This is a genomic window from Anoxynatronum buryatiense (assembly GCF_900182905.1).
GTDB lineage: Bacteria > Bacillota > Clostridia > Peptostreptococcales > Tindalliaceae > Anoxynatronum > Anoxynatronum buryatiense.
The window spans coordinates 288,356-398,261 of record NZ_FXUF01000003.1; the positions used below are offsets into that span (position 1 = coordinate 288,356).

A 109,906-nucleotide genomic window follows, 5' to 3' on the forward strand; every position below is an offset into this window, starting at 1 on the left:
GTCGCAATATTGAACGCAGGCCGCTGGCAAAAGTGAGGCCCGCCTTAACATTTACCTGCGACTGATTGATTCCGTTGATTCGATACTCCACCGGGTCTTCCACGGTGATGATGTTCTTATCTATCTTATTGAGTTCCTGAAGCACGGTATAAAGAGTGGTGGTTTTCCCGGAACCAGTGGGTCCGGTGACCAGAATAATGCCGTGGGGGTGCTGAATGATGCGGTCAAAAGTTTTCATGTTATTATCGTTGAAGCCAAGCTGGTCTTTACTGAGCAGAATGGCACTTCGGTCAAGGAGTCGTATGACAATTTTTTCACCATAAACGGTGGGCATCACCGCCAGACGCATGTCAATTTCTCGCCCGTCAATTTCCATTTCCACCCGGCCATCTTGGGGAACCCGTTTTTCTGCAATATCCATTTTACCCATGATTTTTATTCGGGTAACCACAGCAGAGTGGCTGGCTTTTTGAGGTTTCATAATCTCCTGAAGATCACCGTCGATTCGGAACCGCACCCGCAGGCTTCGTTCCAACGGTTCAATATGAATATCGCTGGCTTTCATTTTGATGGCCTGACGAATGACTGAGTTCAGTAGTTTAACAACTGGTGCTTTTTCAACATTTGCCAGTGTCTCTTCATTTAGATCATCAAAAAAATCACTGGTATAGGTTTCATCAAATTCTTCAAGTGCTTTTTCAGCACTCTCTTTTTCATAATAGAGGCCAATAGCATTGAGGATGTCTTCTTTACTGGCAATCACCGGATCCACCTGCATGCCCGTGGCAATTTTCACATCATCAACAGCAAAAATATTCAGTGGGTCGGCCATGGCCACCATCAGGCGGTTATCGGTTTGGGTAATGGGAATCAGGTTGTGTCTTCTGGCCATTTTTTCTGAAATCAAGCGGGGCATCTCTGGATCGATATAGGTTTTTTCCAGATCCATATGGGGGATTCCCAGTTGAAACTCTAGCACCTCTATAATTTGCTTTTCAGAGATATACCCTTCTTCCACCAGTACTTCGCCGATTTTTTTGTTGGATTCCTTTTGAATGGTAAGTGCATCTTTCAGTTGATCCGGTGTGATGATGCCGGTTTCCACCAGCAAGTCGCCAAGCCGTCTGTTCTTTAATGTCTTCATGTCAATTCCTCCGGTCATAAAAAAATAAAACCGACGAATATGTCTATTCAGCCGGTTACGCCACTGGATCACCACGGCATAGGCGTCCATCTGTAGCCGCGGGTCGTTTCCTTCTGTATGAATTTGCTTCATGTTGTAAACCGGGCTAATTTTCCTATTTTTTATAACATACCCGTTATGATCCTATTATACCATTTTTTTATCATTCGTAAAGTGAATATTTTGATATATTTATGACATAACGTGACGTCACGCATTTGGTGAACGGAATGCTTTTCATTTCAACCAGAATTGCGGAACTTTTTCATGCGGTGAAGCACCCGGGCTTCCAATGGCCGAACCAGTGTGGTCCACCAGAACTCTTTACTTTTTATGGGAGTCACCAGGATGGTGTAGACACCCAAACGATTCCCCCCCAGCACATCGGTGAAAATCTGGTCTCCGATCATGGCCACTTGCTGTCGCTGGAACCCCATGAGACGAATGGCTTTTTTCAAAGTTCCCAAAGTGGGTTTTTTTGCTTTTGAAAAACCATGAACCATGAAAAATGCCTGCATTTCATCGACACGAAGTGAATGGTTATTGGAAACCAGCACCACTTGAAAGCCCAGTGCTCTGGCATCGGCAACCCACTGGCGTACCTCTGTTGCAGGTTCGGATTTGTCCCAGGCAACCAGTGTATTATCAATATCAATCATCAGGCCTCTTATGCCGATGGTTTGTAGCTGTTGAAGGGGTATTTCATGCAAGTTATCCACCCATAAATTTGGTTGCAGTAGTTTCATTATATCTAAAATCTCCTTTGTCGGCGCATGACTTAATCTTCAAGAATGGCCTTGATTTTCGTGACGATGATATCAATGGCCACCTGGTTTTTACCACCCTCAGGGATAATAATGTCTGCATATTTTTTATTGGGCTCCACAAACTGGAGATGTGCCGGTCGAACGGTGGTCATGTACTGGTTGATGACTGAATCAAGAGAACGCCCCCGTTCTTTGATATCTCTCATGATACGGCGAATGATCCGCACATCGGCATCGGTGTCGACAAAAATTTTGATGTCCATCAGTTCCCGCAAATCAGGGTCATCAAAAAGCAGAATGCCTTCTAAGATGATAATGTTTCGGGACTCAATCGTGAGAGTTTCTTTCTTACGTGTATGGCGTTCGAAATCATACTGGGGCATTTCAATGGATTCACCATTTTGAAGGGCTTTCAGGTGACGCGTGAGGAGATCTGTTTCAAAAGAAAAAGGATGGTCGTAATTGACTTTGATGCGTTCTTCCAGAGGCAGATGGTCTTGGTTCTTGTAATAGGCATCTTGAGGAATGATGGCAATACTCTGTTCTGGCAGGTGTTTCAGAATTTGACGGGAAACGGTGCTTTTGCCGGAACCGGTGCCGCCGGTAATCCCGATGAGAATGGGCTTGCTCATTTCGCTGCCTCCTTTACCCTTCGTTCTTTTCGAATCAGTGCTTCGGGGACCACTTCAAACGGGACCTGAAAAGTGACAATTTGCTGGGGGTGAGGAGCCTGTTCAATTGACTCACCTGCTTCATTTTTCAGTTTTGTGATGGTGAAGCGTTGCAATACCCGGTGTGGTGCAATGATTTCCACTTCGTCGCCTTCAAAAAATCGGTTTCGTTGTTCGGCGGTGGCTGTCATGGTGTGCGGATCGAAGTCGATTATTTTGGCAATGAAATCATAGCTGCGGCTCTGGTCGGTATCCTCATATATGTGGTCTTCAGGCCCCGGAGCATCAAAGTAAAATCCTGTGGTAAAGGGGCGATGGCTTGCTTTCGACAGTTCCTGCATCCACGTTGGATCTGGTACCCAGTTGTCAGGATCGGTCAGGTAAGCATCCAATGCCATGCGGTATGCCCTTACCACTGTGGCAACGTAATGGACGGTTTTCATGCGTCCTTCGATTTTCAGACTGGTGATGCCTGCCTTGATAAGTTGGGGCAAGTGCTGGATCAGACAGAGATCTTTGGAATGAAAAATATATGTGCCCGTCGCATCTTCGTATACAGGCATGTATTCTCCAGGACGTTTCTCTTCCACCAGGTGGTATTTCCAGCGGCAGGGATGCGCACATTCTCCCCGGTTGGCGTCTCGCTGAATCATGTAGTTACTCAACAGGCAGCGGCCTGAATAGGAAATACACATGGCACCGTGAATAAAGGCTTCCAATTCAAGGGTGGCTGGTACCTCTTTTCGAATCTGGGCTATTTCCTGGAGACTCAATTCACGTGCAAGCACCACCCGCTGGGCACCCAGCCGGTGCCAAAATTTCAGCGACTGGCTGTTGGTGGTGTTTGCCTGTGTGCTGATATGAATTGGTATTTGGGGTGCCAGTTCCTGCACCATATCAAAGGTACCGGGGTCAGAAACGATAAATGCATCCAGCGGTATATGGCTGATGGTATTCAGGTACTCCGGCAGTTCTTTCAGATCGTCTTCATGAGGAATGATATTCAGGGTCAGGTAAACCTTAGCTCCATGACCATGGGCAAAGGCAACCCCTTCTTCCAGCTGACTGACGCTGAAATTTTTGGCAGCTGCCCGCAGTCCGAAAACCTGGCCTCCCAGATACACGGCGTCTGCTCCATAAATGACAGCGGTTTTTAATCGTTCCAGATCACCGGCAGGTGCCAGCAGTTCAATTGATGGTGGTGGTTTCAGAAGATGAGTCATGGGATCCCCCGTTATTATAGATTTGATGATGTTTCGTTCAGTTTCAGACTGATGGCAAGGCCGTCGCCTATGGGTAATAAGCTGGTTTGGAGTTGTGGGTGACTGGTAATGGTTTTCAGGTAGTTGCGCATACGCGTCACGATGGTCTTTTTTCGCCGCTTCACCATGGCATCGCTGGCCACCATGCCTCTAAACAGCACATTGTCGGAAATCAACAGGCCGCCCGGTTTCAATAATTTAAGACAGTGCTCCAGCATCTGATGATAGTGTCCCTTGGCACCGTCAAGAAAAATCATATCCACTGGTTCGGTGAGGCAAGGAAGGATTTCTGTCGCGTCACCGGGCATTACTTTAATCTGTTGGGAACAGCCAGCCTCTTCAATATAACATCTTGCAGTATCAATCAGGTGCGGATCTCTTTCGATGGTAATCAGCCTGCAGTTTGGACCGGCGGCATAGCAAAACAGAATAGCTGAGTAGCCAATGGCTGTGCCTACTTCGAGAAGGTATTGGCTGCGGGTCGTTTTAATGAGTGTTTCCATCAGTGAAGCCACTTCCGGTGTAATGATGGGGATCTTCTGGTTTTGTGCCTCCTGCTCTAGCCTGTTGAGTATGCCTGAGCGTTGAGGTAGTAATGTCTTTAAATAATCTTCCACATAGGGTTGTGTAATAGGGTTCATCAAATAACTCCTTTTGTACTTTCTGGTTACCCGAAAGTCATTAGAAAGGGTACCAGTACCGGCACAATGGCTGTCAGAACAACACCGGTAATAAAAGCAATGATGGCCACATTGCCATCTGTCGAACGGGAAATAATGGGCAGGGTTACATCCATACTGGTGGCGCCGGCAGGGGCTATGCTTTCCAGTTTTCCGATATAACGAGCGACAAAGGGGATGGATACCAGTGCCATCACTTCTCTGGAAATATTTGTTATGAAGGCGAGCGTTCCCAGCTGGGCACTATGTTTTGAAAGCTCTATAGCCGAAAAGGAATACCAGCCAAAACCAGCTCCCACAGCACCCGCCTGATACCAGGGTATATGGAGGAGCAACCCGCCTGCCATGGTTCCCAGCACACTGCCGAGAGCTACCATAAAGGGTACCAGGAGAATGCGAAAACCCATTTCCCGGATCTTTTTCAATAAGTCTCCTTGACGTCCCACATCAATGCCTACAAAAAACAGTAGCAGGCACAGACCAAAAGTAATGAGACTGCCCATGTGGGGAATAATGGTGGGGGGGATCACCAGGATACCGGCACCAATGCCCAGAGCAACTGCAATGAAAATAGCGATGGTCATCTTGAGTCTCCTTTTCGATGAAGAATGTGAGCAGAAACCATCTTAACGCCTATGACACTGAAGATAATCGAAAAACCAGCCAATACCACTGCCTGTAGCCCGATGGTAGCGAAAGATGCGATCACTGTTTCGTCAAGGCCAATATTCACACCCATGATGAATAATAAGAGTAACAAAGCGCCACTCTGAAAAAAATCCAGCCGGTTCAGGATGGATGGTTTTAACATGCGGCGGTAACCGATGAAGCCGCCGGCCACAATAATGACCAGGTACAATAAAATATCCAAACAGCACGCCTCCATTTCGAAAGTCTCAGGTAATTATATCGCAGGCGCAAGTTTCCAGCAATAGGGAATGCGGTATGTTACCATACATTCACGTGAACGCTGATATTTGAGAACATATGTATAAGGAGGCAATCTCGTTTCCCTGTGGGAATCGTGATGCCTCCTGTGGTTGGTTGTTTTGTGGTTGGTTGTTTAATGTATGGTATTAAACTTCCATAATGATGGGGAGAATCATGGGACGGCGCTGGGTTTTGTGATACAGGAAATCTTTCAGACCGTCACGAATGCCGTTCTTGAGCTGGGCCCATTCTTTGACGCCCCGCTGTTCCATTTGGTCAAGTGATTTTTGAACGACTATGCGGGCTTCTTCCATCAAATCTTCTGATTCGCGCACATAGACAAATCCTCTGGAAATGATATCGGGTCCGGCGACGACTTTGGCTTCGCTGCGATCCATGGTGACGACAACCACCATCAAACCATCTTCGGCCAAATGCTTGCGGTCACGAAGGACGATACTGCCTACATCACCCACACCCAGGCCATCCACCAAAATCGGACCTGCCTGAACCTTGCCGGTGATTTTTCCTTCTATCTGGTCAAGCTCCAACACCTGTCCATTTTGCATGGTAAACACATTTTCTTCAGGCATGCCCAGGCTCATGGCCAGATTGGCATGCTGCTTCAAATGTCTGTACTCTCCATGAACGGGTATAAAGTACTTGGGGCGTACCAGGTTGTGCATCAACTTTAATTCTTCCTGGCAGGCGTGCCCGGAGGTATGCACCTCAGCCAGAGAATCATAAATTACATTTGCTCCCTTTTCAAAGAGTTGGTTGATAACTCGGCTGACGGTTTTTTCATTGCCAGGAATGGGTGAGGCGGAGAAGATCACCAGATCTCCTGCCTGTATATCCAGTTTTCTGTGTTCGCCGGAAGACATGCGGCTCAGCGCAGCCATGGGTTCTCCCTGGCTTCCGGTAGTTAAAAGCACCAGCTGATCATCCCGGTATTCATCCATGTCTCGAAGATCGATGACAAGACCTTCGGGCACGTTCATGACACCCAGCTCACTGGCAACAGCAAAAACATTGAGCATGCTGCGACCGTTAATGACCACTTTACGGTTAAATTTTTGTGCTGTGTTAATAATAATCTGCAGCCGGTGAATATTGGATGAGAACGTGGCTACGATAATACGGCTTTTGCAGTTCATAAAAGCATTCTCAAGGGATTTGCGTACATTTTGCTCTGAGATAGTGGCGCCGGGGCGTTCAACATTGGTACTATCAGCCAACATTAACAATACGCCCTTTTCCCCAAGATCTGCAAACTTATGAAGATCCATCACCTGTCCATCTACAGGCGTGTAATCAATTTTAAAATCTCCTGTATGAAGAATGGTGCCGATATCGGTATGCACTGCAATGGCAAAGGCGTCAGGAATACTGTGTGTGGTTCGTATCGGTTCAATTTTAAAGACGCCCAGCTGGAATGTTTCATCACCCTTGATGCGTTGCATACGCACATTGTTCAGTCGGTGTTCTTTGAACTTAACTTCCAGGAGTCCCAAGGCCAGACGGGGGCCATAAATGGGAACGTTAATCTGTTTTAGCAGGTAAGGAATGGCACCAATATGGTCTTCGTGACCGTGGGTAATGACCACGCCTCTTATTTTCTCTTGGTTTTTCACCAGATATGTCATGTCGGGAATGACAATATCGATGCCCAGCATTTCATCATCAGGAAAACTGAGACCGCAGTCGATGATGAGAATTTCATTTTTGTATTCCACCAGGGTCAGGTTTTTTCCGATTTCTTTTAGACCGCCAAGAGGAATAATTTTTATTTTTTCTCCGCCTGGTTCTGGCACCGGCACCGGTTGAGCTTTCGCCGGGCGTTTCTTTTTCTTTGCTGGTGACACTTTTGATGTTGTTGCTGTTGAAATGTCTGCTGCTACTGTGGATGCATTTTTTTCAACAGGCTGTTCTTTCGGTTTGTCTGATTGGGTGGGTCGTTTAAACCACTTCTTTTTTTTCTTTGGTTTCGTTGTTGTATCTGTCATATTAATTCCTTTCTGTTTTCGCGCACACAAATACAGGCAGTCCCATATCTTTAAGATGGACTACCTGCATTTGGAGCATAATCCGAAAAATTTGACTTTATGGTCTGTGATTGTAAACTGATACTTGTTGGTAATCTCTTCTTCCAGCGGATCCAAAAGGTCTTCCCCGACTTCAATGATGGCTCCGCAGTTCTGGCAAATCAGGTGATGATGCTGGTGATCTTCTTTGTGATTGTTAAACTCGTACCGACTGCATCCATCATCCAGATTGATCTTCAGGATCAAACCCATTTCATCAAGGATCTGCAACGTTCGATATACCGTCGCCAGTCCAATGTCCGGGCATTGGGTTTTCACCAGGTCATAGATCTCTTCTGTATTGAGATGCTGCCCCTGATTTTCCATGATAATATTTAAAACTGCCCTGCGCTGCGGGGTCAGTTTATATCCTTTTTCTTTTAGTAATGTTTTTAATTGATCCAGAGGATTTTCCATATTTTCACCTGCTTCCATCAGGTTCTGTGCCTGATGATTCTCATATAATAATCATTTCAAATCTTATTATAACGGTTTGACCCATAGTTGTCAAATGAAAGTGGGGAAAACACTGCAGGCGGAACTCAGCTAATGAATCCGCCTGCAGTGTTTGGATGTGCAGACAATATGTTAGCTTTCTTCTGTTTCCATTTCATCCAACATGGTTTCGTATGCAGCGGCAACCTGTTCAAACTCATCGTCATCTTCAACTGCTACCAGCATCACCTGTTCTTCATCATTGGGATCCTGTTCCATGCGGAAAATGTAGGCATCTTCATCTTCGTCAGCGTCGACGGGCAAAAGAATGGCATATTCCTGGTCTTCCATTTCCATGGTCATAATGATCTCGAAATCTTGTTCTTCTCCATTTTCATCCACCAGGGTAACAATGTGTTCATCGTGATTGTGATCATGTTCGTGGTCATGGGTCATATTTCTTACCTCCTTTGGGATTTGGTTGTCAATTCACTTTTCATCTATTTAAAAAATCCAGATACCCCTGCAGTATACAGACTGCTGCTGCAGTATCAATGATTTTTTTTCTTTTGCTTCGTCTCAAATCTGCTTCTATAAGGGAGCGTTCGGCCATTTTTGTTGTCAGACGCTCGTCCCATTCTGTGATCTCGCAGCTTATTTCTGGGTGAAGCTGTTCTATAAAATGACGCACTTTTTCTGCTTGCGGCCCAATGGTGCCATTCATATTTTTGGGCAGGCCCACCACCAGACGCGTAACTTCGTACTGCTGGATGATGGTTTTTAAGGCGTCGATATCGACTTCGAGGGTATCCCTGCGGATGGTGTGCAAGCCCTGTGCCGTCCAACCCATAGGATCGCTGATTGCCATTCCGATGGTTTTGTCACCAACGTCAAGGGCTAGAATGCGTTTAAAAGGTTCCATAGTGTTCTCCTTTTGTGTGGTTGAATAACGGCTTATAAGACCTTAATGCAGAATTCTGGGCAATCCACCACACAATAACTGCATAGAATGCACCGACTGTGATCCACAACTGCCTGCCCATTAATAATGGAGAGCGCTTTCTGACGGCATCGTTTGATGCAGTTTCCGCATCCCCGGCACTCGTCTCCCAAGTGAAGTTTTCTTTTCCTGGACATCGCTGCCTCGCGGGCAGACCTGGTGAGTGGCAAATTATTTGCCATCAGGCAGTTGGCGTTGATTTCTGCCTGTGACTGCATACCCACTGCCACAGCATCCAGTAATGGGTGTTCGAGAGAGAATCGCAGGGCCTCTTCGTAGTTGCCCAGCAAATGGCCACCGCCCAGAGGTTTCATCCCCACAATTGCTTTTCCCGCAGCCTGTGCTGTCTGAAGAGCCTGGGTCATTTCGTCAATACCCCCGTCTTGAATTCCCAGGCCAGATGGGTTGAAAATGGGAAAAATCACCTGTAACTGAGGATAATGAAGGCTTGCAGTCACAGTCGCGATGCGGTGTGTGGAAAACCCCACAGCACGAATAATGCCCCTGTCTTTCAAGCGCATGTATTCCTGTAGTGCATCTCCGTGCCCCTGCAGGGTGTGAAGGCTCTCCTGCTCATGCATCAACATGATATCCAGGTAATGGGTTCCCATTTCTTCCAGAGCTTCTTCCACTGCTTCTCTGGCGGTTTCTGTTGACCAGGCGTATGACTTGGTCATGATAACCACATTCTCACGGCGCACCTGCTTTAGCAAGTACCGGAGATGGGGGTAAGTACCATATAGCTGTGCCGTATCAAAAAAAGTGATACCTTGTTGGTAAGCGTGACACAACAGGCGGCCGCCAGCCTCAGGTGTCATGTTTCGCTGAAGGGGGCCCAGTGTCAGGGTTCCGTAACAAAGCCTGGAAACCCTGATTTGCGTCTTGCCTAACGCATGCTGGGAAACCGGCGAAATCATTTCTGGTTCATATGGTGCTTTATATAGCTGTTAAGCAGCTCTTCCAGTATTTCATCCCGTTCAATTTTACGAATCTGGCTGCGTGCACCGCCATGACTGGTGATGTAGGACGGATCTCCTGAAAGAATATACCCAATAAACTGATTGGCAGGATTATAGCCCTTTTCTTCCAATGCCTGGTAAACCTGTGTGATGATTTCCCGGGCCTGGTCTTTTTTGTCCTGTTCAAGACTGAAACGCATGGTATTATTCATTTGATCACTCATCACTGATTCCTCCTTTGATAAAACTGCTTTTACGCTAAAGCCTGCTGAATCATTTCCATGGCACGGGAAAGGGCTTCAGGGATTTTATCGGGTTTTTTACCACCGGCCTGGGCCATGTCAGGCCTGCCGCCGCCGCCGCCACCTGTGATAGCAGCGACTTCTTTTACCAGTTTTCCGGCATGGAGGCCCTTTTCAACCAGATCTTTCGAAAGGGTGGCCATGATGTGAACTTTATCTTCCTCATGTGAAGCAAGTAATATTGCTGCCGAACCTGCTTTTTCTTTGATGCGGTCTCCCAGTTCCCGAAGTGCGTCCATTGACTGACCTTCAAGAGAAGTGATCACCACAGCCGTTTGTCCAATGGTGACTGCATTCTGAAGCAAATCACCCTGCTGGTCTTTCATTTGTTCCTGTTTCATTTTTTGAATCAGTTGATCCTTCTCCCGGCTCTCCTGAATCATTTCATCCAGTCGAGGGAGCAGCCGCTCATGGCGGGTTTTCAGCATAGAAGCCATGGTTTGTAGTGTTTCCTGATGCTGTTTGAAGAGGCGGTATGCACCGGTGCCTGTAACGGCTTCAATACGCCTCACGCCTGAAGCAATGCCGCTTTCGCCAAGAATCAGCAACATGCCGATTTCGCCACTGTTGTTGACATGGGTGCCGCCACAAAGTTCAAGGCTGAAATCACCGGTTTTCACAACACGCACCGTCTCGCCGTATTTGGCATCAAACAAGGCTTCAGCTCCCAGTGAACGGGCCTTTTCAATAGAGGTTTCCATGATTTGAACCGGGAGTGATCGCTGAATTTGTTGGTTGACAATGGTTTCAACCGTTTCAAGCTCTTCTGCGGTCATGGGTTCAAAATGGTTAAAGTCAAATCGGAGGCGTTCTGGAGTAACCAGAGATCCGGCTTGTTGCACATGTTCTCCCAGTATATGTTTAAGAGCTTTATGCAACAGATGGGTTGCAGTGTGATTCCGGGCTGTATCGGCTCGACGCTCGGAAGTAACAATGGCCTGCAGCGTATCTCCCACGGCTATCTGCCCCTGGTCGGCCTCAACAACATGGTAGATCACTTCCCCGCTTCCCTTTCGGGTATCAACCACACGTCCTATGAAAGCGGCACCTTTTAAAACACCCTGATCTCCCACCTGCCCGCCACCCTCTCCGTAAAACGGAGTTTGGTCCAAGAGAACGAACATCGTCGTTCCTTTTTCGGCAAGACCTCTTTCAACAGATGCTCCTTCTTGAATGAGAGCGGTAACAGTGGCAGATACAGCGAGACTGCCATAACCGACAAAACTGGTTTGAGGCACTGCTGTCAGTACGGTTAACGGATCTTCTTTCCAGCCTACAGCGCCGGCTTCACTGCGGGCATTTCGGGCACGTGTTTTTTGTTGTTCCATTTCTGCTTTAAAGGCTGGTTCATCAACGGTCATACCTGTTTCTTCAAGAATCTCTTTGGTTAGATCAAGGGGGAACCCAAATGTATCGTAGAGACGAAAAGCCTGAGAGCCGCTAAGAACTTGCTGGCCTTCCGATTTCATCATTTCAATGTAATCACCGAGCATTTCGCTGCCCTGATGAATGGTTTCCAGAAAACGGTCCTCTTCCACCAGTATCACTTTACGAATCGTCTCTTGTTTTTCCATCAGCTCCGGGTATCCGGAATGGAATTTTTCGACAACTTTATCCATCAGCTGATACAGGAAGGCCTGGTTAAGTCCCAGAAGCTTTCCATGCCGGGCAGCCCGGCGCAACAGCCGACGCAACACATAGCCCCTGCCCTCGTTGCTGGGCAGTATGCCATCGCTGATCATAAAGGTGATGGAACGTATATGGTCTGTAATGATGCGAATGGATATATCATGTTGATGATTTTCCCCATAAGTGACACCTGAACGTTCACAGACATTGTCGAGAATTACCCGCATGCCGTCTATTTCAAAAATGGAATCAACTTCCTGCAACATACAGGCTACGCGTTCCAGGCCCATTCCGGTATCGATATTGGGATTAGGCAATGGTGTATAGTTACCGGCTTCATCTTTGTTGAACTGGGTGAAAACAAGATTCCAGTATTCCACATAGCGGTCACACTCGCAGCCGGGCTTACAGGCAGCATCACCGCAGCCATATTTTTCTCCCCGGTCAAAGTAAAGCTCAGAGCAGGGACCACAGGGGCCCAGTCCAATCTCCCAGAAGTTATCTTCTTTGCCAAGACGCACAATGCGTTCTTCGGGCAGGCCCACTTCCTGGCGCCACAGATGAAAGGCTTCATCATCATCTTCATAAATCGATGCCCAGATACGTTCCGGTGGAAGTTTCAGATGCTCCAGTGAAAACTCCCAGCTCCATCGTATGGCTTCTTTTTTGAAATAATCACCGAAAGAAAAATTTCCCAGCATTTCAAAAAAAGTGGCGTGCCGGGCGGTTTTGCCAACGTTCTCTATATCGCCTGTTCGTATACATTTTTGACTGGTGGCCATTCTATTTTTGGGGGGAACCTGTGTGCCTGCAAAAAAAGGCTTTAATGGCGCCATACCGGAGTTAATCAGAAGCAGGCTATTGTCATCTTTAGGTATCAGGGAAAAACTGGGGCGCACCAAATGATCTTTTGACTCAAAAAATTCAAGAAAGGCTTGACGAATTTCATTGATCCCTTTTTTCTCCATGTTGATCCTCCTTTTGTGGCACCATTATATCACGGGGCAGGGGTTTCCTGCATCTGATTCATGTAAAAAAGTGGTAGTGATGCTTCTGCGACAGATTCAGGCATCCTTTATCGGATACGTGACTGAATGATACCGCCACCGATCACCGTATCACCATCATACAATACCACCGACTGACCTGGTGATATGGCTTTTTGAGGCTCATTAAATATAACTTCTAATTTTCCACTGTTTGTTATGTTGGCAACACCCGGAACCGGACTGGCATTGTATCTGATTTTGATGGTCACAGGATGGTTGATCGGCAGGGTGTCCCAGGGAATAAAATTCAGATCTTCGGCCAGCAACCCTCGAGCCATTAGATTTTCCAGATTGCCTATATGAACTTCCTTTTCAGCCGGAAGAATATCTGTCACATACACCGGTTTTCCCATGGCCAGACCCAATCCTTTTCGTTGTCCCACCGTGTAGTGAATAATTCCCTTGTGGGTTCCGACGGTATGTCCATTTTGATCTTTGAAGAGTCCTGTTTCAGTTATCTGACCGTCGTAAGCTTCGATGAATTTTCCGTACTGATTGTCGGGCACAAAACAAATTTCCTGACTTTCAGGCTTGCTGGCCACAGGGAGGTTAAGCTCTTGGGCTATGCGCCGAACTTCTTCTTTGTGGTAGTTTCCAAGAGGCATCAGCGTTCGCTGCAGTTGTTCCTGAGTCATTTGATATAAGGCATAGGTTTGATCTTTTTTGTCAGTTACCGATTTTTTCAAAAGATAGCGCCCTGTATGGGAGTCTTGTTCGATGATGGCGTAATGGCCGGTGGCCACGTAATCACAGCCTAATTGTAAGGCGCGTCGCAACAGTTCTTCGAACTTGACATATCGGTTGCAGGCAATGCAGGGATTGGGAGTTCGCCCTGCTCTGTATTCCTTTACAAAATAGTCAATCACCGTTTCACGGAAATAATCTTTGAAATTCATCACGTAAAATGGAATGTCCAGGTGATTGGCCACTCGTCGGGCATCTTCAACGGCACTGAGGGAACAACAGCTGCTTTCAGGTGTGTTTTCTTCCACTTTTTCATCTTGCCAAATTTGCATGGTGACGCCGATGACATCATACCCCTGCTCTTTTAGCACATAGGCCGCCACTGAACTGTCTACCCCGCCGCTCATTCCCAGCAACACTTTTTTTTGATTTGTTATCTTCATACATAATTCCCCAATTCGTTATGGATCAATCAATAATGACACGCATGGACAAAGCGGAGAAGTGTCTTCTCCGCTTTAGTTTATTCTTCTTCACCGTGATCGTGATGATCTTCGTCGCCGGTGGGCGGTTGGTATCCTTTTAGACCTTCAAACTCCCGCTGGTGTCGCTGTGCGAAATCAAACATGGCACTTTTGATGGCTTCTTCTGCCAGAACAGAGCAATGCATCTTTACCGGCGGGAGACCATCAAGAGCATCTGCAACAGCCCGGTTGGATAATGCAAGTGCTTCGTCAATGGTTTTTCCTTTGATGAGTTCGGTGGCCATACTGGAAGATGCGATGGCACTGCCACATCCAAAGGTTTTAAACTTCACATCCACAATAACATCATTTTCAATCTTGAAATACATTTTCATGATGTCGCCACATTTGGGATTACCTACCTGACCAATGGCATCAGCATCAGCAATTTCGCCTACGTTGCGGGGGTTGGTAAAATGTTCCATGACTTTTTCGCTGTACATGATTAACGGTTGCCCTCCTTAACCTGTTCATATAGGGGTGACATGTCACGCAGTCGCTGCACAATGGGTGGCAGTTGCTCCACGACATAATCAATTTCTTCTTGTGTTGTCATATCTCCCAACGTTAACCGAAGTGACCCGTGGGCGATTTCATGACTAAGACCAATGGCCAGCAACACATGGGAAGGATCCAGTGACCCGGAGGTGCAGGCAGACCCGCTGGATGCGCCTATTCCCACCATATCCAGACTTAAAAGCATGGATTCTCCTTCAATAAATTCAAAGCTGAGATTCACATTATTGCACAATCGTCTTTCTGGATGACCATTGAGTCGGGTATAGGGAATGGTTTCCATCAAACGATTCTTCAAATTATCCCGGAGTGCTGTCAGGCGTTGGTCGTGGGCTTCCACATCGGTATAGGCAAGTTCAGCCGCTTTTCCAAAACCCACAATACCCGCAATATTTTCGGTGCCGGCCCGCTTCTTTTTTTCCTGGCCGCCGCCGTGTATCAGGTTGTGTATGCGTACACCCTTACGAAGATAGAGAGCACCCACACCTTTGGGACCATATAACTTGTGGGCGGAGATTGAAATCATGTCAACAGGAAGTTGCTTGGTATCCATCACCAGATGCCCGTAAGTCTGTACTGCATCTGTATGAAACAGCACACGATGTTCCCTGGCAATGCGGCCGATTTCTTCGATGGGCTGAATGGTTCCAATTTCATTGTTGGCATACATAACACTGATGAGAATAGTATCACTTTTAATGGCATTTTTCAAGTCTTCCAGTGAAATCAAGCCGCTTTCATCCACTGGCAGATAGGTAACCTGAAAGCCTTCTTTTTCAAGATATTCGCAAGCATGCAACACCGCATGGTGCTCAATGGCTGTGGTGATGATATGGCGCCCTTTTGACTGAAGTGCATAAGCAGTGCCTTTAATGGCCCAGTTATCTGCCTCTGATCCACCGCCGGTAAAAAAAATCTCGTCAGGACTGGCATTCAGGGTTTTGGCAATCTGATCACGGGCAACATCAACCGCCTTGCGGCTTTCACGCCCAAAACGATGAAGACTTGAAGGGTTACCATACTGTTGTGTCAGAAAAGGCATCATGGCTTCCAACACTTCGGGTTTTACTGGTGTGGTGGCACTATAATCCAGGTATACGTTCATGAGATCACTCCTTTGGATGATTAGATGTGGGTGCATGGAGATGAAGCTGTTCTTCAATCATGTGTTGCAGCGTCATGGCATCAATGACATCATGAATACTCACACGAATTTTTTCCCATACGCTCCGGGTGACACATTCATCTGCCAGTCGGCACCGGGGAGCTTCAGGGTCGGCGACACACTCTGCAGGTGCCAGAGGACCTTCCAGTGCCAGCAATACCTGCGCCACTGTCACCTGATCAGGCGGACGAAGCATCAAATAACCGCCCTGGGCGCCACGGACACTTTTAACCAGGCCGGCTTTTCTAAGTATAGCAATAAGTTGTTCCAAATAATTTTCTGGAATGCACTGCCTTTCGGCAATGATTTTAAGCGGGATGGGACCCTTTCCATAATGAAGCCCCAGCTCGAACATGGCCTTTAATCCATAGCGGCCGCGTGTGGAGAGAATCATGATATGCCTCCGTTCTATCCATTACAATATCTACAGTATAGAATACCCGACTAAATTTGTCAACATTCCTTTGATTGTTTAGTTCAATGGTTTTGGCATGCTCCTTGCTTACTTAATTAACAAATGATTTTAACAGAGCGTAACTGATTGATTGATTCTTGTGAACTTCGCCACCGAAAAACTGCGGCTTAAAATTCGAATGACAAAGGAGCGTCTATCATGCTGAAGCGCATTCAGGAAAACACTGAAAAGTACACCCTTGAACTAACTCGTATCCCCAGCGCTGTGGAAACTGACGGCGAGACAGAAATTGCACGACATATTTTTGAATTATTGAAAAACGAACCATATTTTCAGGAACATCCGGAACAGTTGTTTCTGCAAAAACTGCAGCAACACAGCACCGATCAGCGTCGCAATGTCATTGCTTACGTGAAAGGCGGTAACGGCGAACACCGTAAAACCGTTATTTTGCTGGGACATATTGACACGGTGGGTATTGAAGATTACAGAGATTTGAAGCATATTGCCAATAATCCTCCGGCTCTTGAAGAAGCATTGAAACAGATGACACTGAGCGATGAAGTCAAGCGCGACCTGGAAAGTGGTGAGTGGGTTTTTGGACGCGGTATTTTTGACATGAAATGTGGTGTGGCGGCAAATTTGGCCACTACACTGGAAGCTGCGCGTAACCCGGACCTTTTCAATGGCAATGTGATCTTTTTAGGGGTACCTGATGAAGAAGGGAACTCAGCAGGTATGCTCAGCGCTTTAAAATTACTGAATGCCATTCGAAAAAAAGATGATCTCGAGTATGTGGCAGTGCTTGACACAGATTATATGACTTCTCGTTATGAAGGTGATGAGAACCGATATATCTATGTGGGAACCATCGGCAAGTTGCTTCCCTCCTTTTACATCGTTGGAAAAGAAACCCATGTAGGCCAAAGTTTTGGCGGTTTGGATCCCAACGAACTCTCTTCAGAACTGGTTCGCGAAATAAATTTGTGCAAGGATCTTTGCGATGTTGCCGATGGCGAAGTGACAGTTCCTCCCATCACATTAAAGCAAAAAGACCTTAAGCAGGACTATTCGGTTCAAATTGCCAAATCTGCACACTTATATTTTAATTATCCAACTCATGCCAGTGAACCCGATGAGGTTATGGATAAGCTTGTTATAAAAGCAGAAAAAGCCTTCAATCAAGTTATTCACCGTCTGAATGATAACTATCGGGAATATTGCAGAATGAGCGAGATTCCTTTCCAAAACCTGCCCTGGAAAACCAAGGTGTATACATTTGATGCTCTGTATCGCAAGCTCGAAGCCGAACTGGGAGACAAAATGAAGCAACGTCTTGCTGCATTGAAACGTCGTCTTGATCCAGAAACAATGGACGACAGGGCATACAGCCTGGCGGTTGTCGAGGAAATATGCAAAATGAACCCTGATTCAGACCCGATGATCATCGTCTATTTTGCGCCGCCTTATTACCCGCATATGTACATCAATGGCAAAGATGATCGGGAACGTCGCCTGCTGGAAGCTTTAAATAACAGTGCGGCGAAAGTTCAGCCAAAAATAAGCGAACCACTTAAACTGCGAAAGTTTTACCCCTATATTTCTGATTTAAGTTTTTGCAGTGTAACCGAAAATCAGGATACGATTAACAAACTGATTACCAATATGCCGGCTTGGCCTGAAAAGTATGAGCTGCCCATTGACGAAATGCGCGCCTTTGATGTACCGGTGGCCAACATTGGTCCTTTTGGAAAAGATGCTCACCAGTTTACGGAAAGACTACACAAACCTTTCTCCTTTGAAGTTATGCCTGAATTGCTTTTCGAAACAATTCATGATCTATTTCGCTAAATATTTTCAAACAAGTGCCCGGCAAACTCTTTCTAATTTTTCAATAGAGTTTGCCAATTTATTTGCATAATTCGCCCATTCATTTGCACTTGATATAAATCGTCTATATTCTTAATAAAATAATTACATTTTATGCTTTTAAAATGACGATGATGCGATTATCGTCATTTTTATTTTCATCCACTCTTGAATTTATGATTATCCAATTGTAAAAATTGCTTGATAATTGAATTTGTCTGCCAAAATCGATGACCATTGAAATTTACCGCATCCATCGATCATATTTTTGAACAAAAATTCAGTTGACATTCTTTTTATAATAATTCGATCTAATTCTTTCGTTTGGTAACAAGATTCTGAATTATGAACACTATTTTGGAACGAAACTTGCAAATAAATACCAATGAGATTATACTTATCGATGTTTGCTTATTAAAGAGGAGGTGTTGCCATTCATGACTGTTTTTGTCTGATGCCTGATGCCAAAGTGCTCAGGATTTTGCAGCAGAACATAATGAAAGAAAGGGGATATGTTAAATGGAAGGATTACTTAATGTTGTTGGGTGGTTAACCGGTTTGGTATGGGGACCACCAATGTTGATTTTACTTGTGGGGGGCGGCCTTTGGCTCTCAATTGAACTGGGATTTTTTCAGTTCCGTTATTTTCCATATATCGTTAAACAAACCTTTGGAAAGATTTTTACCAAGCCAGAAGGCGAAGGTACTGTAACACCATTTCAATCAGTAACTGCTGCTTTGGCTTCAACGGTGGGTGCATCCAATATTATTGGTGTCCCCGCTGCCATTATGTTTGGTGGCCCAGGTGCCATTTTTTGGATGTGGGTCATAGCCTTCGTCGGTATGGGCTCCAAATTTGCCGAAACTGTACTGGGAGTCAAATACCGCGAAAAAAATGCGGAAGGTGAATTTGTCGGCGGACCCATGTACTACATGAAAAAAGGACTTAACTCCAAGTTTCTGGCTGCTTTCTTCGCCCTTGGCCTGATGCTGGAACTGATCCCCAGTGTGATGGTACAAGCCAACTCTGTTGCTGCATCTGCTTCCACTGCTTTTAATCTCTCGCCGCTGGTATCAGGGGTTATTATGATGGTGTTGGTCGGCATGGTAGTTGTTGGCGGTATTAAACGTATTGGCCGGGTAACGGAAAAACTGGTACCCTTTATGTCAATATTGTATTTACTGGGCGCTGTTATCATCATTTTCTCTAATATCACAAAGGTTCCTGCTGCTTTTGGCCTTATTTTTTCACACGCTTTTCAACCGGCAGCAGCCGTTGGCGGTTTTGGCGGTGCTGCTTTTGCTGCCGTTGTCCGCTGGGGGGTAGCTCGTGGAGCTTATTCCAATGAAGCGGGCATGGGAACTGCACCCATGGCTCATTCGGCAGCCATTACAGATCATCCAGTTCGTCAGGGTTTCTGGGGCGTTTTTGAAGTCATTATTGATACACTGGTCATTTGCACCATTACAGCATTGGTGATTCTCACCAGCGGTCTCTGGCTGGAAGAAGGTGCGGCAGCAGATCCCTCAGCATTACCTGCAATGGCTTTCGGGGAAATGTTTGGCCCCATGGGCGGTGCCGTGGTTACTTTTTCATTGCTGGCATTTGTCGTATCAACTATTATCGTGGTCATTTTTTATGGTGAAAAGCAGGCAGAATACCTGTTTGGAACTGCTTTCTCCAAAAAATGGATTTATGTTTATCTGATATCGATCATTGTAGGTGCCGTGGGTGCCGCTGAGGTATTGTGGCATTTTCTGGATATCATGCTGGCGGCCATTATCATCCCCAACATGATAGCTATTATTCTCCTGCGTAAGGAAGTGGTAGCGTTAACAAAGGAATTCTTCACCAGTGAGAAGTATTATTTGAAAGATATTCGGTAGTACTACCATCTTCATTCACAGCATTGACAAAGCCAGGTACCATTTTCATTTGGTACCTGGCTTGTATTTACTGATAGGTAATAACATTTACAATAGTATTACTTATTCTGCTGTCAACTGTGACTGTCAGTTAAATAACCCAACGCAGGGGATTGTGCAGCGTTATGGCTCCCATTAAAGTGATTCTGGTTGAAGCAGCTCTTGGATTGCATAAGACAGTAATGCCGGATATACTCTGAATGAGTAATCCGTGTGTAATCTTTCTGTATTTTTATGAGCATCTTTGCCATAAGGACCGATGTTCATCACCGGTAAATTCAACTTCTTGATGGTTTCGACGGGGAGTTCGTAGGAGAATCCCCAGTTGGGCATATTGGGTTGAATATTTGAAATCACATCTTCAGCATTTTGAAGGCACACAAAACTCAAATCACATAAGCCGGTGAAAAACTTATCCACCAGCACCGTTTCGCCAAAGACTTCTTTTGCGTAATCAGCCACTTGATTGACCACCTGAGCAGCTTTGGCCTGACGTGGAGTGGTGGTGCTGGGCTTAATATGGGGATAGTAAGGAGGCACATACAACAGGATTATTTTTGGATGCTGATCGGCACAAAAGCTGTGTACCTCTTGAACCATTTCAAGACTGAGAATGCGTTGGTCCATTTCTGGCTGTTGCTTCCATTTTTTTCTGCAGGAGTCCATATGAGCCTCAAAGGTTTGCCCACCGTTTTCCACTGCCATCTGCCAGAGTTCGCTGTAAGAAAGGACGGTAGGGCTCCAATCGTAGTAACTGCCCGTTGAGCCTGTCATTTGAAAGTAGCGCCGGGTTTGATCTTTCTGACGTTGCAGTGCATCTTGCATGGCTTCCATGGCCAGTTGCCGAACCTGATCAAAAAAATGTTTGGGAGATTGATCTGCCGTCAGAAAATTATAATAGGCGTAGGCGGATTCAGGAGTTTTCACATTGTAATGTTCCTTGGTGTCTGTCTGTTTCAGTGAAGTGGGAGGTGAAACCACTACATCTTCAAAGATATCTGCCAAATCCATGTTAAGTTCAATACGCCGAGTCAGTTCTGATATGATCAGGTTGGCATTGAGACCGGTAAGAGAGTCGCCTCCATGGGTTTCTTTGCCAACAGCATAAGCCATTAGAACAAATTTACCAAGAGTTCCCTGATACACATATTTTCCCGGGTCACCAGGATATCGGGGAAATTGAGGTTCACCATCAATGCAGACCATATAGTCAAGGTCATGGGTTTCTGCCAGAGTTACCAGATTGTTGGTAGCTGAAATCATTCCAAGAGAATTATTTTCTTCATCAGGTACACCGACAAATAATAAATTTCCTTCTAAAGTATCAAGGTTATCGGCGGCAGCCTCAATCATTGCCATGGCAACAGCAACACCGCAACGCATGTCCATCACACCCCGACCAAAAATCCACTCGCCGGATTCATAGTCACGCCGAGCATCCGGAGAAAGAGATTCCGGGTTAATTCGTTTCATCAGTTCTTGAGGGTGGAACGCAACGTCTTGATTTTTACCATAGTCTGATGCATCTACCACATCTGTATGCCCGATCATAACAATAGTGCGGTTGGAAGCAGACTTTCCTTTTACCAGGGCCGTCACGACCTTGCGATGGAAAGCATCACCTTCAATGGGGAATGCTCTCAAATACTGGGTGTGCTTTTGAAAATAGGGCACTGATTCGAAGTGTGCCATAATTGTTTCACTGGTTGTGTTCTCCTGCGTCGTTCCAGAAATGCCAGGGGTTGCCACCAAATTGTAAAAAAGTGCTTCAAGTCGTTCTCGATTTATTTCCAGCATGTTGTCTCCTCCTGTTCGCTTTTTATTGGTAACGATTGATTGTATTCTTTCGCATCATGCTTTATTTCTATGCAAGCTGTGTGCCAGTTGCTTTTTCTTTTGAATGCGTTTCGCTTTATACCAAAGGCTGTTAAAATCTATGCTATAATATAGGACAAGAAAGAATAAAAGAATCAAACTGTGTCACTAACTGCACCAGAACCCTTTGACCATTCAAACTGACAGGAGTGATGAATGTGAAGACCCTCTTTATTCATGCAGATCCAGTGCTGTTTGACGGCCAGGCTTCATTCGATGCCTTTCTTGTGGAAAATGGTGTCATCGTAGCAACAGGCACCGAGTTATCGTTGAATCCTCATGATACAACTCAGGCGCCTGTTACAAAAATCGTTGATTTGGAAGGCCGTACCGTCAGCCCCGGACTGGTTGACTGTCATCTCCACTTGATTGGTTACGCTGCCATGAAAGAAAAAAATGTCAGTCTCAAAGGCGTAACCAGTCTTGATGCCATGCAGCAAAAAGTAAGCGATTTTATTGATCAAAAAAAACTGATACCCGGAACATGGATCAACGGATCCGGCTGGAATCATGATGCTTTTCCGGTTCGCAAAATGCCCACTCGCCACGACCTTGATGCTGTTTCTGAGCAGTATCCAATGAAGTTGCTTCGGATGTGCTACCACATATGTGTCGTGAACACTGAAGCATTGCGTTTGGCGGGCATCACCAAAGATACTCCCGATCCCGAAGGCGGTCGCATTGACAGGGATGCCGATGGGAATCCAACAGGTATTTTGCGGGAGACTGCCATGAATCTGGTTGACCGGGTTATTCCACCCATCAAAGAAAAAGAAGAAATGAAAGAGTTAATTCTTGCGGGTTGTCAGGATTTAGTGGCCATGGGTTTTACCGGCGTGCATACAGATGACTTTGGGATGGTCGGAGACCGACAGGCTCTGCTGGAAGCTTACCTAGAGCTTGACAGTGCCAATCTTCTGCCTTTGAATGTTGTGCTTCAGATGATCACCTATGAACCTTCGGACTTTCAATTTTATCTCGATAATGGACTTACGACGGGTAAATGTTTTAACCGGTTGATGGCCGGACCAATTAAAATTCTGGGAGACGGTTCACTGGGATCACGCACAGCGGCTTTAAAGTCACCATACAGTGACGATCCATCCACCAGTGGCTTTATGCTCATGTCTGAAGAAAGCTTGGATCAAATGATTCGTCAGGCTTTTGAGCATGGATTTGATACTGCCATTCATGCCATTGGAGATCTGACCATGGAAAAAGTACTGGCAGCTTACGAAAGATACCAGCCTTTGATTCAACAACACCAATTAAAGCCTTCCATCATTCACAGTCAGATTGCCAGCCCGGAATTACTTGAACAGTATCAGCGGCTGCAGGTGGTGGCCAATTTTCAGCCTATCTTTTTACATTCTGACTGGCATATTGCCGAAGAAAGAGTGGGTACCCAGCGTTTACAAACCAGCTATTGCTGGAAAACCTATTTTCAGATGGGGATCCCCTGCGTAGGCAGTTCAGACGCACCCGTTGAAGGATTCAATCCGTTTGAAAACCTCTATACGGCTATTGCCCGAAAAGACCTGTCAGGCAATCCGAAGAATGGGTGGATTCCGGAAGAAGCACTTACACGTGAAGAGGCGATTAAGCTGTTTACCCTCTACCCGCCTCTTCTCACACGAGAAACACATATTAAGGGTCAACTGGCACCCGGGAACCGGGCCGACTTTACCGTACTGTCAGCCCACCCCTATCAGGTGGAGGAGGAAAACATTAAAGAGATCAAAGCCGTAGCCACCTATAAAGACGGTGAAAAAGTTTATGGTTAATACACCATAAGTCTCAGTAGAAGATTTCAAAAGAACCCTGCCATTTCAACAAGGCAGGGTTCTTTTTACTGGTTATGCAACTTATTCATATAGGCTTTTCGTTTCTTTTCTTCCCCCTGATCTGTCATTTCATAATACTTTGCACCCAAAAGGGAATCAGGTAAATATTGCTGGTGCACATAATGATCGGGATAATTATGAGCATATTTGTAGTCTTTTCCATGCCCTAGGCTAACCGCACCTCTGTAATGCGCATCGCGAAGATGCTGCGGTACTTCTGTACCGCGTTTTTCAACATCGGCCTGAGCCCGATTGATAGCCAGAAAGGCAGCATTGCTTTTTGGAGCAGTTGCCAGATACGTCACTGCCTGGGCAAGGGGAATGCGTGCTTCAGGAAGTCCAATGTGTTTAACGGCATAATGAGCTGCCATCGCAACAGACATTCCCATAGGATCTGCGTTACCAATGTCTTCAGAAGCAGAAATAATGATGCGACGGGCGATGAATTCCGGGTCTTCTCCTGCTGCAATCATTTTTGCCATATAATGAAGGGCGGCATCGGGATCGCTGCCTCGAATGCTTTTTATAAAGGCAGAAATCACATCATAGTGCTGATCTCCATTTTTGTCATAACGAACAGCTCTTTTCTGGATAGATTCTTTGGCATCCTCAAGATTTACTAATATTTTCCCCTGTTCATTTGCGGGAGTGCTTAAAGCGGCAATTTCAAGTGCATTCAATGCTTTTCGGGCGTCTCCTCCAGCAGTTTCAGCAAGAAAATTCATGGCTTCAGGTGCTACTTCAGGCGATAGTCTTCCCAAACCCCGCTCTTCATCAACTAAGCTCTTTTCCAGTAAAACCTGTATATCTGATGTTTTCAGAGGCAACAGTTTCAAGACGGTTACTCTGGATATTAAAGCACTGTTTACTTCGAAATATGGATTTTCAGTGGTGGCTCCCACTAAAACAATCAGCCCTTTTTCCACATGTGGCAAGAGAGCATCCTGTTGATTCTTTGAAAATCGATGAATTTCATCAATGAAAAGGATGGATTTCTTTCCGGCATGTTTCCGCAAATGTTCAGCTTCTTCAACTACCGTGCGAATATCTTTTACCCCTGCCATCACCGCACTCAATTGAAAAAAAGTGCTGTCTGAGGCCGCTGCCAGCAGACGGGCCATTGTCGTTTTTCCGCTGCCTGGTGGGCCATACAGAATCAGGGAGGGGATCCGTCGTGCACTCACACAGCGTTGCAAGAAACGACCCTTACCAAGAAGCTGGCTTTGACCCACCACTTCTTCTAATTTTTGTGGCCTCATTCGATCAGCCAGTGGCGCTTCTTCTTTTATCTGATTTCGGTTCATGATATCAAAAATATCCATACGATTTCCCTCTCTTTACAAATCAGGCAGCTAATGTTGAGATAAGACAGCCTGTGCTTGGTGATATCATTAGCGCAGGACGCTATTAAAAATGGCAACAGCCTCAATTATTTGTTCCCGACTCACATCTTTATGGGTTACAAAACGAAAATGCCGACGGCTTCGGGCATTGGCCAATACTCCATTCTGGGCCATTTTTTCCAGGAGATCAAAGGCGTTGTTCTTTTCACTATCCAGCACCGCATTGACAATGTTTGTTTTAACCGACTCTGGTTGAGTTATGAAATGGCCAGTTTTCAAAAGTTCTTCTGCCAAAAAACGTGCATTATCGTGATCTTCGTGTAGTCGTTCCACCATATGTTCAAGTGCCACAAGGCCACAAGCTGCTAAAACCCCGGCCTGACGCATACCGCCACCCAGCATTTTTCGGTGTTTACGTGCTGTATTGATAAATGCCTGACTACCCACCAGCATACTCCCCACAGGGGCTCCCAGGCCTTTTGACAGGCAGAACATCACTGAATCTGAATACTGTGCTATTTCTCGAACATCTCTTTTCAGTGCTGTGGCAGCATTAAATATGCGCGCTCCATCGAGATGAACCGGAAGGTTTCTTGACTGCGCCAACGTGAACACTTTTTTCATGTACTCCAGAGGAAGTACTGCTCCACCGTACATATTATGTGTATTTTCCAATGCAATGAGCCCCGTCTCGGGGAAATGAATATTATCCGGACGAATGGCATCTTCGATGCACTCCAGGTTCATTTGTCCCCGGGGACCACACAGCGGGCGTGTTTGAACTCCGGCTATCCGTGCAACGCTGGCCACTTCATAAAGAAAAATATGGGACTTTTCTTCAAGAATCATTTCTTGTCCCGGTTTCGTGTGGGTGAGAACTGCAATCAGGTTACCCATGGTGCCCGTGGGAACCAGAAGAGCTGCTTCTTTACCCAGTTTTTCTGCAGCCATTTCCTCTAAACGGTTTACAGTGGGATCATCGCCATACACATCGTCACCAAGTGGTGCCTGTGTCATGGCTTTTACCATTTCCGGGGTTGGTTGCGTCACTGTATCACTTCGAAGATCGATGGGATTCATGGAACCATCTCCTTTAAGAATGTTACTCTCATTATAGTTCATGTTCACAAAAGAATCCAATGAAAAAACCCTGTTTGCACTAGGATCAAAATGGTAAAAGGCCATTATTTTTGATCACAAAACAGTGCATACGGGGTTTCAGTTTTCAGAAAAATAACTCGCTTCAGTCTAAGCTCCTTCCACATACTGGGTTGATACATAGCTGCTGGTATTTAAGGCCAGCATTGCACCATAGCTGAGCGAGAAGGTCACTTCATCTCCAACGCGATAAGTTCGAGACGCATCGCTGATATCTAAAATCAGATGATCGCTGCTGGCACCAAGGATCTCAACTCCCTGGTTGAGCGGGGTAATAGCATGAGTGGCAAAATCCTGTTTGCCGACAGCTGCAATCGCCCTTTTTCGGATGCCGCGATCTTCAAAAACAGGCACCTGACCAAAAGCGTCTTTTCCAATAGTACCTGTGGGTACAGAAGGCTTTTCTTCCACTTCAATCAGTTCTGCCACCAATTGAAAGCAGTCATGGTTCATATTTGGAAGTTGAGTGCCATAAGCACTTTCAGTTCCAAGAAGAATTCCTTCGCCAATTCTCAAGTGATTGATGCCTTCCGGAAGTTTGCCTTCCTGCAGCAAATACAGGCTGCTGCTATTGCCACCACTGACCATTTCCAGTGGTTTTCCTGCAATGGTCACCGATTGCTCTGCAATGGCTTTTAAGCGACCCAGGTTCTTTTCATCAGGCAGAATCGCACCGAAACAGGTGAGATTGGTTCCAATTCCTTTCAGGTCGATATGAGACAGGCGGCAGGTGTTTTTCACCAGATCCAGGAAAGCTCTTTCACTGAAGAGCCCTTCACGAAGATCACCCAAGTCCATCATTAAAATCACACCATGACGGACGCCTCGTTTACCAGCTGCTTTATTCAATGCCTGAATGGTTGCCCATTGTGAATTTAAGCTGATATCTGAAAACCAAACGACTTGCTCTGCCTGGTTGATCATGGGAAGTCGCAGCAGGAGTTTTTCTGCTTCTAGAGGTTGGAGCTTGCGAAGGTTTTCGATACGCGAATCCGCCAGACTGGTGATGCCACCCTTCAGCAGAGCTGCTGCTGCCTGAGGTTTGGCGCAAAAACCTTTGGTGACAGCACTTACCTTAATACCTGATGCAGCGCACATGTCAACCATTAGGGCAGCATTATGTGTCAGTTTTCCCAGATGAATCTTAATTCTTGGGTTCATGAAATGCTCCTCCTTTCCAGCGCATGCTTTTTTTCATTAACTGATAAGCACTGGCCGGATACTTTCTCGACAGAACTCCCAAAGAAGCCATGATGTAATCATGATCAAGTAATACCACTGCATCTTCTGTAGGCAGCAATTTGTTTTGCTCATGCTTTGCAAGGATGCTGCGCAGTATTTGGTAACCATGGGGCAGTCGAGTCAATGCACCACCCGTCCCAATAATATATTGCACATTGGACAAATCTTTACCTTCTGCAATGGTGGTTTTTCCACCAGGCCCGTACAGGTGTTTTATCTGTCCCACATGTCTCTGAAGTGCTGTTTTAACAGCCTCCTGTGTCAAACGCTCTGCAAATGCAATCTGCTGGGGAGTGGCAGGAATAGCCTGGTGCGTTTCCATTAACTCAAAGAGATTCATCTGCATCTTTTCTTCTATTTCTTTCTGAAGGTTTTCTTCTCCTATCAATGCCACAATATTTTTTAGATTAACAAAGACACCCAAATCACCTTCAACCGTTCTTTTGGCAACAGGTTCAGGGCTGATCAAGATCCGGTTAATTTCTTCGCTTCCCTCTGTAACTGAATGCAGGTCTGTCGTGGCACCACCTACATCAAAAGCAAGAAGATCTCCCATTTGTTCTTTCATCAATTTTGATGCTTCCATCACTGCACCGGGAGTTGGTATGATGGGTCCGTTGACAAGTTCTCGTACATGTTCCATCCCAGGTGCATGGATAATATGGGCTTCAAATACATCCTGAATGATACGGCGTGTGGGCTCAATGTTCAGCTGATCAATTTTGGGATATACATTTTCGACCACATACAGTCGACTTTTTGTTTTATCAAAAATAAGTTTTATTTCTTCCTGATTCTCGATATTGCCGGCATAGATGAAAGGGATCTTCAGGTTTAAGGATGCCAACTTTTCAGCATTTTCGATGGCGGTTTCCTTTTCACCATAATCCACGCCTCCTGCAATGAGAATGATATTGGGGTTAATCTCCTGAATGGCATTCAAATCGGTTTGACGGAGTTTTCCGGCGGTCACTTTATGGATAATGGCTCCGGCTCCGAGTGCAGCTTCTCTTGCTGCCCGGACTGTCATATCATGCACCAGGCCGTGCACTGTCATTTTAAGACCGCCAGCAGCACTGCTGGTGGCCAACATTTCATCATAGATAACTGTCTCTGTCTTTAGATATTTTGAAAGTTCCTCGATGGCGTTGTTGAGACCGATCCGCACATCTCCTTCGAGTACACTTGTTGGTGCCTGCCCCTGACCCAGAAAAACCGGGTCAGGGGTGTGGATTCCATTAAATGCATTCACAACTGTTGTCGTGCTGCCAATTTCTGCCACAAGAACATCAATTTTCATGGGCCATCTCTTCTCTTCGATTCACCAGGAATGTGGCGACATGAACTCCTTTAGTTCCACGGCCGAAACCGGCGTCGATCCCTTGTTTAACTGCCAGCTCAGGTGTCACCTGGGTGCCACCGGCCACCAGAATCAGTCGATCTCGCACACCTTTTTCGACACAGATTTCATGCAATTTTTTCATATTTTTGTAATGGATCTCATCATGACTAATAATGGTGGAAGCCAGAATAGCATTTGCGTTGAGTTCAATGGCTGCATCCACCAATTTTTCTATGGATACAGATGTTCCAAGATACTCACATTCTATTCCATATTTTTCGATACCACCATGTTTAATATCAATGATTTCACGCAACCCAACGGAATGTTCGTCCTCTCCAACTGTACCTGCAACAATTTTCAGGGGTTGTGCTTCAATTGACTCCCGAATTTGATCATCAGACATGATCTCCGGTTCTGGCGGAATCACCAGGTCATTGATATCCACCGTAAAGTCAACGCGGCCTTTTAATTCAACCCGCGTTCCTTCAGCTGTTTGCATGACTTCTTTATGGATGACTTCCACTTCTTTAAGATTCATTTTCTTAGCAAATTCAATGGCTGCATATTCGGCAACACGACGGCTGGCAGGAATAAACATATTAAGCATAACAATGCCATCACCCCGCCATTCCATTTCTGGTTTCAGCTTGCTGGTATCCATTAAATCCTTCTGTTCTTCAAGGCGTACATGTACATTATCCGTCTCATCAAGCTCGTCGATGTAGATAATTTTATCAGGGTCTTCAAGTGTGCAGCCACCGATAAGAGTTGACGGATTTTCTTTGGCAGCCGGATCATATTGTTCTAAATTGTTGTATCCGTAATGCGCTGTCACCGGCGCCAGATAATCCTTGTCTCTTTCAAAGATGTTTCCAGCACCAATGCCTCCATCGATTTTACGGGAAATACCATCACCATTTCGTTCCGGGTAGTAACCGGAGTCTACAAAAAATCCTTCTTCCACTGCCTGGAAGTAACCACCTGTCTCCAGCACTTCTTCCATAAAGAGGACTGCTCTTTCTTTAATTTCCCGGCTTCGCTCATGGAGATAGCCATCTTCTTTCAACTGTACCATGGACATTAGATCGTCCATTCCAACAAAAGCCTGTTTGGCAGTATCGACGGCTTCCATGTTGTAAATGTGCCAGGGAACATTGCGCCCTTCATCCGGGGTGATGGTTGACTGGATGTCGGCCCGGGTCAGGCGTGAAATCATAAGATTTAGCACGTGGGTAACGGTGGCTTCCCGGGTGGAAGATTCAATGTACTTTGTATTCATTTGTGCCCGCATTTTATAGTCTCTAAAAAGGTCTCTCAGTGCCACCGCATAGGGTAAATCCAGCTTCATGCATGGTGCCGGCGGTGCTGTTGGCGGCACGGTTGAAAGACAAATGTTTTCTTTTTTCATACCCACCTTAACTGAAAAAATGGAGTTGATGGCATGTTGCACCAGAAGTTCTGGCATTACTTTCCAGGCTTCCCGAGCGGTGGCATTGGCATTGTGAGCACCATCAATTTGGGCAATATCCGCCCATACCATGATTTTCTTCGCTTCTGCAGCATCAACATAGGAACGTACCATATTAATGTTTCTGTAAAGCACGTTGTACTGGGGATCCTGATGAGCACCATTGACACCCTCTTCAGCAAACATGACAGAAATTTCAGGCCCTGCTACCCCGCTGATGTAAGAATGATAATTTAAAGGACGTCCCACTTCTTCTTCGATAAGATCAAGGGCTTTGCGCTGGGCACGCACTTGCTTGCGGGTGATGGGTATGCCTCCGATGCCCTGGGGAGTACCCTCGATTAGACCGTCAAAATGACTTTGGCCTGCTGTCCGAATCACCATCAGATGATCAGCGCCATGCCAGGCGGCCATGCGCATACGGCGGATATCATCTTCAAAGCGTCCCGAGGCAATTTCTGTTGTGATCACACTGTCAGGCTGAGGATCAATATCTCCAAAGTATTTGGCTGATGGAAGGGGAACGCTCTGTTCCAGTGGCTTGGCACAATCTTGATAAGTGAAGTGGCCCATTTTTAAATCTTTTTCTTTTTCTCGCCAGGTCCAGCCCCTGCGTTTGGGTCTGTACTTGTCCAGATCTTTCAAAAGTTCTCTGATGTTAAGTTTATCATTGGGTTTAAGTTCCATTATCTTGCCTCCTTAAACAAAGCAACAGCTTCATCCCAGCCTTCGCCTGCAGCCAGTTTCAGTCCTGTTTCACGTATGGCAGCCTTTCTCATCTTTGCCAGCTTATATACCACATGACCTGCCCCTTTGCCCATAAGGCCTCTATCCATAACACCTTCAACAATGGCTTTTGCTTCCAGACTTGAGAAGCCCATGCGCAGTAAAACGGATCGTTCGATGGAAGGGGTGGTATTGTGATGGGCCAGATCAAGCATGGGATCAACCAATTTCTCAGCCAAATCCCAAAAACGTTGTTCCAACGCTTCATCACTCAGATGTGTTAAATGTTCTCTTCGAGTTTGAAAATCATCAGTTCTTTTCAAATCATTCACCTCTTTTCAAAAAATCGATGCAGGAAATGCCCATCGGGCATTTCCTCATCGTTACCATCATAATCGTTGACCTGTTTGCAGAAGATATCAGACTTTCACAGTAATGTTCATTTTTTCAAGTTCAGCCACGATAAATGGCTTGTCTGTTTTGGTTTCTGCCATCAGATATTCCACATCTTCCTGAGTGATTGCTGATGCACCTGCAATGGCATTTTTGATGAGTGAAGCGCGTAGCTTGTTCATGTCAACATCACGTGCTTTCATCTGTGAGGGGTGTTCAGGCAATATGATGTTTTCACCTTTTACTTCCTCGTCAGGATTGCCAAAGAAAATTCGTATTCCATTTTCACGGGCAAAGGTCAACTGTGCCTGAATATGCTTACCTGCTCCTGTATACTCGGTTTCTTGCACAACAATTATCTGATCTTCATTCATTTCCTGGGCTAGTGCGAAGGCAGCAGCCAGTGCTGTATTGCCTGCAGGACCACGTTCAAGGCCTTCAAGCTGAGCCAGCGCTTCTGTCATATAAAACACCTCGCCCTGATTGACCAACAGATAGCGATCCATGTAACGCAGGGGTCTGGCTGCAGATCTGGGGACATCAGATCGGTCAGGACTGGTTGCGAAGGGCATCCCAAAGCCGGTATGTCCGGTGGTGAAGGACTTGCGATTAAAGTGATTGTCACTGGCCATATGAAGCCCCGTCAGGTCAACGCTGGCACCCACTATTTTTGATTCAGTTGCACCAGCCTTAATCAACCCTCTGGCAGTACCAGTTAAGTTGCCGCCACCAGCATTGGTGCACAAAACCACATCAGGGTCGCGTCCTTCTCTTTCGCGAAATTGCATGGCCAGCTCGTAGCCCAGGGTTTCCACCCCGGCAATGCCAAAAGGTGTGTAGAGGGAGGCGTTAAAGTAGCCCGTTTCTTCAAGTAGTGTGAGGAAAATGTAAAACAGTTCTGGGCCCACGCTGGTCTGTAACACCTCGGCTCCATAAGCTTCACATTTCCGCGCTTTTTCAATGATTTCAGGCTGTCCCACATACTGACTGTCGTAGCACTCCTGAACAATGATGCACTTCAGCCCGTGCATGGCAGCCTGACTGGCAACCGCAGCTCCGTAATTACCGCTGGTGGCTGCAATGACTCCCTTGTATCCCAGTTTTTTGGCATGGTGAACTGCGTTGGCAGCCCTCCTGGCTTTAAAACTACCTGATGGATTAGCAGCTTCATCTTTGATGAAAATACGCGCGCCTTTTCCCTTTGGAGCATACTTTCGGGCGAGAGCTGTCAGGTTATTCATCTCCAGTAACGGTGTGTTGCCAACTCCTGTGGCACCCTGAATTTCCTGCATTTCCGAAAGGGTATAGCCGGTCTCTTTCATCATTCGTTCATAGTCAAATCCGATACCAGGCAGTTCGAACTGATGATAATCGATTCCAACTGAAGCTTTCATGATTTCAGGGCGTCGTGACATGACGGCTTGGTAGCTGTTATCTCTCATCATCGTCACCTCCCCACCGCTCCCGACGCAAATCAGCACCAATACGAAGCAACTCGGGTACAAAAGTGCCGTAATTATGCTGATAAGACGGCTCCACTTCCATTAATGTTCCTTCAACGAGGCGCCCCGTTATGGTTTTGACAGTCACCAGACTATTCATCTCAGCATCTGCAATCAAAAAACCCTTCGCCCACATCAAAAATGGTACTTGTTTGGTGTCTTCCGGCAATTGAGGTGCCCGCTGGCCGGCCGGTAATACCTGACGTTGTATTTTTACCCATGTTCCCTGTTGTATCACGGCATTCGCTTCCTTTCCTGCTTTCACTCATGCTTCAGCATTATAGATATTTTCTGTTTGAATTTCACGTCAATGAAATTGACTTTACCAAACAGAGGATTAATCTATCGCTCGATCATATCTCTCATATCTCCCATGATTGCCCTTGGCACTGGCATATCCATCATCGTTTTCAAACCGGGGCGGGAATTAATTACATGAGGAATCATATTCACTGCCATCGCAATGGTACCAATACCACCAGGAATTTCTGGCTTGATTTGCATATCGATGTTGGGTACGCCCCGCACCCATATATAGTCACCTGTATCCTGGCCTTCAAGGCTTGGATGAATTTGCTGTGGATGCTCCATATCTATCTTTATTTCGCCATCAACTTCACCAGTGGCACAATGTCTGCACCCTGCCACATTACCTGGATCGACTGAAACATATTTGGTTTCACGGGCAACAGTACTGATAATAGGTTCTCGAGTTTGTTCAATTTTGCTGATTTTCCAGCCCAGGCCTTCGGCCACCATGCTGATACTCTCGGGGAAGCCCACATGACCAACAACTTCGCCGCTTTCCACACCGCTCATAAATGCGTCTTCTGTCAGTCCCACACCTTGTCCTTTCATCACGGCAGTGCCGAAGGGTGATAAGTCATTGACACGGGAAGCTTTGATATAATCAACAGTTTCACAAGTTCCAGTAAGGGCGAGAATCAGAAGGTCTAAAACAAATCCAGGGTTTATGCCCGTCCCCAGAATAGTTATCCCATTTTCTTTTGCGATCTGATCCATTTTTTCTGCCAACTCAGGTTCCTGCGCTTTGGGGAAAGCCATTTCTTCAGCAATAGAAATGACGTTAATACCATTCTCAGCTACTTTTTTGATTTTGTCAAAAGTGTCGCGAGTGAAAGAGTCTGTTGCAACAAGTACCACATCAGCCGATTTCTGCTTCACCAGTGTATCAATATCATTGGTGACGATGATGGGTTGGCGCCCGGCGGCATCCATCTCCAGTACATCGAACAAATTCTCTCCAACGTGACTTCTGCGGCTGCAAACACCAACAATATCAACACCTTTTTTTTCAAGTAACATTTTTGCCATTCCACTACCCATTGCACCGATTCCCCAAATAATTACTTTCACATTTTCCATCATATTGCCTCCTTTTGAATAATGTTCATTCGTTCGACATTAACTGACATCAGTTTTTGGAATTTCGACTACCCTACTTATTATGCAAAAGGTGTGCCAATATAAAAGAAATTAAAAAACGCCGGATTAATTCCGGCGCTACAACCCTTTTAACTATTGTTCGAGGCTGTACTTTTTGAGTTTGTGTTGTAACGTCTGCCTTTTAATTCCCAATCGTTGTGCAGCTTGACTGATATTTCCACTTGTTTGGAGCATGGCATTTTTGATATAAGCGCTTTCAACTCGGTCAACCACTTGATTGAGATCAACAAATTCATCCAATGACACGTGCAAATCATTTTGCGTTTGTGCAAAATTTTTCTCAGCTTCTCTAAAAATGTACTCAGGAAAACTATCGCGCATCAGGAGTGATTCTCCAATACTTAGGTTCATGGCACCTTCAATGGCATTTTCAAGCTCACGTACATTGCCAGGCCAGGAATAATTCATGAAAGCATCCAAACACTCTGTATCCATACCAGTCACCGACAGTTTCAGTTGGCTATTGTACTTGGCAATAAAGTAATTTGTCAATCCTTCGATATCTTCTTTTCGATCTCTCAGGGGCGGAATCATAATATTGACCACATTCAATCGATAATACAAGTCTTTTCGAATTTTTCCGTGTTGGAGTATGAACTGGGGGTCTTCGTTGGTAGTGGCGATAATTCTGACATCTACCGGAATATCTTTTAAACCTCCCACACGGCGAACGTATCCTTCCTGAAGTACACGAAGAAGCTTCGCCTGAAGTTGAAGCCCCATGGAATTAATTTCATCAAGAAGGATCGTGCCACCGTTAGCCTGTTCGAAAATTCCAGGTCTATCAACCGCACCCGTAAAACTGCCTTTTGAAGTTCCAAACAAAAGACTCTCCAGCAGAGATTCTGGAAAAGCAGCACAATTCTGGGCTATAAACGGATTGGATGACCGTCTGCTGGCGTAATGGATCCCTTGAACAAAAAGTTCTTTGCCAGTGCCTGTTTCTCCATAAATAAGAACACTTGAAGAAGATTTGGCAGCTCTTTTTGCCAGTTTGATTGCTTTTTGAAATGTCGGACTCTGCCCTTTCAGGTCTTCAAAGGAATAACTTCTAATATGATGTTTTCCATGATAGACCGGTTGTGTTATGGTTTGCTGCAGGCGCATAATTTCATCGGAGAGTTCTTTGATTCGCGTTATGTTCTTTGCAATTTCAACTGCTCCGATTTTTTCATTGTTTACATAGAGGGGAATAGTGGAATTGATCGTCATAATTTTCTTCTTCTGACGATTCATATAAGTCTGGCTTTGATCAAGAATTGGTTTTTCGGATGTTAATACCTGTAACAGGGTGCTGGTTTGATGATTAAGGTCGGGGAAAACACTGAGAAACTTTTGTCCGACAACATCTTCTGCCTGCATACCCTCTAATTCTCCCATTGCTTTATTATAGAGAATGGTAAACCCATTTTTGTCGATGACGTGAATTCCTTCATCAATGACATTGAGAATATTTTGGAGAATTGCCATCAAAACGTTTTTAGTGACCACGCCAGTTCCCCCGTCCCTTTAAACCACTTTCAATGTTTTGCTGATGAGTCTATTCGTACAGTTTATACCTGGAGCACAGGGCAGCAACTCTGGTTTGCACTTCTTCCTTATGGGTTGGATGATGAATGATCTCAGCAATCAAATCAGCAATCTCTTTCATTGCATTTTCCTTCATGCCCCGGGTCGTCACCGCTGGTGTTCCAAGGCGCACACCACTGGTCACAAACGGACTTTCCGGGTCATAGGGAATGGTGTTTTTATTGCAGGTAATACCGACTTCATCCAATAGATGTTCTGCATTTTTTCCTGTGATGCCCTTATTGCGAAGATCCAGCAGAAGAAGATGTGTGTCAGTTCCATCAGATATCAGATTAAACCCATGAGATTTCAGTGCTTCACCCAATGCCCTGGCATTGGAGATGGTTTGACGCTGGTATTCTTTAAATTCCGGTTCTAATGCCTCTTTAAAGGCAACTGCTTTGGCGGCGATGACATGCATCAGCGGACCGCCTTGTATCCCTGGAAAAATTGATTTATCAATCATTTTTGCATGCTCTTTTCGGCAGAGAATCGCTCCTCCTCTGGGGCCTCGGAGGGTTTTGTGAGTGGTTGTGGTAACAAAGTCAGCATAAAGGCAGGGGTTTTGATGAAGGTCGGCTGCAATTAACCCTGCGATGTGCGCCATATCAACCATTAGATATGCACCCACTTCATCCGCAATTTCCCTGAAGCGTTTAAAATCAATTTCACGGGGATAGGCACTGGCACCAGCGACAATCATTCGGGGTTTTTCCTTTAGAGCAAGTTCCCGAACTTCATCATAGTTGATCAAATGGGTTTCAGCATCAACGCCGTAGGCCACAAAAGTATAGTAGTTGCCAGACATGTTGACAGGACTGCCATGAGTAAGATGACCGCCGTGGGACAAATTCATTCCCAACACCTTGTCACCTGGCTTTAAGACAGCGAAATAGACGCCAAAATTCGCACCAGAGCCTGAATGAGGCTGCACATTGGCATGTTCTGCTTTAAACAACTGCTTCATGCGATCCCGGGCAAGATTTTCAGCAACATCAACTTCTTCACAGCCCCCGTAATAGCGATGTCCAGGGTACCCTTCCGCATACTTATTTGTCAGCTGACTGCCCATGGCTTCCATTACTGCTGGAGAAACAAAGTTTTCAGAAGCAATCAGTTCAATTTTATGACGTTGTCGAGCTGTCTCCCGATGAATCACTTCCAGAATTTCAGGGTCCTGTTTTTTCAAAAATGTATAATCCATTCATTCATCTCCTCTCAGTTTTTAGCTTAACATCAGCATACCTCATTGCATGAATACTGTAAAGCCCATAATTTTGCACTTTGAAAGTTTAAATGAAAATGCATATGATGATCTTGAAGCGTTATGAAGATGATGAAATTATTTTAACGTTGATCCACTTGATTTTTGCTTCTAAAGAGCCTATACTTCATAGGAAGCTTATTGGCAAAACAATTGACATGTGTAGTTTCCAAACAACTGGTTAATTGCCCCGACCGTCGCAAATAAGCAGCTCAGGAGTTATTAAGGAAAGGCTGATCATCATGAACACTGACGCTTCCAAAAAACTAATGATTTTTGCCCTCTACGCTGGTGAAATACTACTCAAAAACGGCGCAGAAACCTATCGGGTTGAAGACACTATTTCACTGCTGTGTCGATCAGGACACTATGAATATACTGAAGTATTTGTGACACCCACGGGTATTTTTGTTTCCATTGATCAGAAAGGTGATCATACAGGACATATGACCACTTTCATCAAGCGCATAAAGAATCGATCCATTAATCTGGAAAAGATTTCGCTGGTAAATGATTTGTCGCGACGTTTTGTTGCTGGTCATGTTTGCCTGGAAGAAGCCATGCAGGAACTCAAAGTCATCGATCGATCGCCTGGGTATCCTTTTTGGCAAAAGGCTGTTTTTGGCGGTATGGGAAGCGCTTTATTTGCTGCATTGTTTGGCGCCAACTTTCTTGAGTTTTTCTTTGCACTGTTAGCAAGTATTTTGGTCACTGTCACCGCTTCTAAAATGGATGAAGCCAGTTTCCCGCCTTTTGTTTGCCACATGGCAGGCGGTGCTGTGGCAGCACTATTGGCTGTCATTGCCTCTGGAGTTGTGCCTGGGGTTGAAATGGATAAAGTGATTGTCGGTGCTGTTATCGTATTGGTTCCGGGAGTAGCCGTTACCAATGCGATTCGGGATTCCATTGCCGGTGATTTGATTTCAGGCATGGCCAAAGGTGCTGAAGCCGTTATTATCGCCACTTCCATTGCCATTGGTGTTGGTGCCGTTCTTAAAACCTGGTTATTGCTGACTGGAGGAAGTTTGTTATGATGATACTGAAGGAGCTTTTAATCGTCAATTTTATCATTTGCGGATTTGCCTTTTTGTTTAATGCGCCATTATCTTCTCTACCCAAAGCAGGGTTTGGTGGAGCAATGGGGTGGCTGGCACACCTTGGAACAGTATCGTTGACAGGGTCTGTCATTATCGGAAGCTTTACCGGCACTCTGGTCATAGCATTGCTGGGGGAAATGTTCTCTATTAGGGATAAGAAGCCGATGACCGTCTTTATTGTTCCAGGCATCGTGCCTTTTGTACCTGGTTTTGGCCTCTATAATACTATGCTTGCCATTTTGGAGCAGGATTATTCGATGGCAGCTTCATATGGTACTGATGCTTTCTTCGTGGGTCTAGCTATTGCATTTGCATTAACGATTATGTTAAGTATCAATACTTATCGAAAAAGCAAAAAACAAAACCGCCAAATGAAAAAAGAAAGAGAATCCGACAAATGTGTTGAAACCACTTTGTCTGAATCCTCTTGATAAATATTACGCGTTATATATCGGTTTAGTCTGCTTCCTCAATCACATTGGTGATGACAGGGAGCATTTTTGATTTAAACTTTTGGTTTTTTTCACTTCTGTTTAAAAACACATATGACAAAGCTGTCATTGAGAAAGCAAAGATCGCCGTCAGTAAATCCGCATATTGCTGAACGCCCATTGCCTGCAGACCATAGTGCCCGATGACAACACCCGTCACTAAAAACAGCAACGGAACCACATACATTAAAAAAGCAGCCAGCAATACATGCTGATGTTCCATCTCAACTTCAACGATTTGACCTTTGGTCACATTTTGAGGATTCAGTGCTTCCAGTTCGATGGGCTTTTCAGATGATCCCATCTTGCAGGCATTGCATCCGGCACAACTGGTATGTCGTTGCATTCGGACTCGAGCTGTCTGATCGCCAGTTTCAATCACCAGTCCACATTGTTTCATCAGTTGATCCTCCCAAATTTCGGAAAAAACCCTTGAAAGGGTTTAATTTCAAAGCGACACCCGCCATGCCGTATGTCGATCGTTTTGGACCTGCTCTCGCAGGTGGGTGCCCTGCCAATGATTTTACAAGTCCCAAAGGGCTTTTGCTCCACCATCAGACGCCAGGCTCCCAATGTAATAGTGTTGGCTCAAAACTAAATCGAATACACGCACACAGCAGGCTGTCTATGTCATTATATTACCATAAATCAGTCGTTTTGACAATGTGGAGGATTTGAATCACTTTTTAGTGACAAAAGAGAAATTCCCAGCTCTTCCAGTTGCTTTAAGTCAGCTGGCGAAGGTGCATTGGTTAATGGACAACCAGCGTTTTGTGTTTTTGGGAATGCTATCACCTGCCGAATATTTTCTTCTCCTGCCATAATCATAACAAGACGGTCAAGTCCGAAAGCAATGCCACCATGGGGTGGGGTGCCAAATCGAAATGCATCTAAAAGAAAGCCAAATTTTTCGTTAATCTCGGTTTCATTCAAACCAAGGGTGCGAAACATTTTTTCTTGAAGAGAGGCATTGTGAATACGAATACTGCCACCACCAATTTCGTAACCATTAAGAACAATATCATAGGCTTTTGCACGTGCTTCTCCGGGAGCTGTGTCAAGTTTTGTAACATCAGCATCCACAGGTGAAGTGAAGGGATGATGCATGGCTACATAGCGTTCTGCTTCATCATCATATTCGAGCAGTGGAAAATCAGTAATCCAAACAAACTGGTATTGATTTGGTTCAATGATTTTGAGCCTTTTTGCCAGCTCGCACCGCAGGAACCCTAATGAAGCTGCCACTATTGACGGTTCATCTGCGATGAAAAGAATTAAATCATTCTCTTCAGCTTCCGATTTTGCAAGAATTTGCACCAGTGTTTCTTCACTGAAAAACTTTTTAATGGGCGATACAATATCTTCCGTCTGTACCTTCATCCAGGCAAGGCCCTTTGCCCCATACGTTTTGACTAAGTCTTCAAGCGCGCTAATATCTTTACGTGTGAAGGCCTCAGCTCCACCTTTTACGGTGATGCATTTCACTTGACCGCCTTTATTCAGGGTTTCATCAAAAACTTTGAATCCACAGCCTGTAACAACAGGTGCCAGATCAATTAATTCCATGCCAAACCGAAGATCTGGTTTGTCAGATCCGAAACGACTTATGGCGTCCTGGTAGGTTAGTCGCTTGAAGGTGAGTGGCAGGTCAATACTCATCACAGCCTTAAACAGGCTCTGCAGCAATCGGCTATTGATATCAATCACATCTTCGAGGGTGACAAAAGACATTTCGCAGTCGATTTGTGTAAATTCAGGCTGTCTGTCAGCTCTCAAATCTTCATCACGAAAACATTTGACAATCTGAAAATAGCGATCCATTCCGGACACCATCAGTAATTGTTTGAAAAGCTGTGGTGACTGAGGCAACGCATAGAACTTTCCCGGATTCACCCTGCTGGGCACCAAATAATCCCGGGCTCCCTCGGGAGTCGGTTTGGTGAGCACCGGTGTTTCGACTTCCACAAAACCTTCTTCTGTCAAAAATTGTCTGACATGATTCGCCACCTGTTGCCGCAACAAGAGGTTTCGTTGCATACCCGGTTTGCGTAAATCAAGGTAACGATACTTCAGGCGCAGGGCTTCTGAAACATCGTCATCATCACGAATATAGATTGGGGGCGTTTCAGCGGCATTCAATATTAACATGGCATCTGCATGAACTTCTATTTTTCCAGTGGGCAGGTTCGGGTTTTCTGCCTGGCGTTTAACAACTTTTCCTTGTACAGATATAACGTACTCTGTACCCAGCATTTCTGCTTTTTCAAATGCTTCGGTGGATAGTTCGCGATCAAAAATAATCTGAATAAGTCCAGATCTGTCTCTTAGGTCGACAAAAATTAAACTCCCCAGGTCACGTCGCTTTTGAACCCAGCCATTGAGTGCAACCCGCTCGTTTAGTTGCTTCTCAGACAGCTCACCACATCGGTGAGTTCTTTTGAAAAAGCCTTGTTCTGACATCCAATCATCTCCTTCTTTCTTTAGACAGTATCACATTCGATCCCGTGATGATGTTCGAGTACCTATTGAACTGCATTAGATGCAACGGACCACTGGGCCACTATTTATCAAATAACTCCCAGGATTTGTCATTGAAGCCCACCTCGAGCATTCGTTGTATATAGACGTGGATACTTTTGGGATTGGGAATTCTTCGAATTCGATCCTGAGCCGGAAAATACTGTTTCGAAACTGCGCCGGCCCCAATACCAAGAATGGTCTGCTTTTCTTCCATCATGAGAACATTATAAAGACATTCGGTACCAGGAAGCGAATAACCAATGTTTTCCAAATGGCCGGTGATTTCCTTTTGCCTGTATAGATAATAAGGCCTCATACGATTTGAATAGGCCATCGCTTCAATTTCATCCATCAATAAATCTGCTGTCCGGTCATCCAGTCGCTGGTTATTTCTGATCATAGCCAAGGATGAACTGCGTTTCAGTGCCAATGCATGTACCGTTAGATTTGGCGGCTGCAGCGCTGCAACCTGTTTCAGTGTATGCCTGACATGCTGAATCCCTTCACCGGGCAGTCCAATGATGATGTCTAAGTTGATGAGTGAAAACCCTTCTGCCAATGCCATTTCCCATGCCTGATAGAACTCATGGACGGTATGTTGACGATTAACATTAGTCAGTGTACTGTCATTGAATGTTTGTGGGTTAATGCTCAGTCGGTGAACCGGGTATTGGTGCAGTTCACGAAGTTTCTCAAGTGTCAGTGTATCCGGCCGACCGGCTTCAAAAGTAATTTCACGCACCTGATGTAAGGGGTATAGTCTCGCCAGCGTATCCATTAGTCGATGAATCTGTTTAGTTGAAAATACAGAAGGTGTTCCACCACCGATATAAATGGTGTCAAGTTGACGTTTTTGTTCTTTCAGCCACTGAATGGATTGCTTCAGCTCAATGATGAGTGCTTCCAGGTATTGGTCCAGCAATGGATCATTCTGCCCTTTAACTGGCTGTGAAATAAACGAACAATAAGTGCACCGTGATGGACAAAGAGGAACTCCGATATACATGCTTACGCGGTCGGGTGTTGTCCCGTCTAATAAAGGACGTTGCACCGCTGCAACATCAGTTAACAGCGCAGCTTTCTTTTTGCTCACAAAATAACATGCTTCCAGTGAATCTCGTATTAGTTGGTCATTTTCAAGTTGTTGGGTCAGTTGATGTGCCAGTTTCACCGGACGGACACCTGTGAGTATGCCCCAGGGCAACTCTCGGGGTCGCCATTGTTGCAACACTTTAAAAAGGCATTGTTTAAAGTCTCGCTTGAACAGTTTTCGATCAAGTTCAACTGAGTCGTTTTTGAATCTTTCAACATCAATGAAGCAACTCTCGATAAATGTATGGCTTTCTGTTTTCAGGCAGCAGATAAGTCGACATCCTGCTCTCTCTGAATAGCAAAGAAGCCCCAGTGTTGGCACCGGGGTGGTTTCATCGATGGTCGGGTCCACTGAGATTACTGTCAATTCAGCGGGATAAAAAAGTCTCGCCAACTCTCTGGTTTCATAAATCAGAAAATCATCCTGTACAATTATTTGCAATGTTATCGGTAAATGTTGGTTCATATAAACACCTACAGGTAGGGATTTTTCGTTCGTTCCTCTCCAATTGTGCTTTCAGGCCCGTGTCCAGGGTAAACGACAACATCGTCTTCAAGGACCATCAATCGATCTTTTATTGATCGTATCAATTGACGGTGATTGCCGCCTTCAAGATCTGTTCGGCCAATTGACATCATGAAGAGGGTATCTCCTGTAAACAACAGATTGTCTGCTTTGAGACAAATTCCGCCCTGTGTATGACCTGGTGTCGAAATTACCAAAACAGACTGATCTCCCAGTAGAATTTCATCACCATCTTCCAGTGTACCGTCGGGGGTAATTTCAATACCTGTCCCCATCATGGATGTAAAGTTTCGCTTACTGTCTGTCAGCATGGCGACATCTTCTTCATGAATAACCATCGATACGCCGGTACGATTCTGCAGTTCTGCCACTGCTCCAATATGATCACCATGACCATGTGTTAATACAATGAGTTTAAGCGTCCAACCTTGTTGTTCTAGAACTTGTATAACACCTCCGGCGTTTCCGCCGGGATCAATCACCATTGCTTCTTTAGACTCTGTTTCACCCAAGATGTAGGTGTTGACCTGCAACGGACCTGTTACCAGTTTTTTAACTTTAAACATGTTGGTCTCCTTCCATTATTGGCTGCGTGTTTGTCACTAAAATTGCTTTTTACTGTCGACAAGCATGGTGACTGGTCCATCATTCACTGATTCAACTGCCATATGCGCCTGAAAAACACCCGTCTGGGTGTGAATCCCTTTGTCTCTGCACATTTCAACAAACTGACGGTACAGTGCATCTGCCTCGCCTGGTGGCTTCGCTTCGGAAAAACTGGGGCGTCTTCCTTTTCGACAGTCACCCAACAGGGTGAACTGAGAAATACATAAAATCTCACCAGCTTCATCCATTAGTGATCGGTTCATTTTTCCATCCTGGTCTTCAAATATGCGCAGATGAATGATTTTTTCCACCATGTAATTAACATCTTCCTGGGTGTCGTTTTTTTCAACTCCCACATATATCAAAAATCCTTGTTGAATTTCTCCGGTTATCTGATTATCCACAGTCACTTTGGCGCTCCTGACTCGTTGTACGACTGCTCTCACTGTTGCCACTCCCTCTTTTGTCAGTATGGTTTAGGATGAATGCATATACGCCGACTGTCTATTCTTACGTTTTCACGCGATACACATCCAGAACACCTTCCATTCGTCTGCATTTTTGCATAAGGTGCTCAAGAAAAGCAATATCTTTGGTTTCGATGACCAAATTGATAGAGGCGGAATGATCTTTACTGGTTCTGGCATTCAACGCATTGACAGTTACTTTCATATCTGTCAGCAATTGAGTGATTTCACGCAGCAGTCCTTTTCGGTCGGTGGCATTAATCTGAATTTCGGCCTGAAAATCAATTTGAGTATCGCCGTCCCACTCCACTTCAATCACCCGTTCATCTTTTTCCGGGCTTTCCGAAAGACTGGGGCAGTCACGCCGATGAACCGAAACACCTCGACCCCGGGTAATATAACCCACGATGTCATCTCCGGGAACCGGGTTGCAACATTTTGAAAAACGCACCATGATATTATCGATTCCTTTTACGCTGACACCCTGACTTTTTTTCACCGGACGTTTTTTATCCGATTCTTTCTTGGGCAATGCCGGCATCCATTTTTCCAGTTCTTCCGACGGGATCTCACGTTTGATATACTCTCTGATTTTAGGGAGAATCTGAGCCAGTGTGATGCCGCCATAGCCTAATGTGGCATATAGGTCTTCCTCTGAGGCCAGACTCATTCTTTTAGCAACAGATGTCAGTGTTTTGGGGTTCATTGCCAATTGCATGGGTACATTCATCCGTTTGACATTTTGTTCCAGCATTTCTTTTCCTTTGGTAATATTCTCTTCCCGACGTTCTTTTTTGAACCACTGTTTAATTTTTGTCTTAGCCTGTGAACTCTGTACAATCTTCAGCCAGTCACGACTGGGGCCATTGCTGTTGGATGAAGTCAGCACTTCTATGATATTACCGTTTTTCAATTTGTAGTTTAATGGAACGATACGGCCGTCAACTTTGGCTCCCACGCACTTGTTGCCAATATCACTATGAATTTTATAGGCAAAATCGATGGGGGTAGCTCCGGCAGGCAAATCAATCACTTTGCCCTTAGGCGTAAAGACAAAAACCTCATTGGTAAACAGATCGATTTTCAGTGATTCCATAAACTCTTTGGGGTCTTTTGTTTCTTTTTCCCACTCCATCATTTGGCTGAGCCAGCCAAGTTTCTCATCAATGTTACTGGATTCCCTGGTTGTTTGATTTTCTTTGTATTTCCAGTGAGCCGCTATGCCATATTCTGCAATTTGATTCATTTCCCAGGTTCGAATCTGAATTTCAAAAGGTTCGCCTTTTGGTCCAATCACAGTTGTATGAAGAGACTGATACATATTAGGCTTCGGCATGGCGATATAGTCTTTGAATCGACCGGGAATGGGTTTCCAGATGGTGTGAACCACACCCAAAACACCATAACAGTCTTTAATGCTGTCAACAATCACCCGAATGGCCAGAAAATCAAATATTTCTTCAAAGGCACGGCCCTGATTTACCATTTTTTTGTAGATGCTATAGAAATGCTTGGGACGCCCATAAATTTCATTTTCTATGTCAAAATCGGAAAGTTTTTCTTTTAAATCTCGAATGACAAGATTGATGAAATCCTCACGATCTTTTCTTTTTTTGGCAACTTTTTCCACCAACGCATAATACCCTTCAGGATCCATGTAAAGCAGGCTGAGATCTTCAAGTTCCCATTTAATGCGGGAAATACCCAGGCGATGAGCAATTGGAGCAAAAATATCCAAGGTTTCATGGGCTTTTTCTTTTTTCTTTTCATCACTCTGAAACTTAAGGGTGCGCATATTATGAAGCCGGTCTGCCAGTTTTATCAAAACAACACGAATGTCCTTTGCCATTGCAACAAACATTTTGCGCAGGTTTTCTGCTTGCTTTTCTTCTTGCGTTTCAAAACTCATTTTGGTAAGTTTGGTGACCCCTTCAACCAGCTCTGCTATTTCAACCCCAAACTCAGATTTGAGTTTCTCATAGCTATTGGGAGTGTCTTCCAGTACATCATGCATTAACCCGGCTGCAATGGTGCTGCTGTCCATTTGCATTTGGATGAGGATTTTGGCAACCTCCACCGGATGAGAAAAGTACCTGTCACCCGATTTGCGGTATTGGCCTTCATGGGCACTTTCCGCATACTGAAAAGCTCTGATGATCAGTTCGACATCACACTGTGGATTATACTCTTCAATCATGGTAATGAGATTTTCCAGCATCTCAGGATCACCTCCTCATAGCTTCATTTTCAAGTGAACACTGCACAAAGATTTATTCGTCGTAAGTGATCAGTGATTGCACCTCGTACCCTTGCAGTTTCTCTCTTCCATTGAGAAAATTTAGTTCCATAAGGAACTGGACCGAAACCACAATTCCACCCAATGATTCGATGAGCCTTGCCGTTGCCAATACAGTGCCGCCAGTGGCTAATAAGTCGTCCACAATGGCTACTTTTTGACCTGGTTTGATGGCATCATGGTGGATTTCAAGAACATCTGTCCCATATTCCAGTTCATATTCGTAACGTTCAACTTTAGCTGGTAATTTTCCGGGTTTTCTGACGGGCACAAAGCCCGCACCCACCTGACAGGCGACAGGTACACCAACAATAAACCCGCGGGATTCAGGGCCGGCAATAATTTCAATGCCTTTATCCTTCAAGTTTTCTGAAATGGCATCAATCGTTGCTTTTAGTGCCAATGGGTCTTTCAGCAGGGTGGTAATGTCTTTAAAGTTAATACCTTCTTTGGGAAAATCCTGTATTTCACGAATGGTTGATTTAAGATCCATGGTATACCCTCCTGATATTGTTCAAATTTTCAGATCTTGTCAGTGCCAATATGTTTCATTATAACGGTTTGATGAAGATTGAGCAATAACTCCCGCCATATATGCACGATTCCCAGTTGTTATAATTGAAAAAACCGACCACTGCCGCAGTAACGCGCATACGGTATGTGGTCGGAGGGAACTCACTGATGACGGATCAAGCTTTGGCGAACATTTTATTGCGATCCTTTGTGCGTTCCTTAATCATCACCCATACAGGGCTGGCAATGAAGATTGAAGAGTAAGTCCCACTTACAATTCCAGCGATCAGGGGTAGTGCAAACTCTCTTATCTGAGGCACTCCCATAATGTACAGTGCAAGAATCATAACCAGTGTTGTCAGGGAGGTATAGACAGATCGTTTGATTGTTTGATTGATACTGTTGGTGGCCAGTTGTTCAAAGTCGAACTTTTTCATGGTTTTTCGATTTTCTCGAATCCGATCAAAAACAACAATGGTATCATTGATTGAATAACCCAAAACGGTTAACATTGCTGCAACAAAGGGGCTATTCAGCGGGATTCTGAAAATCACATATACCGCAAGAACCACTAAAATATCGTGGAACAATGCAATAATTGCTGCGATGCCAAAGCTGAACTCGAAACGAAAGGTGATGTAGATCAACATTCCGACTGCTGCTATCAGCATGGATAGAAACGCTCTGTCACGAATTTCTCTTCCAATGGCAGGACCAAACTGTTCAGCGCGCAAAAAATCATCTTCTGTAATTTCATAACGGGTTTCCAGTTCACGGAAGACTTCCATCCGTTCAGAATGATCCAAATCTTCAATAGTTCTGATCTGAAGTGTCGTTTGATCACTGCCAATAAAGTTAATGCTGGCACTTGTATCAAACGCGTCTGTAATCGAACGGATTTCGTCTGTACTGGCAGATTGATGCAGTTCAAACTCCATCAGGGTACCGCCGGTAAAGTCAATGCCTGCATTGACTCCGGTCAAAAGAGCCATTACCAGCCCCACCAGAATAATGGCGGCGGAGATGGAGAACCAGATTTTTTTCTGATGAATAATATCCATTTCTGCTTCCTCCTTATACGCCAAAGTAGCGGGGATTTTTGAAAAGATTGGTGGAAATCAACAGTTTGAGTAGTACTCGGGTGATAAATACTGCTGTCAACAGACTTACGACGAGTCCAATTATCAACATGACTGCAAACCCACGTATGGGTCCTGTTCCAAACTGATAAAGAACTAAGCCGGCAATGAGGGTGGTAATATTGGCATCCATGATGGTTCTAAATGCTCTTTTGAATCCTGAATCAACTGCCGCACGAACGGTTTTTCCATTGGACATCTCTTCTTTTAAACGTTCAAAAATAATAACATTGGCATCTACCGCCATGCCAATAGAGAGGATCAGTGCTGCAATTCCCGGCAATGTGAGCGTGGCATTGAGACTAATAAAGATGGCCAGTACCAACAATACATAGATTGTCAAAGCGATGTTGGCCACAAGACCTGGCAGCCGATAGATCAACAGCATGAAAAGGAACACTAACGCAATCCCTATCTTTGCTGCCTGAATACTTCTGTTGAGAGCATTGACGCCCAAAGAAGCCGTAATGGTAGAAGTCTGAACTTCATTTAAGGTGACCGGTAATGAGCCGGCTCTTATGAGTGCCGCCAGATTGGATGCTTCTTCAATTGAAAAGTTGCCGCTGATGGTTGCTGTTCCAAGTGAAATCTGGTCCTGAACAATTGGGGCAGAAATCACTTCATCATCAAGAATAATATAGATTGGTTCACCCAGATATCTTCCGGTGGCGTCTGAAAAGCTCCGTGTACCTTCTGAGTCCAGTTCAAGTCTAACCACTGGATTAGGTTCTCTATCAACATATGTGGGGGCCGCGTCTGTCACATTGCTGCCTGTAAGCACTACCTCGCCGTCAGGTGTTACAAACTGCAACTGTGCTGTTTTTCCGATCATATCCAGCGCATCCTGCACCTGCTCAACTCCAGGCAGTTCGACACGAATTCTCCGATCACCTTCCTGAACGATTGTCGGTTCTGTCAACCCCATGGCATCAACCCGTCGACGGAATACCTGTATTGTTTGGTTAATCAGTTGATCCAGTTCCTGCCCTGTGGCGGTTGTATCTGCCTCAAAAACTACAAAGACACCGCCCTTTAAATCAAGACCCTGTTTAATACTGTCTCTGACAGGTGTTATTTCAGCACCGCCTATTTGCAGCCCGTTGACAGCAGCCAAAACACCTGTGATCGCCAATGCAACAATTATCACAAAGGCAATAAGACCTTTTGCTTTCATGTTGTTTCCTCCTTATCGGGCGTCTTGTTCCCGTTTGTGTTGTTGGGCAAAAACGATATAGTCTTCTGCCGATCGCTTAATTTTGTCGATTTCATCTGATGTCAGATCACGAATTACTTTTGCTGGTGATCCCATTGCCAAAACGCCTGCCGGAATAGTTTTGCCTTCCGGCACCAGACTGCCTGCTGCGATAATCGCATCGTTTCCAATGACAGCGCCATTTAGGATAATAGCACCCATACCGACAAGCACCCGATCTCCCACGGTACATCCGTGGACAATGGCATTGTGTCCAACCGTTACAAAATCACCGATAATGGTGGGATGGTGGTAGGCAATGTGTAAAACTGAACCATCCTGAATATTACTGCCTTCACCAATATAAATATCATTGTAGTCACCTCTGGCAACGACACCATACCAAATACTGGCATTTGGCTTCATAACCACATTTCCCATGACACTGGCTGTTTCTGCAATAAAACAAGTTTTATCAATAGTGGGATGCTGCCCATTATGGGCTTTGATCATAGTCGATCTCCTCACTTTCTTTTGCCACCAACATTAGTGCAGTTTCAATTCGTGATTTTTCAAGTCGGCAGCCAATGGCATACGGTTTAATAAGTGAACCATTGCTATGCCAGGCGTTTGCATGACAACCGCCGCTGCAATAATACTTTGCCCAGCATTCACGACACTCACTTTTATCATATATCGTGGCATTTTCAAATTGTGCCACGGTTTCAGCAGCCGTCAAACCAGTTGACACATGACCAATACAAAAATCTGGGTTACCAACGAATTGATGACAAGGATACAAATCTCCTTCTGGTGTAATGGCCACATACTCTGTACCAGCCCCACAGCCTGAAGCCCTTTTTTTCATGCACGGGCCCTGTTTCAAATCAATGATGAAGTGGAAAAAACGGAAAGGCTGACCCGCATTGGCACATTGCAAGTATAATTCTGCCAGGCGGTCATATTCTTTTTCAATTAGATTGCAATCTTCATCCCTTAATGAAAGCGGGCTTTCTGGTGGTGCCACAACCGGTTCCACTGAGATTTCCCGAAAGCCCTGGTCAACCAAGTGAGCCACATCGTTTGCAAAATCCAAGTTTTCCCTTGTAAAAGTGCCCCTGACAAAATGGGGGCGATCTGCCCTCAGAGCTGCCATTTTTTTGATGTTTGGCAGTATTTTCCGATAAGAGCCTTCACCATTCCGACATTTACGCATTTGATCATTTATTTCAGGTCTTCCGTCGAGACTGAGCACCACATTGCTCATATGTTCGTTAATCCATGCCATGTTTTCATCAGTAAGTGCCAGTGCATTAGTTGTCAGTGTGAAACGAAATTCCTTTCCCGTATCCTGTTCACGACTTCGTGCATATGCAACGACTTCTTTAACTAATGGCATATTCAATAGAGGTTCACCGCCAAAAAAATCCACTTCCAAATGGGTTCTTTTCGCAGAATGTCTAATCAAAAAGTCAATGGCAGCTTTGCCTGTCGACAGGTTCATCATAGACCTTTCACCTTGAAAGGTGCCTTCTGATGCAAAACAATATGCGCATGAAAGATTGCAATCGTGTGCCACATGCAAGCAAATTGCTTTCACAATACCAGGGCGGTGCGCCACTTCTTCATCCAACGGATGAGCTTCAGAAAACAGCAGGTTTGCTGATATTAGTTGGCCGATTTCAGCCAAAGCATCAATTACGGCTGATTTTCCATATTCAGTTTCCAGCTGTTGTCTTTCATGATCCTGAAGCTGTAAGTGTTTGCTGGTGACTGATCCGGTTAGAATCTTGTAAACCAGTTCATCCACCATATGTACAGCACCGGAGTTCACATCAATCGCCAGATTGATGCCATTCTTACTGAATGTGTGAATCACTTAAAGGCCTTCTTTCTTCATTTACAGCAGAGCACTCATGAAACCTTTCCAGTATACTGCTGACGATTTTATACACAAAACAAAAAAGCAGGGAGTCGAAACTCCTGCTAATGGAACGGACTCTTCAAAAATCTATTCTTTTTCACAGATTTGATTTCCCACTGTGCAGGAAGTTTTACAGGCTGACTGACAGGATGTTTGACATTCTCCACAACCTGTATCTGCTCCTTTTGGGGGCAGATGCAATGCATTTAAAGTTTTGATACGTTTAAGCGCCATGAAGCGTTCTCCTTTCGAAATGGAATCCTTATGCATTATATCACACGCTTCCAGAAAAAAAAAGAGAAGCGCTAATAAATCCTTACAAACCAAAAGCAGCACGGGACTGGCCGGCTGCCTGATGGAGTCAATCAATGGGATTATTCATTACTGCTGTCAGAGGTTTCCTTTGATACTGTTTCAGCTGCGAGGTTTCCAACGGCCCATTTGGTGATGGTGAGTTTTGTCTTATCCATACCAACTTCAATGGTGATGACCTCATCCTTGAGTTTCAGTATTCTACCGTAGATACCACCGATGGTGATGATTTCGTCTCCAACTTTCAAATTATTACGCATTTCCCTGATTTTTTTCTCTTTGGTTTTTTGCGGCTTAATAATTAGAAAATAGAAGATGGCAAGAAATCCCAACGGAATAATCAAGCCAGATAACTGTTGCGGCATGTTAGACCTCCTTCCTGTCATTGTTCAATCCTTATTACATTAAACAACATCTCCGGTATCTTGTCAATGGACAACTACCATTCCAGCGGCTTGCCATAATACTGCAGATAAAAAGCGCGGCATGTTTCCACTAAATGGTCTTCAGTAATCGCTTGTCGAAGTGTTTTCATCAAATGAAGCAAAAAGTGAAGATTGTGCCAGGTGAGCAGTCGCAAACCAAGAATTTCATTGGCCTTAAACAAATGTCTTAGGTATGCCCTGGAATAGTTTTGACACGTATAGCAGTCGCAATTGGGATCTAAGGGTTCAAAGGCCTCTGTGTGAACGGCATTTTTAATGACAACCTGACCCATGCTTGTCATGGCGGTTCCGTTTCGGGCAATACGGGTGGGTAATACACAATCAAACATATCGACACCCCGAAGCACTCCGTGAATTAAACAGTCAGGGCTGCCAACTCCCATCAGGTATCGGGGCTTATCTTGAGGCATTTGTGGAATCAGATGATCAAGCACATCATACATCGACTCTTTGGGTTCGCCAACACTCAGCCCTCCGATACCATAACCTGGAAAGTCCATCGCCAGCAATGCTTCTGCACTTCGCTGGCGTAGATCATGAAAAATCCCTCCCTGAATAATACCAAAAAGATGTTGGTCATCCCATCGATTATGCGCATCAAAGCAGCGCTTGGCCCATCGTGTTGTCCGATCGACAGAGTGTAGCACATACTCGTGATCAGCAGGATATGGAATGCACTCGTCAAAAGCCATGATGATGTCAGCGCCCAGTGAATTCTGGATCTCCACAGATTTTTCCGGTGAGATAAAATGCCGCGAACCATCAATGTGCGATTGAAATGCCACACCCTCTTCAGTTATTTTTCTTAGTGGTCCCAGACTAAATACCTGGAACCCACCACTGTCAGTCAGAATTGGCCCTGGCCAGTTCATGAAGGAATGAAGCCCGCCTGCTCTGGCTACCAAATCATGACCCGGACGCATATACAAATGATACGTATTGCTGAGTAGGATCTGGGTGTGTATGGTTTTTAATTCTTCTGGTGTCATGGTTTTCACAGTTGCCTGTGTTCCAACGGGCATAAAAATTGGCGTTTCAATTTGACCATGTGTGGTTGTCAGTAACCCTGTTCTCCCCTTTGACTCGCTGGATACTGCTGTTTGCTGAAAAATATTTTTTTTCATAGTTGCTCCTTTTTCTATCATCGCTCAATCCACATGGCGTCACCAAAACTAAAGAATCGATAAGACGCATCCACTGCCTGACGATAAGATTCCATCACAAAGTCTTTTCCAGCAAATGCACTGACAAGCATTAATAATGTGGATTCAGGCAAATGAAAATTTGTAATAAGTACATCAACCCAGCGAAACTGATATCCGGGCGTTATGAACAATCGCGTCCAATCGCTGCCTTCCTCAATGGATGACCCGCCGCTACACATAGCTGATTCAAGCGTGCGACAGGTGGTTGTTCCAACTGCAACAATGCGTCCTCCCGATGTTTTGATACGATTCATGGCATCGGCACTTTCCTGCGATATCTCATAATACTCTTCATGCATTTCGTGTGCTTCAACATCTTCAGCCTGTACAGGGCGAAAGGTGCCCAGTCCAACATGAAGCGTTACCGGAATAATACTGACTCCCATGTTTTCGATTTCTTCAAGCAGTTCTTTCGTGAAGTGGAGTCCTGCTGTTGGAGCAGCAGCAGATCCTTTATGGCGGCTGTAAACTGTCTGATAGCGCTCTCTATCTTCCAGATGCTCATGAATATATGGAGGAAGTGGCATTTCGCCAAGCTCTTCAAGCACTTCAAGCACGGGACGATCTGTCATAAATTCAATGATACGCAGCCCTTCATCTTTTTCTTCACGCACAACGGCGCGAAGATCATTTTTGCCAAATATGACTTCTGTGCCTGTTTTTATTCTCTTGGCCGGTTTTGCCAGTACCTCCCACTGATTCAACTGCGTTTGCTTTAAAAGAAGAAACTCAGCGCGGCCATTGGTGTAGCGTTTACGCCCAATTAAGCGAGCAGGAATCACTCTGGAGTTATTGATGACAAGCCCGTCACCCGGTTTTAATAAATGTCTGATGTCAGAAAAATGATAATGCTCGATGGTTCTATCTTTGGCATTCAGTGTCAGTAGACGGGATTGATCCCGTTTTTCCAATGGATGCTGCGCAATAAGGTGCTCCGGTAACTCATAGTAAAATTCATTTGTTTTCATAGGCCACATACTTTCTTAGAGAATAAATAATGAATCTGTTTTCTTGAAATGTCGGCTTGCAGAAAAATGTGCTTTTGCTTAGCGGCGAAGGAACAGGTTCAACAGAATCGTTAGCAAAAGGCTCACCAAAAGGCTGGTAGCCAATGGAAAATACACAATAACGTTTTTCCGCTGCAGCATAAAATCTCCAGGCAGGCGTCCCAGTCCCATTCGATTAGCTAATAGCATGCAACAACCAATTAATATCAGGAACAGCCCCAAAAACATCAATCCTTTTGCCAGGGTGTTCATTTTCATCACTCGCTTTTTTCGTCTAAAGAACGATGATAATGCTCATAAGCACGTTTCATTACCACTCGCCCTCTCGGTGTACGGCTCATAAAACCAATTTGCATCAAATACGGTTCATAGACGTCTTCAATGGTTGTCTTTTCTTCTCCTGTAACAGCAGAAAGCGTGTCTAGTCCCACCGGCCCGCCATTGAAATGATCAATCATCGCCAAAATCATCTTTTTGTCAGTGCCATCCAGTCCCAAAGGATCAATTTCCAACAGTGCCATTGCATCCTGCACCACCTGCAGGTTAATAACACCATCTGCCCGTACCTGGGCATAATCTCGTATGCGTTTCAGCAGTCGGTTGGCTATACGCGGCGTTCCTCTGGACCGGGAGGCAATTTCAGAAGCTGCTTTTTCTTCGATGGGTATATCAAGAATTCTTGCAGAGCGTCTGACTATTTGTGCCAGTTCATGTTGCTCATATAGCTCAAGCCGACAGATTACCCCAAACCGGTCTCTCAGCGGGGAAGTAAGCAGCCCTGCACGAGTGGTAGCTCCAATAAGTGTAAATTTGGATAAATCCAAACGAACCGTTCGGGCACTTGGTCCTTTACCGATAATGATATCCAGCGCAAAGTCTTCCATGGCAGGGTACAAGATTTCTTCCACCGTACGATTCAGTCGGTGGATTTCATCGATAAACAGCACATCGTTTTCACCAAGATTGGTTAAAACAGCAGCCAGATCTCCTGGACGTTCAATGGCAGGTCCACTGGTGATTCGGATATTAACATTCAATTCATTGGCGATAATGCTTGATAGTGTCGTTTTTCCAAGACCAGGGGGCCCATAAAGCAATACATGATCAAGTGCTTCATTTCTTTCTCTGGCCGCTTTGATAAAGATCCGGAATTTTTCCTTGTTATTCTCCTGGCCAATATAATCATCCAAACGTCGTGGCCTCAGGCCATTTTCAATGGCAACGTCTTCTTCCTGCGTTGAGCCTGAAATAATCCGTTCTTCTATAGTCATGGTGGAATCGCCTCTTTTCCATCTTTGTGACGCTTATTTCATCAGCCATGACAAGGCCGCTTTGATACCTTCTTCAGTAGAAATCCCCTGATTAGTCGTTGCTCTGACGGCTTCCAGTGCCTCTGTCTTATGATAACCCAACGCCATTAATGCTTCCAACACTTCGTCTTCAAACGAGTTTATTTGTACGGGTATATCTGTCTCTGTATAGCCCATTTTCTTCACTTTGTCCTTTAACTCCAAAACTATACGCTCAGCTGTTTTTTTACCAATTCCTGGAGCTTTTGACAACGAATCCAGATTATGGGCCAGAATCTCCTGACAAAGATTCTCGACAGAAAATGTAGACAAAATGGCAACGGCTGCTTTTGGACCCACTTTGGTCACTGTGATTAATTTTTTAAACATGTCCAGCTCATTTCTGCTGAAAAATCCATAAAGACTGGCGCCGTCTTCCCTCAAACTGTAATGAGTATGCAACGTTACTTCCTGACCATTCACTAATTTTACCAACGTCGTAAGGGATGAGTAGACTCCATAACCAATCCCATTCACATCGATAATTGCCTGATCCACCGAAACTGAATGGACGGTTCCCTTTACGAATTCTATCATGGTGCAGTCTCCTTCCAGAAATGAATACTGCTTTTGCGCTGGCAAAAAAGTGCGCAATTACACACTGAACAATTGCTTGAAATGACCGGTATGTGCATGGCATACAGCTATCGCAAGGGCATCTGCGGCATCATCAGGTCTTGGAATTTCCTTGAGGTTTAAGAGGGTTTTTGTCATGTGTTGTACCTGTTTCTTCTCAGCACGTCCGTAACCTGCAATCCCTTGCTTGACCTGTAACGGTGTATACTCATAAACTGGTAAGCTTGCTGCAGCTGCAGTAACCACAACTACGCCTCGTGCCTGTCCCACCAAGAGTGCACTTTTCGCATTTGTATTAAAAAAAAGCTCTTCGACTGCTACTGCCTCAGGTTTATATTGTTTGATAAGTGTTTGAATTCCCTGATGAATTTGCAGCAATCGATCCGGTAAGGGCTGTTTGCTTTCTGTGCGAATGACACCATACTGTATTACCTGGAAATGATTTTGTTCAAAATGCACCAGTCCAAAGCCGGTAATAGCTAATCCGGGATCAATCCCCATGATGATCATTTTTTTCCCTCTTCCTCATTCTGACGGCACTCACTGCAATAGCCGTAAATTTCAAAGCGATGTTCCACCGGAAGAAAATTTGTGTGCTGCTTTACAAAGCGGTTAATTTCTTCAAAGGGACATACGTCTACCACTTGCATACGGTTGCATTGAAGACAGATGAGATGATGGTGATGATGATCTGTTACCAGTTCATAGCGAGCAAGCCCGTCGTTCAAAGAGATCTGGCGAATAATCCCTGCTTCATCGAGTGTTTCCAGATTGCGGTAAATGGTTGAAGGGTTCATATTTTGGTCGGTCAACTGTAGTGCCTGATGAATTTGGGCAGCTGTCAATAAATGCTGTTCAGGAGATAGAAATAATCGAAGCAATTGTTCTCGCTGTCGTGTCACTTTAATGCATTTCTTTTTTAATTGATTTTTGAGATCTTCCCATGTCATGTTCATCTTTCTAACTCCCCAGAATGAATTGACTGCCGTCTTGAATACAAAAATAAATTGAGAGCCGGAGCTCTCAATTCGGTGTTGTTTTGGCGGGAGTACGTGGGAATCGAACCCACCCAAGAGGCTACTAACCCCTCGTACTGGTTTTGAAGACCAGAGGATACACCAGCACCCATCTACTCCCTGATTACCCTTTACCATGAAAGTGGCAACGGAGGTATTATATCACAACCGATGGAGCTTAATCAACTCTGTCTATGCACACCGAATTATTTATGAAAAAAACCATTAATTATCATCAGAGTTTTCGATTCAATATACGGCTGTCTCCATTGCGCTTCGTCAGTTTTTCCTGATCAAAATATTCCAGCAAAGCAACTGCAAATTTCCTGCTTGTGCCTAGAAGATCCCGGAAATCAGCTGGCGCGATGTCTGAATGATTTTCAAAATGCTTCAGGAGCATATCTTTAGCTGCATTAATTGAATTTTGATGAAAAACCATTTCCTGATTGATGCGAATTAAGGGTTGTCCCAGCATTAACTCGATCACTTGGCGCACTTCTTTTTCTTTAACTTTGATGATACCTGCAATTTCTTCAAGCCGTGGTGGTGCAAAAGGCTTTTCAAGATAAAGCGATTCAATCTGATTCATTATTTTCTGCTGGATCGGATTGATCTTAATTTTGAAATCCGCTAATGCAGCAAGTTTACCATCTGCTTTTATGATATCTTCAGTTTCTAGTTGTTCCAGCCAGCGATCAACTATTTTTGAGCGGATATCACCAAATACCCTGCTTTTCAGTTCTTCTTTTGGCATGCCTCTTCTCAGCGGATTATCTTTGTGATATCTCGATAATTTATTGACTATATCCTCAACAATTTGATGATAATATTCTTGATGGACATATGCCATTGAACCGATTGAGTAAATACTGCCTTCCTCTTCCAGCTGTTGCAGAAGTGCTATCAGCTGATCAGAAGAATAGCCGGTGTGTTTACACAGAGCACCTGTATCAGGAAGTTCTTTGCTAAAACGAAGTATTTGCTGCTCAAGATAGACTTCCGGGCCACCACTTTCTTTCGCCTGAAGCTCATCGATGACGTCCTGTCGAAGTGCTTTATGTTTTTCCGGGTTCGGGTCAATGACACGAGCACCTCCCAACGTTTGCATGGGGGAATAGAATCGAACAATGAGCTTATCTTCTTTTCTGAAAGCTGCCCTTTCTTCTAATCGAAACTGCACCAATGCACTTTCACCTGGTTCAACCTGTTCTTTTTCAAGAATGACAACCCGGGCAAGAATTTCTGAAGTGCCATGATATAATCGTATGCGGTCACGTTGTTTTAAAGGTCTGTTGGCATTTTTTAACATCTTTATTCGACAATCAACCATCATGGTATATGTCATGGATCCCGGTTGTGCAAGAAAGCTGCCGCGTTTTATCTGATCTTTTTTCAATCCGGACAGGTTAATGGCCACACGCTGGCCTGCATAGGCTTCTTTAACCGTATTGCCATGAACCTGAATGTTTCTGATTCGAGCAACTGTTTCTTCCGGAAAAATTTCCAGCGTTTCTTCAACCTTTGCTGTACCTTCCAACAATGTACCTGTCACAACTGTTCCAAAACCAGTTATGGTAAATACACGATCGATGGGGATTCGACAAGGCGCTGTTTGGTCACGGGTTTCAATCCTATCGTATGCTTCGGTTAGCAACTCCAAAAGGACTGGAATCCCATCACCGGTAATGGAGTCTACGGCTATAATTGGACTGGCTTCCAAAAATGTGTCGCTTGTTGCCTGTCTTATCTCTTCTTTAATAAGTTCGAGCCAGTCAGTCTCAACCAGCGAAGATTTTGTAATGACAATGACCCCTTGTTTCATATCAAGCAATGACAAAATATCCAGATGTTCTTTTGTCTGCGGCATGACACCTTCATCTGCTGCAACAACCAACATGACTAAATCCATTCCACCGACACCAGCCAGCATATGGCGAATGAACTTTTCATGCCCCGGCACATCAATAATGCCTGCCCGCCGCTCATCTGGGAGATCAAAATAGGTGAACCCCAACTCGATGGAAATACCCCGTTTCTGCTCCTCTTTCAGGCGATCGGTGTTTCTGCCGGTCAATGCATGGATGAGCGTGGTTTTTCCATGATCAATGTGCCCTGCTGTTCCAATGATTAGATGTTTCATAACTTCACTCCTGATTCTGCAGAGTTATCCAAGCCAGAAATGCTTGGCAGATATCATTATAGTCCTGCTGGAAAATGGTACGCAAATCCAAAAGCAGTGCGTTGTCCTGAATACGACCAACAATTGCAGGGCTTTGACTGCGCAGGAACCGTTCGAGACGGGGTATGTTCTCAAGCGATGAACTGAAGCGGATGAGACGGCTTTCCATTTGAACAGTTGGATATGAACCACCACCCACCTGAGACGACCCTGGTATAATATCTATTTGAATGCCAGAATCGTCATTATTGACAGACTGAAGTTGATCATATAAATCCTTTGCACGTTGCTGCAGATTTTGAACCGATTCAGTCATCATCTTCAAAGCTGGTATATGTTTTTTAGCTTGTATTGGATCGAGGTACTGTACCAACGTAGCTTCCAAAGCACATAATGTTAGCTTGTCCACTCGAAGGGCTCTTGTTAACGGATGCTTTTCAATAAGCCTGATCCATTCACGTTTTCCGGCGATGATACCGGCCTGAGCACCTCCCAGCAATTTGTCACCACTAAATGTGACAACATCACTACCTGCTTCAATGGCCTGCTGTACAGTTGGTTCTGCAGGAAAACCATCGACTTCAAGATCAATCAGAAGTCCGCTGCCCAAATCATTAATTAAAGGCAAATCATGGGAATGTGCCAGTGAAACCAGCTCCTCCACTGATGCTTCCTGAGTAAATCCCACAATTTTAAAGTTGCTTTGGTGTACTTTCAGCAATGCCCCGGTGTGTTCTGTCACTGCTTTTTCGTAATCTCGTACATAGGTTTTATTTGTGGCTCCCACTTCAATAAGTGTAGCACCGCTTTGCTCCATTACTTCTGGCACTCGAAAAGAACCACCGATCTCCACCAGTTCACCCCTGGATATAATCACTTCTTTACCCTTGGCGATGGCTGAAAGCACCAACAAAACAGCACCAGCGTTATTATTGACAACTAAAACGTCTTCGGCACCTGTTAGTCGCAGCAATATTTCTTTCATGTGATCATAACGACTGCCTCGTTTTCCTGTTGTTAAATTCATTTCAAGGTTACTGTACCCTTGAGCAACGTCCCACAATGCTTCTTTAACATAGTTTCCCAGCGGCGCACGGCCCAGGTTTGTATGAAGAACCACGCCAGTCCCGTTTATGACTCTGCGCAGCTGTAATGCGGAAATCTGCTGACATCTTTCTTGAACTGACTTGATGATCTGCTGAATACTCAGATTTTGCGGGTGATCTTCGGAGTATTCACCAGTGAGAATTGCTTCTCTTAGTTCTTGTAAGACTTGACGAACTTCAGCTTTTATAAAATCCTCATTGAAAGTTTGCATGTCATCAATCGTTTTAATCTGATGAAGCACATCGTCTGTTTTGGGAATTTTCCGCAACCAAGCCTGACGTTCCAAGGTAACACCTCCATGATCATTCCACTCAATTATAGCATAAATCACACTTTGTGAGAACAATGCATGTCTATTTCGCTGAATGCTATATGTCAAGAACGTTGAAACATTGCTGAATGATTCTGACCATTTCGCGAAATGTGTTTTTTGAGTGAACACATCGTTAAAATTGTCTTAAAAGGACATTCATCATCTTTTATTATTTTGAGTATTATGATAATATGAAACTGTTATAATAGTATAATGCTTTGGGTATACATACACAGAGAGGCATTGATCGTTTTATCGGCATGAACTGGATTAGGTGCAGTGCTGTACTTAAACGCATTCATTGTCTTTTGTTATGACCATTTATCCCAAGCAAATCTTAAGAAAAGGAGGCGAATCACCGAAAGTCTGTGTCGAGATGGTCAACCACTATGTCAAAGGAGGTCGTGTGATTTGATCGGATTTGTACAGATGATTGAAAGCATCAACGGCACCATCAATGGTATTGTATGGGGACCCTACATGCTCGTACTTCTGGTAGGAACCGGTGTTTATTATTCTTTTAGAACTAATTTCCTGCAGGTAGGTAAGTTTGGCTTTGCCATGAAAGAAACGCTGTTCAAAATTTTTGACAAGACAGAAATTGCTGAAGATGGTGATATTACTCCTTTCCAGGCACTTTCGACTGCATTGGCCGCTACCATTGGTACCGGTAATATTGCCGGTGTGGCTACTGCTATTGCCATCGGTGGACCAGGAGCGGTATTCTGGATGTGGGTTTCTGCTTTCTTTGGCATGATGACCAAATTTGCAGAAGTCGTACTGGCCATCAGATATCGTGAAAAGAACGCCGAAGGCAACTGGGTGGGCGGCCCCATGTACTACATTGTTGACGGTATGGGCGCCAACTGGAAATGGCTCGCCTGGATTTTCTCTCTCTTTGGTGCATTGGCAGCCTTTGGTATTGGTAACATGGTACAGGCCAACTCAGTGGCTGATGCGCTTAACACCAGCTTTGGCATTCCGCACGTTGTCTCAGGTGTCGTGCTTGCCATTGCCGCCGGAGCCGTTATTCTGGGTGGTCTGAAACGCATCGCTAAAGTAACTGAAAAAATTGTTCCATTTATGGCAGTTTTTTACATGATTGGCGCTATCGTCATTGTTATTTTAAACTTGGTTCATATTCCTGAAGCTTTTGCTCTGATTTTCCGCCACGCTTTTACTGCCAAAGCCGGAGTGGGCGGATTTGCAGGAGCGACCGTTATGATGGCCATGCGTTTCGGGGTTGCCCGCGGCGTCTTCTCCAATGAAGCTGGTTTGGGTAGTGCTCCAATTGCCCATGCTGCTGCCCGAACAGACCATCCTGTGCGACAGGGTTTGTGGGGGGTGTTTGAAGTTTTCGCTGATACCATTGTCATTTGTACATTAACCGCCCTAACCATCATTACTTCTGGTGTTTGGAGCAGTGGTGTTACTGGAGCAGCACTAACAACTGCCGCCTTTAATGAAGGACTCCCTGGTCCCGGTGGTATTATTGTCGCCATCGGTATTTTGTTTTTCGCCTTTTCAACACTGCTTTCCTGGGCATATTACGGCGAAAAATGCGCAGAGTTTATTCTTGGCTCAGGTTTCAACAAAATCTATCGTATTATCTGGTTGCCACTCATCGTTTTGGGTTCTGTGGGAAGCCTGACATTGATCTGGGACATCGCCGATACACTGAATGGTCTGATGGCGATCCCCAACTTGGTGGCTCTGCTTGCTTTAAGTGGTGTCGTTGTTAATCTGACAAAGGAATTCTTTGAAAAGCAAAATCTCTAGGACAATTTTGCTTACATTTTTAACCAAAACAGGACGGCGCATGCCGTCCTGTTTTGGTTATTCCATTTCCTGATACTATTCACTTATTTCAATAGCATATGATGCAGCTTCTCCCACACTTCCAATCTCTGCAAATGCGCATGGTTGCGTCTTTTCAAGGGATTCCAGTGCTCGCGAAACATCACTTTCGGGTATTGCCAGTAACAATCCGCCAGAAGTTTGTGGATCATAGCACAAGTCCAACAATGCTTCATCTACTATCCCCGTTACCTTCACACGCGATCCAAAGTAATCACGATTTCGATACATCCCACCTGGAATTAAACCCATTCGGGCGTTGTCAATCGCTGCAGAAATAAAAGGGATTGCTGACATTTTAAGCCGGATGGTCACTCCGCTTCCTTCAGCCATTTCTATAGCATGTCCGAAAAGACCAAACCCGGTAATATCGGTGCAAGCATTAATAGCACCACCTCTGGCGGCGTCAAGTGCAGATTTGTTTAACAGTGTCATTACTGATACAGCTTCCTGATAGTCACTTTCGCCTAACATTTCAGCTTTTATAGCTGTGTTAAGCACGCCGGTTCCTAACGGTTTTGTCAGAATCAGCCGATCGCCTGGTTTAGCATTTTTATTAGTGAGTATATGATCAGGGTGAACTGTTCCCGTAACGCAAAGACCATATTTAGGCTCATCATCTTCCACCGAATGTCCCCCCACCAAAGAAGCCCCTGCTTCCAATACTTTTGCAGCCCCTCCCTGCAGAATTTTTTCCAACACCTGGGTTGAAAGACAATTGGGAAATCCAACGATATTCAAAGCAAGAATCGGTGTTCCCCCCATGGCATAGATGTCACTTAGGGAATTGGCAGCAGCAATTTCTCCAAATGTGTAGGGATCGTCCACAACAGGTGTGAAAAAATCGACCGTTTGGATAATCGCCAAATCTGGAGTTAATTGGTAGACTGCACCATCATCACTTGTTTCAAGGCCTACAAGTACTCTTGGATCCATTTTTTTGGGCAACTGCCCCAAAACCTGAGTCAGGACCTCCGGTCCGATTTTAGCTGCTCAGCCGGCGCTCTTTGTCAGTGTTGTCAAACGTACTGGTTCCATGCATATCACCTCCTTATCATAGTATTATGTCGTCCTTTTTGCACATTCATCCCGATAATCAAACTCTTTCAGATGGTAATGGATGATTCTAAATCCTGAAATTTCTTATCTCCTATTCCACTGACTTTTTTTAAATCTGAAAGCGCCTTAAATGAACCATGCTGTTCCCGATAATCCATAATTCTTTCGGCCAGAACCGGTCCAATGCCGGGGAGTGTTTCCAGCTGACGTTGGTCAGCTGTATTAATATTAATCAGCTGGCTGTTGGATGGTGAAGCAGAAGGTTGAAAATTCAATGTTGGTAACGTAGTATCTACTTCTAAATCAAATTCTTCTTCACTGGGAATAAACACAAAGGCTTCATCATGTAATTTTTGTGCCAGGTTAACTTTTTTTGCAGCTCCTTCCCTGAGACCACCAGCTAAATGAACAAGTTCAATCAAACGTGCATCTTCTTCCAATTCATAAACACCTGGATGTTGGATCATTCCTTCGATATGAACCATGATTGTCCCTTTTTCCTGTTCTATTGCTGAAGTCACCGAAAGAGCACTTTCTGGTTGAAGCTGTTCAGAAAGATTGGTTTTTTCTATTTCTGAAAGGATATAAATGGTTTTTTGCTGTTCATAATGTTGATAAAGTCCTAAAATGACAAACAGCAAACAGGTTCCAATAACAAAAATCCACTTATGTTGACGCGACAGTGCCACATGTGTCAGCTCCTTCAGGACGAAAAATGGGAATCTAATTTGATGTCTTTCCACTCTTAACAAATTAACAAATCTATTGTACTATATAATAGTGGCTTTGTGGGGTGAAATGTCCGTCTTTCTTCACCAACGCCTTTAACTATTCTTATTTTTATCGGGAGCTGATAACTCATTGAAATTTTCAATTAAACGCACTTCAGAAATTGTTCTATCGAGCCTGCTGTTTCTAGTACTAATGTTTTCCCTTTTTATCAATCCTATTTATGCCTTTCCAACAGCGGTTGAACCCGACATCATTGCACCACGTGCTGTATTAATGGATCTGAAAACAGGAACCATTCTTTTTGATAAAAATGCCAATGAACCCACTTTTCCAGCCAGTACCACTAAAATTCTAACAGCGCTGTTGGTACTAGAAAATGCCTCGCTGAATGATATTGTTCATATCGACTACGAGCCTGGTGTGACTGGGTCAAGTATGTACATAGTCCCCGGTGAATCTTTTTCAGTGGAAACGCTTCTAAAAGCATTATTGATTCGTTCTGCCAATGACGCGGCCGAAGTGTTGGCCCGGCATATCTCAGGTTCTGTTGATTCTTTTGTTCTTTTGATGAATGAACGCGCTGCCGCCCTTGGCGCTAAAAATACTCACTTCACCAATCCTCATGGTTTGCCAAATGAATCACATAAAACAACTGCCTATGACCTGGCAATGATTGCACGGGAAGCGATGCAATACGATCTGTTTCGCGAAATTGTTGCCAGTCGGTCTCTTGTTATCCCTCCCACCGGCGAAACCGATCAACGGGTTTATAATAATTCTAACCGCTTTCTCTGGGGAACCGGACCAAATCATCAAATGATGTATCAGGGACTGAGTACCGATATATACTATGAGCCGGTAGATGGTATCAAAACAGGCTATACCAACAGTGCACGCAACTGCCTGGTAAGCTCGGCGAATTTTGGTGACCAACGTTTTATTGCCGTCGTATTGAATGCTGAACAGGAAAATATTTATTCAGATTCAAGAACACTGCTTGATTATGGCTTTCAACATTTTCACACCATCACTCTTGTTGAGTCAGGATCTGAGCTAACTGCAATACCAGTTTTAAACGGCACCGAAGATTCTTTGACACTCTATAGTGACAGCACGCTTTCCTTTGTTGTTCCGAGGAGTATCATGGCAGACGATATCAAACCGAAACTCTCCCTTATTGATGAAAACATCACTGCCCCTATAGAATCCGGGACAATTTTTGGTTCGATTGATTATTTTTATGAAGATAACTTAATTGGGCAGGTCTCACTGGTTAATCAGCAGCAAGTCGATTTTGTGCCAGTATATCAACGCATCAGCTATCGTGGTTATTTGTTCCCGGCCTTTTTACTATTTTTTCTGATTTGGCAAAGCTACGTGTATCGTTTGCGTCGAAAGAAAAAACGCATTCGCCGGATGCAAGCCAGAACCGACAGATATCAACAATACGAGTCTTATGAATAGAAAAGCCCGGTAACGAGCAGATTTTCTGCCGTAACCGGGCTTTTCTTTTCACGTGCAGTGTAAGTTCATTCTGATCATCAATCAGGCACTTTTAACGGCAATGGCTTCTATTTCCACTTGAGCATCTTTAGGCAAGCGAGCGACTTCAACCGCAGCTCTGGCGGGTTTATGATCGGTGAAGAAAGTGGCATAAACTTCATTCATTTTGGCAAAATCATTCATATCTTTCAAAAAGACGGTTACTTTGACAATGCTGTCTTTTGCAAAAGAAGCTGCTTCTAAAATGGCCATTAGATTATCCAGGCATTGTCGTGTTTGATCCTGTATGTCATTTGAAACAAAATCCATTGTATCAGGATTTAATGGAAGTTGACCTGATACAAAAATCATGTTTCCTGCCTGCACCGCCTGGGAATAAGGACCAATGGCAGCTGGTGCTTTTGCTGTGCTAATCATTTGGTTCATGGGTGATTTCCTCCTTTATTTTAACTGTCAACTCGAATCTCATCAAGATAATTATAGATGGTGTAACGCGAAACACACAAGACTTTTGCCACCGAATCAATAGCTCCTTTGATGAGAAATGCTCCCTGCTCATCAAGTTTGCGAACAATGGCCACTTTTTCTTCCTTGTTCATATAGGCAACAGGTTTTCCACTGATTTCCAAGGTTTCTGTCAGCAGATGATTTAATACATCATTGACATTACTGCTGGAGGGATCGACTGCCAACGGGTCTTCCGGCGATTCAATCCAGGTCACTTCCTCAAGTACTTTTCGTGCTATCATAAATTCAGATATATCCAGGTTAATACAAAGGCATCCTATTACATGATCTTGTTCATCCCGAACCAGCATTGTGGAAGATTTTAGCGTCTTCCCATTTGAACTTTTGTTCTGGTAGTTCAGAATGTGGTCAGCATGATTGCCTTTGTTTCGCACCGACTCAAGACCTTCATTAACCATGGGACTCTCTACCGAACGCCCGGTTACATGGCCGTTATGGATAGCAATGATAGTTTTGTAGGAATCACCAATTTCGTGAAGTACAACTTCGCAGTTTTTCCCAAATGTTTTACCGATGGATTCAACCAGCGGTATCATGCTCTTCAGAATAGGATGTAGATTTTTTCGATTAATGGTTTCCATAACGCTTTCCTCTCTTTGCATTCCTAACGACTACTCAGGAAGGCTTCACAACAATATTTACCAGTTTACCTGGAACGACAATCACTCGGACTACTTGTTGTCCTTCAATGGTTTGTCTAATTTTATCGTGTCCCATGGCCAGTTTTTCAGTTTCTTCTTTTGAAAGATTTGAAGAAATGGTCAGCTTTTCTTTAACCTTTCCATTAACCTGCACAACAATCTCCACTTCATCTTTCACCAGCGCATTTTTGTCTGCCTTTGGCCATGCAGCCAAGTGAACGCTTTCACGATGACCCATTAGCTGCCACAACTCCTCAATCATATGAGGTGCAAAGGGCGCCAATAATTGAATCATGGTCTCAATGCCTTCCTGCAACAGCTGTCCGTTGATGTTTTCTCTATTCTGAGCTTTATATTTATAAAGCTCATTGACAAGTTCCATGACAGCACTTATGGCTGTATTGAAATTAAATCGTTGTTCTACGTCATCAGTCACTTTGGCAATTGTGTAATGAATTTTATATCGCAGTGATTTATCTTCAGGTGTTTCCAGTGTTTTTTCAAGGTGAATGAGTGCGTCGCTGTTGGCTTCTGTTACCAGTCGCCAAATTCGGTTTAAAAATCGATAGCACCCTTCTACTCCCTGATCGCTCCACTCCAAATCACGTTCGGGGGGAGCCGCAAAAAGAACAAACAATCGTGCCGTATCAGCACCATACAGCTTGATGATTTCTGCCGGGCTAACGACATTTCCTTTTGATTTGGACATCTTTGCACCATCTTTGAGAACCATTCCCTGAGTCAGTAAATTATTGAAGGGTTCATCAAAATCAAGCAAACCAATATCCTTCATCACCTTAATAAAGAAACGAGAATAGAGCAAATGCAGGATGGCATGCTCGACGCCGCCAATGTACTGGTCAACCGGCATCCATTGATTCGCCAAAGATTTTTCAAATGGTTTTTCACTGTTTTGGGGGTCTGTGTACCTCAGGAAGTACCATGAAGAATCTACAAAGGTATCCATCGTGTCTGTTTCTCTCGTTGCTTCTTCGCCACATGTCGGACATATTGTCTTCAGAAAGGAAGTGCTGGTAGTTAGCGGCGATTTTCCTTTTCCACTGAAAGCAACATCAAGCGGGAGTGTAACCGGCAGATCTTTCTCAGGAACAGGGACAATACCGCAATGATCACAATAGACCACCGGGATGGGTGCTCCCCAGTAGCGCTGACGGGAAAGAAGCCAGTCGCGTAATCGGTAGCTGATGGTTTGCTTACCAATCCCTTCTTGCTCCATTTGTTGACAGATGGCGTCAAAAGCTTCTTGACTCTCCATTCCGTTATATTGACCAGAATTGATCATTGTTCCCGGCCCGGTATATGCATCAGAATCAATTTTGTATGGTTCTTCTGTTTCAGGCGGAAGTATCACAGGTATCACAGATATACCATACTTGTTTGCAAAGTCAAGATCCCGTTGATCATGGGCAGGTACAGCCATAATGGCACCCGTTCCATAATCAGCCAAAACATAGTTGGCAATGTAGATTGGAATTTCCTGACCTGTAAACGGATTTAAACAGTATCTACCAGTAAATCGGCCTTCTTTTTCAGTTTCTGCAGAAGTGCGTTCCACGTCCGACAAATGTTGTAACTGGTGAACAAAATCCTGTACACCTTTCTCGTAAGATGTACCTGAAACCAGTTCTTCCACAATTGCATGTTCAGGTGCCAGTACCATATAAGTGGCACCAAAAATTGTATCGGGACGTGTTGTAAAAACGGTAAGAACTTTATCAGTGCCCGAAATTGGAAATTTAATATCTGCACCAGTACTTTTTCCAATCCAGTTTGATTGCATCGTCTTAACTTTATCCGGCCAGCCTTTCAGTAAATCAAGGTCTTCCAGAAGCTTTTCAGCATAATCAGTAATTTTAAAATACCATTGGTTGAGATTTTTTTTATTAACTGCACTGTCACACCGTTCACATTGGCCGTCGACAACCTGCTCATTTGCTAATACAGTATCGCAAGAAGGGCACCAGTTGACCCTGGATTCTTTTTTATATGCCAACCCTTTATGATAGAACTGGAGAAATATCCATTGCGTCCACCGATAGTAGTCCGGTGTACAGGTGGCAACTTCACGACTCCAGTCATAACTTAATCCCAGGCGATTGAGCTGTTCCTTCATTTCATTGATATTGGATTTTGTCCAGGTATCCGGGTGAATCTGATGCTGAATTGCCGCATTTTCTGCAGGCAGACCAAAAGCATCCCACCCCATAGGATGCAACACGTCGTAACCTTGCATCGTTTTAAAGCGGGCAATCACATCACCAATACAATAGTTGCGCACATGACCCATATGAATTTTGCCTGAAGGATAAGGAAACATTTCCAATGCATAGTATTGAGGGCGATCAGAGCCATTCAATTCAAAAACCTGATTCTCATCCCAATAGCGCTGCCATTTTGTTTCAATGTGATTAAAATCATAGGTCGCCAATAGTCATCCTCCTCTTATTACAGATTAGTATGAATCAAAAGAATAAGGGAATGCAAAAAAACTTCCCGTCCAGGACAGGGACGAATCGAAATCCGCGGTACCACCCTGTTTGACAGAAAGTCCACTTAACCGGCTGATATGGGAACCACCCCTGGAACGCTGCGCAAAAGATGAGTTCACCATTTGTCACTACCGATTCACAGCAACCACCGGTTCTCTGAAAGTGACGCTTGCCTACTAGTTCTTTCACCATTCCATTATAACAGATTTCATTCATTTTTCTATTTTTCATATTCTTGTAATGCTCTCATAGTTCAACTTATTATACATGATGGGCTCAATTTGTGTCAATATCAAGCACTGGTGCATCTTTCCAGATTGATTCCAACTGGTAATGCTCTCGATCTTCTGTGATAAAAAGATGGACCACCACATCACCATAATCCATTAATATCCAACGCGACTCTTTTAATCCTTCTTGGTGTCTGACAACAATATCAACGTTTTCCAGATCTTCACGGATATTTTCTGCAATGGCTTTTACCTGACGAGCTGAAGGTGCACTGGCAATAACAAAAAAATCACAAAGCGATGAAATGCCACGTAGATCCAACACAATTGGTTGCTGCCCTTTTTTATCATCAATACTCTTAAGGATAGATTCCACCAGTTGAAATTCCCGAGTCTTTTCCATATAATCCCTCCCTCATTAATTTTAAAGCATTCACCTTTTTTTCGCCAAGTTCATTTAATATGTGATTTCGCGCTTCTACAGTGTTTGGATGTAGCAGTTTTCCTGTTTCCAATACATAAATCATTGTGTTTGTAAGCGCCTGATATACTGCCAGATCCAGCTCCCGATAGGCCAACTCCCGAAGGAATACAACACCAGAATAATCACGCCCTTCTTCGATGAAATCAGCCAAATAAATAATTTTCTCAATAATTCCCATGTTTTTCCGGCCCGTGGTGTGAAATTCAATCGCTTTTAAAATTTCATCGTCATCAATACCAAACTCATTAAGTGCAATAGCAGCAGCAACGCTTCCATGAAGTATTTGATGGGCTTGAATCATAAGAGAATCAGGCTGCAGGTGATAGCGCTGAACGGTCTGAAGTAATTCTTTTTTACTGAAACCCTTTGCATAGTCATGAAACAATGCTGCCATCGCTGTTTTGTCACGGTCTGCTCCGTATTGGTCGGCCAGGCGCAAAGCAGCAGTGCGCACTCCCATTGTGTGTTGGAATCGGCCGGCTTTCATTTTTTTTGCCAATACTTGCTCAATGTGCTTTAACTGTGCTTCATTGATGTTCATTGGCGTATCCTTTCGTCTCGCTCTGGTATAATCCATGCTGTTTAATATAGTCTTGAACTGTTTCCGGAGTCATCGAAAGAATGGACTGACCTTCAGCAGTCCTTGACCGAATTTCCGAAGACGACACATCCATTCTTACACCATGTATTAGTTGAATGGATGCATGAAATTCCGACTGAAAAAAAGCAACTCTGTTCAATAGTTCCGTATCAGTACTTTTATCCCTTTTAACAACAATAAACCTTGATAATTGAAACAGTTCTTCAAAGTGATACCAGCTTTCAATTTCCAATAATGAATCTGCCCCAAGTATGAAAAACAGTTCTGTACCCGGAAGTTTGTGACGCAAATGGTTCAGCAGGTGCACTGTATAGCTGGGTTTTTGACGCGTTATTTCAAAGTTACAAAGCTCAAAGAATGGGTGTTTCTGAATTGCCAGCTCGACCATTTTCTGCCGATGTTCAACTGGCGTAATCAGGTGTCCATTTTTGTGTGGTGGTTCTCCGGCAGGCACAAAGTATACAATATCAAGGTTACATTCTTTCAGTGCCGCTTGAGCCAGTGTGAGATGTCCCAGGTGAACAGGATCAAATGTTCCACCCAAGATACCAATGTGTTTTAAAACACTCGTTTCCATGATGCCACCTCAGATTGTTGTTCATTCATCTTTCTAATGTCCGGGGTCCATTTGATCGGTGAACTCAAATTCAACTTCCATGATTTGAACTGTATCACCTTCGTGAATACCCATTTCTTTCAGTCTGGCAATCACACCGTGCTTTTCGAGAATACGGTAAAAGTGCAAAAGTGAGTCCATGCTTTCCATGTTAAGTGAATAGATCAGTTTTCTAACCATGTCTCCCTCAACCAAGTAAATACCGTCTTGCTTTCGTACGGTAAACCGCTCCATATCCTTTGGGGGAAGTTTGACAACACGCTCAGTCGTTTCGATGGAAGGACCCTCATGTTCAAGCCGCTGCTCCTCATCTTTCAGCATTTTTCCAGCTGCAGTCATCAATTCATCGATACCGGCACCAGTGGCTGCTGATATCACATAAAAAGGCCTTTGTTTCTCTTCAAACCCGGCTTTCAAAACGGCCATTTTATCTTCATCAAAAAGTAGGTCCACTTTATTAGCTGCAATAATCTGGGGTTTTTCTTTCAAAGCCTCTGCGTACTGAAATAATTCAAGATTCAATTTTTCATAGTCATCCACCGGATCACGCCCCTCAAGTCCGGCGGCATCAATCACATGTATTAATACTTTTGTTCGTTCAATATGCCTTAAAAAATCGTGCCCGAGCCCAACACCTTCCGATGCACCTTCTATCAGCCCTGGAATGTCGGCAACCACAAAACTGTCACCGCCTTTTCCTTTCACAACTCCCAGATTTGGAGTTAGTGTGGTGAAATGATAATTGGCAATCTTGGGGCGGGCTTCAGAAATAACAGACAACAGAGTCGATTTGCCAACATTTGGAAAGCCCAAAAGGCCTATATCAGCTATCAGTTTCAGTTCAAGCATGACTTCAATTTCTTCACCCTGCTCACCCGCCGTAGCAAATTGTGGAGCCTGTCGTGTGGGTGTCTTAAAGCGTGCATTTCCTTTACCGCCTTTACCACCTCTGGCAGCTAAAAAACGATCACCTGGATTCACAAGATCAGCCAGCATAGTACCAGTTTGCTTATTGATAATCAGTGTGCCACATGGAACCAGCAACTCAAGATCATTCCCACTTTTCCCGAACATGTTCTTTTTTCTGCCATCTTCACCTTTTTCAGCTTTATAATGTCTTTTATACCGAAAATCCATAAGTGTTCTAAGGTTGCTGTCTGCTATGATCCAAACATCGCCACCCTTTCCACCATCGCCGCCATCCGGACCACCATCCGGCACATATTTTTCTCTTCTGAACGCTACAATGCCGTTGCCACCATCGCCGGCTTTCAAAGAGATTTCTGCATGATCAACAAACATATGATTCACCTTCTTTCAATTCAACCAATGATTAAATCTATTATGCTAAATAAAAAGCCGCCTGACAGGCGGCTGAACTCTTACTGTACTTGCAGGGTCTCAGCAGAATAAATGCTAACCTGCTTTCTCTTTTTATCTTTTCTTTCGAATTTAACGATCCCGTCAATCATGGCAAATAGCGTATCATCGCCACCTTTACCAACGTTTAATCCAGGATGGATTTTTGTGCCGCGTTGACGCACCAGAATATTTCCGGCAGTAACAAGCTGACCATCACTCTTTTTTGTTCCCAGTCGCTTGGAAATGCTGTCGCGTCCGTTTTTAGAACTACCAACACCTTTTTTACTGGCAAACAGCTGCAAGTTCATTTGAAAAATCATTATGACACCTCCTCGTCATCAATGACGATAATATCTGGATATTGTTGCTGAATATTATGGATCCCCAGCAACATTGTTTCAAGCAACAAAGTTGCTTCTCTGCGTTGTGTTTCGTTTAATGCCTCACTAATTGTACATTCTAACAGCCCGTCTTCTATGCTGTACTCAGGTGTTTGCCCCAATACCTCATATAAACCAATGATGGTTGTCTGAGCCAGTACAGATACCGCTGCACAAACAATATCCTTGCCAGTTGGCGCAACGTTCGAATGGCCACTCACAGTATAGCGTACAATATGTTTTTGTGGATTACGCCACACATTTACGTTGATCATCAGTAATCCCTATGCTTTAATACTTTCAATTTTTAACTTAGTGAAAGGTTGTCTGTGTCCCTGTTTTCTACGATAGTCTTTTTTTGACTTATACTTGAAAACAATCACTTTGTCGGATTTTCCATTTTCAATCACGGTAGCTTCTACAGAAGCACCTGTCACAAAAGGCTCACCTACTGTGATAGAGCCTTCTTTTGAAACAGCCAGCACATGGTCAAGGACTACTTTTTCACCTTCTGACACAGCCAGTTTTTCAACTACAACGGTGGAACCTTCTTCAATTCGATATTGCTTACCGCCAGTTTCTACGATTGCGTACATCGTCACACCTCCTCATCCCAGTCTCGCCAAATAAAGGTATCTGAGGTTCATTCAAGCATTATACAGCTCTCAGAATTTAAACCTGATTTGTGCGGCTTCTACAAATTTGAATTATACCATCTAACACTTGGTTTGTCAACGGAAAGACAGTGTGTAATCTTCAATTTCAATTGACTTTGAAAGTGTCAGGTTTAGGTTTAAACCGTAAACATTTGCCAAGGTTGTTAAATCCAGTTCGTGGGTGCGCAACTGCTGATATCTTGTGGGATGCAAGGTTACATGTGCTTCGTTTATTTCAGAATGCTGTTGATAGCGTCTAAAGGCCTTTTCAAGCTCATATACCAACCAATGCACTGATGAAATTGCACCGGAACCATGGCAGCAAGGACACGTGGTTTGATAGAGAGAACTCAAATTGCTTCTGCTTCTTTTTCTTGTCATTTCCACCAATCCCAATTGTGTCATACCCACTAAAACAGTTTTTTGGCGGTCAACTGACAAAGCTCTGTTCAGAGTTTCCAGCACCTTTTCATTGTTTGTCTCTTTTTTCATATCAATAAAGTCAATTAGAATAATCCCACCGATATCGCGCACCCTCAGCTGATGAGCAATTTCAATAGCTGCAGCAATATTCACCTGCAGCGCCGTCTCTTCAAAACCATGGCTGCCAATATACCGGCCGCTATTAACATCAATCACTGTTAATGCCTCTGTCGCATTTATGGCAAGTGTTCCACCGTTTTCGAGTTGCACTTCAGAACTCAACAACCTTTGCCATTCAAGTTCAAGATTTTCATCACTAAACGGACTTGAACCCGATCCAGTTTCTTGAAAAACAGCTAATAAATCTGGCTGTGTGAATTGGCATAAAGATTTAAGTTGTTGCGCTTCTTCACAATCATTAATCTGAATGCGGTCAGTGTTTTGATTGGCTGTATCTCGCAACAAGCGAGGCAGCAGCGACTGTTCACGGTATACTATTTTTTTGATTGACTGCTTGCTTTCGTTTGCAATATGTTGCCATACAGATTGAAGATGTTGCCAGTCTTTCGTTAAAGCTTTTAAATTTTGTTCAGAGGCAGCAGTTCTAATGATCATGCCATTATTGTTGTTAAGTATGGTTTGTGCCCAATTTTCAAGACGAGATCGTTCATTATGATCGCTAATTTTATGTGAGATGCCTATGTGGTTATCATTGGGCAGCATGATCAGAAACCGTCCCGGAATAGCCATTCGCATGGTTCCTTTAGGTCCTTTTTCACCAAAAGCATCTTTCGTAATTTGCAGCAGTATAAAATCACCTTCATGCAAATCGTTGAAAGGCACCGTCAAGTCTTCCTGATAGATAAATATGTTCTTGCTTAATCCTGCATCAACAAATATGGTTTGCATACCAGGCAGTCGATTCACGATTTGACCGGTGTAGATATTATTCACGAGACTTCGTTGGTTGTGTCTTTCAACATGCATTTCTATAATACGTCCATTTTGAACCACTGCTGCCCTTGTTTCATATACACCCACATCAGCAATGATTTGATTCATGATTACCCTACTTTCTGGTATGTTGAGCTGATAACCAAAGATCTTAAACAAACTTTTTAGGTTGATGCGTTCACTACTGGAAGAATCGGTTCAAAGCCAGATTCAGTCTTGCGGTAAATTTCAGTTCTTTTGATTGTCAGACTATCTGAATCTATGTTTAGACGACAGTGTTCAAGCCACTGCTGCAAAATTAAACCAGGTTTGATGGTGCCGTTTTCAGTCACATAAATGGAAAGTTTCAGTATGATGGTATCTTCTTCCAAGATTTCATAGGTGCATTTATATAGAAAAGGCACAATATCGATTCGCTTAACTTTTTCAGTATTTCGTCGGTGGCGCTGTTTGTTTTTCTTTTTCTGTTTCTTTTCAATCACCAACTCTTCCAGTTCCAGAAAATGTTGATGAGATTCTTGCAAAGAAGTGCGTTCCAAGGGATTTGCAGACTTGAAAGTCAGTGAATATTGCATGATTGCTGCTTCCTGCATTAAAGAATCAGATGCTTTGGAGTCTTTCGTTGTTGCTTGCATGATCACAATGCCCGGCGGAAGAATTTCATTCATGAGATGAACAAAAGTATCAGGTGACACTGGTTCCGCTAATTGCACATCCACATACTCAGCGATACTCCCAACTCCCACACTCAAAGGTGCAGCAAAAGAAATGATTGGATGTGGATTATAGCCCTGAGTGAATACCAAGGGCATTTTCGCACGCCGAAACGCTCTTTCAAAAAGACGAACCAAATCAAGGTGAGACAGGAATCTCATATGGCCTGTTTTGGAATAACGAGCACGTATCATCATGGACAGATCCCCCCCAGATGAGTTTGCTGAAACCCACAAGCGCTACAACTTGAACGGCAATGCGGTGTTGTTTCTCCCTGAATTGACTTATTGTACTCCTTTTGAAGGAATGCTTTTGTCACTATCACATCAATATGATCCCACGGAAGCGCTTCATCGATCAAACGCTTTCCAGTTGTATACTGTAGGGGATCAATCCCACAGGCTTCAAACGCTTCCATCCAACGTTGAAAGTTGAAGTGTTCTGCCCATCCGTCAAACCGACAACCCATTTGGTATGCTTTCAGCAACACTCTTCCCAGACGTCGGTCCCCACGGGCAAAGACGCCTTCAAGAAAACTTGTTTGTGCATCATGATAGTTAAAACTGATGGATCGGCGGTGGCGAAATTTTTCTTTCAGCAACTGATGTTTCGCGTCAAAGGCTTCAATTGTGTCTTGGGGAACCCATTGAAACGGTGTGAAAGGCTTTGGGACAAAATTCGAAACACTGACACTAATTCTCAAGGGGTGCGTCAATTGTTTGTCTCTTTTCTGAAAGACTTCGTGATCAAGTTTTGATACCAATTGATAAATCGCTTCTACGTCTTCATCGGTTTCGGTTGGAAGACCAATCATAAAGTACAGTTTTACCTGGCTCCAGCCGGCCTCATAGGCATTTTTCACCGCGGTAACGAGATCCTCCTCAGAAATTCCTTTGTTAATCACATCTCTCATTCTTTGGCTCCCAGCCTCTGGGGCAAAGGTGAGTCCAGATTTTCGCACTTTCTGCACTTCTTTCAGGATTTCCATTGTCATGTTATCCAGTCTTAGAGACGGCAATGATAAACCCACTCGATCATCACAAAATTGGGCGGTCAGTGCTTCTGTCAGATTCTTTAGCTGACTATAGTCACTGGTGCTTAATGAGGAAAGCGACAGCTCTTCATAACCGGTTTCCTGAATAATGGTTTGTGCATCATCAATTAATACGCTTAGTGACTTCTCTCGAACGGGTCGGTAGAGAACGCCTGCCTGGCAAAAGCGACAGCCTCGAATACACCCTCTAAAAAGTTCAATGGTTGCACGGTCATGAACAACATTTAGGTACGGTACTAAAGGCTTTTGAGGATAAAAAACAGTGTCAAGATTTTGAATGATACGTTTCTTTATTTGAACAGGTGCACTCTCATTGACTGGGCAGGTCTTAAGAAATTTTCCTGTTTTTTCATCGTAAATCGATTCATATAAACTGGGAACATATACACCTTGAAGTGATGCACACGCTATCAAGAAACTGTCTCTATCCTGTCGATGAACTCTGAAAGCTTCCATGATCTCAAGGATCACTTCCTCTGCTTCTCCAATAACAATCAAATCAGCTATTTCTGCCAATGGTTCGGGATTGTAGGCACATGGACCTCCCAAAATGACAAGGGGATCGGTTGATTTTCGTTCTGATGCCAACAGCGGAATATTGGCCAATGTCAACATATGCAAAATATTGGTATAGCTCAGTTCATATTGAAGTGTAAAACCAATAAAATGGAATTGATGCAAAGGCGTCGTAGATTCAAGGCTAAAAAGAGGCATTTTTTGTTCAGCCATTGCTGTTTCCATGTCCTGTGCAGGGGTATAGCACCGTTCGCAAAATATGTCATGCTGTTCATTAAGCAGATGGTACATAATCAGACTGCCCAAATGACTCATGCCAATTTCGTACAAATCAGGAAAACACCATGCAAATCTGATTGTTTCAGTTTCCACTTTTTTATGAAAACTGTTGAACTCATTGCCTATATAGCGTGCAGGTTTTTCCACTTTTTTCAAAAGACTTTCCAGTTGAGTGTTCATTATATCCTCCATTGGTTGCTTATACTCTCCACAAGACAAAAAAGACCATTTGAGTCAATAGTCTTCTGTCATTCTTCCTATTTATCGAGCTGTCGATTCGTATTTGTGCAAATATTGGCGCCACCGAAAATCACCGCGTTCAAGAGCTTTTAGCATAATTTCAGCACTGGCAATATTCGTGGCTACCGGTATAAGGTGTACATCACACAAGCGAATTAATGCTTGAATATCCGGTTCGTGGGGCTGGGCTGTCATGGGATCGCGAAGAAAAATAACTAAATCCATGCGATTATTGGCAATTTCAGCTCCTATTTGTTGATCTCCCCCCATTGGTCCGGATAAAAATCGATGCACTTTTAAATTAGTGCTTTCCATCACGCGTTTTCCGGTAGTACCAGTGGCAAAAATAGCATGTCTGGAAAGTATTTGCTCATAGGCTATGGCAAAATTGACCAGCATATCCTTTTTATTGTCGTGTGCAATCAGTGCGATATTCATGCATCTCTCCTGTTCCATTATCTTTTCCGATCTTTCATCTGTTTGATGGGGATGTTTGCCACCAGAGCCGGCACCATCGCATCATCGGTATCGCGCTTGGTTCGTGTCATCCGAATATCGAGTTCATTTTCATCAATAACCATGTAGTCAGAAATCACTCTGATTAAATCACCTTTAATTGCGTCCAGAAAATCTTGAGAACAGTCTGCCCGATCATGGACCAGCACCAACTTCAGTCTTTCTTTGGCGACATTTTTGCTTTTTTTGCTTTCACCCATAAAAAACTTGAAAAAATCCACAGAACATCCCCCTTTCTAACATTTATCTGGCAAATCCAAGTATTTTCTTAAGGCGATGAATGAAATTATCCTGTAGTTCCAAATCAAGAAAAGGTACATCTTCACCAGATATACGTCTTGCTATATTGCGAAATGCCTGTCCCGCATAAGATTGCGATCCATCTACAACAGGTTCGCCACGATTGGTGGAAATAACGATCGCCGGATCATCAGGCACAACACCTAACAAATCAATAGCCAAAATATCAAGCATATCTTCGATATTCATCATGTCACCATTTTTTACCATATCGATTTTAATACGGTTAATAATCAGCTTTGGATTACGCAACTCAGCGGCTTCCAGTAATCCGATAATGCGGTCAGCATCTCTCACCGCAGAAATTTCCGGTGTTGTTACAACAACCGCCCGGTCTGCACCTGCTATGGCGTTCTTGAATCCTTGCTCAATTCCAGCAGGGCAATCGACCAAAATAAAATCAAAAATTTCTTTAAGGTCTTCATGAAGCGCAATCATTTGTTCAGGGTTGATGGCATTTTTATCTCTTGTTTGCGCCGCTGGCAACAGGAAGAGGTCCGGGTAGCGCTTATCTTTAATCAGAGCCTGCTTTAACCGACAGGTTCCTTCAATCACATCCACCAGATCATATACAATTCGATTCTCCAGTCCAAGCACGACATCCAAATTTCGCAACCCAATGTCAGCATCAATCACTACTACTTTTTTCCCCAGCTGGGCTAATCCGGTTCCCAAATTAGCTGTCGTGGTGGTCTTGCCTACTCCACCCTTACCAGATGTAATGACTAACACTTCTCCCATTTATTCCCCTCCTAATCATTTTCGCGATTTCTTGATAAAAATGGTTCAACACAAATCACCTGATCTTTTATTTTTGCTATCTCAGGATTCCAAACTTTTTCAGGCACATCATCCGGCGATCGTGTGATCAGTTGATTAATTCTCAGCTGTGTTGGTTGCAGTATCAATGCTGCCACAAACGCATTCTCCTGTCCGTTTAAACCGGCATGTGCTGTTCCCCTTAAATTTCCCATAACGACAATATTGCCGCCGGCATAAATCTCTGCTCCAGGATTCACATCTCCCAAAACAATGACGTCACCATTATGATCCACTTTTTGCCCGGAGCGCATTGTCCCCTGAACAAATTTAGGATTTTGCTGATTGAAGTTTTGCAGCAGTGTCAGTGCAGCATTCTTCTCTTCGTCATCTGAAACTGCTATTGTTTTACGCGAAATCTCCCGTTCTTTTTCGTGATTTTTTTGTGCATTGAGGGTCATTTGATAGTCAGATGCCAACCAATTCTCAAGCTCCTGCCTCGTTTCCTCTGATACTCCTTCGCATGTGACAGCGGCCAATGTGGCTCCCGTGTAAAAAGCAGGTTTTTCATCAATTCTATGTCGAATCATTTCTTTAATGGTTTCATAGGGTTGATTTAAATGAACACGGATGGTCAGACCGCTTCCAGTTCCTTTAAATTCAACGGTACCCTCTCCTGTTGGCATCGTAAACACCTCCTGGCTACATAGACTATATTCACCGCATCAGTAACGATGTCCTTCGAAAACTCCGCAAGATGTTTATCTATCGCTATCATCTTACCATAATCCTATTCTGTCTGAAAACTATTAAATGCGTTTGAAACATTATGAGTCTCCTGATTCAGTCCAAGATATTCTGCAACAATTTCTCTGAAAATGGGTGCGCCATAACCTCCAGACCCACCCTGGAAAACTAACACAGCAATCGCTATTTGAGGATCTTCATAGGGTGCGAACCCAGTAAACCATGAAAAGTTATCATAATCATCCTTAAACTGATCAAGATCGCTGTTTCGAATGGATGGATTCAATAGCTTGATGGCTTCTCTCATGGCGTAACCTTCATCCTGGAACAAATAATTGTCTCGATTCTCACTCATCAGTTGTTGAGTCAATTCATCAACTTCCAATTCATTCACGCGAAACGCCGATAAATGGGTTTTTAAATATACGACCTCGTCAGCTGGTGGAATTTTACCTTCTCTTTGAGCGGTACCGGTTTTAGCCGCTACTTTAACCGGAAACTGTGTAAAGTAGTTACGGGCACCACCTGTAATAGTAGCATCATACATCCCTCTGCGAATGTGTACAAGGTTATCGGGGTTATTCAACTTCAATGCTTCCGGCAACTGTCTCTCTGTCACTTTCTTCTGCCCGGTCTCCTGAGAAATAACCTGTTTAACAATGCTCACCTGATGACGAATGCCCCCATTCGCTAATGTCGCCATATAATTCGCCATTTGTAAAGGTGTGTAAGCATGACTACCTTGTCCTATGGCGAAGTTCATGGTGTCTGCAAGAGACCAATTCGTCTGGTTATAATAGCTATATTTAACGAGGTCAGTGATGGCATTAGCTCTTTCTTCCCGAATGCCAGCATCTAATATATGACGATATACCTGATATCTGGGCGGGTTGTCGTCTGCAATGGCAACAAGCTGTTCTATGACTTCCCGAAGATTAGCGTCATTCAGTTCCACTTTAGTTTCATCTAAATCATCCAGACTCATGATTCGATTAAGATGATTGCGCAGCATCGCTTTGACTGTCCGAGCCTTGGTGTCGGGATTGGGAACACCTCCAAATCGTTCTCTTGGAATTTGTATCTCAATACCTGTAGGATCATCCAAACCAAATAAATGGGCGTAGTTCACCAGTGTATCAATATTCATTTCAAAGGGAAGGGCGCGATTTTTACTATAGTCATAGGCATTTGCAACACTGTAAAAGTAATAGTTGTTAGAAAATGCTATTGCCTCATACAAATTTTGGTTTCCCATGGTTTGACGACTCTGGTTCCAGAGCCAGTTCCCAAAGGAATGCTCTCCCACTTGAATATAACCCCGGTCCTGTATTCGATAATCTGGACTGAGTCCCTGTTCCAAGCCAGCAAGGCCGACCAGCATCTTGTATGTGGAACCGGGCTGTACTGCAGTGGACATTGCAATATTCATTAGTGGACGTGGTGCCAGCGGATCTCTCGGATTATCCGGCATTAAACTGTTCCAGTTTTCGCTACTTATACCTGTTACAAAAAGATTTGGATCGTAAGCCGGGTAACTGGCCATCGCCAGTACCTCGCCAGTTTTCACATCGGTTACGACAACTGCTCCTGCATTTGCGTTTCGACGGGGTCCTTGTGTTCCAACCAAACGATTGCTTCCCCATTGAGTATCATAGCTGCCGCCCTCCTGAATGGTCAACAATACATCTTCTAAAATTTGTTCTACTTTTTTTTGAAATTCAATATCAATTGTCAAAAATACTGTTTCGCCAGGGATGGGTTCTTCTTTTTCGAGAATTCTTACCAGTCGCCCTTTGGAATCAACAACCACTCTTTGAGAACCATCTGTTCCCTTTAGCGAAGATTCAAAGCTGTGTTCAATTCCGGTTTTACCAATTATATCACTCGGGAGGTATCCATGCTCATTAATGTAGTGTTCAATTTCATTTTGCTGAGAAATTTTTCCAAGATTTCCCAAAATATGGGCAGCAGATTCATTTTCTGGATATGTGCGCACTGGCTCTACCACAATACTAACACCAGGCAAATCAAAAATCATTTCCTCAACCATCGTCACTGACTGTTGAGAAATGTCCTGTGCAATTTTAACTGGTTGGTATTGCATAAACCCCGGAAGTTGAGTATCAATCTGTTCCCGCATAGCCATTATTTTTCGTGCATCATCGTCTGAAAGTGATTCAGGAATGCGAAAGCGTTCATTTCTCAACCAATAAAATGCCTCGTCAGCTCGATGGTGCTCATCTGGAATGAAAAATTTTTGAAGCCATTGATCCTTTTGCATTTCCTGTGTAAATTTCCATGTTCGAATTGAAATGGGGATTGTTAGTTCTGGAATAGCTAAAAGTTGCTGCTGTATCAAAGCTGGATCAGTTTCATCTATCTCATAGCGTATTCGCAAAAGATCAAAGGCTTCTTTTGCCTGATACCATTGGGGGATGTCATAATCATCCTTCCATTTTTCAATTTCCTGATCAAAAGTATAGAAAAATCGATGACCATTATACTTAATAGGAAATTCATCAAGATAACTGTCACCATTTTTCTCAAATATTCGGATTAATTGAGCGCTAATTTCGTTAATCTGATCGTCTACCAGCTCATTCTTGGATATCTCCACCGCAAAACTGGGACGATTACCAGCCAATAAGCGCCCATACCTATCACGAATTTCTCCTCTCGGAGCGCTAATAGTAATACTCTTGACAATTCTGTTTTCTGCATACTCTCGATGCCCTTCTCCTTCTGCAATCATCAGACTGGCCAATCGAAATATGATGATTAAAAAGAATAAAACAAACATGATAAAAATGACAACGAAACGTCTGTTAAAATTGTTGAACATTGGTTTCACCTCAGTATTGCTTCTTCATCACATGCCACTGCAATAACTTGCGAACAAATGCATAGACAGGAATCGTCATGATTAACTGATAGAGGAACTGAATCATCCAAACCTGATGGATCGCATATAAAAGATCAACCTGATAACCTAACAAAAATACAAAAAGCAGGTAAATGCTTTCATGAAATAGAGTCGCCAACATGACTAAAATCAGTGGGGTAGTCACATGTTCAGCAAATATCTTCCGATTGTAGTGAGCAACAAAATAACCGGTAAGCATAAAACTGATGGCACTGACTCCAATGATGCGCCCAACTACAATATCCTTTGTCAACCCTGCAAGTAAACCGATCAGTCCGGCATTGCCTTCTTCTTCATACAAGGCATAACTGATGACCAGAATCAACGTCAGATTGGGTACGACACCGTTGATAGATAAAAAAGGAAAAAGTGCAGATTCAGCAATGATGGAAAGCAGAACAGTAAAGGCAATCACATATTTTTGCATATCCAGCCTCTATTCATCAATGGTTCGCGGACTGATAACCAGCACTTTATCTAGTCGATTAAAGTTAACAGCCGGCTCAACATTCACACTTTTAAGCAATAAATCAGGCGTTCTGTCAATCGTTGTAACTTCACCAATAAGAATTCCTTTTGGGTACAAACCAATTCCTGAAGTAATTAATTGATCTCCCACGACCACTTCAGCATCTGGGTCAAATAGATATCCTGATAGCTCATTGGTAACGCTTCCTGAAATAATTCCCTGAAGCGAGCCATCACGCAATACCTGAAAACTAACAGAGCTGCTGTTATCTATGATGGCAATTACCTTTGACCAAAAATGACCAGTTTCATAGACGCGACCCACCAAACCTCCAGAGCCAATAACAACACTGTCTTTTTCAACACCTTGTTGTGAACCCGCATCTATTGTGAACATTTCAAACCAGTTTCCGGGATTTTTTGCAATCACATTGGCTGTTACCGGGAAGAAGTCATCACGTCTGTCTATACTATTTAGTGTTCTCTGCAGCTGCTGCAACTCAGATAATTCTTCCTGAGTAAGTTGAAGCTCTATAAGCTGATGCTGCAATGACTCATTAATAGCTCTCAGTTGATTGTTTTCATCTTTAATATCCGAAGAGCGAATTAGAGTAACCAGGCTTTCCTCCACCTGAGACATCCCTTTTGAAATCATGCGCTGTATAGGTAAAAATACATTTCCCAAGCCTCGCTCAAGAATGAATATTTGCTCCCTTTGATGGGAAGTGAAGCCGATTATCATAATCAAGACAATCACAACGATAGTCAGAATAATCGGTACATGGTTTTTGTCATTCAAGTTGATCAATTCATTCACCATCTTTAACGTATACTCAATATTTGGATTTCATGACACTGGGTCTATTGAAAAGAGCAAGCATCTAATTCTCGCAGGCTTACACTCACATTGTCACCAATTATAACATGATCGATGACTGAGATGCCCAAGAGTTTTCCTGCTTCAATAAGTCTTTTGGTAATCTGAATATCTTCTTTGCTGGGTGAAGGGTCTCCACTGGGATGATTGTGAACTAATGCGATAGCTGCACAACTGTTCTTTATCGCGGGTAGAAACACTTCTCTCGGATGAACAATGGAAGCATTCAGGCTGCCCACTGAAATTTCTTCGATCTTCAATACTTCATGCTTTGTATTTAACAGTAGAATGCAAAATTTTTCCTTTTGAAGAAAACGCAAATCATCCATCAGTAATCTGGAAATGTCTTCTGGGTTTTTTATCTTATACCGTTGATTTTGCTCCCTTAGTGAAATGCGTTTACCAAGCTCAACAGCTGCCATGATTTGACAAGCCTTTGCAGTCCCAATTCCCTTTATTTCACACAACTCACTAATTGTTGTATTTCTAAGAAACACAATCCCTTCATTCGGGTGGTGACACAGTATTCGGCGGCCCAGTTCAACAGCACTAACATCCTGAGTTCCACTACTTAGAATTATCCCCAGCAGTTCAGGATTGGAAAGTACGTGGGCACCAGCACTTTGCATACGTTCACGCGGTCGTTCAGATGCAGGCATTTTCTTGATGGTTGTTTGATATGAATCCAGTGTCATCCGCCTCCAGATGATAACCAATAATAGTATTTTTTCCACCTAAAGCTTTTTGAATATCAATACAGCGATAATAACACCCAATAATCCAGCAAGGTTCAGATCGATCAACAAACTTAATTGAAAAGAAATAATGCTTAAATCAATGCCAAACTCTTTGATCCCCAGTGGACCTGGTCCATAGCTGAGCAGAGGAATGAACCTGGAAAGCACCGCCCCCAACAGACTGCCTATTAAAACACCAGTAACCAGCATAAAAAGAAGTACTCCCATATTTTTGCTGCGATGCATGTTCTCTGGCACCTCCTGTCTATCCAATAATCTGTTATATCAGTGAGTATGTGATGTTGGTGAAGCGGTATTTCACTTTTTGCAAAACAAAATAGGCCGTCAAACCAATGAAAATGCCTGTAAAAATGCTTGCAAACATCATAAATGGTAAGTAAACAAAAATGCGGATATTTTGAATCATTGCTCCTGCAACGCTTAATTGCGCCACATTGTGTCCCAAAGCTCCCAATACGCTGACGCCCACAAGACTTAAAAAACGTTTCAAGAAATGTAGAGCTGTCCACATAAGAAGTGTGCTGAAAAGCGCTCCGGCCAAGCCATACATCATTGAGGTGACTGCACCCGTCAGCATGCCAGCCATAAAAACACGCATCAAATTGACAGCAAGGGCAAAACGAAGGCCAAAAAGAACCAACGCCATTAATCCAATAATGTTTGCCAGACCAATTTTGGCACCAGGCACAATTCCCATAAATGGATTTGGGATGAATCCTTCAATAATATGCAGTGCCAATCCCAAAGACGTTAATATTCCAAAATAAACAACTTTTTTCGTCGGATTCAATATTCTCACTTCTTTCGCTTCTTAATCCATAAAAAGTGTAACATTTAAAGAGGAGCATGGCAAGCTAAATACACCAATGCCATAAAAACAGAGCCGCCCTGAGGATTACTCGTGCGGCCCTGTTCTTTTGTGAGGTTAGCTTACAGCCGTCTCTTCGGTTGCTTTTTTCACTTTACCTTCAATTGCCTTGGTGGGACACTTACCCACACAGATATAGCAGTTAGTGCACTTCTCATAGTTGATGAAGGCAAGATTGTTTTCGAAATCAATAGCACCTTCAGGACATGCTTTCACACAAATCTGGCACCCAATGCATCCGACACTACATTTTTGCCTGACTAACTTCCCAGAATCATTGCTGTTGCAAGTAATCACTACTTCCTGATGGAAGGGCGTCATGACAATAACATTTTTGGGGCAAACTTCAACGCATTTCAAACATCCTGTACATTTTTCCGGAATGATTTTGGCAAGATGGTCTTCAGTCATTTCGATGGCTCCAAATGGACAAACGTTCTTGCATGTTCCAAGTCCCAGGCAACCAAACTTACAGGATTTACTTCCTCCGCTGACCAGATTTGCTGCTACACAATCTGTGATGCCATTGTAGATAAACTTTTCCTTGCAAGCATCGCTGCCGCCATTGCAGATTACTTTCGCTACCTGTCTGGTACTTCCAGTCACTTCCACGCCCATTACCTCTGCAAGTTTCTGAGCAAGTTCCGGTCCACCAACAGGACACCCATCCACAGCTGCTTCACCAGATGAAACAAGTTTAGCGAAACTATCACAGCCCGGAACACCACAGCCGCCACAATTGGCACCTGGCAGTAAGTCTCGAATCGTTGTCACTTTTGGATCAACGTCCACTTTGAATTTTTGTGATGCATATGCTAATCCGGCGCCAAATACTAAACCAAGTCCACCCAGACTGGCCACCGGATATAAAATTCCTTCAATGGTCATCTACTCCACTCCCCTTTAGACCAAGCCCATAAAGCCCATGAATGCCAAAGACATAAGGCTTGCTGTGATTAAAGCAATTGGAAACCCTTTAAACGCTACCGGCAAGTCAGACAGTTCCATCCGTTCCCGAATAGCTGCAAAAAGAACGATCGCCAAGGTAAAGCCTATGGCTGCACCAATGGCATGGACAATCAACTCGACCAAATTATAGTCATTTTGAATATTGAGGAGTGTCAAGCCCAGTACTGCACAGTTGGTGGTAATTAATGGCAAATATACACCCAGTGACTGATATAATGAATAACTGGTTTTCTGAATGACCATTTCAACAAGCTGAACCAAAGAGGCAATGACAAGAATAAATACAATCGTCTGCATATATTCAATTCTCAGCTTATCAAGTATAAATCTTTGTGCTACATATGTGATAATCGAAGCCATTGCCATCACAAAGGTAACAGCCATTCCCATACCCATTGCTGTTTCAACCTGTTTGGAGACACCTAAAAAAGGACAGATGCCAAGAAATCGTGAGAGGACAAAATTGTTGACAAAAATGGCACTGACGAGAATGATAAAGATCGATGAGCCAGACATAGTAGGCACCTCCTTAAGATTTTGACTTAGAATAAACCATTTTATTGAAGATGGCCATCAAAATTCCAAGCGCAAGAAATGCCCCTGGAGCCATAGTCATAATACTCATTGGTTCGAATGCTTCGGGCATTACAGCCATGCCAAAGACACTTCCAAACCCAATGAGTTCTCTGACAACACCCAATACAACCAGGGCCAATGTAAAGCCAACTCCCATTCCCAACCCGTCAACGATAGACGCACCTGCACCATTTTTGGAAGCAAATGATTCGGCACGACCAAGAATTAAGCAGTTAACCACAATCAAGGGAATGAAAATTCCCAATGCCTGATCAAGTTCAGGTGTATAAGCTTTCATCAGCATGCCTACCATGGTGACAAACGTCGCAATGACGACAATAAACGATGGAATTCTTATTTTAGGAGGAATCACATTTCGAATCAGCGAGATTACAAGATTGCTGCCAAGGAGTACCGCTGTTGTTGCCACACCCATTCCAAGCCCATTGATGGCAGTATTAGTAACGGCTAATGTGGGGCACATGCCTAATGCTTGCACAAAGATGGGGTTATCTAATACAATTCCACGTCCAAAAACTTTTCCCATGTTCACTTTATCCACCTCCTGACTAATTATTCAATATATCTTCGTAAAGTGCTGCTGCAGCTCGCACACCATTGTTAACCGCTTCACTGGACACAGTGGCACCGGCTATTGTATCCACAGCAATAGAGCTGTCTGCTGTAAGACCAGTAAATTGAGTCTTATAGCTCTCTTCGGTTATTTTAGTCCCAAGGCCTGGAGTTTCAGTCTGTTCAAGAATTTCTATGCCCGTAATTTCAGCAGTGGCATCAATACCCACCATCATTTCAATGGGACCACCATATCCTCCCGGAGCCACTTTGATGGTGAAACCAACCAAATCTCCACCCTTGTATCCGGCATAAACCTCTTTTATCATTGATGATGCACTGATCTCTTCGTGATCAACAGGCTCAAAACTGTCAGCCTCAGAGAGTAACACTTGCATGGAAGCAATATCCCCCGCCATTGCACGTTCCAAAATAATGCCTTCTGTCATACTGTTCGTGATCCCAAGCACTAGCCCAGCGATACTCGTAATCAATAGTAGAATAAGGCCCATTTTAATCATATCACGCATGTTGTTTCTTCACCTCCCCATAAATAGCCGGGACCGTATAACGCTCTATTAATGGTGTAGCCACGTTCATTAACAGGATTGAAAAGCCTACCCCTTCATTGAAACCGCCAAACAAACGAATCACTGTAGTCAGCAATCCACATCCGAAGGCAAATATGATACGTCCTTCACTTGTTACCGGCGAACTGGCATAATCTGTAGCCATGAAAATAGCACCAATCATTAATCCACCAGAAACAACATGATAAGCCATATAGTGGAAGTTAAATCCACTGTATATTAATGTTAATGCAGCCACTGTACCAATATAGATCAACGGTATACGTATTGCAATTACATTTCTGTATATCAAGTACAATCCACCTAACAATAAAAGAAGTGCAGAGGTTTCACCCATACAACCACCAATATTGCCTACAAAGCTGTCAAAAAGCGATGGTGCATTGCCAGGTACCATCATTTGACCTTTTACAAAACTCAGTGGTGTCGCTGTTGAAACTGCATCAGCCCCAGGGGTAATCCACTCCGTCATTCGCCCTGTCCAAGACAGTGTCAGCAAAATTCTGGCAGCCAAAGCCGGATTCATAAAGTTTTTTCCTAATCCACCAAAAAGTTGTTTAACCACGACAATAGCAAATGCAGAGCCGATCATGGGAATCCACCAAGCGGAGGCAGCTGTTATGTTTAAAGCAATCAACAAGCCCGTAACAACAGCACTCATATCACTGATGGTTACTGGTTGCTTTCTCAACTTCTGCATAACGGCTTCTGCCATCACCGCTGTAATCACGGCAATTAGAATTAGAATCAGTGCTCTGGTTCGAAAAAAATACACGGCACCAATCGTTGCCGGCAAAAGTGCGATCACTACATCGGACATGACTTTTTGAACACTGCTTTCATCACGAATATGGGGTGATGAAGAGACAATGAGTTTTTGATCCATTCTGTTTCCCTCCCGTCAACTATTTCTTTTCCTGTCGCTTTTTAGCCATAATACTGCTTTTTGCGACTCGGATAGAATGAACCAGCGGCCGTTTCGATGGACAAATATATGAGCAGGACCCACATTCAATACAGTCCATAGCGTGATACTTCTCTGCTTCATCCATGCGTTCTTTTAATGCATTTTCACTGATCATTAGCGGCATCAGATGAATGGGACACACATCAATACACTTGCCACATCGAATACAATTCACCGGATCCGGAATAATGGCTTCGTTTTCATTAAAGGCTAGTATACCTGAAGTCCCTTTGCCAACAGGGATTTCATCCATTTCCTGGGCTATTCCCATCATAGGACCTCCCAAGATCAGTTTGCCGGGAGTTTCTTTATAGCCACCGCACTGTTCAATAAGATCAGCAACAGATGTTCCAATTCGTACTCGCAAGTTTTTTGGTTCTGAAATACAAGTTCCTGTTACTGTTGTGATTCGATCGACTAAAGGCATTCCCGTCCTAAAGCTATGTGCGATTTGGAATGCAGTGCCGATATTATTGACCACAACGCCGGAATCCATCGGAAGTCCGCCTGAAGGTACTTGTCTTCCGGTACAGGCATCAATTAATTGTTTTTCAGCTCCCTGAGGGTACTTTGTTTGCAGCGAAACCACCTGAATGCCAGGAGTTTCCGAAACTGCCTGCAACATAGTTGTAATCGCATCTGGTTTGTTGTTCTCAATGGCAATATAGCCCTTTTCGGCGCCGACAGCCTTCATAATAATGAGTAGCCCTTCCACGATCTCACCGGAACTTTCTATCATGAGGCGGTGATCAGCAGTCAAGTAAGGCTCACATTCAGCACCATTAATAATAACAGTATCAATGGGTTTTTCAGCCGGAGGTGAAAGCTTAACATGGGTCGGGAAAGTCGCCCCCCCCATACCAACAATGCCGGCTTCTTGAATTACTTTTGTTATTTCGCTTGATTCCATCAACTTATAATCACCAGGGGATACCACGCTCTCATGCACTTCAAACTTTCCGTCCGATTCAATAACAACACAAACTGCTTCCCGTCCTCCGCCAATGGCACGAACAGCAACTTCCTTCACTTCGCCCGAGACACTGGAATGGATTGGTGCAGACACAAATCCCTGTGCTTCACCAACCATTTGCCCCACCTTAACGTGATCTTTTACTTTCACAACCGGTTGGCAAGGCGCACCAATATGCTGGTGGAGTGGGATGATGACTTTCTGTGGATCCCTGGCTGTTTCTATTGACAGAGATTCCGTCGCTTTCTTGGATTCCGGCGGATGAATCCCGCCCTTGAAAGATAAAAATTTCATTCTCCTGATCACCCCTTAATAGGTTGTTGATATAACTCATCTATTTCTTCTTGCAGTGATTGCTTAATCCAGGCAATGACATCAGGGTGATTCAGCGGCACGTCTTCTAACATAGGCCGCAGCTCCTGCGTGTTAAATGTCAATTTGCGCTGGTTGAAGCAGTGTTCGTACTGCAAGTCAAAATCATTATCGTTCATTAATATTAGAGCTATCGTTTCTGCCATATTTCCCAATGGCATTCTGTCAATATGCGACAGACGAAACCACGCAATCAAATCAGTGCCACATTCCTCAACTGATTTGATTTCCAGGCTGCCGTCGCACTCTTGAGCCGCTTGGTTTAACAAGGGAATTCCAAGGCCAACACGCCGGGTTTTTCGAGTTGTTGTAAATGGATCTTTGACGCTATTCAGTAAATCTGTAGCCATCCCTTTACCATTGTCTTTAATTTGGATTTCCAGGCGGTCGTCCACGGTGTCTTCATGAACAATAATGTTAATCAGGCTGGCGTCAGCACTGATAGAGTTTTGAACAATGTCAAGTATATGCAGTGCCAACTCTTTCATTATTTCGCCTCCTGATGCCGCGATAAACATTGCAGCAACTGTTTGATGCTTACCTGTTTCAACTCAACAAAAAAAACCTGTTCCAGAAGATTGCCCAGGTTGTGAGCGTCTGAACTGATAATCTGTCGGTAAATTGCTAATTGCTTTTGTAGACTAACAGGCAACGCTCCGCCGTTATTCTTGACTACTTCGATAGAATGAATTGGAAGCTCTGAGGGAATAAAACCTAGATTTGAAAGAATGCTGAAACTGTCTCGGTTAACATGAGCCGGTACCGGTACTCCTCCATAATCAATTATTTTCTTAATTAACTGGTCGAACGATAATTGAATTGCATTCATTAGCAGTCGATTATCTTCATCTATAAGTCGATCCATTGAGTCGAAGAGCCATTGATGTCCAAAAATATCAGGTCTATTCTGCAAAGGCGGAAGGTGTCTTTCAATATCTTTGTAAAAGCTGGCCAATGCAGTATACTCATTAAAGTATGCGAGCAAATGAACTTCTTCCTGCGTTGTAATTTCTATGCCTGGAACTACCAACAATGGTGTGTTTTGCGATGCCTTGATGCAGGCAGACACGTTGCCTATGGCGTTGTGATCGGTAATTGCAATCATTTGCAATCCTTTTAGTATCGCCATATTCACGATATTGTTGGGGGTCATATCTTCGTCTGCACAAGGAGAGAGTACGCTATGGATATGAAGGTCTACATAGACTTTCATAACACATCTGCACCCGTCAACTTAATTGCCAGTTCATACGCTGTCAGGGATGATTGAAAAAGGGGTATTCCTTCATCATTGGCCTTCTTAATTGTTTCATGAGGAATATCTGCATCTTCTACTACCACGATACAGCTAATATCTGCCATCAGCGCAACGGCCAGTATATTCAAATTGGTCTGGATTGTTATCCATAATTGTTTTTCCTGCGCTCGTCCCATAACCCAACTGAGCATATCACCAATGTAAATGCCTTCAATTTCCCGCTGAAGTCCATTTGCGCCAGCAATCAAGGTCAGGTCGTTATTCTGGCATAGTCCTTCTACTGTCATGTCGGCACCTCCTTTATCTTCATTGATGGGAATTCAAGTCGATTGATGGAAGATGATCTGCAACTTTGTAAATTTACCGACTTCCGATTCTATCACGAACTCGTCGGAGCATCGTTTCATATTTGGAAGCCCCATGCCTGCTCCAAATCCAAGTTCTCTAACATCTTTTGATGCAGTGGAATAGCCTTCTTTCATTGCCAATTGAATATCAGCAATCCCCGGGCCCCTGTCTAAGATAACCAGTTCAATGATTTCGGGATTTAGAATAAATTCAATGCTTCCTCCATCTGAATGTATGATAATATTCATTTCCGCTTCATAAGCGGCAACTGAAACACGTCGGATAATATCAGGTCGAACGCCAACTTGTTTCATGATTTTTTTAATTTGACTGGATACTTCTCCAGCCCTCTTGAAATCATTTTTTTCAACAGCATATGCACGCTGAATTGTAACCACCCCATCACTATTTGTGGATGATATTTGCTCCGCTAAGTCCTTTGGAGTATAAAATTCCCGAAGCAACAAAAAGAATATTCCTTGTTGTCATTGTCACGATGTCATTTTCTTCTGCCATGCGTATGGTTTCCTCGTCCGGGCGTTTCCCTCTGACAAATACAATGGAATGGATATCCATCATTTCAGCAGTTCTAATGGTGTGTGGGTTGGTTAGTCCTGTAAGAAGCAGTGTTTTGTCATCTACAAATGCCAACACATCACTCATGAGATCTGCTGCAAAGGCATTAGTGACCTCTCGGTCAAGGAACTGGTGACCAGATAGTATTTCTGCATCCAACAATGATTTTATCTCCAACAATTTCATCGCGTGACCTCCTTGAAGATTATTTTGCTCATGGCTATCCTGCAAAGCTAGAATAATCGTCGGGCAGTATTGTAACGTCTGCGATAATTATCTTCATTCAACGATGATACGATCACGCTCATGCTGCCGCCGGAGGAAGCATGAATAAACTGGTTGTTACCAATATAAAAACCGACATGATTGATGGACCCACTCGTATTATTGAAAAATACAAGGTCGCCCACCTGGAGGGTGTCACGACTCACAGGTGTTCCAACACCTGCCATCGTACGAGATGATCTTGGCAAATTAATACCGTTTGCTTTTAATTCATCTTTATAGTATGTGTTGAGAATATAATAAACATATCCCGAACAGTCAAATCGACTGGGACCTGCAGATGCGTACTTATACGGGCTTCCCAGATAGGACTTTGTAATGCTTATAAATTCATCTTCGTTACCTCTGAAGCCGCCTCGATTAACAGGATTCTGACCATTAATAATCAAAGATATGTCATCCTTGGGTATCCACCCGATACGACCGTCTTCGGTCTCAATGACGTATGCTTTCGATTCATATCCGCTTATGTATACAACATCGCCCAGTTGAAGCGTTTTAACACTTTGAGCCAATTCCTTCGAGTCGTAAACAGTGGAAGAATCTTTGTTGATGGCTCCAGATGGCAGATTGGGTATACGAACTATGTACTCACCGTGAACCCATCCCTTTTGACCATCACTCATTACTACGTGCAGCCATTCATTTTCATTATCAATTACTCTTATTTCCTGTCCTCGATTTAATTGAGTAACTCGTTGAGCTTCTGTTGAAGGAGATATGCGAACATTTAAATTGTCTGCATCTACAACTCCTTTTGTCACACTGTTTCGATTTTCAGGTTGAATGACCAGTAAATCTTCAAATATCCATCCCGTTGTTGCGTCGGAAGATATTTGATACCAACCATTCAATTCCTGCTTAACCACTACATTCGTCCCTGCTGAGAGCTTGGCAATTGCGGATTCTTCAAACCCTCCACCAGCCCTGACTGTAGCATTATCGCCGATGACAATACCAGAGCCCATGTTTGCAAAACCCGTTTGCACTGTTAACAAGAAAAAAGCTATTGTCAGTAAACCTTTTCTGAAATGTGCTGTTCTTCTGCCAGTGATAATGAATCACTCCTCAGTTACGGTTTTTGTGATTTCTCTCGCAATTACAATGTCTGTTCCCAGTTGTGATGCACCTCTTGAACATCATCATTGTCTTCCAATAAATCTACCAATTTGGCCATCTTTGTGCTGTCTTCTTCGTTTAATTTAACTTGTGTTTGCGGTACATAGACAGTCTCTGCTTCAAGTATATGAATGGAAGCGGCTTCCAGCTTTCCCTTAATCTGATGCAAGTCTTCTGGTGCTGTCATGATCACATATGCATCTGATTCATCAACAAAATCTTCAGCTCCTGAATCCAATGCAATCATCATCAACTCGTCTTCGATATACTGATCGTTTTTTTCAATAATCAATTGCCCTTTTCGATCAAACAAATAAGAGACGCATCCACTGGTTCCAAGATTTCCACCGCACTTGTCGAAAAGATGACGCACTTCCCCGGCAGTTCGGTTTCGATTGTCTGACAAAACTTCAACAATCACAGCCACACCGGCAGGTCCGTAGCCTTCATAGATAATCTGCTCAAAATTCTGTCCGTCATTATCGCCACTGGCTTTTTTAATTGCCCTGTCGATATTATCATTCGGCATATTATTGACCTTGGCTTTATCAATTGCTGCCTTCAAAGCGGCATTGTACTCTGGATCTGTCCCCCCTTCTTTCACTGCAACAGCTATTAATCGTGCCATTTTTGTATAAACAGAGGCTTTCTTCGAATCCTGCTTATTCTTCCGTTCTTTAATATTGCCTATCCTTCCCATTGATCGCACTCCTATTCAGTTTAACGTCACAAGTATTAACCTATTGAGTATTAATCAATTTGCTGTTCAGCCAAAGATTGGCTTGACTTAACATTATCATAGTCATTTTAGCACATCAAAGGGCTTCGCGCAATTGATCTTTACCACTCAGGCATCGGGGGCATTTGTCTCTTATGCCTAGTTTTTTCATGCATTGATTGTATGATCATTTTTTCTTTTTCCGGTATCATTTTACCCTCAAGAAATTGATCGATTATTTCATATGTAACTCCCATTTCATCTTCATCAGTCTGCCCTTCCCATAGCCCCGCTGAAGGTGCTCGTTCAATGATCTGTTTAGGTACTCCCAGCTCTTCTGCCCAGCGATACACTTCTGATTTTAATAAACCTGCAATGGGCAAGAGATCCACTCCCCCATCACCATACTTAGTAAAGTAGCCTGTGTAAACCTCAGCTGCATTGTCAGTTCCAACCACTAAATAATTCATTGCATTAGCAACCGCATAGATGGTACTCATGCGTAAACGGGCTCTCAAATTAGCATCGCTGATTTTTTGATAGTGTTCAGTAACTGGGCCTGTTTTCTGTAGGACATCTGTCACTTTGTTGATCATTGTCCGATGAATCTCTGAAAAATCGATTATTTGATACTGTAGGGATGCAGCTTCAGCAACGGCAATTCCGTCAATGACATCTTTTTGCTGACTGCTTATCGGAAGTATCAAACCCATAGAATTATCTGGGTAGGCCCGTTTAATTAAATTGGCAACAACCGCTGAATCAATTCCACCTGAAATTCCAACTACCAAGCCTTTGGCTCCAGCATCATTAACCTGATCTTTCAACCACTCAATGGATTTGGCAATGCGGGTGTCATCAAATACATTCATCTCATTCAGCTCGCTTTCATATAGAGTGAGGGTATCTTCCTCCTTATTTTATCTGGTTGCATTATATCACATTTGCCTGCAAAAAAATAAACGCCCAAGTAAATGATTCGTGAAATCAGGCGTTTATACGGCGTTATTTAAGTTAATGACCAAGTGTGACAAGTACGCAATCATTATACACTATATTCAAATCCAAATCTCGTGCTCTTTGCAGCACATCGCGGTCATATGTTCCTGGCTGAAACCAAATGTAAGCAATACCCGCATCCGCAGCTTCTTCCACCAATTTCAATGCAACAGGCGGAGGCACCACAACGCTGATACAATCAGGTTTTTCTGGTAAATCTTTCAACGTTGCGAACAGTAATTCGCCTTCCAGTTCTGCGTAGTTTGGATTTACTCCCCATACCTGATAATGGTTTTGTTTAAGTGATTTAAATATTTTATAGCCAAATTTTTCTTCATTTGGTGTTGCACCCACAACAACCCATTTCTTCATGGAGATCATTTTACGCTTACTTTCCTGTACGTTATCCATTTTCCATTCCTCCCACAAATTCATCACATAATGTTTATGCCCGAAATATCAAAAAGTAATCAGTCCATTAGAGACTTAATATATCGATACTCTGTTGACTGTTGATTCATAATTATTTGTGACGAAGAAATATCATCAAGGCACCTTAATATTAGTTCTTCATAGTCGAAGGGTACCACAAGTCTCAATTTTACAACTTCACCGTATTCGACTTCATCCATCAGGACGTCTTTGTTCTCAAGTTCATATTGCACTTTACCCCAATAGTGATATGGACAACTGACGACATAAACGCTGCATAATGTTAATGTAATAATCCCGGCTGCTTGAATTGCCCCCATCGCAGTATGAGAATAAGCCCTTTTTAAACCGCCTGTGCCTAGCTTAATGCCACCAAAATACCGCAGAACAATTACCATTGTATTATCCAAAAAGCGATGCTTCAATAATTCTAATATTGGGAGACCTGCTGTTCCAGATGGTTCTCCATCATCGCTGAATCTTTGAATCTGCCGATCGACTCCAAAAACATAAGCATATGCATAATGATTGGCGCCAGGGTATTTAATTTGAGTATTTTTCAGGAATTCAGCAGCTTCCTCTTCGTGTTTCAATGGAAAAGCAATACCAACGAATGATGATTTTTCAACTTCCAACGTCATTGCAGACTGCCGGGCTACCGTACTGTATTTTTTCATTGTTCAGCTCCTGCTTTTCATCTCCGCATTTATTCAGCAAATAAGCAGCAGTGTCATCACCGCTGCTTATTTGTGTATATAGTTTAATCTATTAGATGGCCACTTTTTCTTTCATCATTTCTTTATATTTGCGGTAAGAAAGACTGATGAGCGATCTGTCCTGACTATAGGTTATTTTATCAATAGCCTCATCAATTGGGTAAAATCCACCATCAACAAATCCTTCAGTTGTATTCACCTGAAACTCTTTGGATTTAGCATTCATAATGTACCACACAATTTGGTTGCACACGGGTTGCTTTCTGGTGACAGAAAAAAATTCGTAACATGTTTCACCGGCAGTTGACAGAATTTCTGCTTCAAGACCCGCCTCAATATCAATGCGGTTATAAGCAGTATCTGCCGCTGGTTCATCATTACGAATCTTACCTTTAGGCAATACCCATTCATCTTTATCATTCTTAAGAATAAACACTTGATTTGCGTAAAACACTACGCCACCAGCACAGTTGCGAACAATCATAACAGATTCCCCCTTCTTTCCTGTACTATCTTTATGATACCTTATTGCAGTGAAGTTTACAATCCCTTTTATAAATCTTTACAGTTTTCTACTTGACTATCTTCCGAAACCTATTGACATATTTTACGTCTCTTATCTTATAGCATTCAATTGACAATGATCAGGGCTTGAACGGCTACTTCTTTTTTCAATCAACAGGTTGTGGTATAATCAATCGGAGATTAAATTGCAGTTATTAATGGAGGGTCATTCATGAATCGCGAGTCACATACAACAAGCAATCGTACACGGGCTTCCCAATCATCAGGCAGTTCCACGGCATCAACAGTGCGCCGACGCAAAAAGAAAAACTCTGCCGGAAAAGTCATCTTTTGGACACTCTTGATATCAATTTTTTTGGTGCTCTTTCTGGCAGCAGGCACTGCACTTGGAATTGTCGCTGGAATTGTCAAAGAAATTGAACCCATTGATGCCAGTAATATTTACTCATTTCTTGATGAAAGCTCATTCATCCTTGATGAAGATGGACATGTGCTGGAAAAAGTTCAAACAGAAGGCTACCGCTCCCTGGTTGATTATCAAGAAATTCCAGATCATTTGATTAACGCTTTTGTTGCCATTGAAGATGAACGATTTTGGTCTCATAACGGCATCGACATCAAGCGCATTTTCGGAGCTTTTTGGGCAAATTTTCGCACAGGTTCCATGCAGGGAGCCAGCACAATCAACCAACAACTCGCCAAGATCATTTATCTTTCTCCGGAACAAACATATACCCGAAAAATAAAAGATGCCTATTATGGAATGCAGCTGGACAGTCAGTTAAGCAAGGAACAGATTCTTGAGGCTTATCTGAATACCATAAATTTGGGAAGCGTCGCTTACAGTGGTTCTTATAGCGTTCAGGCTAATGGTATCCAGGCTGCAGCAGAACTTTATTTTTCAAAGGATCTCGGTGAACTGACGCATGCTGAAGCCGCCTTGCTGGCAGGCATTGCTCGCAACCCACCCAGATATTCTCCCGTTTCAACGCTTCGAAAAGAGAATGTTCGTGACACGCATGTTGTTTATAATGACAGCGACGCAGAATATACAGTCGTATTCAATCCAGAAACCCTACCGCGCATGAGATTGGTTTTAAGCAGTATGCGCCGGTTAAATTATTTAACAGAATCAGAGTATCAGGCTGCCCTAAACCAAGATATCTCTGCAAGTATTAACCTTAACCGATTAACGAATGATGAGATTTCTTCCTACTTTGGCGATCTTGTACAGCGAGATGTTATCAACGAACTTGAAAAAATTGGTTATACTCGCAGCGAGGCGCGTCAAATGGTTCAATCAGGAGGTCTTGCGATACACAGTACTCTAAACATGCGCATGCAGCGCATTTTGGAAGAAGAGTTTAGTAAGGCGGAGAACTTTCCCGGCACATTGCGCGATAGTGAAGGAAATTACATTCTGGATGAAGAAGGCAATGTTCAGCCTCAATCAGCGATGGTTATCATTGATGATAATACCGGCCACATTAAAGCACTAATTGGCGGAAGGATGAGCGACGGGCAAAAAATATTTAATCGTGCACTTTCACCCAGGCAGCCAGGATCAGCAATGAAACCATTAGCTGCTTATACTGCAGCTCTTGATCTGGGTCTTACGGCAGGTACTGTTGTGGATGATATCCCAACCTATCTAAATATTCATGCGCCGAATACTCCCTGGCCGCGTAATCACTATACAAGTATTGGTTATTATGGCTTAATGACCATGCGCGAAGCGATGCGGGTTTCAAGTAATGTTGCTGCAGTAAGATTTGCAGAGATGCTTGGTCAGTACGATGATCGGCCTCCGGCCAAAATCATGTTTGACTATATGGAACGAATGGGTATCACATCGCTGGTTCACGGAAATGACCCTGTTATCAGCAATGGTCAGGCCTTCCATGACGAAAACTATTCCATGGTACTGGGTGGTATGACGAAGGGCGTTTCGCCGCTTGAGATGACCAATGCCTTTGCTGTTTTCGCCAATCAGGGAATATATACAGAACCAGTCACTTTTACAAAAGTATATGACCGTCGTGGAAACCTGATACTGGATAAAAAGCCTGAACGAAGCCGAGTCCTTTCCGAACAGGCTGCTTTTATCATGACTGACTTGCTCCGTGATGCCGTTTCATCAGGAACCGGCTCCAGAGCCCGCATCGATCAAGGCAACAGTCAGATTCCTGTAGCGGGCAAAACAGGTACAACCAGCGATCAAAAAGATGCCTGGTTCGTAGGCTATACACCTTACTATACTGCGGGTGTATGGATCGGACATGATTTACCTGAAAAACTGTCGGAAGGAAGTCGTATGGCTGCAGAACTGTGGAAGACTGTCATGGTACGGGTTCATGAAGACCATGCTCCCAAGTCCTTTGAACAGCCTGACGGCCTGGTACGCGTCAATATATGTTCCAAGTCAGGAAAACTTCCCACAGAATTGTGTGCACTTGACCCACGCGGAAGCACGGTGCGATCGGAATTATTTGTTCAAGGAACACAACCCACCGAATACTGTGAAGTTCATGTGCAAGCCGATATTCACGTTCCCAGTGGAAAATTGGCCACCGAGATGACTCCCCCATGGGAAGTTGAAACCCGAATTTTTACAAAGCGATCAGAACCCTATATTCCTGAAGAACATAATGGTATTGTTCCGCAGGACTTCCCGTACGAATTACCTCTGGCGGAATATGACCCCTTCATTGATGGTTCAGGAAGTTATATCCCCTTCGATCCAGGAAATTCATGGAACTGGGACCCAAACGATACGCAGGACAACAATACACCCTCAAATGAATCACCGACTGACTCCAACTACATCAGCAAAACATTGCGAATCGGACCATTAAGCTTCGAAGGAACTGCCCAGTTGTCACTTTATCGGGTGCATGATGGTAGACGAACACTACTCGAAGTGCGTACGCACCAGATTGATCGTGATGGTGATCATTGGGAGGTTCGTATCGTCGGTACTCCTGGCAGTGGATTGTCACAATACGAGGTTGAAATCAACGGGACAGTCAGATACCAACAATCAGTCGAATTTTAATGAAGGGGGATTCATTTATGTTTACCGTTGGTATAATCACCGCCAGTGATAAAGGTGCCCAAGGCCAGAGAGAAGATCAAAGCGGTCCTGCAATTGCTGGTTTTATCGAAAAAATCGGTGGCAAAGTAGTTCAAAAAGTTATCATACCCGATGAAAGGGAGGTTATCTCCAAGCAATTGATTGCCTTTTGTGACGTGGATCATCTGGATTTAGTATTCACAACAGGTGGTACAGGCTTTTCCAAGCGCGATATTACTCCCGAAGCCACACAAGATGTGATTGAGCGTGTTATTCCAGGCTTTACAGATCTAATCCGGGTTAAGAGCTTTGAGTCTAATCCAAGAGCTATACTCTCCCGAGCCGTTGCAGGCATTCGCAAAGATACGATCATTATTAACCTTCCCGGAAGTCCCAAAGGTGTACTTGAGGCACTGGATATTATTGGTCCTTCTCTGGTACATGGCATTGAAATTTTGAAAGGAAGCGCAACAGAATGTGCTTCGCATCATCAGTAAAGAAAACCATATGGAGTATATGAAATAGCAAAAACCGGCGTAATAACTTCAACGCCGGTTTTTGCTATTATGATTGATTATCTGTACCAGTACTTTCAGATTTTTTATACTTACACTAACGGAATTTCATCTTCCTCTGTGCCAGGTCTGACATAATCACCTGATTTTCCGCCAGATTTGCGCAACAGGCAAATATCAGTTATGGTCATTTCCTTATCAATGGCTTTGCACATGTCATAAATGGTCAGTGCTGTTACTGATACTGCAGTCAATGCTTCCATTTCCACACCTGTTTTACCGGTTGTTTTAACACTTGCCAAAACTTCAATTCTACTATTTTCCCGATCAATATGAAACTGAACATCGGCACCTGAAAGAAACAGGTTATGACACATGGGTATCAGCTCACTGGTTCTTTTGGCGGCCATAATGCCAGCTACCTGAGCCACTGCCAGTACATCCCCTTTATAAATGTCGTGCTCGATAATACGACGAAGCGTTTCTGGTTTCATTGTAATTGATCCCTTGCAAGTTGCCTCACGCTGTGTATTCAGTTTATGTCCAACTTCAACCATTTTGGCACGGCCTTCTTCATTAAAATGTGTTAACTTCGACATGCTGCTTCCTCCTTTTGTACATTATACGGGCTAAGACAAAGCATCTTCGCACACCACCTGATGCAGTGGCTCTTTAACCCATTCCACTTCAACACTATTCAACAAATCGGTGGTCATCGCTTCCATCTCAATCAATTTTTCCGAGTTTACAATTTTATCCAGACGTGGTTTGGTGACAGGACGTTTAGGTAAAAAAACAGTACAACAATCCTCAAATGGTAAAATAGATGTCTCATAAGTATCAATTTTACGGGCAAATTGAATGATTTCACTTTTATCCATTGCTATTAATGGTCTAAATACAGGTAGCGATACCGCTTCATTTGTTACACGTATGCTTTGAATTGTTTGACTTGCCACTTGTCCCAACGACTCCCCAGTAATCAACGCATCGCACTCGTGTGAAGTGGCCAGCAGTTCTGCCAATCGGGTCATCATTCGACGCACTAAAATTGTTCCTTCGTCATCCGGACACTTCTCGGCAACTTCTTGTTGAAAGGGCAGCAGGTTAATAGAGAATAATTGAATTGGTCCACAATAATGCGAAAGCAGCCTGGCAAGATTTTTGACTTTATCCATAGCTTGTTTGCTTGTATATGGGTAACTGTGAAAATGCACCGCCTTTAAAGCAACACCTCTTCGAGCCACCATCCAGCCAGCCACCGGGCTGTCGATTCCTCCGGAAAGCAACAGCATCGCATTGCCATTAGTTTCCCTTGGCAATCCGCCTAATCCACGAATTCTATCGCTGAAAATATATGCTGATTCTTTGATTTCCACATGGATGGTTGTCTCTGGATGATGTACATCCACTAAAAGCCCTTCTGTGTGCTTTAACAGATACGCGCCAATCTCTCGGCTGATTTCTTGAGAGCTATTTGGAAACGACTTATCTGTTCTCTTTGTCTGCACCTTAAATGTTTTTACTCCCCGCTGTAATTGTAGATGCAACAATTCATTAAGTGCAGCTTCTTTTATCCCTTCCATAACGACAGGAATCTTAACAGCGATACTGATCAAATCAATACCAAATACCTTCATCAACGCTTTCAGCAGTGGAGATTCATCCCGCTGCTCGATGGGCACGTATATTCGATTGTGCTGCAAATAAAACGAATGACACCCTAGTGGCTTAAGCACGCGACGAACTGACTTCATAAGCTTTTCTTCAAAAAGGCGTCGGTTTTTCCCCTTTAAAACCGTTTCACCACTTCGGATAATAATCAGCTTTTCCAACGATTCACCTCTTCATCATTTTTCTCATTTTTTTTGTATTTTTTGCCAAACAACCCAAAAAATAATCCAATTCTTCAAGCGTAAGGCTTTCATCAAAACTAACCCTCAAAGCACCTTCTATTAAATGATCAGGTACTTTCATCGCCTTTAGAACATGACTGCCTGCCTTGTGTGATGAACATGCCGACCCAGCTGACAGATGAATCCCATCATCTGACAACATCCGTAGCATCACTTCGCTCTTTGTTCCTTCAATGCAAACCTGAAGAATCCCCGGAGCCTGATTGTCCTCTGTTGCTTCAATAATGTGAACATCGTCGAGAACTGAATTTAATGTCTCAATCATCTGGTATCTCAAGCTTCTTGTCTTTTTAATTTTTTCGTTCAGGCCATTTATTTTCAACTCTAATGCTGCTTCCATGCCAGCAATTCCTGCAATATTTTCAGTACCGGCTCGAATCCCGTTTTCTTGTCCACCGCCCATAATCATGGACATCACTTTTCGGGGATAACGAATGAATAAGGCTCCAATACCTCTGGGCCCATTGAATTTATGACCACTGATGCTATAAAAATCAGCCTGCAGCGCAGACACATTCACTCGAATTTTTCCCACAGCCTGAATACCGTCAATGTGAATCAACGTATTCGGATTGCTATCTCGAATGACCTTGATCGCGGCTTCCAACGGTTGTTTAATTCCTGTTTCATTATTAACGTGCATCAAACTAACCATTGCTGTTTCACTCGTGACCATTGATTCCAGTGCTGCAACATCAATCATTCCATTTTTCTGACAGGGAATCTGAAATACTTGTTCGCCACTTTTTTTTAAAAAGCTGTATGGCATCATCACAGATGGGTGTTCAATAGCGCTACATATCCACTGGTACCGGCCAAACTTCCAACCATGTGTCCCCATGATTGCCAGATTGTTACCTTCTGACCCTCCTGATGTGAAGATGAGCTCTCCTGATGATACATGGAGCAAATCTTTGATGGTTTTTCGGGACAATTCCATTTTCTGATTAACAGAATATCCGGCATGGTGCATTGAGGAAGGGTTCGCATAATTTTCTTGATAGCTTTGATTCATAACACGCATCACATTGACATCTAATTTTGTTGTTGATGCATTATCCAAATATATTTCCATATACATCCCCCGCTTAAATGAACTCGACGCTTATCATCATAACGGAATATGTCAGCGATGTAAAGCTTCCAATCGTTGTTTGTGGATTGGAAGCTTGTCATATGATCTATTGACTTTGAAGAATGATTTGTTTTGCAAGACCTGTGAGATGTTCTTCCACTTCAGATTCAAAGAACCAATAACGAGAATGTTCCTTTAATTGTTCCCAGTAATTATCGAGGCGATCAAGTGCATAACCCGTTCCTTTATCAATAAAACTGATGAATACGTCGTTTTGAATCAGAATTAACAGCGTTGGTATATCTGTTTCGGATTGGATCAAAGGTGGGTATAGTTCCGCCGCCTCTGTCAAACGATTTTGATTCAATAGTTTTTCGCTAAGAAGTATCGTTGATTCAATCTTTTCCTGTCGACTCAACTCACTTCGACGGTGTCGCTGCAGTGCATCAATGAAAAGAGTGTCAGGGGCTTCGTTTTGAATTTCATAAGCTAACAACAAGAAATCATTTACATCCGATGGATTCATACCCATGTATTTTTGCAAGGCTTCTGTTGCCAGTTCCACCCTTCTTAACGGATTAATGGATTGATCGTAGACCATCAAATAAAAATTATTTGCCAATACTCTCTGATAATCCTGGTTTTTCAGGGTCCATAAAGTTTCGATTGGATCAGGATCATAAAGATCGCGTTCATCGAATGGTATAAACCCTACAATGTCCCGATATTCCAGAGTCGCAATAATATTATTCATTTTTCGATCCAACTCATCATATTGACTTCTATTTAATGGAATATCAAGAACCGGATACCCTAATTGTCTATTGTTTTCAGGATACGCAATCGAGAGTCGGTCGATTTTCAAGTAGGAAAGATTATGATATATTTTTTCTGCCAGTACAGCTGCTTCAGCTCGGGTTATCAAGTTGTCAGGGCGAAATGTCCCGTCCTCATAACCACTGATAATTCCACTTGCCGCCAGTTCGCTCAATTGATTTGCATGGGGATCAGCGGCATTCACATCAATAAAGTGTATATCTGCCGAATTAGAAATAGGGGGTGTTGTCAGGCCATGTGTTAACAGTGCAACTTCAAGACGTGTAATTGGTATGTTTGGATAAAAAAACTCGCCTGGAAAGACAGTTTTTAATGCGAGGGCATCTTCCTTGGTCGCAAACATTTGCTGATGAACATTCTGGACACTTTTATATGCCCAGTGATTAACTGGCAGATCATAATAGTCTGCATCACTTATGGAGAATTCACTCTTCAATCCATTTAAATTAATAATTTTATTGATCATCACAACAAATTCTGCTCTAGTAATGGAATGATCAGGTCTGAAAGTTCCGTCAGGATACCCGCTGAAAACCGGAACATCGAAACTTACCTGATAGATTGCTTCTTCAGCCCAGTGATTGTCTATGTCATTGAATATAAAAGCATTGACTGTATATGTTGAAAAAATCATCATCAACACCAGCACTACTATGCTCCGTTTTTTCATGATTTCCCTCCTGTTAAAAGTCAAATTCGTTATATAATACCACATGACTTATTTCATTTGGCCTCGCTATGTTTACATACTACCCAATAGTTGTAACGATATTGCCAGTAAATGGTTTCAGATTTCATGAAACATTTTTTGATTCTTCTTCTGAAAATGACAAACAAGCGATTCGAGGCACTCCCCTGAAAGAATGCCTTGAATCGCTTATTGGGCTTAATCACAAACTATTAAATCTACAAATTATTCGATGTGAACTCCTGAATAATAGTGTTGCAGAATCTGCTGCCAGGAGTATCCTGCTTCTGCCATCGATTTTGCTCCATATTGACTCATACCAACACCATGGCCATATCCTTTTCCAGCAAAAATGACTGATTGATTATTCAGTTGTATATTGAAATAGTGGCTTTTAAGCCCGAATACCCATCGATTCTCCTGCTTAATTAATTCTTGAATACCCTGACTACCCACAACGATCAATTTGCTGACACGTCCGTTTTCAGTCATCTCATCAATATAAACATTTTCTACTTCACCAATGTTCATTTGATTATTGCGCATTGCCTGTTCCAACTCTGGATATGTCATACTAACTTCCCAGCTCGCGTGTGGAGCATTGAGCGAATATGAATCATCTACTCCTCTAGCATATGGAACTGCTTCACGCCACACATTCTCACTGGATTCAGTTCGCCCTCCGCTATTGGAATGATAATACGGAATTACCAGTTCCCCCTGATAGGTCATCACTATTCCTGTGGTTTGATCGACTGCTTGATTGGTGCTTGATTGTTCACTGGTATATCCACCATATACCTGAGAATTGACCGTTGTGCAAACGTCAAAACCCAAATCGCGATATTTGCCAAGGTTCGCAATGGCAAAACCTCTGGCGGCAACAGCCTGTGCCTTGAGTGCTTCTAAACTCCAACTATGTGGCATCTCGCGTGGTACAACACCGTACAAGTATTGTTCAATAGGCAGTCGATTAATGACCGTCACGTTTTCGAATGGTTTTCGAATGGCTGTCACTGATCCACGATATTTTGCCTGACCAATTTGCACCAATGACTGATCAGGATTATTCGATTCCGAGATAATGTGAAGCGGCGTTTCTGATGAATATACAATAATTGGATTTCCTGAGCTGCTACTGATTCGAATACGTCTTGAGTCAGCGGCAACAACATGCCACAACACAGAATCAACTTCCAGCTTTATGATATCCCGATCTGCATCTGAAGCTGTTTGGTAAGGACCAACGTAAACGTTCCATCCATGCATGTCACGTGCGATTAACCCGGTTACTCCTGACAAACGCAGCTCTTGCAAGAATTCCTGGGCCTTCTCCAATGTTTGTATCCACCCATCAGTACCAATGTAATAATTGTCATCACGTACCAGCTGCAATTGATTAGTGTCTTGGATTCTAATCTGTGGATTGAACTGATCACCAGCAAATTCACCAATAACAAATCCATCACCTGTTGTTACCTGTATGCGAGACAAAGCCGTTTCACCAAAATTAATCCCTACGTCAATATACTTTGGAATATCTGATTTATCAAATGGTTGATGATAACTATAACTTTCTTCCGGATCCAGTTGAGTCGAGTGTCTGGTGACAGTAGTAACTGTTTCTGTTTTGTTGTCATTCTGTGTAATTGATGTTTCTAGTAAAGGTTCGGGAAATTCCAGAGACGCAACACGAGCCTGTTCGCTCCAGCCCACATTCCCATAGTTTTTCAATTGATTAAAGTAAATTGCTGTCTGACCATCAATGTTAAAAGAAACCACTTCAATACCATCAAGATAAGTTTTGATGTCGGTAAACAATACCGGATAAAGTCGCTTACCCGGTTCTGTCTGAGATACTTCATAAGGCTTTCCGGTAATACTTTGTGCTGAATTTCTGTTTACATGAAGTGTTCTCTCCTGTTCATTCCATGAAACGTTAAAACCATATGCCCGTAAATCTTCAACGATGATCGCGGTATATCCGTTAATATTAAGAGAAGGAATAGATTTATTGTCAATGACCGCAAGAATATCAGTGGAAAGAACCTCGCCAATCTCCGTGCCCACTGTCATAGCGTGGCTGATATTTGTCATCAGTAACATAATAGTCAGAATGACTATCATGCTGATAGTCATTATTAAACATTTTCCTTTAGTTGAAGAACTCCTATAATGAAATGCTCTCATGGCATATTCCTCCTCTATGAAACTACATTTATTTTACATAATATGGCTGTTTTAGTAAAGGGATATGACTGACATGTTATGTAGTTGTAAGAATCAAGTCTAATTTCTCACATTTAACCATGGTGTTGTTCTGTTATCTCAAAAGGAACATGATGATCATATCATAAGGCTCTGTGTGAAATTTTTATGATCAAATGACATCAACTGTGTTCTATTTTTAAGTCATAATCATAATTATATCATGCGAAAAAGGCCCGAACGTTTATTTAACGTTTGGACCTTTGTACGTTCTGGTGCGCCCAGAGAGATTCGAACTCCCGACCTCTTGATTCGTAGTCAAGCACTCTATCCAGCTGAGCTATGAGCGCACGATGTGGAGGCGACACCCAGACTCGAACTGGGGATAAAGGTTTTGCAGACCTCTGCCTTACCACTTGGCTATGCCGCCTGATAAATCTGGTGACCCATCCGCGACTCGAACGCGGGACACCCTGATTAAAAGTCAGGTGCTCTACCAACTGAGCTAATGGGTCAAATCACTGGAGCGGAAGACGGGAATCGAACCCGCGACCCTCGCCTTGGCAAGGCGATGCTCTACCGCTGAGCCACTTCCGCATAGTAATAAAATGTGGTGCGGGTGGAGGGACTTGAACCCCCACGGTCGCCCGCTAGATCCTAAGTCTAGTGCGTCTGCCAATTCCGCCACACCCGCAACAATATAAAGATGGCGACCCGGAAGGGGCTCGAACCCTCGACCTCCAGCGTGACAGGCTGGCATTCTAACCAACTGAACTACCGGGCCGGATATTGGTGGGAGCAACAGGGCTCGAACCTGTGACCCCCTGCTTGTAAGGCAGGTGCTCTCCCAGCTGAGCTATGCTCCCACATTGGTGACCCCTAGGGGAATCGAACCCCTGTTACCGCCGTGAAAGGGCGGTGTCTTAACCGCTTGACCAAGGGGCCTGGTTAATTGGTAGCGGCAACAGGAATCGAACCTGTGACCTTTCGGGTATGAACCGAACGCTCTAGCCGGCTGAGCTATGCCGCCATATTAAAACAATGGTTGCGGGGACAGGATTCGAACCTGCGGCCTCCGGGTTATGAGCCCGACGAGCTTCCAGCTGCTCCACCCCGCGTCGTTAATTGATGAATCTTAGCTAAAATCCTGGTGCCGAAGACCGGAATCGAACCGGTACGATCTTGAAGGATCGCAGGATTTTAAGTCCTGTGCGTCTGCCAGTTCCGCCACTTCGGCATGATTGGCTCCAGAGAGAGGACTCGAACCTCCAACCTACCGGTTAACAGCCGGGTGCTCCACCATTGAGCTACTCTGGAATGTTAGGGTATTTAGAAGGTAAGGAGTCGCAGCGACCTACTCTCCCAGGACTTCACGTCCCAGTACCATCAGCGCTGAAGGGCTTAACGGCTGTGTTCGGGATGGA

108 protein-coding genes, 13 tRNA genes, 1 rRNA gene and 1 other RNA gene (1 of these 123 only partly in view) are annotated in these 109,906 nt (G+C 43.7%); 9 read left to right on the forward strand and 114 right to left on the reverse strand.

The window, feature by feature from the left end:
- From gspE to QOL74_RS06190, 18 genes are all read right to left on the reverse strand, one after another.
- Window positions 1-1,144: the 5' portion of a type II secretion system ATPase GspE gene (gene gspE, locus QOL74_RS06105; RefSeq protein ID WP_283408554.1), read on the reverse strand. Its footprint begins 539 nt before the window's first position; the window shows 1,144 of its 1,683 coding nt (coding positions 1-1,144); its start codon is at window positions 1,142-1,144; the stop codon falls past the left edge of the window.
- 281 nt (window positions 1,145-1,425) lie between these two features.
- Window positions 1,426-1,941: a YqeG family HAD IIIA-type phosphatase gene (locus QOL74_RS06110; RefSeq protein ID WP_346771729.1), complete on the reverse strand. Its 516-nt coding sequence runs from the start codon at window positions 1,939-1,941 to the stop codon at window positions 1,426-1,428.
- A gap of 20 nt (window positions 1,942-1,961) precedes the next feature.
- The gene (gene udk, locus QOL74_RS06115) at window positions 1,962-2,582 is read right to left on the reverse strand and encodes a uridine kinase (RefSeq protein ID WP_283408555.1); all 621 of its coding nucleotides are present in this window, start codon (window positions 2,580-2,582) and stop codon (window positions 1,962-1,964) included.
- Window positions 2,579-3,844: a peptidase U32 family protein gene (locus tag QOL74_RS06120; RefSeq protein WP_283408556.1), complete on the reverse strand. Its 1,266-nt coding sequence runs from the start codon at window positions 3,842-3,844 to the stop codon at window positions 2,579-2,581. The genes udk and QOL74_RS06120 overlap by 4 nt, the downstream gene beginning before the upstream one ends.
- 14 nt (window positions 3,845-3,858) lie before the next feature.
- A complete protein-coding gene (locus tag QOL74_RS06125) occupies window positions 3,859-4,524 on the reverse strand; it encodes an O-methyltransferase (protein WP_283408557.1) in 666 nt (221 codons plus the stop codon).
- A 26-nt stretch (window positions 4,525-4,550) separates the two neighbouring features.
- On the reverse strand, window positions 4,551-5,147 hold the full coding sequence (locus QOL74_RS06130) for a LysO family transporter (RefSeq protein WP_283408558.1): 597 nt from the start codon (window positions 5,145-5,147) through the stop codon (window positions 4,551-4,553).
- Window positions 5,144-5,434 (reverse strand): DUF340 domain-containing protein, encoded by a 291-nt coding sequence (locus QOL74_RS06135; protein WP_283408559.1) that lies wholly within the window; start codon window positions 5,432-5,434, stop codon window positions 5,144-5,146. The genes QOL74_RS06130 and QOL74_RS06135 overlap by 4 nt, the downstream gene beginning before the upstream one ends.
- 205 nt (window positions 5,435-5,639) lie before the next feature.
- On the reverse strand, window positions 5,640-7,499 hold the full coding sequence (locus tag QOL74_RS06140) for a ribonuclease J (protein ID WP_283408560.1): 1,860 nt from the start codon (window positions 7,497-7,499) through the stop codon (window positions 5,640-5,642).
- A 60-nt stretch (window positions 7,500-7,559) separates the two neighbouring features.
- Entirely contained in the window at window positions 7,560-7,994 is a 435-nt protein-coding gene (locus QOL74_RS06145; protein ID WP_283408561.1) for a Fur family transcriptional regulator, read from the reverse strand.
- A gap of 171 nt (window positions 7,995-8,165) precedes the next feature.
- The gene (locus QOL74_RS06150; RefSeq protein ID WP_283408562.1) at window positions 8,166-8,468 is read right to left on the reverse strand and encodes a DUF1292 domain-containing protein; all 303 of its coding nucleotides are present in this window, start codon (window positions 8,466-8,468) and stop codon (window positions 8,166-8,168) included.
- Between the two features lie 40 nt (window positions 8,469-8,508).
- Window positions 8,509-8,934 (reverse strand): Holliday junction resolvase RuvX, encoded by a 426-nt coding sequence (ruvX, locus tag QOL74_RS06155; protein ID WP_283408563.1) that lies wholly within the window; start codon window positions 8,932-8,934, stop codon window positions 8,509-8,511.
- A gap of 32 nt (window positions 8,935-8,966) precedes the next feature.
- Complete coding sequence (locus QOL74_RS06160; protein ID WP_283408564.1) at window positions 8,967-9,929, reverse strand: aldo/keto reductase; 963 nt, start codon at window positions 9,927-9,929, stop codon at window positions 8,967-8,969.
- Window positions 9,926-10,195: an IreB family regulatory phosphoprotein gene (locus tag QOL74_RS06165; RefSeq protein ID WP_283408565.1), complete on the reverse strand. Its 270-nt coding sequence runs from the start codon at window positions 10,193-10,195 to the stop codon at window positions 9,926-9,928. The genes QOL74_RS06160 and QOL74_RS06165 overlap by 4 nt, the downstream gene beginning before the upstream one ends.
- Window positions 10,196-10,224: 29 nt before the next feature.
- Window positions 10,225-12,870, reverse strand: coding sequence for an alanine--tRNA ligase (alaS, locus tag QOL74_RS06170; protein ID WP_283408566.1), 2,646 nt, complete (start codon window positions 12,868-12,870; stop codon window positions 10,225-10,227).
- A gap of 107 nt (window positions 12,871-12,977) precedes the next feature.
- Window positions 12,978-14,078 carry a tRNA 2-thiouridine(34) synthase MnmA gene (gene mnmA, locus QOL74_RS06175; protein WP_283408567.1) on the reverse strand — a complete coding sequence of 367 codons (1,101 nt, stop codon included), beginning with the start codon at window positions 14,076-14,078 and terminating at the stop codon, window positions 12,978-12,980.
- An 80-nt stretch (window positions 14,079-14,158) separates the two neighbouring features.
- Window positions 14,159-14,605 (reverse strand): Fe-S cluster assembly scaffold protein NifU, encoded by a 447-nt coding sequence (nifU, locus tag QOL74_RS06180; protein WP_346771730.1) that lies wholly within the window; start codon window positions 14,603-14,605, stop codon window positions 14,159-14,161.
- Window positions 14,605-15,780 carry a cysteine desulfurase NifS gene (gene nifS / locus QOL74_RS06185; RefSeq protein ID WP_283408569.1) on the reverse strand — a complete coding sequence of 392 codons (1,176 nt, stop codon included), beginning with the start codon at window positions 15,778-15,780 and terminating at the stop codon, window positions 14,605-14,607. The genes nifU and nifS overlap by 1 nt, the downstream gene beginning before the upstream one ends.
- Before the next feature lie 4 nt (window positions 15,781-15,784).
- Window positions 15,785-16,234, reverse strand: a complete 450-nt coding sequence (locus QOL74_RS06190) for an RrF2 family transcriptional regulator (protein ID WP_283408570.1) — start codon at window positions 16,232-16,234, stop codon at window positions 15,785-15,787.
- 219 nt (window positions 16,235-16,453) lie between these two features.
- Between QOL74_RS06190 and QOL74_RS06195 the strand changes: the two genes are divergently transcribed.
- Together QOL74_RS06195 and QOL74_RS06200 are read left to right on the forward strand one after the other, a co-directional pair.
- Window positions 16,454-18,106 carry a M20/M25/M40 family metallo-hydrolase gene (locus QOL74_RS06195; protein ID WP_283408571.1) on the forward strand — a complete coding sequence of 551 codons (1,653 nt, stop codon included), beginning with the start codon at window positions 16,454-16,456 and terminating at the stop codon, window positions 18,104-18,106.
- Between the two features lie 537 nt (window positions 18,107-18,643).
- Window positions 18,644-20,011, forward strand: coding sequence for an alanine/glycine:cation symporter family protein (locus tag QOL74_RS06200; protein WP_283408572.1), 1,368 nt, complete (start codon window positions 18,644-18,646; stop codon window positions 20,009-20,011).
- A 174-nt stretch (window positions 20,012-20,185) separates the two neighbouring features.
- On the opposite strand, the gene QOL74_RS06205 is transcribed toward QOL74_RS06200, so the two are convergent.
- Window positions 20,186-21,847, reverse strand: coding sequence for a M20/M25/M40 family metallo-hydrolase (locus QOL74_RS06205; RefSeq protein WP_283408573.1), 1,662 nt, complete (start codon window positions 21,845-21,847; stop codon window positions 20,186-20,188).
- Window positions 21,848-22,083: 236 nt separating this feature from the next.
- On the opposite strand from QOL74_RS06205, the gene QOL74_RS06210 reads away from it, so the two are divergent.
- Window positions 22,084-23,709: an amidohydrolase gene (locus tag QOL74_RS06210; protein WP_283408574.1), complete on the forward strand. Its 1,626-nt coding sequence runs from the start codon at window positions 22,084-22,086 to the stop codon at window positions 23,707-23,709.
- 65 nt (window positions 23,710-23,774) lie between these two features.
- Here the strand turns inward: QOL74_RS06210 and QOL74_RS06215 are convergent, their stop codons facing one another.
- The 11 genes from QOL74_RS06215 to glyA all read right to left on the reverse strand — a co-directional run bounded on the left by QOL74_RS06215 (window position 23,775) and on the right by glyA (window position 37,186).
- Window positions 23,775-25,091: a replication-associated recombination protein A gene (locus tag QOL74_RS06215; RefSeq protein ID WP_283408575.1), complete on the reverse strand. Its 1,317-nt coding sequence runs from the start codon at window positions 25,089-25,091 to the stop codon at window positions 23,775-23,777.
- A 69-nt stretch (window positions 25,092-25,160) separates the two neighbouring features.
- Window positions 25,161-26,192 (reverse strand): low-specificity L-threonine aldolase, encoded by a 1,032-nt coding sequence (gene ltaE / locus QOL74_RS06220; protein ID WP_283408576.1) that lies wholly within the window; start codon window positions 26,190-26,192, stop codon window positions 25,161-25,163.
- A gap of 168 nt (window positions 26,193-26,360) precedes the next feature.
- The gene (locus QOL74_RS06225) at window positions 26,361-27,431 is read right to left on the reverse strand and encodes an alanine/ornithine racemase family PLP-dependent enzyme (protein ID WP_283408577.1); all 1,071 of its coding nucleotides are present in this window, start codon (window positions 27,429-27,431) and stop codon (window positions 26,361-26,363) included.
- Window positions 27,415-28,812 carry a GlmL-related ornithine degradation protein gene (locus QOL74_RS06230; protein WP_283408578.1) on the reverse strand — a complete coding sequence of 466 codons (1,398 nt, stop codon included), beginning with the start codon at window positions 28,810-28,812 and terminating at the stop codon, window positions 27,415-27,417. The genes QOL74_RS06225 and QOL74_RS06230 overlap by 17 nt, the downstream gene beginning before the upstream one ends.
- Window positions 28,802-31,012, reverse strand: coding sequence for a D-ornithine 4,5-aminomutase subunit OraE (gene oraE / locus QOL74_RS06235; protein ID WP_283408579.1), 2,211 nt, complete (start codon window positions 31,010-31,012; stop codon window positions 28,802-28,804). Before oraE ends, QOL74_RS06230 begins: the two co-directional genes overlap by 11 nt.
- Entirely contained in the window at window positions 31,012-31,374 is a 363-nt protein-coding gene (locus QOL74_RS06240; protein ID WP_283408580.1) for an ornithine aminomutase subunit alpha, read from the reverse strand. Before QOL74_RS06240 ends, oraE begins: the two co-directional genes overlap by 1 nt.
- Window positions 31,375-31,470: 96 nt before the next feature.
- The gene (gene ortB / locus QOL74_RS06245; protein WP_430383858.1) at window positions 31,471-32,886 is read right to left on the reverse strand and encodes a 2-amino-4-oxopentanoate thiolase subunit OrtB; all 1,416 of its coding nucleotides are present in this window, start codon (window positions 32,884-32,886) and stop codon (window positions 31,471-31,473) included.
- Complete coding sequence (gene ortA / locus QOL74_RS06250) at window positions 32,876-33,184, reverse strand: 2-amino-4-oxopentanoate thiolase subunit OrtA (RefSeq protein WP_283408582.1); 309 nt, start codon at window positions 33,182-33,184, stop codon at window positions 32,876-32,878. Before ortA ends, ortB begins: the two co-directional genes overlap by 11 nt.
- 104 nt (window positions 33,185-33,288) lie before the next feature.
- Entirely contained in the window at window positions 33,289-34,332 is a 1,044-nt protein-coding gene (gene ord / locus QOL74_RS06255; RefSeq protein WP_283408583.1) for a 2,4-diaminopentanoate dehydrogenase, read from the reverse strand.
- A 153-nt stretch (window positions 34,333-34,485) separates the two neighbouring features.
- Window positions 34,486-35,904, reverse strand: coding sequence for a sigma-54 interaction domain-containing protein (locus QOL74_RS06260; protein ID WP_346771723.1), 1,419 nt, complete (start codon window positions 35,902-35,904; stop codon window positions 34,486-34,488).
- A gap of 49 nt (window positions 35,905-35,953) precedes the next feature.
- The gene (gene glyA, locus QOL74_RS06265) at window positions 35,954-37,186 is read right to left on the reverse strand and encodes a serine hydroxymethyltransferase (RefSeq protein WP_283408584.1); all 1,233 of its coding nucleotides are present in this window, start codon (window positions 37,184-37,186) and stop codon (window positions 35,954-35,956) included.
- A 302-nt stretch (window positions 37,187-37,488) separates the two neighbouring features.
- Here glyA and QOL74_RS06270 point away from each other — a divergent pair, with 302 nt between their 5' ends.
- Together QOL74_RS06270 and QOL74_RS06275 are read left to right on the forward strand one after the other, a co-directional pair.
- The gene (locus QOL74_RS06270; protein WP_283408585.1) at window positions 37,489-38,280 is read left to right on the forward strand and encodes a threonine/serine exporter family protein; all 792 of its coding nucleotides are present in this window, start codon (window positions 37,489-37,491) and stop codon (window positions 38,278-38,280) included.
- Window positions 38,277-38,774 carry a threonine/serine exporter family protein gene (locus QOL74_RS06275; protein WP_283408586.1) on the forward strand — a complete coding sequence of 166 codons (498 nt, stop codon included), beginning with the start codon at window positions 38,277-38,279 and terminating at the stop codon, window positions 38,772-38,774. Before QOL74_RS06270 ends, QOL74_RS06275 begins: the two co-directional genes overlap by 4 nt.
- 25 nt (window positions 38,775-38,799) lie before the next feature.
- On the opposite strand, the gene QOL74_RS06280 is transcribed toward QOL74_RS06275, so the two are convergent.
- The 24 genes from QOL74_RS06280 to selA form a co-directional block, all read right to left on the reverse strand.
- Entirely contained in the window at window positions 38,800-39,234 is a 435-nt protein-coding gene (locus tag QOL74_RS06280; protein WP_283408587.1) for a SoxR reducing system RseC family protein, read from the reverse strand.
- Window positions 39,235-39,288: 54 nt separating this feature from the next.
- Window positions 39,289-39,460: non-coding RNA, 6S RNA (gene ssrS, locus QOL74_RS06285), on the reverse strand.
- Between the two features lie 22 nt (window positions 39,461-39,482).
- Entirely contained in the window at window positions 39,483-41,294 is a 1,812-nt protein-coding gene (gene aspS, locus QOL74_RS06290) for an aspartate--tRNA ligase (RefSeq protein ID WP_283408588.1), read from the reverse strand.
- Window positions 41,295-41,394: 100 nt separating this feature from the next.
- Complete coding sequence (gene hemZ / locus QOL74_RS06295; RefSeq protein ID WP_283408589.1) at window positions 41,395-42,912, reverse strand: coproporphyrinogen dehydrogenase HemZ; 1,518 nt, start codon at window positions 42,910-42,912, stop codon at window positions 41,395-41,397.
- An 8-nt stretch (window positions 42,913-42,920) separates the two neighbouring features.
- Window positions 42,921-43,538, reverse strand: a complete 618-nt coding sequence (locus QOL74_RS06300; RefSeq protein ID WP_283408590.1) for an MBL fold metallo-hydrolase — start codon at window positions 43,536-43,538, stop codon at window positions 42,921-42,923.
- Window positions 43,539-43,574: 36 nt separating this feature from the next.
- Window positions 43,575-44,024 (reverse strand): D-aminoacyl-tRNA deacylase, encoded by a 450-nt coding sequence (gene dtd / locus QOL74_RS06305; RefSeq protein ID WP_283408591.1) that lies wholly within the window; start codon window positions 44,022-44,024, stop codon window positions 43,575-43,577.
- A gap of 64 nt (window positions 44,025-44,088) precedes the next feature.
- Window positions 44,089-46,263, reverse strand: coding sequence for a RelA/SpoT family protein (locus QOL74_RS06310; protein ID WP_283408592.1), 2,175 nt, complete (start codon window positions 46,261-46,263; stop codon window positions 44,089-44,091).
- 52 nt (window positions 46,264-46,315) lie between these two features.
- Entirely contained in the window at window positions 46,316-46,834 is a 519-nt protein-coding gene (locus QOL74_RS06315) for an adenine phosphoribosyltransferase (RefSeq protein ID WP_283408593.1), read from the reverse strand.
- A gap of 196 nt (window positions 46,835-47,030) precedes the next feature.
- Window positions 47,031-47,915, reverse strand: a complete 885-nt coding sequence (gene secF, locus QOL74_RS06320) for a protein translocase subunit SecF (RefSeq protein WP_283408594.1) — start codon at window positions 47,913-47,915, stop codon at window positions 47,031-47,033.
- 13 nt (window positions 47,916-47,928) lie between these two features.
- Window positions 47,929-49,167 (reverse strand): protein translocase subunit SecD, encoded by a 1,239-nt coding sequence (gene secD, locus QOL74_RS06325; protein WP_283408595.1) that lies wholly within the window; start codon window positions 49,165-49,167, stop codon window positions 47,929-47,931.
- A gap of 12 nt (window positions 49,168-49,179) precedes the next feature.
- The gene (locus QOL74_RS06330; protein ID WP_283408596.1) at window positions 49,180-49,698 is read right to left on the reverse strand and encodes a gamma carbonic anhydrase family protein; all 519 of its coding nucleotides are present in this window, start codon (window positions 49,696-49,698) and stop codon (window positions 49,180-49,182) included.
- Window positions 49,682-51,064 carry a thioether cross-link-forming SCIFF peptide maturase gene (scfB, locus tag QOL74_RS06335; RefSeq protein ID WP_283408597.1) on the reverse strand — a complete coding sequence of 461 codons (1,383 nt, stop codon included), beginning with the start codon at window positions 51,062-51,064 and terminating at the stop codon, window positions 49,682-49,684. Before scfB ends, QOL74_RS06330 begins: the two co-directional genes overlap by 17 nt.
- A gap of 132 nt (window positions 51,065-51,196) precedes the next feature.
- Entirely contained in the window at window positions 51,197-51,343 is a 147-nt protein-coding gene (scfA, locus tag QOL74_RS06340) for a six-cysteine ranthipeptide SCIFF (RefSeq protein ID WP_283408677.1), read from the reverse strand.
- Between the two features lie 140 nt (window positions 51,344-51,483).
- Window positions 51,484-51,786 (reverse strand): preprotein translocase subunit YajC, encoded by a 303-nt coding sequence (yajC, locus tag QOL74_RS06345; protein WP_283408598.1) that lies wholly within the window; start codon window positions 51,784-51,786, stop codon window positions 51,484-51,486.
- A gap of 74 nt (window positions 51,787-51,860) precedes the next feature.
- Window positions 51,861-52,991 (reverse strand): tRNA guanosine(34) transglycosylase Tgt, encoded by a 1,131-nt coding sequence (gene tgt, locus QOL74_RS06350; RefSeq protein WP_283408599.1) that lies wholly within the window; start codon window positions 52,989-52,991, stop codon window positions 51,861-51,863.
- A 17-nt stretch (window positions 52,992-53,008) separates the two neighbouring features.
- Window positions 53,009-54,040, reverse strand: a complete 1,032-nt coding sequence (gene queA, locus QOL74_RS06355; protein ID WP_283408600.1) for a tRNA preQ1(34) S-adenosylmethionine ribosyltransferase-isomerase QueA — start codon at window positions 54,038-54,040, stop codon at window positions 53,009-53,011.
- 78 nt (window positions 54,041-54,118) lie between these two features.
- Complete coding sequence (locus tag QOL74_RS06360) at window positions 54,119-54,331, reverse strand: DUF2905 domain-containing protein (protein ID WP_283408601.1); 213 nt, start codon at window positions 54,329-54,331, stop codon at window positions 54,119-54,121.
- A 5-nt stretch (window positions 54,332-54,336) separates the two neighbouring features.
- Window positions 54,337-55,344 (reverse strand): Holliday junction branch migration DNA helicase RuvB, encoded by a 1,008-nt coding sequence (gene ruvB / locus QOL74_RS06365; protein ID WP_283408678.1) that lies wholly within the window; start codon window positions 55,342-55,344, stop codon window positions 54,337-54,339.
- Between the two features lie 39 nt (window positions 55,345-55,383).
- Window positions 55,384-55,965, reverse strand: coding sequence for a Holliday junction branch migration protein RuvA (ruvA, locus tag QOL74_RS06370; protein ID WP_283408602.1), 582 nt, complete (start codon window positions 55,963-55,965; stop codon window positions 55,384-55,386).
- A gap of 57 nt (window positions 55,966-56,022) precedes the next feature.
- Window positions 56,023-56,514, reverse strand: coding sequence for a crossover junction endodeoxyribonuclease RuvC (gene ruvC / locus QOL74_RS06375; RefSeq protein WP_283408603.1), 492 nt, complete (start codon window positions 56,512-56,514; stop codon window positions 56,023-56,025).
- Window positions 56,511-56,960 carry a Fur family transcriptional regulator gene (locus QOL74_RS06380; RefSeq protein ID WP_283408604.1) on the reverse strand — a complete coding sequence of 150 codons (450 nt, stop codon included), beginning with the start codon at window positions 56,958-56,960 and terminating at the stop codon, window positions 56,511-56,513. The genes ruvC and QOL74_RS06380 overlap by 4 nt, the downstream gene beginning before the upstream one ends.
- 84 nt (window positions 56,961-57,044) lie before the next feature.
- Window positions 57,045-57,141, reverse strand: a tRNA-Sec gene (locus QOL74_RS06385).
- Between the two features lie 114 nt (window positions 57,142-57,255).
- Entirely contained in the window at window positions 57,256-59,160 is a 1,905-nt protein-coding gene (selB, locus tag QOL74_RS06390) for a selenocysteine-specific translation elongation factor (RefSeq protein ID WP_283408605.1), read from the reverse strand.
- Between the two features lie 4 nt (window positions 59,161-59,164).
- On the reverse strand, window positions 59,165-60,592 hold the full coding sequence (gene selA, locus QOL74_RS06395) for an L-seryl-tRNA(Sec) selenium transferase (RefSeq protein WP_283408606.1): 1,428 nt from the start codon (window positions 60,590-60,592) through the stop codon (window positions 59,165-59,167).
- 456 nt (window positions 60,593-61,048) lie between these two features.
- On the opposite strand from selA, the gene QOL74_RS06400 reads away from it, so the two are divergent.
- The gene (locus tag QOL74_RS06400) at window positions 61,049-62,398 is read left to right on the forward strand and encodes an alanine/glycine:cation symporter family protein (RefSeq protein ID WP_283408679.1); all 1,350 of its coding nucleotides are present in this window, start codon (window positions 61,049-61,051) and stop codon (window positions 62,396-62,398) included.
- A 75-nt stretch (window positions 62,399-62,473) separates the two neighbouring features.
- On the opposite strand, the gene selD is transcribed toward QOL74_RS06400, so the two are convergent.
- Both selD and QOL74_RS06410 read right to left on the reverse strand, forming a co-directional pair.
- A complete protein-coding gene (gene selD, locus QOL74_RS06405) occupies window positions 62,474-63,514 on the reverse strand; it encodes a selenide, water dikinase SelD (RefSeq protein WP_283408607.1) in 1,041 nt (346 codons plus the stop codon).
- Between the two features lie 68 nt (window positions 63,515-63,582).
- Window positions 63,583-64,224: a ComEA family DNA-binding protein gene (locus tag QOL74_RS06410; RefSeq protein ID WP_283408608.1), complete on the reverse strand. Its 642-nt coding sequence runs from the start codon at window positions 64,222-64,224 to the stop codon at window positions 63,583-63,585.
- 172 nt (window positions 64,225-64,396) lie between these two features.
- On the opposite strand from QOL74_RS06410, the gene QOL74_RS06415 reads away from it, so the two are divergent.
- A complete protein-coding gene (locus QOL74_RS06415; protein WP_283408609.1) occupies window positions 64,397-65,731 on the forward strand; it encodes a D-alanyl-D-alanine carboxypeptidase family protein in 1,335 nt (444 codons plus the stop codon).
- Window positions 65,732-65,812: 81 nt separating this feature from the next.
- Here the strand turns inward: QOL74_RS06415 and QOL74_RS06420 are convergent, their stop codons facing one another.
- From QOL74_RS06420 to QOL74_RS06615, 40 genes are all read right to left on the reverse strand, one after another.
- Window positions 65,813-66,196, reverse strand: coding sequence for a RidA family protein (locus QOL74_RS06420; RefSeq protein WP_283408610.1), 384 nt, complete (start codon window positions 66,194-66,196; stop codon window positions 65,813-65,815).
- Between the two features lie 20 nt (window positions 66,197-66,216).
- On the reverse strand, window positions 66,217-66,879 hold the full coding sequence (locus tag QOL74_RS06425; RefSeq protein ID WP_283408611.1) for a helix-turn-helix transcriptional regulator: 663 nt from the start codon (window positions 66,877-66,879) through the stop codon (window positions 66,217-66,219).
- Window positions 66,880-66,913: 34 nt separating this feature from the next.
- On the reverse strand, window positions 66,914-69,388 hold the full coding sequence (leuS, locus tag QOL74_RS06430; RefSeq protein ID WP_283408612.1) for a leucine--tRNA ligase: 2,475 nt from the start codon (window positions 69,386-69,388) through the stop codon (window positions 66,914-66,916).
- 337 nt (window positions 69,389-69,725) lie between these two features.
- Entirely contained in the window at window positions 69,726-70,082 is a 357-nt protein-coding gene (gene rsfS, locus QOL74_RS06435) for a ribosome silencing factor (protein ID WP_283408613.1), read from the reverse strand.
- Entirely contained in the window at window positions 70,039-70,704 is a 666-nt protein-coding gene (gene yqeK, locus QOL74_RS06440; RefSeq protein ID WP_283408614.1) for a bis(5'-nucleosyl)-tetraphosphatase (symmetrical) YqeK, read from the reverse strand. The genes rsfS and yqeK overlap by 44 nt, the downstream gene beginning before the upstream one ends.
- Entirely contained in the window at window positions 70,691-71,341 is a 651-nt protein-coding gene (nadD, locus tag QOL74_RS06445) for a nicotinate-nucleotide adenylyltransferase (RefSeq protein ID WP_283408615.1), read from the reverse strand. The genes yqeK and nadD overlap by 14 nt, the downstream gene beginning before the upstream one ends.
- A gap of 33 nt (window positions 71,342-71,374) precedes the next feature.
- Window positions 71,375-72,682 carry a GTPase ObgE gene (obgE, locus tag QOL74_RS06450; RefSeq protein WP_283408616.1) on the reverse strand — a complete coding sequence of 436 codons (1,308 nt, stop codon included), beginning with the start codon at window positions 72,680-72,682 and terminating at the stop codon, window positions 71,375-71,377.
- Between the two features lie 80 nt (window positions 72,683-72,762).
- Window positions 72,763-73,059, reverse strand: coding sequence for a 50S ribosomal protein L27 (rpmA, locus tag QOL74_RS06455; protein WP_283408680.1), 297 nt, complete (start codon window positions 73,057-73,059; stop codon window positions 72,763-72,765).
- 2 nt (window positions 73,060-73,061) lie between these two features.
- On the reverse strand, window positions 73,062-73,397 hold the full coding sequence (locus QOL74_RS06460) for a ribosomal-processing cysteine protease Prp (protein WP_283408617.1): 336 nt from the start codon (window positions 73,395-73,397) through the stop codon (window positions 73,062-73,064).
- A 9-nt stretch (window positions 73,398-73,406) separates the two neighbouring features.
- On the reverse strand, window positions 73,407-73,718 hold the full coding sequence (rplU, locus tag QOL74_RS06465; protein WP_283408618.1) for a 50S ribosomal protein L21: 312 nt from the start codon (window positions 73,716-73,718) through the stop codon (window positions 73,407-73,409).
- A 135-nt stretch (window positions 73,719-73,853) separates the two neighbouring features.
- Window positions 73,854-75,263, reverse strand: a complete 1,410-nt coding sequence (locus QOL74_RS06470) for an Rne/Rng family ribonuclease (protein WP_283408619.1) — start codon at window positions 75,261-75,263, stop codon at window positions 73,854-73,856.
- A gap of 56 nt (window positions 75,264-75,319) precedes the next feature.
- Window positions 75,320-76,066 (reverse strand): TIGR03936 family radical SAM-associated protein, encoded by a 747-nt coding sequence (locus tag QOL74_RS06475; protein WP_283408620.1) that lies wholly within the window; start codon window positions 76,064-76,066, stop codon window positions 75,320-75,322.
- Window positions 76,063-77,898, reverse strand: a complete 1,836-nt coding sequence (locus QOL74_RS06480; RefSeq protein WP_283408621.1) for a TIGR03960 family B12-binding radical SAM protein — start codon at window positions 77,896-77,898, stop codon at window positions 76,063-76,065. The genes QOL74_RS06475 and QOL74_RS06480 overlap by 4 nt, the downstream gene beginning before the upstream one ends.
- Before the next feature lie 81 nt (window positions 77,899-77,979).
- Window positions 77,980-78,396, reverse strand: coding sequence for a methylglyoxal synthase (gene mgsA / locus QOL74_RS06485; protein ID WP_283408622.1), 417 nt, complete (start codon window positions 78,394-78,396; stop codon window positions 77,980-77,982).
- Between the two features lie 17 nt (window positions 78,397-78,413).
- Entirely contained in the window at window positions 78,414-78,695 is a 282-nt protein-coding gene (minE, locus tag QOL74_RS06490) for a cell division topological specificity factor MinE (protein ID WP_283408623.1), read from the reverse strand.
- A 22-nt stretch (window positions 78,696-78,717) separates the two neighbouring features.
- Window positions 78,718-79,515 (reverse strand): septum site-determining protein MinD, encoded by a 798-nt coding sequence (minD, locus tag QOL74_RS06495; RefSeq protein WP_283408624.1) that lies wholly within the window; start codon window positions 79,513-79,515, stop codon window positions 78,718-78,720.
- An 11-nt stretch (window positions 79,516-79,526) separates the two neighbouring features.
- On the reverse strand, window positions 79,527-80,219 hold the full coding sequence (minC, locus tag QOL74_RS06500) for a septum site-determining protein MinC (protein ID WP_283408625.1): 693 nt from the start codon (window positions 80,217-80,219) through the stop codon (window positions 79,527-79,529).
- A 104-nt stretch (window positions 80,220-80,323) separates the two neighbouring features.
- Window positions 80,324-83,122, reverse strand: coding sequence for a penicillin-binding transpeptidase domain-containing protein (locus QOL74_RS06505; protein ID WP_283408681.1), 2,799 nt, complete (start codon window positions 83,120-83,122; stop codon window positions 80,324-80,326).
- Between the two features lie 10 nt (window positions 83,123-83,132).
- Window positions 83,133-83,630, reverse strand: a complete 498-nt coding sequence (gene mreD / locus QOL74_RS06510; protein ID WP_283408626.1) for a rod shape-determining protein MreD — start codon at window positions 83,628-83,630, stop codon at window positions 83,133-83,135.
- Between the two features lie 9 nt (window positions 83,631-83,639).
- Window positions 83,640-84,479, reverse strand: a complete 840-nt coding sequence (gene mreC / locus QOL74_RS06515; protein ID WP_283408627.1) for a rod shape-determining protein MreC — start codon at window positions 84,477-84,479, stop codon at window positions 83,640-83,642.
- A gap of 53 nt (window positions 84,480-84,532) precedes the next feature.
- The gene (gene radC, locus QOL74_RS06520; RefSeq protein ID WP_283408628.1) at window positions 84,533-85,243 is read right to left on the reverse strand and encodes a RadC family protein; all 711 of its coding nucleotides are present in this window, start codon (window positions 85,241-85,243) and stop codon (window positions 84,533-84,535) included.
- Window positions 85,244-85,282: 39 nt separating this feature from the next.
- Window positions 85,283-85,531 (reverse strand): DUF4321 domain-containing protein, encoded by a 249-nt coding sequence (locus QOL74_RS06525; RefSeq protein WP_283408629.1) that lies wholly within the window; start codon window positions 85,529-85,531, stop codon window positions 85,283-85,285.
- Window positions 85,532-85,565: 34 nt separating this feature from the next.
- Window positions 85,566-86,096: a Gx transporter family protein gene (locus tag QOL74_RS06530; protein ID WP_283408630.1), complete on the reverse strand. Its 531-nt coding sequence runs from the start codon at window positions 86,094-86,096 to the stop codon at window positions 85,566-85,568.
- A 135-nt stretch (window positions 86,097-86,231) separates the two neighbouring features.
- A complete protein-coding gene (locus tag QOL74_RS06535) occupies window positions 86,232-87,062 on the reverse strand; it encodes an RnfABCDGE type electron transport complex subunit B (protein ID WP_283408631.1) in 831 nt (276 codons plus the stop codon).
- Between the two features lie 15 nt (window positions 87,063-87,077).
- Window positions 87,078-87,659, reverse strand: a complete 582-nt coding sequence (gene rsxA / locus QOL74_RS06540) for an electron transport complex subunit RsxA (RefSeq protein WP_283408632.1) — start codon at window positions 87,657-87,659, stop codon at window positions 87,078-87,080.
- A 13-nt stretch (window positions 87,660-87,672) separates the two neighbouring features.
- Window positions 87,673-88,266, reverse strand: coding sequence for an electron transport complex subunit RsxE (gene rsxE / locus QOL74_RS06545; RefSeq protein ID WP_346771731.1), 594 nt, complete (start codon window positions 88,264-88,266; stop codon window positions 87,673-87,675).
- A 22-nt stretch (window positions 88,267-88,288) separates the two neighbouring features.
- On the reverse strand, window positions 88,289-88,822 hold the full coding sequence (locus QOL74_RS06550) for an RnfABCDGE type electron transport complex subunit G (protein ID WP_283408634.1): 534 nt from the start codon (window positions 88,820-88,822) through the stop codon (window positions 88,289-88,291).
- On the reverse strand, window positions 88,815-89,768 hold the full coding sequence (locus QOL74_RS06555) for an RnfABCDGE type electron transport complex subunit D (RefSeq protein WP_283408635.1): 954 nt from the start codon (window positions 89,766-89,768) through the stop codon (window positions 88,815-88,817). The genes QOL74_RS06550 and QOL74_RS06555 overlap by 8 nt, the downstream gene beginning before the upstream one ends.
- A 19-nt stretch (window positions 89,769-89,787) precedes the next feature.
- Window positions 89,788-91,116 (reverse strand): electron transport complex subunit RsxC, encoded by a 1,329-nt coding sequence (rsxC, locus tag QOL74_RS06560; protein WP_283408636.1) that lies wholly within the window; start codon window positions 91,114-91,116, stop codon window positions 89,788-89,790.
- 8 nt (window positions 91,117-91,124) lie between these two features.
- On the reverse strand, window positions 91,125-91,682 hold the full coding sequence (locus QOL74_RS06565) for an ATP-binding protein (RefSeq protein WP_283408637.1): 558 nt from the start codon (window positions 91,680-91,682) through the stop codon (window positions 91,125-91,127).
- Window positions 91,682-92,407 carry a PHP domain-containing protein gene (locus QOL74_RS06570; protein WP_283408638.1) on the reverse strand — a complete coding sequence of 242 codons (726 nt, stop codon included), beginning with the start codon at window positions 92,405-92,407 and terminating at the stop codon, window positions 91,682-91,684. The genes QOL74_RS06565 and QOL74_RS06570 overlap by 1 nt, the downstream gene beginning before the upstream one ends.
- On the reverse strand, window positions 92,404-92,739 hold the full coding sequence (locus QOL74_RS06575) for a DRTGG domain-containing protein (protein WP_283408639.1): 336 nt from the start codon (window positions 92,737-92,739) through the stop codon (window positions 92,404-92,406). The genes QOL74_RS06570 and QOL74_RS06575 overlap by 4 nt, the downstream gene beginning before the upstream one ends.
- 33 nt (window positions 92,740-92,772) lie before the next feature.
- A complete protein-coding gene (locus QOL74_RS06580) occupies window positions 92,773-93,267 on the reverse strand; it encodes an ATP-binding protein (RefSeq protein ID WP_346771725.1) in 495 nt (164 codons plus the stop codon).
- Window positions 93,206-93,562, reverse strand: coding sequence for a DRTGG domain-containing protein (locus QOL74_RS06585; protein ID WP_283408640.1), 357 nt, complete (start codon window positions 93,560-93,562; stop codon window positions 93,206-93,208). The genes QOL74_RS06580 and QOL74_RS06585 overlap by 62 nt, the downstream gene beginning before the upstream one ends.
- A 47-nt stretch (window positions 93,563-93,609) precedes the next feature.
- The gene (locus QOL74_RS06590; protein WP_283408641.1) at window positions 93,610-94,629 is read right to left on the reverse strand and encodes a C40 family peptidase; all 1,020 of its coding nucleotides are present in this window, start codon (window positions 94,627-94,629) and stop codon (window positions 93,610-93,612) included.
- Window positions 94,630-94,760: 131 nt separating this feature from the next.
- Window positions 94,761-95,480 carry a YebC/PmpR family DNA-binding transcriptional regulator gene (locus tag QOL74_RS06595; protein WP_283408642.1) on the reverse strand — a complete coding sequence of 240 codons (720 nt, stop codon included), beginning with the start codon at window positions 95,478-95,480 and terminating at the stop codon, window positions 94,761-94,763.
- A gap of 140 nt (window positions 95,481-95,620) precedes the next feature.
- Window positions 95,621-96,370, reverse strand: coding sequence for an NAD(+) synthase (nadE, locus tag QOL74_RS06600; protein ID WP_283408643.1), 750 nt, complete (start codon window positions 96,368-96,370; stop codon window positions 95,621-95,623).
- A gap of 142 nt (window positions 96,371-96,512) precedes the next feature.
- Window positions 96,513-96,908, reverse strand: coding sequence for a CoA-binding protein (locus QOL74_RS06605; RefSeq protein WP_283408644.1), 396 nt, complete (start codon window positions 96,906-96,908; stop codon window positions 96,513-96,515).
- A gap of 59 nt (window positions 96,909-96,967) precedes the next feature.
- Window positions 96,968-97,606: an IMPACT family protein gene (locus QOL74_RS06610; RefSeq protein WP_283408645.1), complete on the reverse strand. Its 639-nt coding sequence runs from the start codon at window positions 97,604-97,606 to the stop codon at window positions 96,968-96,970.
- A gap of 91 nt (window positions 97,607-97,697) precedes the next feature.
- Window positions 97,698-98,129: an NUDIX hydrolase gene (locus tag QOL74_RS06615; RefSeq protein ID WP_283408646.1), complete on the reverse strand. Its 432-nt coding sequence runs from the start codon at window positions 98,127-98,129 to the stop codon at window positions 97,698-97,700.
- Between the two features lie 252 nt (window positions 98,130-98,381).
- Between QOL74_RS06615 and QOL74_RS06620 the strand changes: the two genes are divergently transcribed.
- Both QOL74_RS06620 and QOL74_RS06625 read left to right on the forward strand, forming a co-directional pair.
- Window positions 98,382-101,225 carry a transglycosylase domain-containing protein gene (locus QOL74_RS06620; RefSeq protein ID WP_283408647.1) on the forward strand — a complete coding sequence of 948 codons (2,844 nt, stop codon included), beginning with the start codon at window positions 98,382-98,384 and terminating at the stop codon, window positions 101,223-101,225.
- A 17-nt stretch (window positions 101,226-101,242) separates the two neighbouring features.
- Window positions 101,243-101,740, forward strand: a complete 498-nt coding sequence (locus QOL74_RS06625; protein ID WP_283408648.1) for a MogA/MoaB family molybdenum cofactor biosynthesis protein — start codon at window positions 101,243-101,245, stop codon at window positions 101,738-101,740.
- Window positions 101,741-101,850: 110 nt separating this feature from the next.
- Here QOL74_RS06625 and moaC read toward each other — a convergent pair whose 3' ends face one another.
- The 18 genes from moaC to rrf form a co-directional block, all read right to left on the reverse strand.
- Window positions 101,851-102,357 carry a cyclic pyranopterin monophosphate synthase MoaC gene (gene moaC, locus QOL74_RS06630; protein WP_283408649.1) on the reverse strand — a complete coding sequence of 169 codons (507 nt, stop codon included), beginning with the start codon at window positions 102,355-102,357 and terminating at the stop codon, window positions 101,851-101,853.
- Window positions 102,358-102,387: 30 nt separating this feature from the next.
- Window positions 102,388-103,593 carry a tRNA uracil 4-sulfurtransferase ThiI gene (gene thiI / locus QOL74_RS06635; RefSeq protein ID WP_283408650.1) on the reverse strand — a complete coding sequence of 402 codons (1,206 nt, stop codon included), beginning with the start codon at window positions 103,591-103,593 and terminating at the stop codon, window positions 102,388-102,390.
- 4 nt (window positions 103,594-103,597) lie between these two features.
- Window positions 103,598-104,749 carry a cysteine desulfurase family protein gene (locus QOL74_RS06640; protein ID WP_283408651.1) on the reverse strand — a complete coding sequence of 384 codons (1,152 nt, stop codon included), beginning with the start codon at window positions 104,747-104,749 and terminating at the stop codon, window positions 103,598-103,600.
- Window positions 104,750-104,855: 106 nt separating this feature from the next.
- Complete coding sequence (locus QOL74_RS06645) at window positions 104,856-106,256, reverse strand: S-layer homology domain-containing protein (RefSeq protein WP_283408652.1); 1,401 nt, start codon at window positions 106,254-106,256, stop codon at window positions 104,856-104,858.
- 243 nt (window positions 106,257-106,499) lie between these two features.
- Window positions 106,500-108,464, reverse strand: a complete 1,965-nt coding sequence (locus QOL74_RS06650) for a SpoIID/LytB domain-containing protein (RefSeq protein WP_283408653.1) — start codon at window positions 108,462-108,464, stop codon at window positions 106,500-106,502.
- A 291-nt stretch (window positions 108,465-108,755) separates the two neighbouring features.
- Window positions 108,756-108,832, reverse strand: a tRNA-Arg gene (locus QOL74_RS06655).
- A 6-nt stretch (window positions 108,833-108,838) separates the two neighbouring features.
- Window positions 108,839-108,912: transfer RNA gene (locus tag QOL74_RS06660), tRNA-Cys, on the reverse strand.
- 9 nt (window positions 108,913-108,921) lie between these two features.
- Window positions 108,922-108,997 (reverse strand) — tRNA-Lys (locus QOL74_RS06665).
- Window positions 108,998-109,004: 7 nt separating this feature from the next.
- Window positions 109,005-109,079: transfer RNA gene (locus QOL74_RS06670), tRNA-Gly, on the reverse strand.
- 14 nt (window positions 109,080-109,093) lie between these two features.
- Window positions 109,094-109,176: transfer RNA gene (locus QOL74_RS06675), tRNA-Leu, on the reverse strand.
- A 13-nt stretch (window positions 109,177-109,189) separates the two neighbouring features.
- A tRNA-Asp gene (locus QOL74_RS06680) sits at window positions 109,190-109,266 on the reverse strand.
- Window positions 109,267-109,272: 6 nt separating this feature from the next.
- Window positions 109,273-109,348 (reverse strand) — tRNA-Val (locus QOL74_RS06685).
- Window positions 109,349-109,352: 4 nt separating this feature from the next.
- Window positions 109,353-109,427, reverse strand: a tRNA-Glu gene (locus QOL74_RS06690).
- A gap of 8 nt (window positions 109,428-109,435) precedes the next feature.
- Window positions 109,436-109,512: transfer RNA gene (locus QOL74_RS06695), tRNA-Met, on the reverse strand.
- A gap of 12 nt (window positions 109,513-109,524) precedes the next feature.
- Window positions 109,525-109,600 (reverse strand) — tRNA-Met (locus QOL74_RS06700).
- Window positions 109,601-109,630: 30 nt separating this feature from the next.
- A tRNA-Leu gene (locus QOL74_RS06705) sits at window positions 109,631-109,719 on the reverse strand.
- Window positions 109,720-109,724: 5 nt separating this feature from the next.
- A tRNA-Asn gene (locus tag QOL74_RS06710) sits at window positions 109,725-109,799 on the reverse strand.
- Window positions 109,800-109,823: 24 nt separating this feature from the next.
- A 5S ribosomal RNA gene (rrf, locus tag QOL74_RS18460) occupies window positions 109,824-109,906 on the reverse strand; the annotation flags it as partial.

What these genes read in the sequence shown, in the direction of transcription:
- QOL74_RS06595 (WP_283408642.1), bottom strand. Translation starts at nt 95,480, where the DNA reads ATGGGAAGGATAGGCAATATTAAAGAACGGAAGAATAAGCAGGATTCG.
- QOL74_RS06145 (WP_283408561.1), bottom strand. Translation starts at nt 7,994, where the DNA reads ATGGAAAATCCTCTGGATCAATTAAAAACATTACTAAAAGAAAAAGGA.
- QOL74_RS06315 (WP_283408593.1), bottom strand. Translation starts at nt 46,834, where the DNA reads ATGGATCTTAAATCAACCATTCGTGAAATACAGGATTTTCCCAAAGAA.
- yajC (WP_283408598.1), bottom strand. Translation starts at nt 51,786, where the DNA reads ATGCCGCAACAGTTATCTGGCTTGATTATTCCGTTGGGATTTCTTGCC.
- minC (WP_283408625.1), bottom strand. Translation starts at nt 80,219, where the DNA reads ATGCCAACAGGAGAGGGTACCGTTGAATTTAAAGGAACTGGAAGCGGT.
- udk (WP_283408555.1), bottom strand. Translation starts at nt 2,582, where the DNA reads ATGAGCAAGCCCATTCTCATCGGGATTACCGGCGGCACCGGTTCCGGC.
- rsxE (WP_346771731.1), bottom strand. Translation starts at nt 88,266, where the DNA reads ATGGGAAAAGTTTTTGGACGTGGAATTGTATTAGATAACCCCATCTTT.
- QOL74_RS06300 (WP_283408590.1), bottom strand. Translation starts at nt 43,538, where the DNA reads ATGTTTAAAGTTAAAAAACTGGTAACAGGTCCGTTGCAGGTCAACACC.
- QOL74_RS06130 (WP_283408558.1), bottom strand. Translation starts at nt 5,147, where the DNA reads ATGACCATCGCTATTTTCATTGCAGTTGCTCTGGGCATTGGTGCCGGT.
- QOL74_RS06400 (WP_283408679.1), top strand. Translation starts at nt 61,049, where the DNA reads ATGATTGAAAGCATCAACGGCACCATCAATGGTATTGTATGGGGACCC.
- QOL74_RS06565 (WP_283408637.1), bottom strand. Translation starts at nt 91,682, where the DNA reads ATGAAAGAGTTGGCACTGCATATACTTGACATTGTTCAAAACTCTATC.
- mgsA (WP_283408622.1), bottom strand. Translation starts at nt 78,396, where the DNA reads ATGAATATCGCACTGATTGCACACGACAATAAAAAGGATATGCTGGTC.
- obgE (WP_283408616.1), bottom strand. Translation starts at nt 72,682, where the DNA reads ATGTTTGTTGATCATGCAGAAATCTCTTTGAAAGCCGGCGATGGTGGC.
- QOL74_RS06195 (WP_283408571.1), top strand. Translation starts at nt 16,454, where the DNA reads ATGCTGAAGCGCATTCAGGAAAACACTGAAAAGTACACCCTTGAACTA.
- nadE (WP_283408643.1), bottom strand. Translation starts at nt 96,370, where the DNA reads ATGAATGTATTTGATGACACCCGCATTGCCAAATCCATTGAGTGGTTG.
- QOL74_RS06205 (WP_283408573.1), bottom strand. Translation starts at nt 21,847, where the DNA reads ATGCTGGAAATAAATCGAGAACGACTTGAAGCACTTTTTTACAATTTG.
- selB (WP_283408605.1), bottom strand. Translation starts at nt 59,160, where the DNA reads ATGAAACATCTAATCATTGGAACAGCAGGGCACATTGATCATGGAAAA.
- ortB (WP_430383858.1), bottom strand. Translation starts at nt 32,886, where the DNA reads ATGAGAGATAACAGCTACCAAGCCGTCATGTCACGACGCCCTGAAATC.
- QOL74_RS06420 (WP_283408610.1), bottom strand. Translation starts at nt 66,196, where the DNA reads ATGAACCAAATGATTAGCACAGCAAAAGCACCAGCTGCCATTGGTCCT.
- QOL74_RS06190 (WP_283408570.1), bottom strand. Translation starts at nt 16,234, where the DNA reads ATGATTCTCTCCACACGCGGCCGCTATGGATTAAAGGCCATGTTCGAG.
- QOL74_RS06640 (WP_283408651.1), bottom strand. Translation starts at nt 104,749, where the DNA reads ATGGAAATATATTTGGATAATGCATCAACAACAAAATTAGATGTCAAT.
- QOL74_RS06480 (WP_283408621.1), bottom strand. Translation starts at nt 77,898, where the DNA reads ATGAACACTCAACTGGAAAGTCTTTTGAAAAAAGTGGAAAAACCTGCA.
- tgt (WP_283408599.1), bottom strand. Translation starts at nt 52,991, where the DNA reads ATGAAAAAAAATATTTTTCAGCAAACAGCAGTATCCAGCGAGTCAAAG.
- hemZ (WP_283408589.1), bottom strand. Translation starts at nt 42,912, where the DNA reads ATGAACCAACATTTACCGATAACATTGCAAATAATTGTACAGGATGAT.
- QOL74_RS06160 (WP_283408564.1), bottom strand. Translation starts at nt 9,929, where the DNA reads ATGATTTCGCCGGTTTCCCAGCATGCGTTAGGCAAGACGCAAATCAGG.
- QOL74_RS06550 (WP_283408634.1), bottom strand. Translation starts at nt 88,822, where the DNA reads ATGCGTGATATGATTAAAATGGGCCTTATTCTACTATTGATTACGAGT.
- glyA (WP_283408584.1), bottom strand. Translation starts at nt 37,186, where the DNA reads ATGGATTATACATTTTTGAAAAAACAGGACCCTGAAATTCTGGAAGTG.
- yqeK (WP_283408614.1), bottom strand. Translation starts at nt 70,704, where the DNA reads ATGAACATCAATGAAGCACAGTTAAAGCACATTGAGCAAGTATTGGCA.
- QOL74_RS06150 (WP_283408562.1), bottom strand. Translation starts at nt 8,468, where the DNA reads ATGACCCATGACCACGAACATGATCACAATCACGATGAACACATTGTT.
- rsxC (WP_283408636.1), bottom strand. Translation starts at nt 91,116, where the DNA reads ATGAAATTTTTATCTTTCAAGGGCGGGATTCATCCGCCGGAATCCAAG.
- rplU (WP_283408618.1), bottom strand. Translation starts at nt 73,718, where the DNA reads ATGTACGCAATCGTAGAAACTGGCGGTAAGCAATATCGAATTGAAGAA.
- QOL74_RS06140 (WP_283408560.1), bottom strand. Translation starts at nt 7,499, where the DNA reads ATGACAGATACAACAACGAAACCAAAGAAAAAAAAGAAGTGGTTTAAA.
- QOL74_RS06330 (WP_283408596.1), bottom strand. Translation starts at nt 49,698, where the DNA reads ATGATCAAAGCCCATAATGGGCAGCATCCCACTATTGATAAAACTTGT.
- oraE (WP_283408579.1), bottom strand. Translation starts at nt 31,012, where the DNA reads ATGGAACTTAAACCCAATGATAAACTTAACATCAGAGAACTTTTGAAA.
- QOL74_RS06615 (WP_283408646.1), bottom strand. Translation starts at nt 98,129, where the DNA reads ATGATTGTTCGCAACTGTGCTGGTGGCGTAGTGTTTTACGCAAATCAA.
- QOL74_RS06625 (WP_283408648.1), top strand. Translation starts at nt 101,243, where the DNA reads ATGTTTACCGTTGGTATAATCACCGCCAGTGATAAAGGTGCCCAAGGC.
- ord (WP_283408583.1), bottom strand. Translation starts at nt 34,332, where the DNA reads ATGGAAAATGTGAAAGTAATTATTTGGGGAATCGGTGCAATGGGTAGT.
- rsxA (WP_283408632.1), bottom strand. Translation starts at nt 87,659, where the DNA reads ATGTCTGGCTCATCGATCTTTATCATTCTCGTCAGTGCCATTTTTGTC.
- QOL74_RS06525 (WP_283408629.1), bottom strand. Translation starts at nt 85,531, where the DNA reads ATGCATCGCAGCAAAAATATGGGAGTACTTCTTTTTATGCTGGTTACT.
- QOL74_RS06270 (WP_283408585.1), top strand. Translation starts at nt 37,489, where the DNA reads ATGAACACTGACGCTTCCAAAAAACTAATGATTTTTGCCCTCTACGCT.
- QOL74_RS06460 (WP_283408617.1), bottom strand. Translation starts at nt 73,397, where the DNA reads ATGATCAACGTAAATGTGTGGCGTAATCCACAAAAACATATTGTACGC.
- QOL74_RS06165 (WP_283408565.1), bottom strand. Translation starts at nt 10,195, where the DNA reads ATGAGTGATCAAATGAATAATACCATGCGTTTCAGTCTTGAACAGGAC.
- QOL74_RS06275 (WP_283408586.1), top strand. Translation starts at nt 38,277, where the DNA reads ATGATGATACTGAAGGAGCTTTTAATCGTCAATTTTATCATTTGCGGA.
- mnmA (WP_283408567.1), bottom strand. Translation starts at nt 14,078, where the DNA reads ATGAAGATAACAAATCAAAAAAAAGTGTTGCTGGGAATGAGCGGCGGG.
- nifS (WP_283408569.1), bottom strand. Translation starts at nt 15,780, where the DNA reads ATGAACGTATACCTGGATTATAGTGCCACCACACCAGTAAAACCCGAA.
- QOL74_RS06605 (WP_283408644.1), bottom strand. Translation starts at nt 96,908, where the DNA reads ATGGATAACGTACAGGAAAGTAAGCGTAAAATGATCTCCATGAAGAAA.
- QOL74_RS06645 (WP_283408652.1), bottom strand. Translation starts at nt 106,256, where the DNA reads ATGAAAAAACGGAGCATAGTAGTGCTGGTGTTGATGATGATTTTTTCA.
- radC (WP_283408628.1), bottom strand. Translation starts at nt 85,243, where the DNA reads ATGACACTGGATTCATATCAAACAACCATCAAGAAAATGCCTGCATCT.
- rsfS (WP_283408613.1), bottom strand. Translation starts at nt 70,082, where the DNA reads ATGGAAAAGACTCGGGAATTTCAACTGGTGGAATCTATCCTTAAGAGT.
- QOL74_RS06620 (WP_283408647.1), top strand. Translation starts at nt 98,382, where the DNA reads ATGAATCGCGAGTCACATACAACAAGCAATCGTACACGGGCTTCCCAA.
- secF (WP_283408594.1), bottom strand. Translation starts at nt 47,915, where the DNA reads ATGGATATTATTCATCAGAAAAAAATCTGGTTCTCCATCTCCGCCGCC.
- QOL74_RS06585 (WP_283408640.1), bottom strand. Translation starts at nt 93,562, where the DNA reads ATGAAATTGTTGGAGATAAAATCATTGTTGGATGCAGAAATACTATCT.
- QOL74_RS06120 (WP_283408556.1), bottom strand. Translation starts at nt 3,844, where the DNA reads ATGACTCATCTTCTGAAACCACCACCATCAATTGAACTGCTGGCACCT.
- scfA (WP_283408677.1), bottom strand. Translation starts at nt 51,343, where the DNA reads ATGGCGCTTAAACGTATCAAAACTTTAAATGCATTGCATCTGCCCCCA.
- nadD (WP_283408615.1), bottom strand. Translation starts at nt 71,341, where the DNA reads ATGGAAACGAGTGTTTTAAAACACATTGGTATCTTGGGTGGAACATTT.
- QOL74_RS06555 (WP_283408635.1), bottom strand. Translation starts at nt 89,768, where the DNA reads ATGGATCAAAAACTCATTGTCTCTTCATCACCCCATATTCGTGATGAA.
- ruvC (WP_283408603.1), bottom strand. Translation starts at nt 56,514, where the DNA reads ATGATCATCATGGGGATTGATCCCGGATTAGCTATTACCGGCTTTGGA.
- QOL74_RS06225 (WP_283408577.1), bottom strand. Translation starts at nt 27,431, where the DNA reads ATGAACCCAAGAATTAAGATTCATCTGGGAAAACTGACACATAATGCT.
- QOL74_RS06215 (WP_283408575.1), bottom strand. Translation starts at nt 25,091, where the DNA reads ATGGATATTTTTGATATCATGAACCGAAATCAGATAAAAGAAGAAGCG.
- alaS (WP_283408566.1), bottom strand. Translation starts at nt 12,870, where the DNA reads ATGGAGAAAAAAGGGATCAATGAAATTCGTCAAGCCTTTCTTGAATTT.
- ruvX (WP_283408563.1), bottom strand. Translation starts at nt 8,934, where the DNA reads ATGGAACCTTTTAAACGCATTCTAGCCCTTGACGTTGGTGACAAAACC.
- QOL74_RS06570 (WP_283408638.1), bottom strand. Translation starts at nt 92,407, where the DNA reads ATGAAAGTCTATGTAGACCTTCATATCCATAGCGTACTCTCTCCTTGT.
- mreD (WP_283408626.1), bottom strand. Translation starts at nt 83,630, where the DNA reads ATGCAAAAATATGTGATTGCCTTTACTGTTCTGCTTTCCATCATTGCT.
- queA (WP_283408600.1), bottom strand. Translation starts at nt 54,040, where the DNA reads ATGAAAACAAATGAATTTTACTATGAGTTACCGGAGCACCTTATTGCG.
- QOL74_RS06280 (WP_283408587.1), bottom strand. Translation starts at nt 39,234, where the DNA reads ATGAAACAATGTGGACTGGTGATTGAAACTGGCGATCAGACAGCTCGA.
- secD (WP_283408595.1), bottom strand. Translation starts at nt 49,167, where the DNA reads ATGAAAGCAAAAGGTCTTATTGCCTTTGTGATAATTGTTGCATTGGCG.
- QOL74_RS06425 (WP_283408611.1), bottom strand. Translation starts at nt 66,879, where the DNA reads ATGGAAACCATTAATCGAAAAAATCTACATCCTATTCTGAAGAGCATG.
- QOL74_RS06505 (WP_283408681.1), bottom strand. Translation starts at nt 83,122, where the DNA reads ATGTTCAACAATTTTAACAGACGTTTCGTTGTCATTTTTATCATGTTT.
- QOL74_RS06360 (WP_283408601.1), bottom strand. Translation starts at nt 54,331, where the DNA reads ATGAACACCCTGGCAAAAGGATTGATGTTTTTGGGGCTGTTCCTGATA.
- moaC (WP_283408649.1), bottom strand. Translation starts at nt 102,357, where the DNA reads ATGTCGAAGTTAACACATTTTAATGAAGAAGGCCGTGCCAAAATGGTT.
- QOL74_RS06310 (WP_283408592.1), bottom strand. Translation starts at nt 46,263, where the DNA reads ATGCTGGAAAATCTCATTACCATGATTGAAGAGTATAATCCACAGTGT.
- QOL74_RS06650 (WP_283408653.1), bottom strand. Translation starts at nt 108,464, where the DNA reads ATGAGAGCATTTCATTATAGGAGTTCTTCAACTAAAGGAAAATGTTTA.
- QOL74_RS06230 (WP_283408578.1), bottom strand. Translation starts at nt 28,812, where the DNA reads ATGAAAATTGATGTTCTTGTGGCAGAAATTGGCAGCACGACAACAGTT.
- QOL74_RS06475 (WP_283408620.1), bottom strand. Translation starts at nt 76,066, where the DNA reads ATGATGATACGTGCTCGTTATTCCAAAACAGGCCATATGAGATTCCTG.
- QOL74_RS06200 (WP_283408572.1), top strand. Translation starts at nt 18,644, where the DNA reads ATGGAAGGATTACTTAATGTTGTTGGGTGGTTAACCGGTTTGGTATGG.
- QOL74_RS06470 (WP_283408619.1), bottom strand. Translation starts at nt 75,263, where the DNA reads ATGAATCAAATCATTGCTGATGTGGGTGTATATGAAACAAGGGCAGCA.
- ltaE (WP_283408576.1), bottom strand. Translation starts at nt 26,192, where the DNA reads ATGAATCCCATCGATCTTCGAAGTGATACAGTGACGCAACCAACCCCG.
- QOL74_RS06590 (WP_283408641.1), bottom strand. Translation starts at nt 94,629, where the DNA reads ATGGGCTCTGGTATTGTCATCGGCGATAATGCTACAGTCAGGGCTGGT.
- minD (WP_283408624.1), bottom strand. Translation starts at nt 79,515, where the DNA reads ATGGGAGAAGTGTTAGTCATTACATCTGGTAAGGGTGGAGTAGGCAAG.
- QOL74_RS06610 (WP_283408645.1), bottom strand. Translation starts at nt 97,606, where the DNA reads ATGAAAAAATACAGTACGGTAGCCCGGCAGTCTGCAATGACGTTGGAA.
- ruvA (WP_283408602.1), bottom strand. Translation starts at nt 55,965, where the DNA reads ATGATAGAATTCGTAAAGGGAACCGTCCATTCAGTTTCGGTGGATCAG.
- QOL74_RS06380 (WP_283408604.1), bottom strand. Translation starts at nt 56,960, where the DNA reads ATGAACATGACATGGGAAGATCTCAAAAATCAATTAAAAAAGAAATGC.
- QOL74_RS06575 (WP_283408639.1), bottom strand. Translation starts at nt 92,739, where the DNA reads ATGACAGTAGAAGGACTATGCCAGAATAACGACCTGACCTTGATTGCT.
- QOL74_RS06535 (WP_283408631.1), bottom strand. Translation starts at nt 87,062, where the DNA reads ATGACCATTGAAGGAATTTTATATCCGGTGGCCAGTCTGGGTGGACTT.
- QOL74_RS06125 (WP_283408557.1), bottom strand. Translation starts at nt 4,524, where the DNA reads ATGAACCCTATTACACAACCCTATGTGGAAGATTATTTAAAGACATTA.
- aspS (WP_283408588.1), bottom strand. Translation starts at nt 41,294, where the DNA reads ATGTCAGAACAAGGCTTTTTCAAAAGAACTCACCGATGTGGTGAGCTG.